Here is a 114,955-nt window from a genome sequence, read left to right on the forward strand (position 1 = left end):
CGTTGGGTCGGCGATCCTCGATGTAGCCCTTCTTGTCCTGGGCCACCTGCCAGGGGATACGGATCGACGCGCCACGGTCGGACACGCCATAGGAGAACTCCGTCCACATGGCGGTCTCGTGCATGCCGGTGAGGCGGTTCTCAATGCCGGCACCGTAGTTGCGGACATGCTCGTCCGCCTTGGCCCCAAGCGCCTCACACGCGGCGACGATCGGATCGTATCCCTCACGCATGGCCTTGGTGGAAAAGTTGGTGTGGCACCCGGCACCGTTCCAGTCGCCCTTCACCGGCTTGGGGTCGAGCGTCGCCGCGACGTCGTAGTTCTCCGCGATCCGGTACAACAGCCAGCGGGCCGTCCAGAGCTGGTCGGACACCGCCAGCGGAGAAAGCGGCCCGACCTGGAACTCCCACTGCCCTGGCATGACCTCCGCATTGATGCCGGAGATGAGTAGCCCGGCCTCGAGACACGCGTCGAGATGGGCTTCGACGATGTCGCGGCCGTGCACCTCGTCCGCTCCCACTCCGCAGTAGTAGAAGCCCTGCGGCGCGGGATAGCCTCCTGCGGGGAACCCGAGCGGGCGGCCGTCCTTGAAGAAGGTGTACTCCTGCTCCAGACCGAACAGCGGCTCCGCGGCCGCATACTTCCTGGCTACGTTCTCGAGGGCCGCGCGAGTGTTGGACGGGTGCGGGGTCAGGTCGATCCCAAGCACTTCGGCGAGAACGAGTACGTCGTTGCCGCCACGCACCGGGTCGGGGCACGAGAAGACTGGGCGGAGTACGCAGTCGGAGTTGTCGCCCGGTGCCTGGTTCGTACTCGACCCGTCGAAACCCCAGAGGGGTGGCTCCGCTCCGTCGGCGAGCACCTTCGTCTTCGACCGCAGCCGCGCGGTGGGTTGAGTCCCGTCGATCCAGATGTACTCAGCCTTGTAGGTCACGCTGCTCCCGCCTTGTCAGGTCAGTAAGGTCGATGGTGGATGGTCGACTGAGCGCCTGCGACAGGCGACGCCGCACAGTCACCTCAACCTAAGCCGGCGAGCGATACCCGGCGATTTCCGACGTGTGACAGCGTGGTTAACGCCGTGGGGTTGGCTCGTGCACTGCGGGATCATGGCCATCCGGTTCCGGGGCGGTGACGACGCCGGCCGAACCGAGGGATCTTCGGAATCGTCTTACTGGGCAGGGTTTTCGGGTCCGCGGTTGTCGGTGGTCACGTCAATGGTTGGATCATGGAAGCGGTCACCACCACCCGCGCCGACACCGGCACTGGCGCCCGCGCCGGTCTTGGCCTGTTGGCCGCGATCCGGAAGGTCGACCGGCGCGACCTGGGCAGAACCGCCGGCCCGACCAGCACGGGCACCTGGGTGTCCGGACTACTGAAGATCCGGCCCGCCCAGGCCAGCCGCCGAGTCAACCTCGCCAAGGATCTGGACAGCTCTCTGGTGTTGACCCAGACCCTGTTGAACGCCGGTGAGATCAACGTCGAGCAGGCCGACGTGATCGCCCAAACGGCGTCCTCCTCTGCAGATACCACCACCGACTCATCCACCAAGGCACCTGGCAGATCCGCCCCGCAGTCGACGGCCACCCCGAAGTCGTCCCACCCGACTGGATCGACCCCCACCGAAACCCCCAACGCAACAACAGACTCCGCATATAACGGCTGAGTGGATGGCGGCCCGAGGTGCGTGCGGGGGTTGGCCGCCTGGTTCGCCGTCGACAAGCCTCGTCAAGCCCGGGTGGAGTCCGACCGATGAGTTCGACCTCGTCGCGTGGTCAGTACGTACGTGTTCACACCTCGGGTCCTCCTCTGGGCCTGCGATCGGCTCTTGAAGGAGACACCTGATGTCCACGACCGGCGCGTCCCGCCCAGCCGTCCTGGCCAGGGCAATGCTCACCGTGCTTGCTGCCATGGCTGCCGTGCTCGGGCCGGCCGGAGCGACCGCGGCAACGGCGGCCGCAACCGCAACGACCGCGACGACTGCCGCAACCGCAACGACCGCGACGACCGCAGGCAGCACAGCGGACGGTGCGGCCGCCGCCTCGGCCACCACGACGGCGGGTCTGCGCTGGATCGCCGGCTGGGGGACGGCCGTCCAACATCCGATGCCGGGGAACGAGTGGTTCGGTCCGAACTGGTCGATGGACGGGTTCGCCGACCAGTCGCTCCGCCAGGTCGTGCGGGTGAGCAAGGGCGGGACGGCGCTCCGCGTCCGGTTGTCCAATCGCTACGGCAGCGCTCCGCTGCGACTCACCGGTGCGACGATCGCCAGGTCCGGCGACGGCGCCGCGGTCAGGCCAGGCACGGTGCGCGCGTTGACCTTCCGAGGTTCGTTCTCGCCGACCGTGCCCACCGGCGGTGAGCTGGCTTTCGACCCGACGCTCCTGCAGACGAGAGCACTGGAGAAGCTGACCGTCACGCTGTACTTCGCCACCCCCACCGGCCCTGCGACGTTCCACGAGGGCGGCCTGACCACCACCTACCGCGCCACCGGTGACCACCTTCGCGACCACGGCGGGCAGCCATACGCCGGCGAGACCAGCCACTCGTGGTACTACCTGTCCGGCGTGGACGTGGCCGGTGGACGCGACCGAGCCCACCAGTCCGGCGGGCACGGCGACTCGACCGGCACGGTCGTGGCGCTCGGCGACTCGATCACCGACGGTGCGATCTCCACACCGGGCGCGGACAACCGCTATCCGGACGAGCTGGCCGAGCGCCTGGCGGCAGCTGGCCGACCCGCGGGGGTCGTCAACGCCGGAATCAACGGCAACAAGCTGCGTACGGACTCGACGTGCCTCGGCGAGAGCGCGTTGAACCGGTTCGATCGCGACGTCCTCGGCCAGCCGAGGATCCGTACGGTGATCGTGCTGGAAGGGATCAACGACATCGGCTCCGCCGGACAGCCGGACTTCGGCTGCGGGGAGTCCCCGGCGGTCACGGCCGAGCAGCTCATCGACGCCCACCTCGAGCTGACCAGGGCCGCGCACGAGCATGGCGTACGCATCATCGGCGCCACGCTCACGCCCATCAAGGGCAACGAGTTCGGCTACGACACCCCGCACAACGAGGAGATCCGGGACACGGTCAACCACTGGATCAGGACCAGCGGTGCCTACGACGCGGTCGTCGACTTCGATCGCGCGCTCGCCGACCCGGCCGACCCGGACTCAATACTCCCGGCCTACGACGCCGGAGACCACCTGCACCCCAACGACGCCGGCACGAAGGCGATGGCCGAGGCCATCGACCTGGACACCCTCTGGTGATCTCCGGCGACCGGTTCTCCGGCGACCGGTCCTCCGGCGGTTGATGACGAGGCTGGCCCGGAGCTGCCTGGGTCAGCTTTCCGGAGCCGGGAGCGGCGCGGCGAGGAAACCCCCTGTCGCAAACGTCGAGGCTCCACGAGCACCTGTGCCTGCGCGACCGGTCCCGGTCAGGTCCTATGACCTGCCGGAACAGGTCATGGCGAAGGGCTGGCGGAGCCTTGACATCACCAGACGCAGGGAAGAGCATCAATGCACAATTTTGTGAATCGTTTCATGGGTGGACCTTTACCAGGTTCAACCTTGTCAGTGGCCCGACGGACCAGGAGGGCCTTCATGAGCGATATCTGAGTGTTCCCGCGGTGTTGTGACGTGTAGGGAGCCGGCAGGCACCTCCACCGAGACGCCACGCCTGGGGACATGCCTTTGACTTGCCCTGCTTTTGCCCCACGGGGACGGACGAGAGTGTCACTGCCAGGAGGGGTTATGGAGATGCGGGATCTTTCGCGCAGGAGGTTTCTCGGCGTCGTCGCGGCCGGCGTTGTAGTCGGGGGCTGCTCCGGGCAGGACGGCACGGGTTCGAACGCCGGCAGTGGTGCAGGAGGCACCCCCAAGCCGGGTCAGTACAAGGAGTCGCCTGTTCTGGCCGCTCGGGTGAAGTCCGGCGACCTGCCACCACTTGCGGAGCGGCTGCCGAAGGAGCCGTTTGTCATCCAGCCGGGCACGCTGGTGGACGAGAAGTTCGTCAAGCTGGCACAGGGCAAGTACGGCGGAACCCTGCAACTCCCTCAGGAGTTGCCGAACTTCGACCCGCACATCTTCCTCGGCAACATCGAGCCCATGCTCTGGGCACCCAACGGATTTGGCTATGCACAGGGCGAAACCATTGTGGGCAACGTCGTCGCCGGCTACGAGGCGAACAACGACAACACCGTGTTCACGTTCCACATGCGCGAAGGCTTGAAGTGGTCCGACGGCGAGCCGGTGACGACCGAGGACGTACGGTTCGCGTTCGACGATGTCCTTTACAACAAAGAGATCACGCCGATCTTTCCCGACTATCTGATGGCGGCTCGGCGCACCGACAACGCGCCGGCGAAGTTGGAGGTGATCGACGAGTTCACCTTCAGCCTGACCTTCGACGCGGCCTATGGCACGTTCCCGGCCCAGATCGCCATTGCCCAGTGGCGCAGTTACGGCGACATCATCAAGCCGAGGCACTACCTGGAGCAGTTCCACGAGAAGTACGCCGACAAGGCGAAGTTGCGGGAGATGCTCAAGGAGGAGTCGATTCCCGCCGACCAGTGGTTCAACCTGTTCACCGCCAAGCAGATGGGCGCCTGGCTCGACGTCTCGAACGAGCAGTACATGGGACATCCGACGCTGACCGCCTGGGTGATGTCGAAGGCCAGCGACGGGGTGTTCGGCTTCGAACGCAATCCGTACTACTTCAAGCTCGACTCGGCGGGGAGTCAGTTGCCGTACATCGACGAGCTTCGTTCGCAGCTGGTGCAGGACAAGGAGACGCTGACCTCGCGTGCACTGTTCGGTGAGTTCGACTACCTCGGCGAGCGGGCGTCGCTGCGGCAGATATCCCTGATCGCGGAGAAGGCGGACAAGGGCGAGGTCAACATGCACGTCGCCCAGATGCACCGCCTCCCGATCAGCTTCGCGCTGAACCTGACCCACACCGACAAGGTGTGGCGCAAGGTCGTGCGCGACGTCAACTTCCGCCGGGCGCTGGACCTCGCCATCAACCGTGAGGAGATCATCGAGAACTTCTACCTCGGTGAGTTCGCCAGCGTGCCGAAGGAGACCAGCAACGGAACCTACGACGTGGCAGAGGCGAACCGGCTGCTGGACGACATGGGCCTGTCTGAGAAGGACGGCGAGGGCTTCCGGCTGGGACCGGACGGCAAGCGGTTCCGGGTCCCGTTCGAGATCCAGGACCTGTCCGAGGACCACATCCCGATGGGTGAGCTGATCGCCGAGTTCTGGAAGAAGGTCGGCGTCTTCACCACCATCCGCAAGCTCGACGCGACGGTGGCCGGCGAGCGGCAGGAAGCCAACGAGCTCAAGGCCACGGCGATCTGGGCGCACCACAACCTATGGCCCAGCGCCGGGTGGGACGACTACCTTCCCGGGACCTACTGGGGTCCCCTCTGGACGCTGTGGAACAACACCAGGGGCGAGGATGGCGAGGAACCCATTCCCGAGGTCAAGGAACTCTTCGAGTTGCACGGTCAGTTCATGGCGGCCGGAGTCGGCTCACCGGACGGCAAGGCGGCCCTCGACGGGATCCTCAAGAGCTACCGCGACAACGTCTGGACGTTCAACCCGGTCGAGAACTCCTACTACCCGACGTTCTGGACCACGCGCGTGAAGAACGTGCCCGAAGGCGTCAAGGAGCAGGAGTTCGGAATCGTCGTCAACATCAGCATGGAGAGCTGGTTCATCGACGAATGACCGCGCGCTGCCGGGGCTGCCAGCTAGCTATCTGATCACGCGAAAGGTGTGTGAGTAGTGGCGGGATACATCGCGCGGAGGGTCCTGCTCCTGATTCCGGTACTCTTCGCCATCTCCCTGGTCAGTTTCGTGATCATCGAGCTCCCGCCGGGCGACTACGTCTCCACCCTGGTCGCGCAGATGAGGCAACGGGGCGTCGAGCTCACGCCATCGGAGCGGGACGCACTGATCCGGCAGTACGGGCTGGACCACAGCGTCGCCCACCGCTACGGAATCTGGCTGAAGGACATCGTCGTCGAAGGCGACTTCGGGCGTTCCTACCGCTGGAACAAGCCGGTGTCGGAGGTGCTGGCCGAACGAGTCCCGCTCACGGTCGCCATCTCGCTCTTCACGACGATCTTCGTCTTCGTGGTCGCGGTACCGATCGGCATCTATTCGGCCGTACGCAAGTATTCGGTCTTCGACTATCTCTTCACCTTCATCGGCTTCATCGGCCTCGCCACGCCCGGATTCCTGCTCGCGCTGGTAATGCTGTGGCTCTTCTACTCGTTGTTCGGCGCCAACATGAGCGGGCTGTTCTCACAGAACTTCGTGGACGCACCATGGAGCGTGGGCAAGATTCTCGACCTGCTCAGCCGGATCTGGTTCCCGATGATCATCATCGGCATGAGTGGTACGGCGGGGATCATCCGGGTGATGCGCGGCAACTTGCTCGATGAGCTGCAGAAGCAGTACGTCATCACCGCCCGGGCGAAGGGCCTCGGCGAACGCCCCATCCTGTTCCGCTACCCGGTGCGGATCGCGATCAACCCGATCGTCTCCACCATCGGCTGGTTGCTCCCGGCGATCGTCGGCGGCGAGGTGCTCGTGTCGATCGTGCTCAACCTCCAGACCACCGGGCCGGTGCTGCTGGAAGCGGTGACCGGGCAGGACCTCTATCTCGCGGCGAGCATCATCCTGATCCTTTCCACGCTCACAGTCATCGGGACGCTCATCGCCGACCTGTTACTGGCGTGGCTCGATCCGCGGATCCGATTCGAGAGGGCGGCGAGATGAGCGCTGGCACGGTCGAGGTCCCACCGGTCCCCGCGGGCGAAGAACGGCGGGATGAGGAGTATTACCAGGCGAGCCAGTGGCGCCTCGTGTGGTGGCGCTTCTCCAAACACAAGGTCGCCCGGTTTGCCCTTGGCGTGTTGGTGGCGATGTATGTCGTGGCCCTCTTCGCCGAGTTCTTCGCGCCGTACGGGCAGAGCGAGCGTTTCGAGGGCAACCAGGACGCCCCGCCGACGGACATCCACGTCGTGCACGAGGGGAGCTTCGTCGGGCCGTACGTCTATGGCCGCAAGCGTGAGCTGTCGATGAAGACGCTGCGCCACACCTACGTGGAGGACAAGTCGAAGGTCCATCCGATCAAGTTCTTCGCCAAGGGGTCGTCGTACAAGCTGTGGGGCCTCATCGAGACGGACCGGCACGTGTTCACGACCGGCCCCGGCGCACCACCGGCGATGCTGTTCGGTGCCGACCGGTTGGGCCGGGACATCCTGTCGCGGGTCGTCTACGGATCCCGGATATCGCTCACGATCGGCCTGGTGGGTGTGGCGATCGGATTCGTCCTCGGCGTGACGCTCGGCGCGGTCTCCGGCTACTTCGGCGGCCTGGTCGACACGGTGATCCAGCGAATGGTGGAGTTCATCCTCGCTCTGCCCACCATCCCGTTGTGGATGGCGTTGTCGGCGGCGTTACCGAGAGACTGGTCGGTCGTACGCACGTACTTCTTCATCGTGATCATCTTGTCGTTCGTCGGATGGTCAGGTCTCGCCCGCGAGGTCCGAGGGAAGCTCCTCGCCCTGCGGGAGGAGGACTTCGTGACGTCGGCCCGGATCGCGGGCGCGAGTCGCAGCCGGATCATGCTGGTGCACCTGATTCCCTCGTTCACCAGCCACCTGATCGTGGTGATCACTCTGTCGGTACCGGCGATGATCCTGGGCGAGACTGCCCTGAGCTTCCTCGGCCTCGGCATGCAACCACCCGCGGTCAGTTGGGGAACACTGCTGCAGGACGCTCAGAACGTCGTGTCCGTCGCCCAGCATCCGTGGCAGCTGATCCCCGCGGTTCCCGTCATCGTCGTGGTGTTGATGTTCAACTTCCTAGGAGATGGGCTGCGCGATGCTGCCGACCCGTACTCGACCTGACCAGGAGGACGGCCGCCGCCGGGACGAGGGCCCCTCGAACGGACGGCAGCCGATCCTGGAGATCAGGAACCTCAAGACGCACTTCGTCCTCGATGAAGGGGTCGTGCGCGCGGTCGACGACGTCAGCCTGACGCTGGAGAAGGGCGCCACGCTCGGTGTGGTGGGGGAGTCCGGGTGCGGCAAGAGCGTCACGGCCCGGTCGGTCCTGCAGATCGTGGGTGCCGGCGGAAAGATCGTCGACGGCGAGATCCTGCTCCACCGCGACGGAAGCGTCGTCGACCTGGCGACGTTCGAGCCCCGCGGGCGGGACATCCGGTCGGTGCGCGGGCGGGAGATCGCGATGATCTTCCAGGAGCCGATGGCGGCGTTCTCGCCGGTCTACACGATCGGCAAACAGATCATCGAGGCGATCCGCGTCCACACCGACGCGTCGAAGGTGACGGCGCGGGACAGGACCATGGATCTGCTGGCCCGCGTAGGGATTCCCCAACCGAAGCGCACCGTCGACCAGTTTCCGTTCGAGTTGTCCGGTGGCATGCTGCAGCGCGCGATGATCGCCATGGCGCTCTCGTGCGAACCGGACATCCTGATCGCCGACGAGCCGACGACCGCCCTCGACGTCACCATCCAGGGCCAGATCCTGGCGCTCCTGAAGAGCATTCAGGAGGAGACCGGGATGTCCATCATGCTGATCAGCCACAACATGGGGGTGATCGCCGAGATGGCGGACAGCGTGGCCGTGATGTATCTCGGTCGGGTGATCGAGGAGGCACCGGCATGGGACCTCTTCGACGAGCCACGACATCCGTACACGCAGGCCCTCCTCCAGTCGATCCCGATGGTCGAGGAGACGGTCCAGTCCAGGCTGCGGTCGATCAAGGGCTCCGTGCCCAATCCGTACGCGATGCCGAAGGCGTGCAGGTTCCATCCCCGGTGCGACGCGTTCATGTCCGGCACCTGTGACGTCCGGGAGCCCGCCCTCATGCCGGTCGGCCCGGAACATCGTGCGGCCTGCTTCCTGGTGGGAGATGTCGAGCATGAGTGAAGGCGGCGCCAACATGGCAGGCACCAACACGGCAGGCACCAACCCAGCGGGCACCAACACGGCAGGCACCAGCGTGGCAGGCGCCAACGTCCTGCTCGGCGTACGCGACCTGAAGAAGCATTTCCCTGTCAAGAAGGGCTTTCTGCGGCGCGTCGTCGGCCATGTCCGAGCGGTCGACGGGGTGAGTTTCGACCTGTACGAACAGGAGACCCTCGGCCTCGTCGGCGAGTCCGGGTGTGGCAAGACCACCGTCGCCAAGATGATCGTGCGCGCAATCGACCCGACGGACGGACAGATGCTCTTTTCCGGTGAGTCCGGGACCGTCGACGTCGCCGGTCTGCGCGGTGAGGAACTCCTGAAGGCCAGGCGCAGCATCCAGATGATCTTCCAGGATCCGTACGCCTCGCTCAATCCTCGGCACCGGATCCGCGACATCATCGGCGAGCCGCTCCTCGTCAACCGCATGGCCAGCGGGACTCAGCTGGAGGAGCGGGTCGCCGCTCTCATGGAGCAGGTCGGGCTACGTCCGGAGTACGCCATCCGTTACCCGCATGCCTTTTCCGGCGGTCAACGGCAACGCATCGGCATCGCCCGGGCCTTGTCTCTCAGTCCGCGGCTGATCGTCTGTGACGAGCCGGTCTCCGCGCTGGACATGTCCATCCAGGCCCAGATCCTCAACCTGCTCAAGGATCTCCAGGATGCGTACGGGCTCACCTACCTGGTGATCTCCCACGACCTCGGCGTCGTTCAGCACATCAGCGACCGAGTGGCGGTCATGTATCTCGGCAAACTCGTCGAGGTCGCACCCACCGAACAGCTCTTCAGCAGGCCACGGCACCCCTACACCGAGGCCCTTCTCTCGGCATCGCCGAGGCCGCACCCTCGCTACCGCGGCCAGATGAAGATCATCGCGGGAGAGGTCCCTGACGCGTCACAACAGATCGAGGGCTGTCCCTTCCGTACCCGCTGTCCGTACGCGCAGGCCATCTGTGCCGAGCAGGAACCGGAGCTTGCGCCGACGGGCAGCGAGCCCGACCAGTTGGCCGCGTGTCACTTCGCCTCCGAGCTGACCCTGACCGGCGCGGCGACGGCGGAGGAGCGGGCATGATCCTCACCAGCCTGGTGGTCTTCACCGTGTTGTTCGCCGCGATCGTGTTCGCGGCGGCGAAGATCTTCCAGGCGGCGGTGTCGAGGCTGGTGCTCGAGCGGCACCGCGACCTCGAAGAGATCATGGATACCGACGACGTACCCAGCGCCTGGCGCGAGCCGTATGAACGGCGGCTCGCCGCGATCGGGGACGATGCGGGCGGGCAGGAGGGGGCGACCGCTGCCCTGCGGGCGAAGGCCTCCCGCGGATATCTCACCAGACTGGCACGCCTGCGCCGCTATGTGGAGACGACGAGGCTCGTGGACGGCGACGAGACCCGACAGGTCCTGCTCGACCGGTTGACCGCTCTCCGGGATCGACTGCAGCAGTCCCCGCGGGTGTGACGCCGCGCCGGCTCGTGGCTGTGGCCGGGCGGCTGATGGCGTCAGGGCCGGTGTCCCTCACGGCCGCGACACGAACTGGTAGCGACCCGACCGGACGTGATAGACAGCGGATCGGTCAGCCATGCCACGAAAGTCGACGGCGCCGGACACGTCGGCCGTCGCCAGGGCGCCGTCGTCGAACGTACGCACCCGCACATGCGCCGGGGACGTGGCGGGCACATGCACCTTCGCGGTGGTGTTCGCGGGAACGGTGACGTCATACACGAGCCGCTCGTCGATGTGGCACCACCTGCTCACCGCTTCACCGTAAGGCGTTTCGAGCGAGGCCCCGGCGCTCTCCAACCGGTCGGTGAGACGGGGTGCGAAGACGAGCTCTCTGAAGCCGGCAGAGTCCTCGGCCTGGTCGATGCCGGCGACGTACCGGTACAACCACTGGTCGATGGAAGTGAACATGTGATGGTTACGCGATCCTGATCCGTCCCATCGTTCCCAGAGGGTACCCGGGCCGTGGTCGAGCATGTAGCCCCAGCTCGGGAAGTCACGCCTGCGAAGGACGTCGAGCACCACGTCCGCCCGGTCGGCGGCCGCGAGCGCGTCCGGAATGGAGGCGATTCCGGGAAGCCCGCCGGTGAAGTGACCGTCGTGCTCGGTCACCACGTCACGAACGAGGTGGTGCCGCACGGCCGGCACGTCGTCGGCGGGGACGATGCCGAGGACGAGCGGGAACGCCTGAGCGAACTGACTGTCGCCGTAGCTCGACGTCTCGGCGTCGAGGAATGTCGCGTTGAACGCCTCGCGGATCTCACCCGCGAATGCCGCATAGCTCGCGGCATCCTGGCCCCTGCCCAGTGTGGCGGCGATCTCGGACATCAGGCTCGTGGCCAGGAAGTAGTAACCCGTGCGGTACATCCGGCCCGGCGTCTCCTCGATCGCCACCCAGTCGTTTCCCCATGCCTGTGAAGGTGAGTCGACGATGAGACCGGTCGTCGTGGTGCGCATGTGTCGGAACCAGGCCGACATCGCGGCATAGTGCTCGTCGAGAATCCGGATGTCACCCTCGTGCCGGTAGACGTGATAGGGGACCAGGATGGTGGCGACGCCCCACGCCGGGTCCGAACGCCCTTGCCACACGGGCGTCGGCTCCACCGGCACGATGTCCGGGACGAGGCCGGAGTCCTGTTGGGCGTCGCGGATGTCGCGGACGAACTTCGTGTAGAAGGCGGCCGCGTCGAGGTTGGTCATCACCGCGGGCGCGGCGACATGGGCGTCGGCGAGCCAGCCACGCTTCTCGCGAGTGGGCGTGTCCTCGGGTATGCCGTGCATTCCGTTGCGTTGGGTCTGGACGCTCGCCGCGTGCAGCCGGTTCAGCATCGGGTCGGAGCTGACGAAGTGGCCCACCGGGCGGAGATCGTTGTGGACTTCACGCGCCTCGACCGTCGTCGTGTCCGGCGCCGCGGGCAGGCCGCTGACCTCCACGTAGCGGAAGCCGGCGTACACGAACCGCGGCTCCCACACACTCGGGCCATTGCCGGCGCTGATGTAGCGGTTGGTCTGCTGCGCGCCGATCCGCTTGTTGTCCAGGCGCTGTCCGTCCGCTTTGAGGGTGCCGTTGTCGATCCTGCCCTCGCTGTCGAGGACCTCGCCGTGTTTCAGGCCTATCTCGGTGCCGGCAGGAGCATCGACCCGCAACCGGGTCCATCCGGTGAGGTTCGTACCGAAGTCGAGCTGCCAGACGCCCTTGCCCACCTGGCGAATCTCCGCTGGGCGGTGAGTGGCGACGACCTGCATCGGCGGGAGCATCGCCGCGGAAAGTGTCCCGCGGGTGCCGTCGGCGAGACTGGCGGGCCGCCAGCCGCGGGCGTCGAATCCCGGCAGGTCCCAGCCAACTCGCTCGGTCCGGGCGTCGTAGGTCTCCCCGTGGTAGCGATGCGCGCGTTTCACCGGTGCGGGAGCACTCCGCCAGGTCGGTCCGGTACCCACTCTCACCGACGTCCCATCCGCGAGGTCGACATCGACCTGGACCAGGACGTCGGAGTCCTCGCCGATCATGACGCCGACCACGTTGCGGCCCTTGCGCACAAGCGATGTCACGTCCTCGGTGCGGTACAGCGCCCGCGCGCGGGTGTCGACCGGAGGCGGGTCGAGGACGGCGGTGCCGACCCGGTGACCGTTCGTCGTCACCTCGGCGATGCCGCGGGCCAGGCTGAAGGCCTGTTCGCAGCAGAAGCCCTGGTCGTCGGGCCCACGCTCGTAGCTGCCGCGTGCCGAGATGTACGCACGAGCCCGGACAGGTCGCGCCGGCAGCCAGAACTCCTCGCGCAGGTAGCTGCCGCCCGGGGCGTGGTCACCGGGAGAGATCCACCGAGCCGTCCACTCGTCGGTGTCCAGCAGGCCGGTCTCCCACCACGATCGCCCGCTCCACGGCGAACGAGCACCGTCCCCATCCCACACCCGGACGCGCCAGTGGTAACGGGTCGCGGATCGCAACGCCGGTCCGTCGTACTCGACATTGACTGAGCCGGACGAGGCGATCCTGCCGCTGTCCCACACGTCCGGAGCTCCCGTGTCAAGGGCGTCTTGCGAGGATGCGACCTGCACCTGGAAGGCCGTCTGGGCGAGTCCGTTGCGGGTGGACTCCAGCACCCAGCTCAGCCGGGGCCGGCGTACGTCGATGCCGAGTGGGTTGGTGAGATATTCGGTACGAAGGCGCGTGATCGTCACGTCGCCGGGAGCGTTCCGCACGCCAGGTGGCCCGCCGCACGCACGTGGTGACACGTCCAGCGAGCGCGGCGACCCCCACGAGGCAAGGATGATCGTCCCGGCGACCAGCGCCAGCACGATCGACCCGAGCGCCACGCGAGCTGAACGGGTACCGCGAATCTGGAAAGAGCCGATGCGGCACACGATAAGTTCCGCGCCCGCGGCGGCAATGGCCGTGCGGGTCCCGGTCCGCATGTGGTCAGGGCCTGGTTCGCGTGTACGAGGTGCCTCAGCGGGTGCCTCAGCCGCGTGGTGAGCTCAGCGGCATCCCACGGCTCTGGCCCGAGAGCGTGGGACGCGGCACCTGTGTCACGGGCGGCGCGGCGGCGGTTCGTCCGTGTCACCGCGCATCCCGGCACGGGGCGTCGTGCTCGCGGGCGGCGGGGACGTCCTTTCCCTCTCGCCTCGATCGCCTTCTGCGGTGGGGTGTTCTTCCGCCCGCTGCCGGCCGATCTTCGCGTCCGCCCTGTCCCGTTCCGTCCTTTCCTGGCTCTTTTGGTAGGCGTCCTCCAACATGCGCTGCGCAACCGGCCGACCACCCAGTCCGAATGCCAGGGCGAGGCCGAGGGCGAGTGCCCCCATGGTGGCGGCGAAGGCGATCTGGACGATCTGCTCCGCGATGCGCAGCTGCTGCAGGATCATGAACCCGGCGATGACCATGACCAACGCGGGGACGACTGTTGCCGCGACCCTGCCGGTCGGAGTGTCACCCATCAGCCTGCCGATGGCCGCGGCGGCCGTGCCGGCGACAATCGCCGCGACGGCGAAGATCAGGATGGCAGCGATGACGTTCGGCAGGTATGCCACGACCTGGTTCATGAAGGTGGTGAGGGTCGGGATCCTCAGCGCCCCGATGGCGGCGAAGAGGAAGAACGCGAAGATCACCCAGAAGACCACTCCGGCGACAACTCTTGCCGTGCTGGCACCTGCCAACACCGACTCCACGTACTTGCGCGAATGGGATTCGTGCACGCGCCGATCCAGGCCCGCCCGCTCGAGAACCTTGCGGACCAGGACTGCCACCAGCTTGGCAACGATGTAGCCGATGATGAGCAGGACCAGGAATCCGAGCAGTTGGGGGAGGAACCCGATGATACGGTCGAGAACGTTCTGGAAGCTTTCGACAATGTCCATGGGAACTCCTTCACTCCACTTGCGAGGCCGGAAGCCAGGTGGCTCGGCGTCATTGCCCATGCGACGATGCGGAGGCGTACGTCGGCGGCCTTTGCCTCCCACCGTTGCACCGACAGTTCCCAGCGCAATCGACAGACGTCCTGAGACGCGATGCCGAGAGTCACCGAATGTCGGCTTGCCTGGTCAGGGTCTCCGCGATGTATCGGGCGAGCGGCAGCAGCACTAATGTGTATGCCGAGGCCCGCGCTTGCGAACGAAGTCTCGGCTTTGTCCTAGGTCCGCGAAGTCTTTCCATAGAACGACAAGAGCGGCTTTTACCGGAATGCCTTCACACCAAACCAGTCACACAAACGGCCTGCTCGAACAGGAGCGCCGGTATCGTCACTGGTTCGAGAGCGCGCTCGAGATCACTCGGTTGCTGCGCCATGACATCGACCAACCGGCGGCGATGAGGCTCGTGGCCGAACGGGTTCGCGCGCTCTCTGGCGCCGCTTACACCGCAATCGAGGTGGTCGATCCGTCCGATCCGGCGAGCGTGGTGTGCGAGGCCGTCTCCGGCCTCGGTCTGGATCACTACTCCGGAGCGCGGCTGGCGCGCGAGGGGATCACGGCCGCGGTGCTCGATACGGGTGATCCGAGGTTTGTCGAGGCAGTCGCCCGCGACGACTGGCCGGTGTCGATCCCGGCCGACTGGAGTGCGGCGTTGTCGACCCTCGGGCGTGCCGTGTGCGTCCCGCTTCGGGGTCCTGACGAGGTTTACGGCACCCTGGTTGCCGGTTGGCAAGAGTCCTCGGCAGGGGCGGATCCCGGCGCCGGTGAGATCCCGCTCCTGCAGATGGTTGCCGACCAGGCGGCGCTGCTCCTCGGCAAGGCGCGAGCACAGAGCACACGTGTCCGCCATGAGCGGTGGATCGAGGGCACTTCGGAGATGGCCCGACTGTTGCTGAGCAAGGTGGACCGGGACGACGCCATGCGAGTGGTCGCCCAGCAGTTGCGAGGACTTTCGGGCGCGGACTTCGTAGGAATCACCCTGCTCGATCCCACCGACGCAGGCCAGGCGTTCGTGGTGGTCTTCGAGGGACTCGATGTCGCCACCTCTCCCGATCGACGAGTTCCTCGCGAAGATCTGGTAGGTAGGGTGGTCGAATCGAGACAACGCCTCGTCAGTACGGACTGGACCCATCAGACGGGTTATCAGCCACCCGCGGAATGGGCGGAGGCGCTCTCGACCATCGGGCTCGGCATGCTTGTGCCACTTGTCGTGGACGATGAGGTCTTCGGCGTCCTCTTCGCGGCCTGGAGGCGCGGTTCACCCCATGAACAAGCAGCCGCGAACGAAGCCGGCCAGGTGCAGACGTTCGCCGATCTGGCTGCCATCGCACTGCAGCGGGTCCGCGCGCAAGGCGACCGTGAGCATCTGATCCTGCTCAAGGAACGCAACCGCATCGCCCTCGAGCTCAACGACGCTGTGATCCAACGCCTTTTCGCAGCGGGTCTGTCGTTGGAGTCCGCCCGGGGACTCTGTGCGCAGGCCCAGGTCAGACAGAGGATCACGACGACCATCGCGGACTTGGACGAGACCAACCGGGAGATCCGGTCGGCCATCTTCCAGGTCCGGCCCGATGGTGCCGACGACTAGGTCGCGCCAGGTCAGCCGGCGGCGGCGCGGTCGCGGAGGGGACGTCGGCGTCGGGCGGTGTCGGTGAGCGCAGGAGGAGGGAATGCCGAGTTCGGGTCGTAGAGATTGGTTCCCGGTGGCACGATCTCGTCGATGCGGTCGAGCGTGGCGTCGTCGAGGGTGAGACCGGCGCCTTTCGTGATGCCCTCGAACTGTTGCATGGTTCGCGGTCCGATGATCGTGGAGGTGACGCCGGGGTGGGCGAGGGTGAAGGCGACGGCGAGTTCCGGCAGTGAGCAGCCGATGGCGTCCGCGAGATCGACGAGGGCTTCTACGGCATCGAGTTTGGTGACGTTCTCGGCGATGGCGGGGTCGAAGCGTTCTGGTCTGATCGTCGGCCTGCCGGTGGAAAGGTCGATGGGCTGGTTCCTGCGGTACTTGCCGGTGAGGAAGCCGAAGGCGAGTGGGCTCCAGGTAAGCACGCCCATCCGGTAGCGCTGGCAGACCGGAAGGATGGACGACTCGATCCCGCGGGCGAGGATGGAGTAGGGCGGTTGTTCGGTTCGGAACCTCATCAGACCACGGCGTTCGGCGACGTGATGCGCCTCGACGATCTCCTCGCCAGGAAAGGTCGAGCAACCGAAGGCACGGATCTTCCCCTGCTGGACCAGGTCGCTGAGCACCCAGAGGGTCTCTTCGATGTCGGTCGAAGCGTCGGGACGGTGGATCTGGTAAAGGTCGATCCAGTCGGTGTCGAGTCGTCGGAGGCTCTCTTCGACGGCGGTGAGAATCCAGCGCCGCGAGTTGCCGCTGCGGTTTGGTCCCTCGCCCATCGGGAAGTGGCCCTTGGTGGCGAGGACCACATGGTCACGGCGTCCTTTGAGTGCCTTGCCCACAATGTGTTCGGACTCGCCGGCGGAGTACATGTCGGCGGTGTCGACGAAGTTGATTCCCTGATCGAGACCGGCGTGGCTGATGCGGACGCAGTCGTCGTGGTCGGGGTTGCCGACGGCACCGAACATCATGGTGCCGAGACAGTGGGCGCTCACCTCGATGCCGGTGCCGCCGAGGACGCGGTAACGCATGGTCAATGCTCCCTAGGGCCGGGGTATGCGCCGCATCGTAGGATCTAGAGTCGACTCTAGATCAAGTCCGACAAACCCCATGGAGCCATGACCGAGGTCACCCCGAACCTCAGCATCGGGCAGGTCGCGGAACGCACCGGACTGAGCGTTCATGCGCTGCGGTTCTACGAACGCGAAGGCATCATGTTCAGTCCCGTTCGACGTGGACCGGGTGGGCGCCGGGTCTACAGCGAGGACGATGTGGAGTGGCTGACCCTCTGCATCATTCTCCGGGCGTCCGGAATGCCGCTGCCCGCGCTCCGCCAGTACACCGAGCTGGTCAGGCAGGGCGAAGGCAACGAAGACGAACGGCTCGAACTGCTGCGCCTGCACCAGACCAGGGTGACCGCCCAGCTCGCCGAGCTCGGCAGGTGCCTGGACCTGATCAACTTCAAGGTCGGGGTGTACGAAGACATCGTCGCCCACACCGCGGCTGACCCAGCCCGCTAGTGCAGCGGTTCGCGGCGACGGGCCCTCCTCCGACAGGGTACGCAGGACGTGCCGCCGACGTGCCCCGACATGACTGACACGACTGACACCGCTGACACCGCTGACACCGTGTATGCACACCATCGGGGTGGTGGTTCGCGAGGAACCACCACCCCACGCTGTTCGCGGCGGGACCCGGACTCACCCGTGTGCACGCCCTTCCCGATCGAGGCTCTTCGAGAGAACCCTGCCGGCGACCGCCAGACCGGCGGCTGCGAGCACGATGTCCTTGATGACGTACTGCGCCTCCAGGGTCGGGCCCTTCCCGAACAGTTCGCCCGCGAAGATCACCAGCGGCGACATGATCCCGACCAGTGCCCCTCCCAGGACCAGCAGTCCCGACCGAAGGAACCGCCCGGTCACCATGGTGAGACCGATGAAGGTCTCGGTGACTGCCGTGAGCATGAGCGCGGCCCCGCCGGACACGATGCCGAAGGTCAGCCGGTCGATCGTGGCGGTCGCGAGGTCCTCGGCGGGGCTCAGACCGGGTACGAACTTCAATGCGCCGAAGAGGCAGAAGACCAGCCCGAGACTGACCCGCAGGACGGTGATGCTGTGTGCGTTCAGCCAGTCGGCCACCCGTGATGCAGCAGCCTGGACCCCGGCGGGGATGCCCGGTCGCCCGGACCGCGAGGTGAGAGATAGCTGTGACATTCCCTTGCTCCGTTTCCTTTTCCTACGGCGAGTACGTCAAGCCTGGCGTGGATCAGGGGGGTGCCGAATCCTTCGCGTGACGGCATTGGCGCTAGGCCGGCAGGCGCATCCGGCGATCTCCGCAGCCGCGCCCGGGCGGAGTAGCGCCTACGCCAGGTGACGTATCCCGACGGGCATGAGCCGGTAGATCTGGCCGGGAAGATCCGGCCACCGTGGTTGACGAAACTTTCGCCGCTGTGGACAGAATCGTCGGAAGTCCGTACGCCCGAATCGCCTGAGACGGAAGGCACCACGTGAACGACGAGGACCGCTACCTGTTCGACCTGCAGGGCTACCTGACGATCCCCGACGCCATTCCCGCCGCGTTGCTCGCCCGCCTCAACGGGGCGATGGACGAGGCGATCGAGCAGGAGGCCGAGCCGGGGATGCGTACGCACCGGTTCGGGCGGCTCCTGGAGCGGGACGCGGCGTTTCGCGAACTGATCGACCTACCGTCCGTGACCGGGGTCCTTGCCGGAGTCCTCGGGCCCGACTTCCGGCTCGATCACACCTACGCCGACGTGATCCGCTCTGGAGACGGGCCGATCGGCACGGTGCTACATGGCGGCGCTGTGCCGTTCCGCGCGTCGGAGTACTACACGGTGACAGCGGGCGAGATCCGCAGCGGCCTGGTCGCGATCGGGTTCAACCTCAAGGACGTCGGGCCCGACGACGGCGGGTTCGCCTGCGTACCGGGGAGCCACAGGAGTTCCTTTCCGTTCCCGGCGGGGTGGAAGCAGCTGTCCGAGCCGCATCCGTGCGTACGCCGGATCACCGGTCCGGCCGGAACTGCGATCATCTTCACCGAGGCCCTCGTGCACGGCACGCTTCCGTGGCGCGGGGCCGACGAGCGGCGTACGGCGTTCTTCAAGTACAGCCCGGCGGCGGTGTCGTGGTCGGCCAGTTACTACGACGCCGACGACTATCCGGATCTCACCGAGCGGCAGCGGGCCATCCTGGAACCGCCGAACGCGCGCTACCGAGGACGGCTCGCCGCACGCCGATGACGGCGCCGTCAGGATGCCAGCAGGTCGGCGGAACGGTCGTCCTCGGGGAGCGGTGGCTCTCGGTGCTCCGCTGCCGTCCGGAGGGCGGCGATCGCGCCCACGCCCATGCCGACGAGGATGCCGGCCATGGTGAGGAGGGTGAGCCCGTCAGGATGCACGATCGACTGCCCGCGAAGTGCCTGCCAGGTGAGGAGGGCCAGTACGGCGGCGTAGCCGGCCACCGCCACGGCGACCAGTCGGACGGCGACTCGCCGACGGCGTAGTAACGGCCATGAGCGCGCGAGGAGTTCGAGGGCGATCGCCGCGAGGGGGATCAGTTGCAGGGCGTGCATCCCGACGAAGTGCGGGATCCGCAGGTCACCGCCGACTGTGCTCCACCCGAGGAGGGGCAGCCCGGGTCCACCGTCGGTGAGGCCGACCGTGTGCGCACCGGAGATGGTTTCGCCCTCCGCGATCTGATCGGAGGTGGGTATCACCATCAGGAAGCCGAGTGCCATGCCGACGACCGCGAGGATGGCGCCCGCGCGCACCGCGAGGTTCCGCGCCCTGTCCGGACCCGGGTTGAGGAAGAGAGTCACGCAGACGATCAGGGTGGCGACCCAGACCAACGCGATCGAGCCGCCCATGGCCCTCCAGAGCATGGTGTCGAACGTTGTGGCCTGGTTGAAGTGGCTGGTCGTTCCGCGTAGCACCTGGCCGACGATGATCAGCATCTCGACGCCGAGGAAGACCGCCGACACGGTGCCCATCCACCAGGCCGTACGACGGGCCCGGCTGAGCTGGGCGATGAGCCAAGCCCATGTCACGGAGTAGAGGAGAATCGACAGGGCGAACTTCGTCGGCTTGGCCCAGATGGGAAGGCCGGTGACGACACGGCCGTCGGCGACGATGCCGACGGCTCCGACGACGGCCAGGACGACCATGGCGGCGGCCACCGTCATCAACGGCTTGTGCCATCGAAACGCCTGCGCCAGGGAGTTGCCGGTTGTGGAACCTCCGTGCGCGGACGAGGTGACTGTCATGGTTCCCCCTCAGAGACGTCGACCGGATCAGTCGGACGATGGTGGAAACTGCTTGGCGGACATGTGTTCCTGCGCGAGTCGCCGGAGGGCGGCGATGAGGACGTCGCCGAGAACGGTGCCGACGAGTGCGGTCTCGGCGCGCGCGTCACGACCCTCGACGGCGGCGACCACGGCCAGGTCGGCTTCGGCGATCAGTTCGGCGGCCGCGGCGTAGGAGTCGAGGCCTCGGACGACCTCGTGTTGGCCCAGGCCCGCCAACCGGGCGAGGACCTCCGCCGCGACGGATCGGCTCGGACTTCTGAGGCTCAACTGCCAGCCGCGCCGTGCGATCAGCGCGTTGATCGCCGCTTCCGCCTGCGCGTGGTCCTCGCCCGAATCGTCGCCGGACCGCGCCGGGGTGAGGGCATACATCGTGGCGCCGAGGGCGTCGTGCATGGACGTGCCCGGAGCGTCGATCACGTTGAGCACGTTGCGGACGTCCGCGACGGACAGCCCGCCGACGTCGATCAGGGATCGGATCAGGGCGAGTCGGCGGACGTGCGTCTCGTCGTACTGCGCCTGGTTGGGCGGGGACAGCTCGCCCGCGGGCAGCAACCTCTCCCGGAGGTAGTACTTGATCGTCGGAACAGGTACGCCGGTCATCCGGCTCAGCTCAGCCATCCGCATATGGATAGTGTAGGTATCGGATAGCTTCACTGTCTACTAGACGTCAGGTCAGAGGAACTGCACGAGCGCCGAGCCCGCGACAAGGGTGGCGAGGCCCGTGAGGCGGGCGTGGGTGGACGGCCGGCGTGGCAGTCGGAACCATCCGTAGTGGTCTGCGAAGGCGGACGCCACCTGCTGGGCGGTGACCGTGAGGGCGACCGTGGTGGCGGCGCCGATGGTCGGGATCAGCAGGAACGTCGCGGTGACGTACGTCGCGGCCGCGGCGCCACCCAGCCATCCCCACCACGGCATGGTGACGAGCGGTCGGATCTGTGGGCGCGGCGTCCGACCGGTGGCCAGCAGGACGGCGAGGACGATCGCGATCGCCAGTGTGGCCACGAGGAAGCTCACGGTCCCGACGGCGAGCGGCTTGCGAAGGTCCGTACGGAGCAGGGCGTTGACGGCACCCTGCACGGGCAGGACGGCGCCCGCAACGAGGCCCAGGGCGGTCCACCCGGCACGGGAACCACGCTTCGGCAGTGCGGACGCGCCAGTGGCGATCGCCTGGCTGCGGATGACGACAGTGATTCCCGCCAGTACCGCCGCGGCACCCAGCAGGACTCCGGGGGACAACGGACTCCGGGGGACTCCGAGGAGGCCGCCGAGGTCAAGGGCGAGCGAGGCGAACACCTGCCCGGTGACGAAGAGGCCCACGGACGCGAGCGCACCAAGGCGGGGAAACAGCAGGATCGCACTCGTGATGTAGATCGGGCTCGCAATTCCGCCCAGCAACTTCCAGGGCGTCACTGTGGCGATGTGTGCAATCGCTCCCAGGTCGCCGACGACTGCCGTCACCACGGCCAACAGGGTCGCTGCGATGGCGAGTTGGAGCGTGGCGGCGCCGTAGGGAGTGCCGACCGCCTTGTTCAGTTGGAGATTGACCGACGCCTGCACGGCGAGGAGTCCGCCCACCACGAAGGCGGACGCGAGGAAGACAGCGTTCATCCCTCGAAGGATACGTGTAAGTGGACAGTCCGTCCACTTAGTGCTCGTTTCGGGTCTCGACATCGGCGACTCGCACGGGCGGTTACCGGAGACTTCAGACCGGCAGGATGGAAGCGACGTCCGCCACGACATCGCCTGGTCCCCTGCCCTCCGGTCGTAGGGCCGGTGCGTGTCGATACGCTCGATTCCGTGGTGGGGGCTCGAGTCAAACCGGACGCCGTTGTCGCGGTGTTGCGGCGAGAGGATCGCGTCCTCGTGATCCGACGTGGTCCGGAGGCGTCGATGCCCGGATACTGGGCGCTGCTCAGCGGTCGGATCGAACCCGGCGAGAGCCAGGAGGACGCACTCGTCCGTGAGGTGGACGAAGAGATCGGGCTACGAGTCGTCCCAGTCGCGAAGGTGTGGGAATGTGACACCGACGATGGACAGTACGTCCTGCACTGGTGGACCGCCGAGATCGCCTCGTCGGACGAGATGAGTCTGGATGCCGGCGAGGTCGGGGAAGCCCGCTGGGTCACCGCGAACGAGTACTTCCGGCTGGAACCGACGTTTGACGGTGACCACGCATTCTTCGCCCACGTCCTCCCGCGCCTCTGAGACCGAACCATCCCGGGCGTGGTGCTGGGGGGTGATCGCGTGGCATGAGAGTCCGTGTTGGAGGAGGGCGCCCCTCATGCGGAGCCCCGGTGGCGGAGGGCGCCCCTCACGCAGGATTGGCGTCGAGTTTGCCGCGGACGAAGCTGCACGTGCCGTAGGGAACCGAAGGCGTACGTAGATCTGCGTACGAACGGATCCGCGTCCGAACGGACGGCGAGCCCGGCTGCTCCGCGGACGATGGTCACATGGAACCAGACACCAGCGCCCGGGAAGGCCGACGCATTCGCCAAGCGACGGCGGCGACGACGGCGACGCCGACCGGCCACCGGGCGCGTCCACGCCGGCTGGGCGCACGTACGCGCAAGGCATTCCTGCTGATCCACATCGCCTCCGCCGGCGCGTGGATCGGCATCGACGTGGTGATGGCCGTGCTGGTGTTCACCGGGTTCCTGACCGACGACAGGGACACCGCGGCCATCGCGTTCCAGGCACTCGAACTGACCACCGTGTGGCCACTCCTGACCACGGGCCTGATCTGCCTGGTGAGCGGCGTCGTCCTCGGCCTCGGTACGAAGTACGGCCTCGTGACGTACTGGTGGGTGGCGATCAAGCTGGTGCTGAACATCGTCCTGACCGCACTGGTCCTGCTGTCGCTACGCGGCGGCGTCGCCGATGTGGCGGAGTACGGCCGGCAGCTCGCCGAGGGCAGCGGAGCCGGCAGTCCGGCAACGGACATGCTCTACCCGCCGATCGTGTCGCCGACCGCGTTGATGGTCGCCCTGCTGCTCGCTGTCTACAAGCCGTGGGGTCTGATCCGGAAACGTCGGGCGTGATCGGTGGGGTCCGAGCGCAGGGCACGCACGTCGCGCAAGGTCGACGCCGTGAGGAAGCTGCCGCGCACGGGGGCAGGGCACGCGCCGAAATACGAGCTCACCTGTCGGGCAGGTTGAGTCGCTTCAGGCGTTCGTACGCCCCGCTGATGTGCTTGTCGATGCCGTCCTGGGCAGCCTGCGGATCGCCCAGCGCGAGCGCGTCGCGCAGTTCCAGGTGCTCGATGTAACCGACCTCGTGGAAGTCCGGGAAGCTGGCGTTGCGGGCGCGGAGGAACACCGTGACCTGACCGCGGATGGAGGCCCAGACCCGCCGCACCCGGCTGTGGTCGCAGTAGGCGTAGATGATGTCGTGGAACTGCAGGTCGAGCAGGACCGCGTCCTCGGGATCGATCGTCGTGTCCACGCCCTTCATCTGCTCGAGGACGGCATCCATCTCCCCGAACCCCTTACCCTGCATCCGGGTGCATGCCCGGCTGGCGGCGAGCCGTTCGATGGCGCCGCGGAGGGTGTGAACCTCCTCGACGTCCGCCCTGGTCAGGGTGCTGACGAACGCTCCCCGGTGACGACGCAGCTCGACGTGCCCCTCTACTTCGAGGCGCGCGAGGGCCTGCCGGATCGGGCCGCGGCTCACCTTCAGTGCGTCGGCCAGCACGGACTCCTTGAGGTGCTGGCCGGGCTGGAACGTCCCCGCGGTGATCATCTCGCGGAGCACGTCGGTGGCGAGATCGCCAAGAGCGGGCTGCGACGGCAGTGGCGAGTCGATGCTCTCGGGGATCACAGGGGCCCCTCCTCGAGACACACGTTCCGACCTCCAACAGAACGACTCTAGTGGAGCCGTCTGAGTTGTACATTGTAAACGATTTTCGATTGACAGTTTCCAGGCTACCGCGAGACACTCATGGCCCAGCAGCGCCGTCGGGGGTCGACCGGGGTCATCTCCCCTCGTCTGCGGGAGGTTGTCGCCGCGACGAGGAAGTGCCTCCCTACAAGAAGCAGAGGCAGATCCAGAGCCATGAGCACTGATACGTCCGCCGTACACGTCAGCCGACGAAGGCTCGGGCCGTTCCCGCCCGCGGCTCCCAGCAATCCCGATGCGCCGCACGTGGCGCGGGCGAGCGTCGACGTGGATGCCGCCGCGGGGCTTGGACCTCTCACGCGGGTCTGGGAGAGCTTCGGCTACGACGAGATCAACTGGACCTACACCCCGACCGGCAAGCGCCTGCTCCAGAAGTTCGCCGACTTCTCCGGCGCCAGCTACCACGTCCGGCCGCACTACGTCTTCTGCTCCGGAAGCGGCTTCGGCATCCCGCACTGGGGCAACGGCAACGTCTACCACGAGGACGCCGACGGCAACCCGTACTACGACTTCACCATCGTCGACCAGGCCTACGACGCGATCGTCGGCGCCGGTCACCACGTGATCGTCGAGCTCGCCTTCACCCCGCGCGACCTGGTGCCGCCGGAGGCGGAGGAGCTGAAGGTCGTGCCCAGCCCGACCGTCTACACCTCCTACGAGGCCGGCACCTGGGGGTACCCGCCCAAGGACTACGACAAGTGGGGCGGCCTGATCGCGGCGCACGCGCAGCACTGCCTCGAGCGCTACGGCGAGGAAGAGGTCACCGCCTGGTTGTGGGAGCTGTGGAACGAGCCCGACATCAACTACTGGCGGGGCACCCTGGAACAGTTCAACGAGCTGTACACCGTCACCGCGCGGGCCGTTCGCAGCGTGATCCCGAACGCCAAGGTCGGCGGCCCGACGGTCACCAGCGGCGGCCTGGAGTTCCTCAAGGGATTCCTGGACTACACCTCGAGTCGGAACGAGCCCCTGGACTTCATCTCCTACCACACCAAGGGCTGCCACTTCCCGACCCGGGACTACCGCCCGGCAAGCAGCCCGCCCGCCGAGCAGCTGAGCCCTTCGTCGACGAAGATGCTGTACGACCTCCGGGAGTTCAACCGCGCGATCGCCGAGTACGAGCAGTATCGGGATCTCCCTGCGATCGTGGACGAGTTCGATGCCGCGGTGCCGGCCCACTTCGGTCGCTACGACAACCGCAACTACGAGTTCCAGAACACCGAGTACTACCCCGTGTTCCAGGTCAAGGTGATGAAGAAGATCCTCGACCTGAACGTGAACGAGATCGTCCAGGTCGAGCGGGCGACCTCATGGAGCTTCTACTTCGAAGGCGAGCGGTTCTTCGAGGGCACCCGGTCGTTCCAGACCGCGGGCGGGATCGAGAAGCCGCTGCTGAACGCGTACCGGATGCTGTCACTGCTGGGCGACGAGCGAATCCGCGCGACCTCCGACGTGGCCTGGAACATCGGTGAGCTGGAGAACACCGACGGCAGCAGCATGCCCGAAGAGGTCGACGTCCTGGCCTCCCGTGCCGACAACGGCGCACTGGCGGTCCTGGTGTGGCGACACACCGACGACCAGTACCAGACCAGCGAACAGGAAACGACGGCCAGTCTCACGGTACGCAACCTGCCGGGCCGGAGCTTCCGAGTGCTCCACTACCGGATCGACGCCGACCACAGCAATTCCCACACGGCGTGGAAGGCGGTTGGCTCGCCGCAGGATCCGACCGACGAGGAACTCGCCGGGATCAAGGCACGACAGGGGCTCGAGGAGTTCGAGCCCGCTCGCACGGTCGAGGCCGAATCCGGGAGCCTCTCGTTCGAGGTGTCCCTGCCACTCCCGGCCGCGTCGCTGCTGGTTTTGGAGCCCACCGACTGATCGCTCCGGCACCGACCAGTGAGCGCGGAGGAATCGAAGGAGCACGAGATGAGCCACGCCGCCGCCGTCGCGTTGAACAACGGCGTGCAGGTTCCCCAGATCGGCTTCGGGGTCTTCCAGGTCCCACCGGACGCGACCCAACGTGCGGTCGAACGCGCCCTGGAAGCTGGATACCGGCACATCGACACGGCGGCCGCGTACAACAACGAGGTCGGCGTCGGAGCCGCCGTCCGGGCGAGCGGCATTCCCAGGGAAGAACTCTTCCTCACCACGAAGCTGCGCAACGGTGAGCACGGCTACGAGTCGACCCTGAAGGCGTACGACGACAGCCTCGCCCGCCTCGACGTCAGCTGGGCCGATCTGTATCTCATCCACTGGCCCCACCCGACGGCAGACCAGTTCGTCGACAGTTGGCGCGCGCTGGAACGGATCTACCAGGAGGGCCGGGTCCGGGCCATCGGGGTGTCGAACTTCCTGCCCGAGCACCTGGAGCGGTTGCGGAACGAGACCGAGATCGTGCCGGCCGTCAACCAGATCGAACTGCACCCCACGTACCAGCAGAGCGAACTGACGCAACTGTGTCGTCAGCGGTCCATCGCGGTGGAGGCCTACTCTCCGTTGGGCCAGGGACATGACATCGGTGTGCCTGTCATCGCGACGATCGCGGATGAGCACGGCGTGACACCGGCCCAGATCGTGCTGCGTTGGCACCTCCAGCAGGGCCACATCGTGATTCCCAAGTCGGTAACGCCGGATCGGATCCGCTCCAACCTCGATGTCGCGGGGTTCAGTCTCACGCCTGAGGAGATGGCCTCGATCACGGCCTTGGAGTGCGGTCATCGGACGGGGAACGATCCGCGCACCTTCTCCCTCAGCCAGATCCGGTAGCGAACAGCGATGGGAGCCGGCGGGCCAATGACGACCAGATCTGCACAGCTCACCCGGCGCGAGTCGAGGAAGGCACGGCGCGCCTCGACGCTGGACGAGCGGATGGTGGCCCCCGACCGCACCTGGAAGCGGACGACCTGGATCTGGATCTTCCTGCTTCCCACTGTGGTGCTCTACGGCCTCTACACGATCTACCCGATCATCGCCAGCTACTGGTACTCGCTGGTGGAGTGGAACGGATTCGATGCGGACCAGCGGTTCGTCGGACTCCAGAACTACCGCGCGGTGTTCGACGATCCGTTCTTCTGGAACTCGTTCAAGATCACGCTGCTGTTCATGTTGTTGGTGGTCCCGGCCCGGGTGTTGCTCAGCCTGTTCCTGGCCATCGTGCTGAACTCGCCCAAGCTCCCGCTGGTCGGCCTGCTGCGTTCGGCGTTCTTCATTCCGGTGGTCACCACCACGGCGATCATCGGCGTGGTGATGCGCTTCGTCCTCGACCCCGCCAGTGGGCCGATCAACAGTGCCCTTCTCGCGCTCGGCGTGGAGGGAGTCGACTTCCTCGGCAACCAGAACATGGCGCTTCCGACCGCCGCCGCGCTCTATGTCTGGAAGTTCTTCGGCGTCACGATGATCTACTGGCTGGCGGCTCTGCAGACGATCCCCCAGGAGATCTACGAGGCAGCCAGGATCGACGGCGCTAATACGCGGCAACTCTTCTTCCATATCACGCTGCCGCTGCTGAAACCGTTCCTCATCATCATCACGGTGCTCACCGTCGAGGAGACCTTCCACAACTTCGACCTGATGTACACGCTGACCGCTGGCGGGCCCTACTTCCACACCGAGATCATCGAGATCTACATCTACCGTTGGGCCTTCGCCGCTTCCATCCCGCAGCTGGGACACGCATCGGCGGCAGCAGTGCTCTTCGGACTGCTCGTCGCCATCGTCGGAGCCATCCAGCTCTGGGGTGTCTTCGCCGCCCGCCGGATGAGGAGATCGAACCCATGACCACTCAACCGGCCACGGACCCCAGCGCGCGCACTCGGCGACGGCAGCGGATCCTGCGCCGCGTGCCCTGGTGGATCGGTGCGGTGTTCCTCGTGGGTACGGCGGCGCTGTGGGTGTTCCCGTTCGTCTGGATGGTGTCGGCGTCACTCAAGGACAACATGGAGATGTTCGCCGGAGGGCTCAACCTCTTTCCGAGCGACTTCGTCTGGAGCAACTACGTCCGCGCCTGGAACGACGCACACTTCGGCCGCTATCTGATCAACACGGTCATCGTCACCCTGGCCACCGTCGTGATCGTCACGGTCAGATGTGCGACCTGCGGATACGTACTGGCCCGTTATCGGTTCAGGGGTTCCAAGATCTTCCTGGGCGTCCTGATCGCGACCCTGTTCGTGCCCACCGGCTACACGATCATCCCGGTCGTCAAGATCTCCATGCAGCTGGGCCTGCTCGACTCGCTGACCGGGATGATCGTCGCCCTGAGCGGTGCGGCGTACGTGTCGGCGATCCTGCTCTACTGGGGATACTTCAGACGGATTCCACGAGAACTGGAAGAAGCTGCGGTCGTCGACGGCGCGGGGTTCGTACGGACGTTCTTCTCGGTCATGCTTCCGCTCGCCATGCCGGTCACCGCGACCGTCGCCGTGCTGACCTTCATCACGACCTGGAACTCGTTCTTCCTACCGCTGGTGTTCTCGTTCAGCCGGCCGAACATCCGGACCGTCAGCGTGGGCATGCAGGCATTCGTCGGGGAGACCGCAACGGACTGGACCGGGATGGCCGCGGCCGGCGTCATCTCGATCGTGCCCGTCGTCGCGGTCTTCATCTTCCTGCAGCGCTACTTCGTGGAGGGCATTTCGGGGGCGGTGAAGTCCTAACTCTCCCTACGCATACGGCTGTGCCCACACGTTTGGGTCAACACAAAGGAGTGGAGTCGATCATGACTGGACTGACACGCCGCGGCTTCCTGGGCGCGGCCTCGGCACTGGCCGCGAGTGGGATCGCGGCCGGATGCAACAATCCGGACAGCACGAGCGGCCCGGGCGGATCGTCGGGTGGCAAGAAGGAGTCCGGAGCCTTGGAGTGGTGGGACCACTTCAGCTCGTACCAGCAGCTGCACGACGACTGGGCGGCGAAGCAGTCGTCCGCTTTGGGCACGACCGTCACGCACACCTACTACGACGCGTCCAAGGCACAGCAGGCGTTCCAGCTGGCCCAACAGGCGAACAAGATGCCGGATGTCTATTCCAACATCATCGGTCTGCCGTTGGCCGCTCTCGTGAGCGGCAACTGGGTACACGAACTGAGCCTGTCCGAGGAAACGCTGGCGAAGATCCCGGACAACATCCTGACCGAGGGGATCACCACCCTCGAGGAGAAGCTGTACGGGTTCCCGCTGTTCAGCTTCCGGCAGAGTACGGCCTTGGTCTGGATGAACAAGGATCACATCACCAAGGCGGGACTCGACCCGGCCGCTCCTGCGACCGACTACGCGGGGTTCAAAGACGCCCTAGGCAAGCTGAAATCGGCCGGGATCAATCCGATGGCGTTGGCGATGGGAGACGACGGTGGACGCTTCCGGGACCAGGTCGACGACATGGCGCAGGTGGCCGGCTTCCCCGGCTATCAGGGGCTGAGGTTCGACACCGGTGAGTACGCCTACCACGATGACACCTATGTCACCGTGATCGAGTTCTTCAAGGAGCTCTACGACTCCAAGCTCATGTTGCCGGGAACCAACAACCTCGGCGTGGTCGACGCGCGGACACGGTTCGCGTCCGGAGCGGTCGGGATCTTCATCGACGGCATCTGGTGCGCCGGCGGATCCAAGGCGCTCGTCCCGGAGTTCGTGGACAAGATCGCGGCGGGTCAGATCCTCGCGCCCACGTCTGGAACCAACGTCTGGACGTACCGGGGCCGACCGGGCGCCACCTGGTTCGTCTCGGCAAAGAGCGGCGACCCGGAAGCAGCGTCCAAGTTCATCGAATCGTTCATGACAGAGGAGTATCAGCAGGGCATGATCGCGGCGATGGACCAGCCCCCGCTCAACCTGGACCTGGTCGCCAGCTCCGACGCGATCGACGCGTACAAGGAGAGGGTGGCGTTCTGCAAGGACAACGTCTTCCTGATGCCGCAGGCGATCGTGAAGAATCCCGAGATTGCCGCGGTCGACGCCGAACGCAAGCCGATCACCCCGCATCTGGGCGCCATCCTCCAGGGTTACCTCGGTGGATCGATCAAGGACCTGCGTAGTGAGCTGAAGAAGCTGAGCGACGCCTTCGAGGCCGACCGCGAACAGGCGATGGAGAAGGCCAAGGCGTCCGGTGCGAATGTGTCCGAGGACGACTACGTCTTCAGCGACTGGAAGCCCGGCGCCGACTACGAATCGACCGACGGCTGAGGCACCCGGATGGGCGAGCCGGCGACAACGATGATCGCACCATGATGACCGACGGAAAAGTGATCGACGGAAGGAGGCGTTGACGTGGCGGCCGAGCAGGTAGGGCGAAGCGTCGTCGTGACGGGTGCGGCCTCGCCGCGAGGAATCGGGCGAGCCACGGCAACCCTCCTGGCCCGCAGAGGTTGGGGCGTCGGGATCCTGGACATCGACGAGGCACGCGGGAGGGAACTGGCCGCCGAGCTGGCCGAGTCCTACCACGTGCCCAGCCGCAGTGTCACAGCCGACGTGTCGGACGAGGAGCAGGTGCGAGCGGCGATCGACGCCCTGGAGGCGAGCCTGCCACCGATCGGCGGGCTCGCCAACCTGGCCGGCGTCAGCTCTCCCGTGGGCTATCTGGAACTGACCTCGGCGGAGTGGCACCGGGTGATCAACATCAACCTCAACGGTGTGCACTACGTGACCCGCCGGGTGGCCGAGACCATGGCAAAGAACCGCTTCGGCAGAATCGTCAGCGTGTCATCGGTCTCCGCGCAGCGTGGTGGCGGAACCTACAGCAAGACGCCCTACACCGTTGCCAAGGCGGGCCTGATCGGCCTCACCCGCTCGTTGGCCCGCGAGCTCGGTTCGTACGGCATCACCGTCAACGCCGTGGCTCCCGGCCCGATCGACACCGACATCATGGGTGGCCCGCTCACGCCCGAGCGGAAGGCAGATCTGGCGAAGGACCTCGTCGTCAACCGCGTCGGCGTACCGCAGGACGTTGCCGCCGCGATCGCGTTCCTGCTCTCAGATGAGGCCGGATACATCTCCGGACAGACGCTGAACGTCGACGGCGGCCTCTACATGCACTGACTCCGACCGGCGAAGGGCTCGCGACTTGGCCGAGTCGACCCGGGTTGTCGGTACGAAGGACTAGGTTCGTCTCCATCATCGAGAGAACGGACGGGTCATGACCACCGAATCGACCAGCGTCACGGAGCCGGCGCTGAGCCAGGAGCGTTCCGACCTGCTGGCAAAGCTCGCCACCCACCGGCACTTCCTCCGCTACACCGTCCGCGACCTCACCGACGATCAGGCCAGGCTGCAACCGACGGCCAGCGAGCTCAGCCTCGGCGGCCTGATCAAACACGTCGCCGACACGGAGGAGAACTGGATGCGGTTCGCCGTCGGCGGCGCGGACGCGATGGAGGACGGCTCAGCGGACTGGGCAAACAGGTTCCGCATGGTCGAGGGAGAGACGCTGGCCGGCCTTCTGGACCGGTACGCCGAGGTCGCCCGCAGGACCGACGAACTCGTGGTGTCGCTACCCGACCTCGACCAGTCACACCCGCTGCCGGTGGCACCGTGGTTCGAACCGGGGGCCACGTGGTCGGTGCGGCTGGTGCTGATCCACATCATCGCCGAGACCGCGCAGCACGCCGGCCATGCCGACATCCTCCGCGAATCGATCGACGGCTCCAGGACCATGGGCTGAGCCGCCGCTGACCCTCCTGGGCCCGCGGAGGCCCAGGGGAGAGGCTCGCAGGGCGGAGTGGACGTACTCCGTCAGTCCACCGATCGGCGCAGGAAGCGGGGCGTGTCGCAGTCGATTCCCTTCGCCCGGGCGAGGGCGACGCCGTAGCGGTGGACCCGCACCAGCTCGGCCATCGGATCCCGTTCGGAGTCGACGATGTGGGCACCGGTGCGTTCGATGGAGGTACGCACCGGCGCGGCGAGCGGGCCGAGCGACCAGACCAGTGTGCCGGGGGACGCGACGCTGACCGGTCCGTGTTCGTACTCCGCGTCGAGATAGCTCTCGGTCATCGCGCACGTCATCTCGCGCAGCTTCAGTGCGGCCTCGGCGGCGAGCCACGATGCCCAGCCGCTGCCGAGGAAGACGAGATGGTCGTAGGCACCGACCTCGGGAAGCGGAGCCCGCAGGGCGTCCTCGGCCTCGGCGGCCAGCGTGCCGAGATCGGTGCCGAGAAACCCACGCAGCCACGCGAGCCCGGTCGTCGCGAAGCGGGTCTGGACGACGGACTTCTCGTCGGCGAACGACAGTCCGACCACCTCGTCGGCGGCCTCCGCGACCGGAGACGTGGGCGTGCCGGTGAGGGCGATCCGCCTGGTCCCGGGTGGGGTCGCCGTCATCGCCTCAACGAGGTCGCGGGTGGTGCCGGAGCGCGAGATCGCCAGCAGGACGTCGTACGTACGACCGGGTGGTACGCGCGAGGCGACGAAGGCGTCGGCCTCGCCGAGCCCCGCCCGCTCGCGCAACTCGGCGTACGCCCCACCCATGTAGTAGGACGTGCCGCACCCCACGACGGCGAGCCGACCCTGCGCCGCGGACACGGTTCCCGCGATCGTCGGGACCATAGCCGCGGCCGTCTTCCAGGCGGCGGGCTGGTCTTCCAGCTCGGCCTGCGTCAGTGTGCCGAGGCCATCGGTCGCAGCGCCATGGGTGGCAGGGCCATGGGTGGCAGGGCCATGGGTGGCAGGGCCGTGGCCAGCGGTGTCGGTCACAGGGCCACTTCTGTCGTCGGCCGGGCGAGCGCTTCGGCGAGCTCGCGTTCATCAGGTTGGGCGGCGGTGCCGCCGCTCGCGCGTGCCGACAGCGACCCGCACGCGGCGCCGGCTGCCAGGCACTCCGGCAGGGAGCGTCCGGACAACGCGCCGTGGATGAATCCGGCGTCGAACGAATCGCCGGCGCCCGTCGTGTCCACGACCCCGACTCCGAGGGCCGGGACCGACCAGGTGTCATCGGCCCGCCCCGCCCGGACGGTTAGAGCGCCCTGCGCGCCGCGTTTGACGACGACCGTGGAGTCCGGACGCATCTGCCGGCCGAGCGCGACGGCCGCATGCGCGGCGGCCAGGCCGCCGGTGAGTGCCGCGGCCTCCTGCTCGTTCACGAAGATGATGTCGGCGTGGGGGAGCAGTGGCAGCAGATCGCTCCAGCGACCCGTCGGATCCCAGTTGGGATCGAACGACGTCGACAGTCCTGCGGCGCGCGCGTCGTCGAAGAGCCGGGGCAGGCCGGGTCGGAGATCGCGCTGGAGGAAGACACTGCCGACATGCAGGTGCCGCGCGCCCCGGAGCAGCGCGTCGGGCACGTGGTCGCGGCGGGTCGCGCCGATGCTGCCCGGGAAGGTCAGCAGGGCACGATCATGGCCAGGGTTGAGGATCACGGTCACCCCGGTGGGAATCGACGGGTCGACGACGACCGCCGAGGTGTCAACCTGCCGTTGCCGGAGTGCGTCGCGGACCGCCGTACCGAAGAGGTCGTCGCCGACCACGCCGACCATCGCGGTGGTGTGCCCGAGCCGTCGCACGCCGCACGCGAAGATCGCCGACGACGAACCAAGGGTGACGCGGCAGTCGTCGACGAGCTGCTCGTGCTGGCCGAAGGTGGGGACCGCCCCGGCGCCGGAGACGACGATGTCGACGTTGAGTTCGCCGACGACGAGCACCTCCGCCTTGACCGTCCCAGCTGCGCCGGCCGCGGCTGAGCCCGTCGGGGTAGGCCCTGTTGCGGTAGGCCCTGTTGCGGCTGGGCCGGTCACAGGGACGTCCCGGCGGCGGGGGCGAGCAGTGTGGCGCGGAACCGGTACCGGTCGCCGCGGTAGATGATGCCGCCGAGCTCGATCACCCGGCCGTCGGCGGCGAAGGTCACCTGCCTGGTGGAGAGCAGTGGCTGGCCGGGTTCGAGGTCGAGGAGACGGGCCTGTTCGGCGTCGGCGGGCAGTGCCTCGACGCTGTAGTCGGCCCGCTGGGGAGCGATGCCCGCGTCGGTGAGCACGGCGTAGAGCGATCCGCGGGAGTAGTCGTGCGCGCCGAGGCCGGCGGCGATCGCCAGGGGCACCCGGCTGCGGTCGAGCGCGACGGGCAGGTCGTCGAGCATGCGCAGGCGGCGTAGGTCGAGGACGTCCGCCCCTGGCGCCACCCCCAACTGCTGGGCCTCGTCGAGGTCGGCGGGGCGCACTTCCTGGGACAGCACCTTGGACGACGGCGTCAACCGCTGCGCCCGCGCCATGGCGGAGAAGCTCATCAACACGTTGGCGGGTTCACCCACCGGCTCGACCGCGACGTACCAGCCGCGGCCGTGGGACGGCGCCAGCAGGCCGTCGTCGGCGAGTTGCACGAGCGCGCGGCGAAGCGTCACCCGGCTCACGTTGAGGCGCGTACACAGGTCGCGCTCGCTCGGCAGCCGGGTCCCGCGTGGATAGATGCCCGCCGCGACGTCGCCGGCAAGCTGTTGGCGCACACGTTCGTGCAACGGGACCAACGCCTCGACCATGACCGCACCCTACAGCACCACCGAATACCAGTAGCAGGCTGAAGAGTGGACCACTTCTACCGAGAGGTCTCTTGTGGTATTGTCCAGCCGCGCTGGACGGATCGACTGTCGCCTCTCCACCCGACGAGCGCAGCCGACAGGCGAAGGACCGAGGAGCCCCTCGAATGACCAAGGTCGACGTGGACAGGTACCTCCGAGACGGTTATCTCCTCAGCCGCTCGGTGCTGGACTCGGCACGGGTGGAGGTCCTGCGGGAGGAAGCCCACCGGCTCCTCGACCTCTGCACGCGAGAGTCGACGCAGTACGCCGCGCGGATCGAGTGGGAGGTCGACCACCTCGCCGAGACCGACCAGACCGGCATGCAGGGCGTGATCCGCAAGCTCGAGCCGGTGTCCGACCTCAGCCCGATGTTCGCCGACCTGGCCCGCGACCCGCGCATCACGACGTCGGCGGCGCGGATCTTCGGCGAGCCGGTCGAGCTGTTCGAGGACAAGCTCAACCTCAAGCTCCCGGGCGGTTCTCCCTATCCGTGGCACCAGGACTGGAGCTGCTGCTGGCGCGCGCACACCGACGAGCTCGTCACCTGCTTCGTCTATCTCGACGACGCGGACGAGACCAACGGGTGCCTGCAGGTGGTGCCCGGCAGCCATCGTGGAAAGCCGACGCATCCGTTCAAGGCCGGCGGGTCCTTCGAGGTCGATCCCGGTGTCGTCCCGCAGGACCAGATCCGGCCGGTGCCGCTCCGGGCCGGCGACATGATCGCGTTCGATCCCTATCTCCTGCATTACTCCGACCTCAACCGGAGCCGGGAGCCGAGGATGGCCATCATCTACACCTTCAACCCGGCCCGGCTCGACCAGATCAACGAGCAGCGGTTCCCACCGTTGCCATCCACCGGACGCAGGTGACGCCTCCGCACCACCGGTCCGCATCTTTGCCCACTGGTGCCGACTGGAGCACGCTCACCGGGATCAAGTGAGGGGTTGTTATGACACAGGTCAAGGTGGTGCTCATCGGGGCGGGCAGCACGATGTTCACCCCGGGGTTGCTGGCCGATCTGGCGGCGTCGCGGGTCTTCGACGGCGCGGCGGTGCATCTCGTCGACCTCAACGAGGACGCCGCCGTGACGATGGCACAGCTGGGTCGGCGGATCGCCCACGAACGCGGGTCCGGCATGACCGTCGAGGCTCATGTCGACCGCCGGGAAGCCCTTCCCGGCGCGACGCTGGTCGCGACGACGATCGCGGTGGGAGGCGCCGGCGGGTGGCGCGCCGATCTCGACGTACCCCTGAAACATGGCGTACGCCAGACCGTCGGTGACTCGGTCGGGCCGGGTGGTGTGCTGCGGGCGCTGCGGCAGGTTCCCGAACTGGTCGCGATCGGTCGGGACGTCGCCGAGCTCGCGCACGACGCGTGGCTCGTCAACTACGCCAACCCGTTGACCGCCAACGTCCGCGCCATCAGTGGCTGGGCGCACGAGCGGGTCATCGGTCTGTGTCACGGCACGATGCACACGCGGTCGATGCTCAGCTCGGTGCTGGGTGTGCCGAGAAAGGAGCTGACCACGGTGTTCGCGGGCGTCAATCACCTGTGCTGGTTGCTCCAGCTACGCCACCGCGGCGTCGACGTCTATCCGAAACTGCGTTCACTGGTAGCCGAGGCGACGGTACCGGGCAACCACTCGAACAGCCCGCTGAGCGAGCCGGTCTCCGCTGACCTGATGGACCTCTTCGGGCTCTATCCCGCACCCGGGGACCGGCATGTGGCGGAGTTCTTCGCGTGGTATCTCGGCGGTGCGCCGGACGGGGCGGATCTCCCGTGGGGACTGCAACCCGGCCTTGACGCGACCCACCACTACATCGACGCGAAGTCGGACCTGTGGGACAAGCTGCACGCGCAGGTCTCCGGCTCCGAATCGCTCGACGCCGCGCCGGAGGGCCAGGAGGCCGAACGTCTGGTGGCGATCGCCGAGGCCCTGCTCACCGGCACCGAGCTCGTCGAGCTCGCGGTCAACGTCCCCAACCGCGGCAAGGTCTCGAACCTCCCCGACGAGGCGGTCGTCGAGGTACCCGCCGTGATCGGCGGAGCGGGCGTCACCGGCCTCGCGGTGGGAGACCTTCCCCCCGCGCTCGCCGCCGTCCTGTCGGCCCGCGCCCTGCAGCAGGAGTTGACGGTGCAGGCGGCGATGAGCGGCTCACGCCACCTAGCCCTCCAGGCGCTGGCGACCGATCCGCTCGTCCCCAGCTCTCAGGTCGCGCGGTCGATCCTCGACGACGCCGTTGTCGCCCACGCGCCCCTGCTCGACGCGTACGGCCTGACTCGGACCGCCTGACTCGGACCGCCTGACTCGGACCGCCTGACTCGGACCGCCTGACTCGGACCGCCTGACTCGGACCGCCTGACTCGGACCGCCTGACTCGCACCGGGTTCCGGACCTTCGCCAAGATCCTGACCATCGAACCGTGTCGCTGGTCAGCAAAGCGGCCCATTCCCATGCGGGCGTTGCGTCCCCTACCTGCGAGGTTCCACTACCTGCGGGGCGTGCCGGTTCCGCGCTTCCACAGCGGAGCGATCTGCGCCTCGGTCGCGCTCTGCTGGGTGGCCGCGCTCAATGCCTCGATCGGCCCAGCCCAGTGCAGGCCGTACTGGTCGAAACGGTTGCGGTCCTTCTCGTACGCCGTCTCCGCCTGCCGGTCGAGGTAGTCCTGGTAGGGCCGGCCGCGTAGCTCGGCGTTGAGCTCGCCGAGGTTGCGGACGTACACGCCCTTGAACGTCGGTCCGTCGGCACCACAACCGTTCGCCTCGCACGGCTCGGTGAGAACTCCGGCGGGGTGGAGATAGTCGCTGTGGGTGGACGCGTCGGCGAGAGCCTTCGCCTGGGTGAGGTACGAACGGTCACCCGTCGCCCAGGACAGCTCTGTCAAGGCACCAAGGATGATGCCCTGGTTGTAGGTCCAGGTGACGTCACCGTTGTTCTGGCAGGTGGCGCCGTCGAGGCCGTCGTTGATGAGGTTCTCCTCGTTGATCATCCCGCTGGCCTCGAACCACTCCCAGTTCTCCAGCGCCTGACCGAGGTACTCCGTATCGCCGGGGATCCGGTTGTGCAGGCTGGCCGCGACCTTGATGAAGAGCTCGTTGGTGACCGCGTTCTTGTAACGCTGGTTGATGTTCCACACCACACCGCCGCCGCAGATCTCGTCCCGACTCGCCCACATGAAGTCGGCGTCGAACTTCGCCGTCTCGAGATAGCGCGGATCGCCGGTCAGGTCGTACGCACGAATCCACGCCAACGCCCACCATCCGGTGTCGTCGATGTAGTCGTTGGTGAAGTTGCCGCCCTGGGCGTCGATGTTCTTCTCGTAGGTGTTGGCGATGATCCAGTCGTAGCTCCGGTCGCCGGTGGCCAGTTGGTAGTCGAGCACGGCGGTGAGGGCGTTGGCGGAGTTCCACCAGCCGGTCGTCTTCCACAGGCCGGTGTCGGCGTTGTAGAGCTTGACGAGTGCGGCGATCGCGCGCTTGCTCGGAGTGCCCTTGGTGCTGGGCTTCTCGACGCCGATCCACGCCGTGCAGACGATGTCGTCCCGGTTGCCGGCCTTGCCGCACGCGCGCAGCACCCCCTTGGTGCCATCGGCGGCGTTGATGTCGTACGCCTCAGTGGACGTTCCGCGTGTCCCGTCAGGGATCGTGGTGTAGCCAAGCCGCTCGTCGGCGATCGTCTCGCCGCCGTCGTATGACCGGTCCAGCCACACCTCGTCGGTGGGATCGCCGTTGTTGATGGTGGCCCAGCCCAGCGCGTCCCGGTCGGAGATGTGCAGCTCGATCGAACGCCCGAAGATGGTGTTTCCGTCGGCCAGCCGGTCCTCGGTGGGTGCTGCGGCCGCGGCGCCCGCGGTCGATGTGCCGGCGGTCGATGTGCCGGCGGTCGATGTGCCGGCGGTCGATGTGCCGGCGGTCGATGTGCCGGCGGTCGATGTGCCGGTCATCATGCCCACCCCCAGGGCGAACGCGCCGGCCGCTGTCAGCAGCCGTACCCGGGAGCGGGTTCGCATCGTCGTTGTCATGGAGCCTCCACCTGCGTCGCGTCCGCCAACGGGACTGACTGCCGAACGTTTCGGGCGGAGACAGCCAACAAGATCGGCTTGATGCGTGGGAACGAATCCACCCAGGATGACCGTGGCCGGCCAGCGTCGGCCTACTGCTGCCACATCCACGTGTCGGCGGTGAACGCGGACTTTCTGTCCGTGTGGACAGTGCCGCCGAACGCGACGAGGCGGTCGCCCACCCATGCGGCGGCGGGATCCTCGGCAGCGCCCCGAACCGGCTGCGGTAGACGGATCCACCGGCCGTCCTTCCCGGCTCCTGGGTCGAGGACGAATCCACGCACGATCGCGAGTTCCGGCCCACCGGTCGCCGGACCCTGCCACAGATCGTCGGAGGGTTCCGCCGGCAGGGCGGGCAGCGGGCGCCACTGCCTCGCCCGCGGGTCGAAGATGCCACCCTCGGGGTAGACACGGCCGTAGTTACCGGTCTGTCCGCCGTCGGCGCCACCGATGGACGGGTCGACGAGCAACCCGTCGGTGTGTGACCAGTACCAGCCGCCGATGATCTCCGAGTCGGGCAGCCGCCGCCATGTCTGCTTCGCGAGGTCGTACTCGGCGGCTTGCACGATGCTGGGCTTGTCCGCCCCAGGGTTCGTCACCAGTTCGTGCGCGAAGAGGATGAGCCGCTCGTCGCCCACTGCCACCATCACCCGATCGAACGACGGCGCCAACGGATCGCGCGGCAGGTCGCGCCACGTGCCGCCGTCGAGGATCCGATCGGGAACGAGACCCTGCTCGTGGCTGGTCTCGTATGCAAGGAGCTTTGCGCCGGAGGATGTCAGCGCCGCACCGATGGAGTTCGCCGGGGCGGCGGCTTCTCGCCACTGGTCGGTCGCGACGTCATAGCTCAGCAACCGGGCGGGCTTGTCGTAGCCATCGGGGCCGTGATTCTGGGCCAGGACATGCACCACGCCGTCGATGACAACGGCCTGCTCGCCGAGTAGTGGGCGCGGCGCCGGTGCAATCGTCCGCCAGGTACGCGTCGTGAGGTCGAGGGCCGCGCCGTCGCGGGTGATCCGTCCGGGAGCGCAGTCGGCACCCGGCGGGCAGGGGGCCGTGTCCTGGCCGCCGATGACGAGCACCTCCGTGCCGCTCGACACCATCACCGACGACGCGCGCGGGCTCAACGGAGCGTCCGGGAGCCGCTGCCAATGCGCGCCGGACGTCGTGGTCGTACCTGACCCGGCCGCGATCTGCGTGGCTGGCTCGTCGCCGCAACCGGCAGTTCCCGCGAGTACGACGAACAGTCCGGCGCTGGCTGCAATCCGACAGGAACGGTTACCGACCATGCTGCCTCCCGTGTGAGTGGTCTGCGGCACATGACGCCACGGGATGCGCCGTTGGTTGTCCACCGCCGACCGTGGGTCAGTCGACGGAGAAGCGTTCCCAGGCCGACTGCCGGCTGACGCCGAGCGCCTTGCCGATCTCCTCCCAGGACGAGCCGTCCTTGCGGGCGAGGTGGACGGCCTCGCGGAGGGTGCCGTCGAGAGACTTGATGCCCTCGGTGATGCCGGAGATCACCTTCAGTGGTTGAGCTCTCCAGTCACCGGTGATGCCGAGGGTCACCTTGACGTTGAACTTGTCGGCGCCATCGCCGTCGATGCGTTCCGTGTGCTCGAACATGCCTGTCAGGATGCCCTGACGAGATCCCATGTGTCAAGAGATCCTGACGAGGGGCCGCTCCACCACGCCGGCGCAACACGCCGTACGGATGAAATCCCTTTGCCCCCGGTTGGGCACGATCCGTAGCGTCTGGACTCTGCCCATGACTCCCTCCACCACTGCCCGTCGTACCGTCCTGCGCTGCCTCTGGCCAGGACGGCGTCAGGCGTGCGCTCTGGGCGCGGCCATCGTCCTCGCGACCGTGTTGCCGCTCCTGGCGCCCCAACTCACCAAGCGCTTCGTCGACGACGCGATCGCGGGCCACCCCGCGACCCAGCTCACCCTCCTCGCGGTGGGCTACCTCTGCCTCGCGGTTTCGGGCCAGGTCGCGCGGATGCTGACCGCCTGGCTCGCCAGCCGACTCGCGTGGGACGGCACGAACCGGCTGCGGGAGACCCTCGCCGAACACGCGCTCGGCCTCGACATGGCCTACCACGGTCAGCGCACGCCCGGGGAGATGATCGAGCGGGTCGACGGTGACGTGGTCGCGGTCGCCGAGTTCGTTGTCGCGTTCCTGTTGGACATGGTGGCGAGTCTGCTGCTCCTCGTCGGGGTCATCATCATGGTGTTCGCGGTCGACCTGCGGATCGGCGCCGTCCTGCTGGCGTACTGCGCGCTCATGGGTTTTCTCATGATCCGCGCCCAGCGGTGGGCGATCCCGTCCGCGACCAGGGTGCGGGAGAGGTTCGCCGCGCTGTTCGGCAACCTCGAGGAGCGTCTCGCCGGCGCGGAGGACATCCGAGCCAACGGCGCGGGCGAGCACGTCGTCAACCGTTTCCACCAGGCGAGCGCCGATGTCTACCGCGCCGACCTGCGGGCCGAACGGATCGGTGGCGGTCTCTTCGCCGGCACGACCGTCGGGTTCGCCGCCGGCACGGCACTGGTGCTCGGCCTGGCCGCCTGGACGCAACGTTCGGGCGCGTTGAGCGTCGGCACGGTGGTGCTGCTGTTGCAGTACACGCAGATGGTGCGAGCGCCGTTCGAGCGCATCATCGACCAGCTCCAGCAGTACCAGAAGGCGCTCGCCGCGATTGCCCGGATCGGTGGCCTGCTCGCCGAACCCCGCACCCTGCCCGAGCCGCCCGACCCGCGTCCCCTGCCGGCGAGCGGTCCGTTGAGCGTCGATCTCGACCACGTGAGTTTCGCGTACGCCGATGATGACGAACAGGTGCTGGCCGACGTCAACCTGGCGTTGGCACCCGGCGAGACGCTGGGCCTGGTGGGTCGCACGGGGAGCGGTAAGACGACGATCGCGCGGATGGTGCTCCGGCTTTACGACCCGACCGAGGGTGTCGTCCGCCTGGGTGGCGTCGACCTGCGCGAGACCGACCTCGCGTCGGTGCACCGGCGGGTGTGTGTCGTGACGCAGGACGTACAGCTCTTCGCGGCGAGCGTTCGGGACAACCTCACGCTGTTCCGCGGCGGTCACTCCGACGACGAGCTGCAGGCCGTCCTCACCGACGTGGGCCTGGGCCGGTGGCTCGCGACGCTGCCGGACGGGCTCGACACGGTGCTCGCCTCGCAGGCGGGTGGGGTGTCGGCGGGGGAGGCGCAGCTACTGGCCTTCGCCCGGGCGTTCCTCACCGACCCGGGACTCGTCGTGCTCGACGAGGCGTCCAGCCGGCTTGACCCGGCTACCGAACTGCACATCGAGGCGGCCGTCGACCAGCTGTTGACCAACCGGACCGGCGTCCTCATCGCACACCGGCTGTCGTCACTGTCACGCGTCGACCAGATCGCGGTGGTCGACGACGGTCGGGTGGTGGAGTACGGCCGGCGCGAGGATCTGGCCGCCGATCCCGACAGCCGGTTCGCCCAGCTGCTCGAGGCGGCGGGTGTCCGTCGGGTGCCCGCCGACGTGGGCAGCGTCGGCTCGCCGACCGGTCGGGTGGTCGATCAGGTGGGTCCAGGCAGCGGAAGGGAGGTACGCCGATGACCGCGCGACGCGACCAGGACGCGCAGGCTGCCCAGTCCTGGTGGGCCTCGATGCGGCCGGCGTTCCTGGTGATCGGCCGGATGATCGCCGTGGACCGGCGACGCTACGGGCTCGGCGCCGTCTTCTGGGCCCTGTTCATCGTCGTACCGCTGCTCACCGGTCTGGTGCTGAAAGGGCTCTTCGACCAGCTCAGCGGCCACCAGCCCGCCTCGCTCAACGCGTCGCTGTGGCTGTGCGCCGCGTTCGTGGCCGTCGAGGCGAGCCGGGGAGCGATCTTCTGGGCCGCCCTGAACGTCTGGCCGTACTGGTGGAACGCCGCCGAGACCACCCTGCGTACGAATGCGCTGCGGTCGATCCTCACCGCCCGTGGTCCGGCCGCCAGTCGGTTGCCGCACTCGTCGGGGGAGGCCGTGTCGCGGTTCCGTGACGACGTGCACGACGTTGTCGGGGTCACCGACAACCTCGTCGACCTGCTGGGCGCCGTCCTCTTCGGCATCGGGGCATTGACGATCATGGCGTCGATCGACCCGGTGATCACACTCGTGCTGGTCGTTCCGTTGACCGTCGTGGTGTTCCTGACCCGGGCCCTCAGCACCGTGATCAGGCGGATCCACGCTCGGGCGCGTGAGCTCGGCGCGATCGTCACCGCGTACATCGGTGAGACGTTCGGCGGCGTCCTGGCGATCAAGACCGCCGGCGCCGAGAAGGCGGTGCTGGAGCGCCTGCGTGCACACAACCGGCGCCGCCGGCAGGCCGCCGTCAAGGACCGGTTGGCGATGGATATGCTCGACACGGCGACCGGCGCCACCGTCGAACTGAGCATCGGCCTGGTGCTCCTCCTCTCCGCTCCGGCCATGCGGCGGGGCGACTTCACCGTCGGCGACTTCGCGCTGTTCACCAGCTACGTCGGCTGGCTGACGTGGCTGCCCCGCGTCATCGGCCGGATGCTCTACAAGGTGCCACAGGCAGCGGTGGGGACCGAGCGGCTGAGTCGGCTGATGGCGACGCACGAGGATCACGACCACCTGTCGCGCCGCGGCCGCGTGTGGTTCGACGAGGATCCGCCGCCGGCGATGACCGCGCTGCCCGAGCGTGCCGACGCGGACCGTCTGGAGGTGCTCGAGGCCCACGGTCTGTCCGTACGTCACGACGCCAGCGGGCGCGGCGTCCACGCCGTCGACCTGCGGATCGAACAGGGCTCGTTCACGGTGGTCACCGGTGCCGTCGGTGCGGGCAAGACGACGCTGGTCCGCGCACTGCTCGGTCTGCTTCCGCTGGACGGCGGGACGGTCACGTGGAACGGGCGGCGCGTCGACGATCCGGGCACCTTCCTCGTGCCGGACCGCGCCGCCTACGCCGGGCAGGTGCCCCGGCTGTTCTCCGAGTCGCTGCGGGAGAACCTCCTCCTGGGCTGGCCCGTCGACGGGGACGTGCTCGACCGGTCGCTCGAGCTGGCGGCGTTCGAGCAGGACCTGGCCGACATGCCGTCCGGGCTGGACACCGTGGTGGGTCCGCGGGGTGTCCGCCTCTCCGGCGGGCAGGTGCAGCGGGCGACGGCGGCACGGGCACTGGTCCGGTCGCCGGACCTGATGGTGGTCGATGACCTGTCGTCGGCCTTGGACGTGGAGACCGAGCAGCTGTTGTGGGACCGCATCGCCGACGCGGCAAAGAACGGGCAGGGACCGTCCACGCTCCTGGTGGTGTCCCACCGGCGGGCGGCACTCGAGCGGGCCGACCAGGTGGTGGTGCTCGACCGCGGCGAGGTGGTCGGGTCGGGCGCGCTCGGCGAGTTGCTGCGTACGTGCCCGGAGATGCGCCGTCTCTGGAGCGAGGAACTCGTCGTCGAAGCCGAGGAACAGCCCTCAGCCAATAGGTCCGTGTGAGGGTGCGCCTCCACCAGGTGGGCGTTGCATGAGGGTGCCCCTCCGCCAATAGGTTCGTGTGAGGGTGCCCCTGCGCCAGGTGGGCGTTGGAGGAGGGGCATTCTCACACGGTCTCTCCGGCGCTCGATCTCGCGGCAGCCTTGATCAGGTCCGCGCAGCGTTCACCGATCATCATCGTCGTGATGTTCGGGTTCACCGTCGTGAGCTCCGGCATCACCGAGGCGTCGGCGACCCGCAGGCCCGCCACACCCTTCACCCGCAGCGACGGGTCGAGCGGTGACAGGTCGTCGTCGGCCGCTCCCATCCGGACCGTGCCCGCCGGGTGGTAGACGGTGTTGTGCGTACGCCTGAGGTAGTCGGCGATCCCGTCATCAGTCCGTACGCCCGGCCCCGGGTAGAGCTCTCGCCCGGCCCAGTCCGCCATGGCCGGCTGGCCGACGATCCGCCGGGCGAGCCGGATACCAGCGACCATCACCTTCATGTCGTACGGATCGGTGAAGTAGCGCGGGTCCACCCGCGGCTTGTCGCGGAAGTCGATGCTGCGCAGCCGGACGGTCCCGCGGGACCGGGCGTGGGTGACGTTCGGCGTGAGGCAGAACGCGTTGGCAGACGTCGGGTAGCCCTGCCGCACGGTGTGCATGTCGAACGGCACAGCGCCGTAGTGGAACATCAGGTCGGGGCGGTCGAGGCCGTCCTCCGTCGTGGTGAAGATGCCGATCTCCCACCACTGCGTGGACTCGGTCACCATCGGCTGCCGCGCCTCCCAGCCGATCACCCCTTCGGGATGGTCCTGAAGATGGGAGCCGACGCCGGGCGAGTCGACCACGACGTCGATTCCCACTTCCCGAAGATGTTCTGCGGGTCCGATGCCGGAGAGCATGAGCAGCTTCGGCGAGTCGATCGCTCCGGTCGAGACCACGACCTCGTGGCGGGCGTGGATCCGGCGAGTGTGGATGAGATCGGTGTCGAGCACATCGACGCCGACGCACCGACACTCGCCCGCGCTGCCGTCAAGGACGAGTTGCTTCGCCCGCAACCCGGTGTGCAGCGCGAAGTTCGGTCGTACGCCGATGATCGGGTGCAGGTACGACACCGACGACGACGCACGTACGCCGTCCTCACGGACGTTGATCTGGAAGAAGTTGGCGCCGTTGACGACGGTCTCGCCAGCATTGAAGCGCACCCGCGGGATCCCGGTCTGCTCGCACGCGTCGAGCAGCGCGACGCCACACGGATCCACGGCGGGGACGGTACGCAGCCGCACCGGCCCGCTCCTGCCGTGGTGGTCGCCGTCGTCGGCGTTGTTCTCCAGCCGCTGATAGAGCGGGTAGGTCTGTGCGGACTCCCAGCCGTCGGCGCCGAACTTCACCGCCCACTCGTCGAGGTCCTCGCGTGGCGCCCAGAACGCGATGCAGGAGTTGTGAGACGAACAGCCGCCGAGCACCCGTGCGCGGGCGTGCCGCATGAACGAGTTGCCGTGCTGCTGCGGCTCGACCTTGTAGTCCCAGTCGTACCCGGAGTCCAGGAGGGCCATCCACCGGTCGACCCGCAGGACCGCGTCGTCGCCTACGTCGCTGGGACCGGCCTCGATCAGCGCGACGGTGACGTCGGCGTCCTCGCTCAGGCGCGCGGCGACGGCGGCGCCCGCCGAACCACCGCCCACGACTATGTAGTCGTACTCCTCGCGTGCCGGGTTCATGATCCTTCGAACCAGCCGGTCACCTGCGGATCGATGTTGTGGTAGATGTGCTTGGCCTCCTGGTATTCGGCGAGCCCGGTCGGCCCCAGCTCGCGCCCGACACCGGACTGCCCGAACCCGCCCCACTCCGCCTGTGGCAGGTAGGGGTGGAAGTCGTTGATCCAGACCGTGCCGTGCCGCAACCGCCCGGCGACCCGTTGCGCCTTGCCGGCGTCCTGCGTCCACACGGCTGCGGCGAGGCCGTAGTGCGTGTCGTTGCCGATCCTGACTGCTTCGTCTTCCGTGGTGAACGTCTCGACGGTGACGACCGGGCCGAACCCCTCGTCGCGGACGACGGACATGCCCGACCGCACACCGTCGAGGACCGTGGGTGCGTAGAAGAATCCCTGAGCGAGCTCGCCCTCGCCCCACGTGCCGCCACAGCGGAGCACCGCGCCTTCGGCAAGGCCACGTTGCACGTACGCCGTTACCTTGTCGCGATGGGCCGCGGAGATGAGCGGGCCGATCTCGGCGGCCTCGTCGAATGGGCCGCCCATCCGGATCCGCTCCGCGCGGCGGACCAGCTCGTCGACGAAACGGCCGTGCAGCGACTCCTCCACGACGAGCCGCGCGCCGGCCGAACACACCTGCCCCGCATGGACGAACGCCGCGTTCAGCGCATTGTCGACCGCCGCGTCGAAGTCGGCGTCGGCGAAGACGACGTTGGGGTTCTTGCCGCCGAGTTCGAGCGCGACCTTCTTCACGGTGCCGGTGGCCGCGGCGGCGATCCGCCTACCCGTCTCCAGGCCACCGGTGAACGACACGAGGTCGACATCGGGATGCTCCGCGAGCGGTGCACCCGCGACCGCACCAGAACCGAGTACGAGGTTGGCGACACCGGCCGGCAACCCGACCTCGCCGAGCACGTCCATGAGCAGCATCGCCGTGTGCGGCGTCAGCTCGCTCGGCTTGAGCACGAACGTATTGCCCGCTGCCAGCGCCGGTGCGACCTTCCACGCGGCCTGGAGCAACGGATAGTTCCACGGAGTGATCAGGCCGCAGACGCCGACCGGTTCGTAACTGATCCGGCTCACGACCGTGGGGCTTCCGGCATCGACCAGCCGACCCGCCTCGACCCCGGCGAGCTTGCCGAAGTACCTGAGGCAGTTGGCGATGTCGTCCATGTCGATCCGGCTCTCGACCAGCCGCTTGCCGGTGTCGAGGGACTCGGCGCGGGCGAACTCCTCCTTGCGGTCGCGGATCCTCCCGGCGACGACGAGGAGCAGGTCGCCGCGGGTCCCGGCCGGAGTCCGTGGCCAGTCGCCACGGTCGAACGCATGGCGCGCGGCCGCGATCGCCCGCTCCGCATCGGCGACGCCGGCCTCGGCGACCGCTCCGACGAGAGACTGGTCCGCGGGGCACCGGATCTCCCTGGCCCCGCCTGCTGCCGCGGAAACCCACTCCCCGTTGACGAACAGGGTCGCGGGCGGGTCGATCACGTCGTTCATGTGGGATACCTGCCGACTCCTCGCCCGGGATCGCGGTGCTGCTGGCAGGTTACCTAAGCAGCTTCGCGTGACGGGTATCTTGCTGAGCGTACTTGCCGTACTCGCCCCGCATCAGGCCGTGCAGGATCTGGCGGACGGCGTCCCCGAACTCGTGGTTGCCGTGTTCATGCGTCCAGACGATATGCCACACGGTCGTGAGGGCGTACGAACCGAGCAGGAGAGCGAGATCGGCCTCGTCGGGCTGTCGGCCGTACCCGTCGAGAAAGGCCTCCCGCAGGTCGGGCCGGGTCCGCCACAGGCCGAAGAAGAGCCGGCCGAGGTCGTTGACCCACACCTCCGGTTGCGCCCACTCGAAGTCGATGAGATAGACGCGGCCCTCGTCGACGAGCCAGTTGCGTGGGCTGTAGTCGAAGTGACAGGACACCCGGGGCGGTGCCGGAATCCCTTCCAGGGAACGAAGTGTGGACCGCACGAAGTCCAGCTCGGGCCGGTCGAAGAGTCCGTTCGCGCGGGCGACCCAGGCGTCGACTTCGGCGAGCTTGTGTGCCACCAGATCGGTCCACGGCGGGAAGGTCTCGATCTCGTGGAAGCGCCGGAGCAGTCGGCCCGCCTGACCGTGGACCTCGACGTCGTCACCGGTGAACGCGACACCCGGGACGGCGGAGATCACCAGGGCCGGGAGATCGTCGGTCGCGGCCCGCAGCTTCGGTGCCCGGTCGCCCAGATGCGGGACCCAGCGTCGGTAGGCCGAGACCTCGCGGGCATGGACCTCGTGGTGCGGGTTCTGTTTGGCGTACCACGCGGTGCCCTCGCGGTCGCGCAGGCGCAGGACGAGAGCTCCGCCGTGGTCCCAACCGCAGTCCGCTTCGACCTTGCAGGGCCCGAGAACCTGTCGGGCAAAGCTTTCCAGACGCGCGCGCACAGGAGTGTCCTTTCGGGTGCCACAGGGAGTCGTCGCCCGAGCGGGCGGAAGGCGGCACTACTACGCGCATGGGGACAGGCAGGTTCAGGCACGTGCGTCCGGACAGGATCTGCGGAGAAGCACGGCGATCACGAACGTGAGCGCTGACGCGGATGTGCCGCCTCACCATGATGGCACAGCCCGCGCCACGCCCGAGCCTCGAGACATAGGCACGACTTCCCATGCCGGTAAGGCGTGCGGCGGGCGCGGCCGATTGCTGCCGGACTGGCGTACCGGACCCTGGTGTCAGATCCAGAGGTAGGCGACGGAGGCGACGAGGATGATGGCCAGAGTGATGCTGAGGAGGCGATGTGTCCGGTCGCTCGTGACGAACCGGTTGATGACCGTCCCACCCGCGGCCCACGCCGCCGCCGTCGGGACCACGACGATCATCATCGTGGCGACGACGAGCGCACTACCGAGCGCGACCGGGAGGTCGTCCGGCCGGAATGCGCTGACCGCTGCCAGGACGAAGATCCAGGCCTTGGGATTCGCCCCCTGCAACACCGCTGCCTGGGCGAAGCCGAGCGGCCGCGCGATCTCGGCACGTCGCATCGCGTTGCTCGCGGCGATCTGGTACGCGAGATACAGCAGGTAAAGAGAGCCACCGACCTTGAGGGCCACCTGGACCTCGGGCACGGTGGCGATGAAAGCGCCGACCCCCGCTGCCACCGCGATCGCCATGGCGCCGATGCCTGCCGACGTACCCACGATGTGGCGGAGTGTCGGGCGGAACCCGAACTGGATCCCGGACGCCCACAGGAGAACGTTGTTCGGGCCCGGGCTCCCCGAACTCACGGCAGAGAACACGATGAGCGGAACCAGGTCCCTCATCTGGCGCCGTCCCGCGGCGCCGGCCGTTTCACCCGTATGGAGTCCACTCGCATGGAAGCGAACGTACGACCGTCGGGCGGCGCGGGTCTTGTACGTTCTTTGCATGCGAGCGGGCCCTTTTCGGCGGGCTATCCTGGCCGAAGCAGCACCCGGTATCCCCGGTCCGTATTCCCGGTCGGATGAGCAGTATCGAGGGCATGATCGAAGGCGCCGAAGGTAGAAGCGCGGACGGGCCCGAGCAGGTCCGGGCCTGGAAGCCGACGGTGCCCGGGATCAGCGAGGTCTTCCACGCGCGTTTCACCCGTTATGCCTATCCGGCTCACGCCCACAGCACCTGGACCCTCTTCCTGGTCGACGACGGCGCGATCCGTTACGACCTTGACCGTCACCCGCACGGGTCGGACTCGTCGACGGTGGGCGTGCTGCCGCCGCACGTCGTGCACGACGGTCGACCAGCGACGAGCCGCGGATTCCGAAAGCGGGTGCTGTATCTGTCCGACCGGATGTTCGGCGAGACCTTCATCGGCCCGGCGGTCGACCGGCCGGCGATCGTGGATCCGTTGTTGCGTGGGCGGATCTCGACCGTGCATCAGGTTCTCGACTGCACCGACTCAGCGCTGGAAGCCGAGAGTCGGCTCGCGTTCATCGTCGAGCGGCTTCGCCACCATCTGCGACGTTCCGAGGACGGCCAGGATCGAAGCCACCGCACCGACACGCTGGCAGTAGGCCTACGCGCGCTGCTCGACGCGCACCTGCTGGAGCCCGTGACACTCGCCGCCGCGAGTGAGCGGCTCGGCGCCAGCCCGGCCCATCTTGTCCGTTCGTTCACGAAGACGTTCGGGGTGGCGCCGCATGCCTACCAGGTCGGCCGGCGGATCGAGGTCGCTCGCCAGTGGCTGCTCGAGGGCCGTCCGGTGAGCGACGTGGCCGTCTGCGTGGGGTTCCACGACCAGTCACACTTCACCCGGCACTTCAAGCGGCACGTGGGGACGACGCCTGGCCGGTACGCCGCCGATCCGAGGCTGACTGTTGGCGACGGTGGGCTACGTCGACGCTGATCTGGCAACGTCAGGTCAGCCGAGGGGGGCAGCGGGATTGGCGAGCAGCCACTCGCTGATCCGCAGAAACGCATAGCCGTCCCGGTCATCGCGGAGCTGCGCCACCGGGTCGGCGTGGAAACCGACGGTCGCCGCGTGATAGAGCGGAACGGCTGCGATATACGGCGTCAGTGCCTTCCGCTCCACAGGTGTGAGCACGGTGCCGGCGGCGTCTTCGTACTCCTCCACCAGGGCTGGCACCTTGTCCCAGCAGAAGGTGTCGGCGGTGCCGCTCCCATCGGGGCGGAGGATCATCCACGAGAGGGAGTACGCCAGTTCGTGGATCCGCGGCCGAACGGCGGCGAAGCCGAAGTCGAGGTAGAGGGTCTCGCCCTCCGGCGTCAGGCCGATGTTGCCCAGGCGTACGTCGCCGTGGATCAGGTGCCGGGGAAGGGCGGACGCCGGAACCCACCGGCGGCGCAGCACCGGCAACAGCCGCCGGACCAGGGCGGCCATGTCGGCGGCCACCGGGTCGTGCGCGACGGCGCGCTCGGCGGCAGGAAGCCAACGGCGCAGAGAGCCTGGTGGTGCGTACGTCGAGACCACCGGCCGTGGCAGCGCCACCTCGATCTGGGCGAGCTCCCGGTGCAGCCTGCCCATCCCACCGAACATCCACGCGTAGGACTCCCAGGTAGCTTCGGGTTTCGCGTGCGGCACGTAGGTCTCCAGCTCGACCAGGCAGCCCCGACAACGCAACAACGGACGACCCCGCCAGGTGCGTGGCATTCCGACGAGAAGGCCCCGGTGTGCGAGCTGGCGGCGGATGTCCTGCAGGGCAAGGACCCGCTGACGTGACACGAACCGCGGCTGCACCCGCAACACGAGTCCGGGCTGGTGCAACCGTACGTTGACGCAGAAGCACCCGCCGAGGTCGCTCGTCTCGGAGCCGGGGGCTACCCGCTCGAGCAGTCGCCGGAGGTCGGGATCGTCCGGTGAGGTGACCTCGGGAGTAGTCGGGTCACCCTGCCACCAGCGTCGCATGCGTGCGTTCATCAGACCTCAACCCTGCCTGCGTCCCGCTCCTGCGCACCACGGGTTTTCACTCCGGACGGAAAAGCCGCCAGGAGGTGTCGGAATTCGCTGTCACGCTCGCCATCACAAGATCAACCGAACGAACGACGAGGAGGGTCGCCATGCGTCTTGCTGGCAAGGTCGCGGTCGTGACGGGAGCGAGTCGTGGTGCCGGGCGAGGAATCGCGAAGGTGCTGGGGGAGGAGGGCGCGACGGTCTACGTCACCGGCCGCACCAGCCGTGAGTGTGGGAGCCCGACCGGGCGGCCGGAGACCATCGAACACACGGCCGAGATGGTGACCGCCCGAGGCGGCAGCGGTGTTGCCGTCCGCTGCGACCACACCGATGATCGGCAGGTGCGGGCGCTGTTCGGCCGGGTCGGGGAAGAGCACGGACGGCTCGACATCCTCGTCTCCAACGCCTGGGGTGGGTACGAACGCGACGTCGACGACGCACCGGTCTGGGAACTCGCCCCCGAGCATCTCGATCTGATGCTGGCGGCGGGCCTGCGGGCGCACATCCTCAGCGTGCAGTTCGCGGGGGACTGCTGCGCGCCACTCGGGGCGGTCTCGTCGTCCTCACCACCTGGAAGATCGACAAGCCGTACCACAAGCATCTCTACTACGACGTCATCAAGACGGCGATCAACCGGACGCCGGTCGGGTTGGCCGAGGAGTTCCGGCCCTACGACGTGACTGCGTTGGCCGTGTCACCCGGTGCGTTGCACGATCATGATGTCGACCAGACGTCGGAGTGGGCGAGGCGTACGGAGACGACGGAGTTCGTGGGGCGGGCCGTCGCCGCGCTCGCGTCGGACGCCGAGGTGGCCAGGCACTCCGGCTCGGTGCGTACCGTCGTCGAGTTGGCGGCGGAGTACGGCTTCACCGATCTCAACGGTCGGCCGACCAGCGAGTGGTGGGAGACCACCCTCGCTCGCAGGAATGAGCACGCAGGCACGCAGGACGCTCACTGATAGAGGGCGCTGAGCCGGTCGGCTGCGGTGGCGAGGCGGGCTCGCAGCGCCGGCGGGTCGAGCACCTCCGCCTCCGGCCCCAGCGCCACCAGTTGCCCGTAGGCGATGTCCAGTGACTCCACCGGCAGTATGACCGTCACCCAGCCGTCGCGATCGGGTAGCCCGGCGGACGCGATCGCCTGCTCGGCGGCCAAGCGTTCGACGGCCGACCAGAGCCGTCGCACGCCGGCGGGGCTCAGGCGTACCCGGGCGTGCGCGGTGAAGATGGAGCGCTCGAACTCGGCGGACCGCTCGCGCCAGAAGGCGGCCAGATTGAAGGTGCTGTCGCGGTGGAAGGCCTGGTCGAGGACGTCGATGCCGGTGAACCTGTCGATCCGGTAGACCCGGATGTCACCGCGTACGCAGCCGACGGCGTACCACCGGCCGGCCTTGAGGACGAGCCCGTACGGCTCCAGCAGGCGGACGAGGGTCCGCTCCCCGCGTTGGTACGTCGCGGACACCACCCGGTCGCTCCACGTCGCGGTCGCCAGCGCTGCCAGCACGGAAGGCGGCGGCGCGTCGCGGAACCAACGCGGTACGTCGAGGTGGAACCGCTGTGCCGCGACCATGCCGGAGTCGCGCAGCTCCCGCGGCAGCGCGGCGAGCACCTTGAGCTGGGCAGTGGCCGCCACGTCGGCCAACCCCATGTCCCGCAGCGGCCCGGAGACGCCGGAGAGGAAGAGCGCCTCCGCCTCGTCCCGGTTGAGCCCGGTGAGCTGGGTCCGATAGCCGCCGACCAACCGGTAACCGCCCGCCCGGCCGCGGTCGGCGTAGACCGGCACGCCCGCGAGTGTCAGCGCTTCGACGTCGCGGACCACCGTGCGTTCGGACACCTCGAGCGCTGCGGCGAGCTCGCGCCCGGTCATGGCGCCGCGGTTCTGGAGCAACAGCAGCATCGAGATCAGCCTGGACGCCCGCACAAATGCCTAGGGGGTGTCCCCTGGATCTTGGCCGGGCTCGCGACGTCCCGCATCCCGCCTGGCTGCGTTCTCGTCGTCGCCAAGAGGACACCGCTCTTGACTCCTCCTCGGCCTTGCCAGCCGGGCGCGGATACGCCGCTCGCTATCCGACCCTGATCCACGGGACACCCCCTAGTGTCGCCGCGACCACCGACAGCACAATGGGCCGATGGACGAGGTGAACCAGGACCTCTCGCCGGCGTCGATGATCCACGCGATCGAGGACAACGCCGCGGAGCTGTTGCTGGACATGGGCCGGATCGGTGGGGGAGAGCAACGCGTCGACGCGGCCCTGACGTGGACCATCGGTGGTTCGCCGATCGACTACCACAACTGCGTCGTCCGGGCCGATCTCGACCCGGCCGGCGCCGACACCGCGATCGCCGAGTCCGTGCGGGCCATGCGGGACCACGGCGTACCCGGGACCTGGCACGTCGGCCCGTCCATGCGCCCTTCCGACCTCGGCGACCGGCTGCTCGCGGCGGGCTTCGAGGCCGGAGCAGAGGCAGGCATGGCCGCCGATCTGCACGCCCTGGTGGAGGATCTGCCAACCCCGGACGGACTCGAGATCGCCCGGGTGACCGACCGCGCCACCCTCGCGAGGTGGAAGGACACCCTGGCACAGGGTTTCGGTGAAGGTGAGAGCGAGGCCGCCTGGGTGGCGCAGGTCTACGCACGTATCGGCTTCGGCGACGATGTGCCTTACCGGCACTACCTCGCCTACCTCGACGGCGAACCGGTCGGCACGTCCACGTTGTTCCTCGGCGCCGGAGTGGCGGGCATCTACTTCGTGATGGCCGTACCGGCTGCACGCAGACGGGGGATCGGCGCGGCCGTCACGCTCGCGGCCCTGCGCGATGCCCGCGCGCTCGGCTACCGGATCGGCGTCCTCGGCTCGTCGAAGGCGGGGCACTCGGTCTACGCCCGGCTGGGTTTCCAGGACTACTGCGAGATCCGCGTGTACGAATGGGCGCCACCGCAGGCCTGAGGCCGTGGGACGCGGAGCCATGGACGGTGCCGTGGGGATGGCCGCCTGACCTGCCCGACCTCACGCCGCCGGCTTGACCTCGACTTCGGTTGAGGTTGCAGGCTCGTCCTCGAACAGTCGACAGGCCCGGTCGCCAGCCGCCTGCGACGGACGGGATCGGAGAGGGTGCATGCGCGCGGTGTGGTTGCGGGAGTTCGGCGGTCCGGAGGTGCTGCGCGTGGAGGAGACGCCGGAACCGCCGGTGGGACCTGGCCAGGTCATGATCGACGTGACGTACACCAACACCACGTTCGTCGAGACCCAGGTCCGCGCCAACGCCGGACCGTTCGAGGTCGAGCTGCCGATGATCATGGGCAACGGTGTCGGCGGCGTCGTCACGACCGTCGGAGAAGGCGTCGACAAGGCCCTGACCGGTCGACAGGTCGTCAGCAGCACGGGTGGGTCCGGCGGCTACGCCGAACGGGTCGCCACCGACGCTGCCGGGCTGTTCGACGTGCCGCCCGGGCTGGACCTCGACGCCGCGGTGGCGCTGCTCGCCGACGGGCGTACCGCCGTGATGCTCGTCCGCACGGTCGGCATCGCCAAGGGCGACCGCGTCCTGGTCGAGGCGGCCGCGGGTGGCGTGGGCACGCTGCTGGTCCAGCTGGCGCGGTCGGCCGGGGCCACGGTCGTCGCGGCCGCGGGCGGTGACCGGAAGGTCGAGGTCGCCCGCGATCTGGGCGCCGAGCACGTCGTCGACTATCTCCGGCCGGACTGGACCGAGCAGGTACGCGAAGCCGTCGGCGGGGTCGACGTCGTCCTCGACGGGGTAGGTGGAACCGTCGCCCACGCGGCGTTCGACCTGCTCGACCGGGGCGGGCGGATGCTCAGCTACGGGCTCGCGAGCGGCGAGTGGGCCGGCATCTCCGCTGACGCCGCAGCGGAACGTGGCGTCGCCCTCGTGACGTCGACACCGACCCAGGAGGAGTTGCGTACGTTCACGATCGACGTCCTGGCCGAGGCGGCGGCCGGCCGGGTGCGTCCGCTGATCGGGCAGCGTTTCCCGCTGGAGCGCGCCGCCGACGCGCATGCCGCGATCCAGGGAAGGGCCACCGTCGGCAAGACCCTGCTCGAGGTGCGGTGAGCGGGATCGGGTGGTCGGCGAGGTTCAGGTCCACCGATGCGGCCGACTGACCTCGAACCCGGCGGCACGCGCTCCCACCTCTACCCTCGTGGGGGAAGGAGTGTGACCGTGAGAATCGTGCTCGCCGAGCCCCTGCTGTACGACTATCTCCCCCAGCTCGAACGCGCGACGAGGGACCGCCACGACTGGCACCTCGCCGAGAACCTCGACGCCAGCGTGATCGCCGACGCCGAGGTGCTGGTGGCGAGCGGCCTCTCCAGCGATCTCGCCGCGGCGGCCAAGCGGCTCCGCCTCGTCCACGCTCCCGGCGCGGGCTACGAGGCGATCGCCCTCGACGCGCTGCCTCGCGGAGTGCTCGTGGCCAACACGTTCCACCACGGCCGGTCGATCGCGGAACACGTCGTCATGGTGATGCTGGCGCTGACGCGGGACCTGCGCGGTACCGACACTGAACTTCGGGCGGACCGATGGCGGTCACCGCGGTACGTACGCGAGGCGGTCCGTCCTGCCACCCTCCGCGGCAAGACCCTGGGCGTCATCGGCCTCGGCGAGATCGGGTCGGAGACCGCCCGCATGGCATCTGCGTTCGGGATGCGTACGATCGCGGTCCGCCGCCACGCCGGCCGCACGCCTCCGGACGGCGTGGCTCTCGACTGGGCGGGCGGCATCGACGAGCTCCCTCGCCTGTGTGCGGAGGCCGACGTCGTGGTGGTGACCGTACCGCTGAGCGCGGAGACGACCGGGCTCATCGGCACGCCGGAGCTGGCGGCGATGGGGCCGGGGACTCTCCTCGTCAACGTCGCGCGCGGACCGGTCGTCGACGAGGACGCGCTCTACACCGCGCTCGTCGAACGCCGGATCGGCGGCGCGGCGCTCGACGTCTGGTGGCACTACCCGGACGAGGCCGGTCGCGGCAGGCCGGCGAGTCGGCCGTTCGGCGACCTGGACAACGTCCTGCTCACCCCCCACGTATCCGGTGTCACCACCGAGACGTTCACCCGGCGGGTGGCCGACATCGCGGGCAACATCGACCGGCTGGCCGCCGGGGAACCGCTCGTCAATGTCGTCCACGGCGGAGACGATGGCTGACCCGACGAACTTTCCGCCGGGTTTCCCGATCGGGGCGGACGTGACGGTCGCTCAGCTCGAGGGGACCGACGCGCACGCCGTGCTGGCCCGGCTGCGGGCGAGCGAACCCGTGTCGTGGGTGCCGGCGCTCGGTGGCTGGCTGGTGACCCGGCGCGATCTCGTACTGGCGGCGATGCGGGACCCGGTGTTGTTCACGGTGGACGACCCGCGCTTCTCGACCGCCCGCGTCGTCGGCCGGAGCATGCTGTCGACCGACGGCGCGGAGCACGAACGGCATCGACGGCCGTTCGACCCGCCGTTCGGGCTCGGTGAGGTTCGTACCCGGTTCACGGCCGCGGTCGAAGCGGAGACGCACCGGCTCATCACCGCGATGTACCACTCCGGCGCCGCCGAGTTGCGGCGCGGGTTCGCCGGACCGCTCGCGGTCGCGGTGGTCGCCGAGACGCTCGGGCTGGACGGGGTCTCCGCGCCGACCGTGCTGTCGTGGTACGACGCGATCGTGGCGGCGGTCTCGGGCGTAGCGGCCGGTCAGGAGGTGAGCGCGGCGGGCCGGGAGGCGTTCGACGCGCTCCGGACGAATGTCGAGGCGATGGCCGCGCGCGGACCGGGCGGCGGCGCCGGTGGGCCGTCACTTCTCGCTGCCGCCGGTGCTACCGGAGGTCTCCGTACCGACGAGGTGGTCTCCAACGCCGCCGTCCTCATGTTCGGCGGCATCGAGACCACTGAGGGCATGATCGCGAACGCGTTGTGGCATCTGCTCAGCCATCCGGACCAGCTTGCTCTGGTGCGCACGGATCCGGCGCTGCTTGGTCCGGCCATCGAGGAGTCGCTACGCCTGGAGCCCGCCGCCGCGGTGGTCGACCGCTACGCGACAGCCGACGTCGAACTCGGGCGAGCACCGATCCGGCGAGGCGACCTGATAGTCGTGTCCCTCGCCGGCGCGAACCGGGACCCCGCTGTCTTCGCCGACCCCGACCGGTACGACGTCCGGCGTGGCAACGCCCGCCAGCAGGTCGCCTTCGCCCACGGTCCGCACGTGTGCCTGGGCATGCACCTTGCCCGGCTGGAGGCAGTGACCGCGATCCGTCAGCTGCTGGGCCGGCTGCCGGGACTCCGGCTCGACCCCGCCCGCCCGAGTGCGCCGACCGGTCTGGTCTTCCGCAAACCCCCGACCCTCCATACCCTCTGGGGCTAACCAAACCCACCCCACCCCGTGATCATGATCGTGATCATGAAGGATTCGGGCGCCGCATGGGCGACTCTTCCTTCATGGTCATGGTGCGACGGACCCGGCTACCGCGCGGGAGGTCGCTCCGGCTACATCCCGGTGAAGCCGGTCGAGAGTCGGGCTAGCGGCTCGACCAGTTCGCGTTCCTCGTACGACAGGTGTGACAGCAACGCATCGGTGAGCACGTCAACCGCATGTTGCACCTCGCCGATCGCGCCGGGACGCTCGACCATGGCGACAAGTGCTGCGTCGACGTCGTTGAGGATGCGGGCGATGACCTCGTGTTCCTCGGCGAGCCGGTCGATGACGGGCGCCAGCCTGGTGTCGGCCTGCCGCAGGCCCGGGAACATCGCCTGATCCTCGAGGCTGTGATGGAGAGTGAGGATCCGGCAGTACGACTGGCAGTAGGCGCCGAGCGTCCAGTTGTTCTGACGCATGGTCATCGCGTTGATCAGGGAGCGGGCGGCGCGCGGGTCGGTCGTACCGTCGGCGACCTGCTCGACCACACCGCGCACCTGGTCCAGCTCGTGCCGGAGATGGTCGTGGATGTCGATCAGGTGCTGGCCCTGAGCGCGACCGGCCGGGGTGTAGCTGGTGTCGGCGTCCGCCCCGGGTCCGTGCGGACGGGTCGACTCGTCCCAGGGGCTGGTGCCCACCAGCCGCTGCGCGGGAGGCGGGGTGGGCACGACGCCCAGGCCGGTCTCGCCCGCGTATTCCGCCGAAGTACTCCCGGTCGGTCCGTTGTCGGCTGCCCCCACCTCGGTGGACTCGGTGCCGGTGGACTCCGGGCCGGTGGACTCCGGGCTGGTGGACTCCGGGCTGGTGGATTCCGGGCTGGTGGACTCGGTGCCGGTGGGTCGGGTGCTGGTAGGCGGTGTCCCAGCGGGCGGCGACCCAGCGCGTTCCCGGTCCACCAGGTCGCGGACGGCCGGCGCCACCTCGTGCGCGAACCGCTCGACGTCGGCGGATCCTCCCGGCTCTACCGCGAGGATGAAGCCGCTGATGCCGTCGGTCACGGCGAGTTCGGCGAGCTGCTCGACCCACACGCTCGGCGGTCCCTGCAGGAACTCGGCGCCCGTACCCGTAAAGCTGCCGGTGATGTTGTAGAGCCGACGTACGGCACCGGGCGAACGGCCAGCCGCCTCGGCAGCATCGTCGATGATGTCGTTCATCGCCGCGAGCGTGTCCGGCGCGGCGTACGGCTGGCTGGGCAACCAGCCGTCGGCCGCCCGGCCGGTGAGCCGGAGCATCCGCGGTTTGTACGCACCCAGCCAGATCTGCATCGGATGGACCGGGAACGGTCCCGGCTTGGCGCCGGCGAGGCGATAGTGGCTGCCCTCCAACCGGACCCCACGACCCGGAGTCCACAGGGCCCGGATCACGGCGATGGCCTCCGTCAGAGCCTCGACTGCCTCTCCGGGCTTGCGGCGCGGCCCGCCCATGGCCGCGATCGCGTCCCACATGGCGCCGGCGCCCAGGCCAAGCTCGACACGGCCGCCGCTGAGGATGTCCAGGCTGGCCGCGCTGCGGGCGAGGACGGCGGGGTCGCGGAGGGGGAGGTTGGCGACATTGGGGAAGACCGTGGCGCGGTTCGTCCGGGCGGCGATGGTCGACAGCAGGGTCCAGGCATCGAGAAACCCTGGATGGTACGGATGATCCTGGACACTGATCAGGTCCAGGCCTCGGCGGTCGGCTCCATCAGCCAGCGCGAGCAGCGCAGACACCTGGTCAGTGCTGGGCGACAGGAAGACGCCGAACCGCAGGTCGTGGCGGTAGTCGGGCATCGTCGATGGTCACTCACTCTCGGCTGGCCGGCGGCCGGGCGGCCGGTGGCCGGGTGGTCCGGTGGCCGCCCGCCGGGTGGTCTGATGGACGGCTGCCGGTGGCCGGTGTCTGGGTGGTGGGGTGTTCGGGTGGCCTGGGCGGAAGGTGGTCAGCCAACACGGTAGCCGCGGCTTGCACCAGCACGTCGGGCCGGGCGTCAGGCGCCCAGTGGGCCAATCGGAAGGTCCGTCGCCCACGACAAGCACTGACAGTCCTCGCCGAGCCGACCACCGGAAACCCCCATCCCTCGGCGAGTCCGACTCTGCACCCCACAGCCCCGACCGAGGACGTGCGAAGACAAGCGCCGCTGACAGGCCTTTCTTTGCAGCTTCGAAAAAACGAAAATCGCGGGAGCGGTATCCGGACGGCTACAGTGGTCGACGGAAACTGGCCCGACGTCGCAGACGCACGGGGGCCAAGGAAAACCAGTGCGCCAGGGGATCTCTGGCGCACTGGGAAACGTTCGGGGAAAAACGCTATCCGGGCCGAGTGGAACAGGAGCGCTGGTGAAGAGACCGCGATCTGACGCGCCTTTGGACGTATCGCTGCCGATACCGGAGATCGCACAGACGTTGCCGATTACCGGACCGGCGTTCAATCGTCCGGATCCGGACCTCATCCGCCGGATGAAGGTGGTCAGCAGCGCTACCGCGAGTGCCGTGATGCATCGGATGGGCGTACGCCAGACCTTTATCCAGGGCCCGCTTCCTCGGCAACCGGGTGCCAAGGTCGTCGGTCCGGTGGTGACCTTGCAGTTCATGCCGAAGCGCGAAGACATCGTGACCGGTGTCGGATCCGGTGCGGCCGAGGAGCACGTGGAAAAGCGGAGTGCTCTCTGGTCGGTGTTCGAGACCGTCCAGCCGGGCGACATCCTTGCTGTGCAGGCCTTTGGAGACCTCAATACCGGGTGTATGGGCGAAATGCTCGTCACCTACTTCAAGGGACGCGGTGGCGCGGGGATCGTTGTCGATGGTTGTGTCCGCGACTGGCCGCACATTCAACAGATCGGTACTCCGATCTGGACTCGTGGATTCACTCCCAATTACGCCTCGCAGGGCACGCTTTTTCCCTGGGCCATCAATGTGCCCATCGCCTGCAGTCGGGTCCTCGTCATGCCGGGCGACATCATGATCGCCGACGACGACGGCGCCGTTCTCGTTCCCGCCCAGATGGCCCCACTGGTCCTCCAGCACACCGTGGATCACGAGGAGTGGGAAGAGTTCAGCCGGCTCAAGCTCGCCGAGGGGGGCGCTCTGCGCACCTATTACCCGCTCAGCGACGAGGGGTGGGCCGAGTACGAAGTCTGGCGTGCGCAAAATCCGACCGGCAGCCAGTGACGCCCTCCTCCTCAGGCAGAGACCAAGACGCAGCTAGAGGGATGTGGATATGAAGATCACCGCTGTGAAGACTGCCGCGACGGTCGGACACGGTATGCACCTGTGGGTCAAGGTCGAAACAGATGAGGGCATCACCGGCATCGGCGAATGCGTGCACGGCGGTGTCCAGGCGATCGCGCTCATCCAGCAACTGCAGGCCAAGTTGGTGGGGCGTGATCCGTTCCAGATCGACGCGATCTTCGAACAACTGCGCCGGCAGAACGTCTTCAACGGCGGCTTCGCCGGTGCGCTGATCACCGCCCTCACCGGCATCGAACTCGCCCTCTGGGATGTCAAGGGCAAGGCCCTCGGTGTGCCGATCTACGAACTCATGGGCGGCAAGTTCCGCGACGAGATCAAGGTGTACGCCGACTGCCAGGTCGAGCCCGGCATGGACTTCGATGACATCAAGCGGGTACTCGACGACATGCTCGCCCGAGGGTTCACCGCATTCAAGATCGACCTCGACATCTTCGCCTACGGCCACTCCGGCAGCGAGGTGGAGGGATTCCGCAAGGACAGGTTCAACTACACCGCCGGGCCGTGGGAGCACGAGCGGATGGTGCGTCTCGCCGAGATGGCGAGAGAGCTTGCTGGCAAGGAGATCGACTTCGCTGCCGATGTCCACACTCGGCTCGACGTGCCGAGCGCCATCCGGCTGGCGAAGGATCTCGAGCCCTTCCACCTGATGTGGCTGGAGGAGCCGGTCCCGCCGGAGAACGTCGACGCGATGCGCGAGGTCAAGCAGTCGACCACCACGCCGATATGCGCTGGCGAGAACCTCTATCTGCGCCACGGTTTCCGAGACCTGATCGAGAGTCAGGCAGTCGACATCATCATGCCTGACATCCCGAAGTGTGGCGGGCTCTCGGAATGCCGGAAGATCGCGCACATGGCCGAGATCTACTACATGCCGTTCGCCCCGCACAATGTCTCGTCTCCGATCGGGACCATGGCGTCGGCGCACGTGTGCGCGACGGTGCCCAACTTCCTCGCGCTCGAGTTCCACTGGCTCGAACGTGACTACTGGTCGACGATCATCACCGACAAGGAAGACATCATCAAGAACGGCTTCATCAAGCTTCCGGACCGTCCCGGCCTCGGAATCGAGCTGGATGAAACGGTCGGCCGCGAGTATCAGTACCCCGGCACGACCTGGTTCGAATAGACCAGCCGCTGCCATGACGTGGGCAGTGTCCAGACGAACGCGGCGGCGTTTCGTTCTGGGCTGCCAAGGGCTCTGGCCGGGACGTCGGGCCACAGGGTTCGCCGGCACGCGTCGTGCCCTACGGCGGGCCGAGGTGGTGCAGGTCGATCCGCTGACCGTGGTGGCACGGAGCCATGATTTCGTTCTGCACAGTCGGGTGGTCGACTACCGTCCTGAGTACCTCGATGCGTTGCTGTACAGGAAACGGGAGTTCTTCGATTACGGCGGCTGTGTCTATATCCGCCCGATGGACGAGCTTCCGTACGTACGGCTGGCGATGGAGCAGGTGCGGTTCAGCGACCGGTGGCGATCCTACGAAGACGAGCACGCGGATCTGCTCTCCCGGGTTCGGGGTCATCTGCGCGATGACGGGCCGCTTGCGGCGCGGGACTTTCCGGGCGTGGGGAAGACCGGCTCCTTTCGTTCGACCAAGGACACGTCGGTCGCGTTGTACTACCTGTGGTTGACCGGTGAGGCCATGACCTACGGCCGGAGGAACTTCGAGCGGTTGTACGCACTGCGGCCCGCGGTCGCCCCTCCTGGCTACGACTATGTGGCCACGGACGCGGAAGCGGACGTCTTCTCGGCACACAAGGCTTCCCGATGGGCTGGCCTGTTCGATGCACCAACGTGGGCGGCACGATTTCACCGGCGGATCGGACGTCAGGAAAGGGCGAAAGCGCTCGCGGACCTGGTGGACTCAGGCTTTCTGACGCGCGTTTCGGTTTGGCCCGCTTCGTCGGCGCGCATTGCGTCGATGTCGACTCCGTCCAACCTGTACACATGCGTCAGAGGCTGAAGGACGTCGTCCGCAGGTGAGCCGTGTGCCGGGGGTTGTAATCCTGAACCCGGTTCTCCCTCACGCGAAGCCGTTTTGGCGGAGGGCGCCCCTCACGCAGAGTCAGCGTCGAGTTTGCCGGGGGAGTGCGCCGCTGCGGTTGGGTCGTCAGCGCTCAGGCGCTCGTTGTCCCAGGTGGAGCGCGCCGACGGAGAGGAACGCGCCAGCTCAGCGGGCATCAGCTGACCTTGACGCCGAGCTGCCGGAGATCCGTGGCGCACTGGTCGGGAGAGCGGAAGTGGATGCCGTGTATTCCGACCTGGCGCGCACCTTCCACATTCGGCAGACGGTCGTCAATGAAGACGCACGCGTCAGCCGACACACCCGATCGCCGCAGTGCCTCGGCGTAGATCCGCGGATGCGGCTTCATGACGCCCATTTCGTAGGAGAGGATGAGCTCGTCGAAGATGCCTACGACGTCCATCGTCTTCCTGACGAAGCCGAAGTGGATCTCGTTCGTATCCGACAACAGGTACAACGGATACCGGGTCGCCAGCTGGCGAAGCAGGGCAACCGTCCCGGGAATCTCGGTGAAGATGTCGCCGTACATCGGAACGAACTCGTCGTACGCCACGTGCCTGCCGGCCGCGTCGTTCCTGCCGGCACCGCTGCCCACGTCCGCCCCTCGAGCGCCGACCAGATCCATGACGCGGCGGTGGTATTCGGGACCGGTGAGCCGGCCGGACTCGAAGTCCGCCTGCAGCCCGCCCTCATGCACCGTGGCGTGGATCTCCTCGGTCGACCACCCGACTCGTTCGGCCAGCCGCGCGCAGAAGATGAGGTAGTCGAACCGGCAGATCACGTTGCCGAAGTCGAAGATGACGAGTCGGATGTCTGCGGGAGTATTGGTGGTGGGAGTGATGGTGCGGTCCTTTCAGCGGCCGCCGCCGACGTCGAGCAGGGCGCCGGTCACGTAGGAGGCCTCGTCCGAACACAGCCAGACGATGGCATCGGCGACCTCGCCGGCCAGTCCGCCTCGCTTCATGGGGATCCCCGGCGCGAGCCGGGCGACCCGGGCCGGTTCGCCGCCACTGGCGTGGATGTCGGTCTCGATGAGCCCGGGACGCACCGCGTTGACCCGGATGCCTTCGCCGCCGACCTCCCGCGCCAGGCCGACGGTCATCGTGTCGATGGCGCCCTTGCTCGCGGCGTAGTCGACGTACTCGCCCGCGCCACCGAGCGCCGCCGCCCGTGACGAGACGTTCACGATCACGCCGCCGGATCCGTCATGCAGGGTCGACATCCGGCGGACGGCCTCGCGGGCGCACAGGAACGCACCGGTGACGTTGACCGCGAGCATGCGTTCGATGCGTTCCGGGGTGATCTCGTCGACGCGGGTGTGTGCCTGGTAGACGATGCCGGCGTTGTTGACCAACGCCGTGACTTCGCCCAGTCGGTCGGCGGCGGCGAAGAGGGCGGCCACGCCCTCCCAGGCGCCGACGTCAGCCCTGACGGCGGCCGCCCGCGCGCCGCGGCTCTCGCATTCCCCGACCACGGCGTTGGCCGCGTCGATGGCGTTCTGATAACCGATGCAGACCGACCAGCCGCGTTCGGCGAGCAGCGGTGCGGTGGCGGCGCCGATCCCTCGACTTCCACCGGTGACGACGGCGACCCCACGTTCCTCTGGCACGCTTCCAGAGCCTACGGAGGGCGTCGCGGGCGTACGAATGGACCCGGCCGGATCCGGAAGGTGCCTTGCCTCGTTCCCACCACTCCCGTCTTAATAGGTCTGGAATTCCAGTCCACATCTCTACCAATCGGCGCCGTGGAGTAGGTGAGTCCGTGCTGCGGAGCGTGCGCAAGGGGAGCGACGGTCAGCCTCCGTCGCTGCAGGTGTATCGGATGATTGCGAGCGCGATCGCCCGGGGCACCTTCCGCCCCGGCACCCGCCTACCGCCTGAGCGGGACCTCAGTTCGTCCCTTGCGGTGAGCCGGGCGACACTCAGAGTCGCCCTCCGGGCACTCCACGACGACGGCCTGCTGGAACCGACGCACGGCAGTGGCTGGCACGTTGTCGCCCCGAGCGTGGTCGAGGAGGGGCAGGAGCCGCCGTTGAGCTTCACCGAGATGGCGGCACTGCGTGGACTGCGCGCGTCCGCCGAAGTTCTCCATCAGGGCACGCGGCCCGGCACGATCGACGAGGCCGACGATCTCGGCATCGCACCCGGGTCGGAGGTCTTCTGCCTCGACCGGCTGCGCAAGCTCGACGATGTGCCGGTGGCGCTGGCGAGCACCTGCATGCCGGCCGCGATGGTGGAGGCCGCGGTCTCCCAGGACTACTCGACCGGCTCCCTCTACGCCACGCTCCGCGAGCGCTGCGGGATCAACCCGGACCGGGCCGACTACGTACTTTCCGCACGTGGAGCCACCTCCGACGACGCCGAACAGCTCGGCATGCGGGAGGGGGAGGCCGTGCTCGTCGGCAAGTACACCTGCTTCGACGACCGCGACCGGCCGTTCGAGATCGGCCAGATCATCTATCGGGGGGATCGCTATCGCTTCAGGACGGTTCTCCGCAATCGGCGAGCCGCTCTGCCACCGCACCCGTAGGAGAAGGAATGGCCACCAGGACCAACGATCCCCGCCAACCCGGCCCCAGCGCGCCCATCCGCAGCGCACCCGGCCGGGCCGATCTGAGCCGGCGCAGCCTGCTCGGCATCGCCGGACTGGCCGGAGGCGCGCTCGCGTTGCCGGGATGCTTTTCCACCGGAGGGACGACCGCGAACCAGGGGAGTACGAAACCTGGAGGCAAGGTCGACTTGACATTCTGGCTGCCAGGCGGCGCGGACGGGTACCTGAAGGTGCACGAGGACGTCGCCAAGGAGTACGGAAAGCAGCACTCCAACGTCAACGTCGCGGTCACCCGGCTCACCGGTGAGCAGAACTTTCTCGAAGTGCTGCTCGCCCGGATCGCCGGCGGTAATCCACCGAGCGCCACGGTGTTGTGGGACACGCCGGTCGCCCTGGGCATTCGCGGTTCCCTGATGGAGCTCGACGCCTTCATGGAGAAGTCGGAGAACTCCCAGCTCGCCAACTGGCCCGAGGCCGTGCTCGCGAGCTGCCAGTTCGACGGAAAGACCTATGGACTGCCGTTCACGGCGGGTTCGTACGCCATGTACTACAACCAGGAGTGGTTCGAGGAGAAGGGAATCCCGGCCGAGCGCGAGAGCTTCCCGAAGACCTGGGACGACCTGCGCAGCCTGTCCAAGGAGTTCACCAGGTGGAAGGGCGACAAGATCGAGGCGGCCGGTTTCCTGCCGCCCTTCGACCAGTACACGTTGCCGGTCTGGTCGGCCCTGAACGGCGGGCAGATCTTCGACGCGTCGGCCGGCAAGTACACCATCGACTCCGAGCAGAACATCGAGATGATGGAGTACTTCGTCTCCTGGATGAACGAAGAGTACGAAGGCGATCTGCGCAAGGTCACCAGGTCCTTCGAGGCCCTGCTCGGCGAAGCGCCGCCCACCTTCCAGGAGAAGCGGCTCGCGATGCGCTTCGACGGCACCTGGCTGATGGGCGACTTCTACAGCGTCGAGGCGAAGTTCGAACGCTGGGAGGTCGCGAGCAATCCGGTTGGTCCGAGCGGCGGCAGCACGGTGTCGGGATACTGGCCGAACTGGATGGCCATCCCCACCGCCTCCAACAGCCCGGAGGAGGCCTTCAACTACCTCGACTACATCGCGGTCGAGGGAGCGCAGGCACAGTTCGCGGAGTTTCCCGACCTGCCGACCAATGCGAAGGTCCCCGACGACATCGTGCCCTCGAAACTCGTGGAGAGGCGCGGACAGGAGTATGCCGAGGACGCCACCGCATTCTTCCGTGAGCAGCTGGACATCGCCACACCGATGTGGGACTCACCGGTGCAGACGTTCGCGATCGACCAGCTCACGCGCGTGCTCGAGCAGATCTCGACCAAGGCGGCGAAGCCCAAGGACGCGTTGGCAGAGGCACAGAAGGCCTGCCAGGCCGAGTTGGACAAGGTGCTGTGAGGTCCAGCCCGATGCGCCGGCGGGAGGCACTCGCCGGGGTGGCGTTCACCCTCCCGTGGATCATCAGCCTCGTGGTCTTCACGGCCTATCCTGTGCTGGCGTCGGCCTTCTACTCGTTCACCGAGTACAGCATCGTGCAGCCACCGAAGTGGGTCGGCCTCGACAACTACGAGAAGATGCTCACGGCCGATCCGTCGTTCTGGATCGCGGTGCGCAACAGCGCCTACTTCGCGCTGGTCTCGGTCCCACTCGGTCTCGTCGCGTCACTGATCCTGGCCCTCATCCTCAACCTGAGTGCGAAGGGGATCGGCTTCTACCGCACGCTCTTCTACCTTCCGGTCCTCGCACCGCCGGTCGTGAGCACGATCATCTTCATGCTGATGTTCAGCCCGGAGAGCGGGCTCGTCAACACGGCCTTGCGCACGGTCGGCCTGCCGACACCTGGATGGCTCAGCGATCCGGCCTGGTCGAAACCCACGCTGGTCATCCTGAGCCTGTGGGCGCTCGGTGCCTCCACCCTCATCTTCCTTGCCGGGCTCAAGGAAATTCCCCAGTCGTTGTACGAGTCGGCGTCGATCGACGGCGCGGGCCCCTGGTCGCGACTGCGCCACATCACCGTCCCGCTGCTCAGTCCGGTGATTCTCTTCAACCTGGTCATGGGCGTGATCAGCTCGTTCCAGGTCTTCACCTCGGCCCTCATCGTCGGTGGAACGACCGGCGAGCCGCTCGAGTCGACGCTGATGTACGTCGTGCTCATCTATCGCAATGCCTTCAGGTACTTCGCGATGGGATATGCCTCGGCGCTCTCCGTCGTCCTCTTCCTGTCCATTCTCGCCGTGACGTTGCTGATCTTCGCGACCTCACGCAGGTGGGTCTTCTACGCGGGACGTGACCAATGACGCCGGTCGTACGCCGCCGACTCCTGGCGCTTGCCCGACACCTGTTGCTGATCGCCGTGTCGGTCCTCTTCATGATGCCGTTCTACTGGATGGTGAGTTCGGCACTGAAGGACGACAACCAGATCCTCAGCCTGCCGATCCGGTGGTGGCCCAGCCCGACCCGCTGGGAGAACATCCCCGCTCTGATGGACTATCCGGGGTTCCCGTTCTTCCAGATGTTGTGGAACAGCGTGTTCTATGCAGGATCGGTCACGGTCGGAACGGTGCTGTCCTCGGCGCTCGTGGCCTACGGCTTCGCCCGGCTGCGCTTTCCCGGCCGGAACGCGTTGTTCATGGTCACCGTGTCGACGCTGATGATCCCGCCGCTCATCATCTTCATCCCGACCTACGTCCTCTTCAAGGTGATGGGACTGATCGGTACGTACGCACCGCTGATCATTCCGCAGTTTCTGGGCAGTGCGTTCTTCATCTTCCTGCTGCGGCAGTTCTTCCTCACGATTCCGCGCGAGTTGGCCGACGCGGCCCGGGTGGACGGTGCGGGGGAGTTCCGGATCTTCGCGCAGATCATGCTGCCGTTGGTGCGGCCAGCGCTCGCGGTCGTGGCTGTCTTCACCTATCTCTACACCTGGCACGACTTCTTCGGCCCGCTGATCTACCTGTCGAATCCGGACACCTATCCGCTGAGCCTCGGGCTCTTCGCGTTCCACGCGCAACGGACGACCGAATGGGCGCTGCTCATGGGTGCATCGACGCTGGTGACGATCCCACTGATCATCCTGTTCGCATTCACGCAGCGCTACTTCCTCCGCGGCATCGCCCTGACCGGCATCAAGGGATGATCAGGGCTGTCTTTTCTTGGTGGCCCGGCGGTACTACACGGCCGACTCGATCGATGCCGGCCGGCAGTGCATCGGGCTTCTACTCGGCGAATGCGTACGACTCCGATGCGTACGGTGTGGGCTACGCGGTCTGCGACTCGCCGGTCGGGCCGTGCCGGAAGGCGGCGGAGAACCCGATCCTGTCCTCGCGGGGCAGCGCTGCTGGCCCGGGGCACATGTGCCTCGTCACCTGTCACGGACGTACCTGGATGCTCCACCACGCCTGGATCGCCGACGCGATCGGCTCGGTCGTACCCGGCCGGCCGATGTGGCTCGACGAGGTGGTCTGGACCGACGGTCGGCCGGAGGTCCACGGCCCGACGGTCACCATGAGTCCGTAGGCGGCCAGGATCCAGCCGCGGGCAAAGGGGCTGGTCCGACTCTGACGCCCCGGCTTGGCGGGTGCGGCCTCGGAGCCGGGCCGGCGGAAGTATGCTCGGGCCGAACCCGCCGTACTTGTGTCGCACCTGCCCGCGAGGCCGAGGAGCTTTGCCCGCGTGATCGACTCCAGCAGTCCCGCCGCCGTCATCGTCCTCGCCGCTGGCAAGAGCACCAGGATGAAGTCGCGGACACCCAAGTTCATGCACGAGATCGGCGGCGTCAGCCTGCTCGGCCTTGCGGTCGGGACGGCTCGCGCGCTCCAGCCGGATCATCTCGCCGTCGTCGTCGGGCACGGCCGGGAGCAGGTCGTCCCGCACCTCGCCGAGCTCGACCCCGACGCCCAGCCGGTGGTGCAGGAGGTGCAGGGGGGCACCGGCCACGCCGTCCGTACCGCACTGGAAGCACTGCCCCCGCTCCGCGGCACGATCGTGGTGACCTACGCCGACGCACCGCTGCTGTCCGCCGAGACGCTTCGCGAGCTCATCGCCGGCCGGGCCGCGGGCGACGCTGCCGCGACCGTGTTGAGTGCCGAGGTGAGCGACGCCACCGGCTACGGCCGGATCGTCCGCGACGAGCGGGGCGTGGTCACCGGCATCGTCGAGCACCGTGATGCCACACCCGAGCAGCGGGCGATCACCGAGATCAACTCGGGGATCTATGCGTTCGATGCGAGCCTGCTCGCCGACGCGCTCGCCCGGGTGAAGGCGGACAACAGTCAGGGTGAGGAGTACCTCACCGACGTGCTCGGAATCCTGCGCGAGGACGGTCACGAGGTGACCGCCGTAGTGGCCGAGGACTTCCGCGACATCCTCGGTGTGAACGACCAGATCCAGCTGGCCGAGCTCCGGCGCGTCCTCAACGACCGGATCCTCGCCGGGTGGATGCGCGCCGGCGTCGCCGTCATCGACCCGGCCACGACCTGGGTCGACGCCACCGTGACGCTGGAGCCCGACGTCACGTTGCACCCGAACACCCAGCTACGCGGCACCACCTCGGTCGCCGCCGGTGCCGAGGTCGGCCCCGACACCACCCTCACCGACACGCGGGTGGGCGCTGACGCGCAGGTCGTCCGTACGCACGGATCCGGCGCCGAGATCGGCCCTGAGGCAAATGTCGGCCCGTACGCCTATCTACGTCCGGGCACCAGGCTCGCCGCGAAGGGCAAGATCGGGACTTTCGTCGAGACGAAGAACGCCGAGATCGGCCCCGGCGCCAAGGTGCCCCACCTGACCTACGTCGGCGATGCCACGATCGGTGAGGGTGCCAACATCGGAGCCGGCACGATCTTCGCCAACTATGACGGCGTACACAAACACCACACCGACGTCGGGCGGCATGCGTTCGTCGGAAGCGACTCGGTGCTGGTCGCGCCGCGCCAGATCGCCGACGGGAGCTACGTGGCCGCCGGTTCGACCGTGGTCAAGGACGTCGCGCCGGGGGAGCTCGCGGTCGCCCGCGGACAGCAGCGCAACATCGCCGGCTGGGTCGCCCGCAAACGAGCTGGTACGAAGTCCGCCGCGGCCGCCGAGGAGGCGCAGCGCGGCGGGGGCGGCGACCCGACGTCTGACCAGCCGGTGAACCCGAGAGAGACTGACGATGTCGAGGACCACGGGAGGAGCGGTCAGTGAGCGGGCTCAAGCGCACCACCCACAAGAACCTCATGTTGTTCTCCGGGCGGGCGCATCCGGAGCTGGCTCAGGAGGTCGCCGAACTGCTGGGAGTCGATCTCGTCCCCACCACGGCGTACAACTTCGCCAACGGCGAGATCTATGTGCGCTTCGACGAGTCCGTCCGAGGGTGTGACGCCTTCGTGATCCAGAGCCACCCGGCGCCCATCAACGACTGGATCATGGAGCAGTTGATCATGGTCGACGCGCTGAAGCGGGCGTCGGCGAAGCGGATCACGGTGGTGACACCGTTCTACGGCTACGCACGACAGGACAAGAAGCACCGCGGCCGGGAGCCGATCTCCGCGCGACTGATGGCCGACCTGCTCACCACCGCCGGCGCCGACCGGCTGATGGCCGTCGACATCCACACCGCTCAGGTCCAGGGCTTCTTCGACGGTCCGGTCGACCACCTGCTCGCGCTGCCGGTGCTGGCGGAGCACATCGAGTCGCGAGTCGACACGTCGCAGGTCACCGTCGTGGCACCGGACTCGGGGAGGGTTCGCGTCGCGGAGCAGTGGGCCGAGCGGCTCGGCGGCTGTCCGCTGGCGTTCATCCACAAGACCCGTGATCCGAACGTCCCCAACCAGGCGGTCGCCAACCGGGTCGTCGGGGACGTCGAAGGGCGTACCTCCCTCATCGTCGACGACATGATCGACACCGGCGGCACTGTCGTGAAGGCCGCGGACGCGCTGATGGCCGCGGGGGCGCGCGACGTCATGGTGGCAGCCACCCACGGCGTACTCTCCGACGCCGCGGTCGACAAGCTCAAGAACGCCCCGATCCGCGAGGTCGTCGTCACCAACACGCTCCCGATTCCCGCCGAACGCAGGTTCGACAGCCTCACCGTCCTGTCCATCGCGCCACTCATCGCCCGGGCGATCCGCGAGGTATTCGAAGACGGCTCGGTCACCAGCCTCTTCGGCGGAGCCAACTGATCGGCCAGTAGGCGAGTGCAGGGGGCGTCCGCCGGCGCGGCGCTCCGCTCGTCGGGTGAGTCGTTTCGGCCCATAACGCGAGGGCCCGGGGCAAATGAGGCTCACCGTCCCGGCGGTAAATGACCACGCTGCCCATGCGTACGAAACCCGGGACAGGTGGCGGCGCCTCGTCGGCGACCGCTGGCATGGGTAGCGTGGTCATTTGCCGCCGGCGCGGCTACCGCTGGCATGGGTAGCGTGGTCATTCGCCGCCGGGACGGTGGACCTCAGGTGCCCTGGGTGGGTCGTGACGATCGTTGCCGGGTATTCTGTCCCGGTTGCCTCGGCGAGGGACGCCCGGTCTCCGGCTCCGTGATCGACGCGGTGCCGGCCAGGTGCGCCGCCGAGCAGCAAGCCGCCGCCCGCCGACACTGTCATCGACACCGTACGCAGACATCGTTCGAGGAGTAGCTTCCGTGCCCGAGGTCAAGATCAAGGCCGAATCCCGCAACGAGTTCGGCAAAGGTGCGGCCCGCCGCATCCGACGCGCGGGCCTGGTGCCCGCGGTGTTGTACGGCCACGGCAGCGCTCCGGTCCACATCACGCTGCCTGGTCATGAGCTGATGCTCGCGCTCAAGACCGCCAACGCTCTCTTCGACGTCGACCTGGGCGACCGCAGTGAGCTCGCGATCCCGAAGCAGGTCCAACGCGACCCGATCAAGGGGTTCCTCGAGCATGTCGACCTGCTGATCGTCCGGCGTGGCGAGAAGGTCGTCGTGTCCGTGCCGGTCGTCCTCGTCGGCGACGCCGCTCCTGGCGGACTGGTCTCCCTCGAACACACCGCACTGTCCGTCGAGGCGGAGGCCACCCACATTCCCGGGCAGATCGAGGTGTCGATCGCCGACGCCGAGATCGGTACGCAGGTCCACGCCAGCGACATCACGCTGCCCCGTGGCGTACTCCTCCAGGACGACCCGGAGGTACTCGTCGTCAACATCACGGCTCCTGCCGCCGCGGAAGCCGAAGAGGAAGCTGAGGTGGCCGAGGGCGAGGGTGTCCAGGCGGCCGAGGGTGAGGCCGGCGAGTCGGGCGAGGACACCGACTAGTCCTCCACGACCGGCAGCGCATCCTTCGTACGGAATGACACATGGCCGACGACGCCTGGTTGGTGGTGGGCCTCGGCAACCCCGGACCGACCTACGCCGCGCACCGGCACAACGTCGGACACCTGGTCCTCGACCTGCTCGCTGAACGCATGGGCGGGAAGTTCCGCCCGCACCCGCGCGGCAGGGCGGATGTTCTGGAGGGGCGGCTCGGAGATCTCCCGGGCCTGCGCGTGGTGCTGGCCAAGCCGCGGTCGTACATGAACGAGTCGGGTGGCCCGGTCGCGAGCCTCGGTGCTTTCTACAAGCTGGACCCCGCGCGGTTGGTCGTGGTGCACGACGAGTTGGACATTCCGTACTCCACGCTGCGGCTGAAGTTCGGCGGTGGTGACAACGGACACAACGGGCTCCGGTCGATCCGCCGCTCCATCGGCACGGGCGAGTTCTTCCGGGTGCGTTGTGGGATCGGACGGCCTCCGGGGCGGCAGGACGCGGCCTCTTTCGTCCTCTCTCCGTTTTCGAGTGTCGAACGCAAAGAGCTACCGCTTTTCGTCGAACGCGCCGGCGATGCGGTCGAGACGCTCACACTCGAAGGCCTCGAAAAGGCGCAGAACGCCTTCCACGGCGAGGGCATGCGTTAACGCCGGGGTTCGGTTGGGACGTGGGACGGGCACAGTCGTGACGTGTGAGTGATGCCATGTCGCCTTTAGATCGGCGACCTGGTGGGATTTCTTGAGTATGCGGGTGGACGGCGTGGTCACGGTTCGATCTCACGTGCAACCGATGGGGTGGCGGACAGGTCAAGTGCTTCGAAGGCGCTGGCTTCACACCCGGGGGGTGTGTGGAGCCGGCGCTTTCTCTCTTGTCCATCGCCACACCTGGCAGTTGTCGACACGGCGCCGCACGCGTCGATGGATCGGCGGAGGGGATGGGCGTCATGCGACGGAAGTTCACCAGTGCCGTCATCATCGTTGCCGCGCTTCTTCTGGTCGCGGCATGTCAACAGCCGATTGCCGGAACAGGTGAGGAAGCGCCGGGACCGCTTGTCAACAGTACCTGCGGTGTAGGGCCGAAACTGGTGCCGAACTGCGGTGCGTGGTGGGGAGTCGCCGCCAACCCCCTGGGAAGTGAAACCTGGGAGCAGGCCCTGGTGAATTTCGAAAGTCGAATCGGCAGGACCGTCAATGTTGCGCATTTCTACAAGCGTGCGGGACAGCTTTTCCCGACCAAGCAGGAAATTGCTCTCGCCAACCAACCTGGAAAAGAACGCATTCTGTTCTTCAACTACAAACCGGAGGCCGGGCACACCTGGCGTGAGGTGGGCCGAGGTGCCACCAACGCCGAGATCGACCGGCTGGCCGCCTATATCAAGGCGAACTTCACCAAGCCGTTCTTCTTCACGGTTCACCATGAGCCCGAGGACGAAGTACGGCAGGTGGCGGGATCGGGATACACCGCCCAGGACTACGTGTTGATGTACCGGCACGTGGTGATCCGACTGCATCAACGCGGGTTGCGCAACGTCGTGCGGGTCATGAACTACATGGGCCTTCCCAAGTGGGGCTCGCAGCCGTGGTTCAACGCGCTGTATCCCGGTGACGATGTCGTCGACTGGATCGCGTCCGATCCGTACATCTTCGGGTCGGGACAGTACTGGGGAGGCGTGTCCGACCTGATGAATCGGCGCTTCCCCGAGTATCCGAGCTGGCCGGGCTTCTATACGTGGGCGACGGTCAACCATGGCAGCAAGCCGCTCATGCTGGCCGAATGGGGAGTGGTCGAGAAAGTCGGCAGTCCCGGTGCGAAGGCGAACTTCTTCCGGATGCTGGGTGACCAGGTCCGGCAGTGGCCGCGGGTAAAGGCGTTGGTGTACTGGAACGCCGCATCCGACCGGACTGTCGGTGCCACCCGGGTGGACTCCAGCACACCGTCGCTGAACGAGTACGCGAGAATCGGCCGGCTGCCCTACTTCAACCGGTGAGACAAGCCGCCGGAGTCCCGCGCCGGAGTGCGATCAGCCGCGGGAGACGATCCGACGCTCACGGCGGGCGCGGATCGTGATGCCCGGCAGGGCCCCCTGGAAAGCCGCGAGTTCCAAGGTCGTGCGACCGCGCCAGAGCATCGCCGCATAGGCCACACACATGAGCGGCAACCAGCTGCCCACCACCGGGAGGGACATCGGAAGCACCAGGGCGATCAGCAAAGGGACACCACCGAAACACAGTCCCGCGCTGACCGCGACCCAGCCGACACCGGGCCCGAGCGAGGTGACGCCGAATGCCCGGCGTACCTGGATCATCGGCAGCACGTTGCGCACCAGGAGCGCGGCTGCCCAGGCCAGTGCGGCGCCGGTGATGCCGAACGGAGGTACGAGGAGCACGACGAGGATGACGTCGATGACGAGCGCCGAGGCGTTGTTGACCAGGCTCTGTCGGCTTCGGCCGGCCATGAGTAGGACGACATCGACCGACCCGGTGGCGGTCGTCGCCAGCATCGTGAGGGCCAGGATGACGACCGTCGCGAGGCCCGATTCGTACCCGCTGCCGAAGATCCTCAGCAGGAGGGGTGCCGCGATCGCGCTGGTGAGGTAGACCGGCCAGGTGATCGCCATCAACCATGCGGTCGACGTGGAGAAGACCTGTCGTACGCCGGGGAGGTCGCCGCGCGCGAAGAGCTTGGACAGTTGAGGAGCGAGCACCTGCTGGATCGCCTGCATGCCCATCTGGCCCACCACGAGGAACCGGGTCGCCGCGGTGTAGACGGCCGCGTGCCCGGGGGACAGTAGCGCCGCGACGAGCACGATGTCGGTGCGCTGCAGCGCGACCTGGCAGATCCGGCCGAGCGCGCGGGGTGCGGTGAACGCCCAGAAGTCCTTGGCGAGCTCCGCCCTGGTGGGTTCGGCGGCGAGCGCGTGAGCGCCCTCCGGTGGCGCTGACGCAGGTGAGGCTGTTGACGGCGAGGGCATTGACGGCGAGGGCGGCAGGAGAGCCGACGTCGGGGCAGTCGACGTCGAGGGTGTGGACGTCGGGGGTGTGGACGGGCTCATGGACATCCGGCTGCGGGCGATGCGGCGGCACCACCACGCGACCGCCACCAGGCCGAGAAGATAGGGCGCCGCCCAAGCGACGGCGAGCCCCGTCGGTCCGACGCCGAGAAGCAGAGCGACGAGCACACACAGGATCTGTCCAGGCATCCGCCCCAGCTTCTCGACCACGACGTTGGCCCGGGTCGTGCCGTAGGCCAGGGTCGCCGCCACCACCGTGTCGTACGCCGTCGCGATCGGAAGCGCCAGCGCCAGCACCCGGAGCATTCCGGTCATCGGGACCTGATCCGTGCCCCGGCTGATCACGGCGGAGAACCACGGAGCGGCGACCCAGACGACGACGGCGACCGCCACGCTGAGCGCGATGACGGCACGCAGGGCGATACGGACCGTCGCCAGGGCGCTCGCGGGGCTTCCGGCGACCAGGCGGCGCTGGATGGCGTGGGCGAGTCCCACGTCGGTGCCCAGGGCGGAGACCGCGGTGACGATGAGGAAGAACGACGTGGCCGCGAACAGCATCCCGGCAATGTCCTGGCGTACACCGTTGGTCACCAGGACGACGAGGGCAATGCCGGCGCCGCCGCCGATGACGGTTCCGGCGACGTTCAGGACGCCGCCTCGAGCCAGTTGCCGGATGGGAGCGGTGCTGGTCACCGATCGTCCGCCCGGAACGCGCGGACGTTCGCCGCATCGCGGTGTCCGCTCGCTGGCTCGGAGCGGTCAGGAGTCGGAGACGGTAACCCGTTGGCCGCCTCGCCGAGGCGTCCGTTGGTCGCGGCAGACCGTCCGTTGGCCTCGCTGGGGCGCCCGTTGGTCGCGGTGCCGGAATGCCCGTTCGCACCGCCCGGCCATCCGTTGGCGGTGCGACCAACCGAAGCGCTCCCGGACGCCGGGCCCGCCGGATGGCCAGTCGCCGGGTGCCCAGTCGCTGTCCCGCTACGCCGGCCGGTGCCAGCGACGCCGGAGTGCCCGCGGCTTGCGGCATCCCTCCCGGCCGGATCGCTCCCGGCGTTACGGCGTTCGTACGCAGGAGCGCCGTCGGTGGCCTCGGCCCTCCTGGGATCAGGCCGGTCGGCACGCGCGGAGGTGACATCCGGCCCGGGGACCGCGGGCCCGGCGTGGTGGACCTTGCCCGTGCGGCCGTCGATGACGATGACACCGACGGCGGCGGACTGCAGCCTCGCCAGGAGCGCGGCGGAGTTCTGCAGCTCCGTGCGCGTGGTCAGCCTGCGGGCCGCGACGAGGACCACCGCGTCGGTCAGCGCGGCGAGTGCCTGGCCGTCGGCGGTGGTGACCGGCTGTCCGGTGAGCAGGACGTAGTCGTACCACTCGCGCAGCTGACCGACGGTCGAACGCATCTGCGGCGACAGCAGCTGGTCCATGGTGGTGCGCTGCGGCCGCCCGAACGGCAGCAGCACGAGGTTGTCCTCCGGCTGGACGAGGAGATGCCGAAGGTCAATGGTCCCGGCCAGCAGGTCGGCCAGGCCAGGCAGGGACTGCGTTCCGGTGAGCAGCTCGCCGGCGGCGCCAGCGGTGTCGACGAGGACGACGCTGAAACCCGCGCGGGCGAGGCCGGTGGCGAGTCCGGCCGCCTCGGGTGCGGAGGAGACGTCGGGGGAGAGGCTGGCCACAGTCATGACGACAGGTGGCGTGTCGACCGAGCCGACGACGGCCGTACGCAGCTGGCGGTACGGCTCGGGCAGGCCCCGCCCGCGTCGGTCCGTACGCCCGGCGAAGCGATCGCGCTCTCCGATGACCCCGAGCAGTCGGATGTCGAGATGCTCGACCTCGCCAGGATCGAGCAGGCGGTCGTCGGCGCGGGTACGGAACAGCGCCAGCATGGCGCCGAGAGTGAGCCCTGCGATCGCGCCCGCCCCGCCGAAGAGCACGGCGTTGGTGCCGCCTGCCGTGAGAGGCATGGTGGCCGGGCTGATCACCTGGCCGGGCGCGAGGTCGGTCGCGGTGAGCGTGCTGACCTCGGTCTCGAGGCTGGCGATCTGGGAGGCGAGGGCGCTGACCCGCTCTTCCAGATAGGCGTGGCGGGCCGAGCCTTCGTCGGCCTTACCCAGCTCGTCGGTGGCGTCACCGAGTGCTGTCTGGATGTTGGTCTGCTGCTTGCGGATCCGGGCCAGCCGGGAGTTGGTGAGGGACTTGGCGCGGGTGCCGCGGTAGTCGAGGTAGGACTCGGCGAAGGCCTGTGCGCCGCGGATGGCGTCTGACGGGCTCTCGGCGGTGAACGAGATCCGCAGCACCTGGGTGTTGGTGGGGTTCTCGACCTTGACGAGCTCGTGCAGGTCGTCGGTGCTGAGGTCGGTCTTCAGGTCGCGCGAGACCAGTGCGGCGACGCCTTCGGTGCTGACCAGCTGGGCCTCGGTCTCGAGGTTGACGAGCTGCTCGCCGCGGCCGTCCGGCGCGAACGGGTTCCCTTCGAGCGGGTTGAGCAGGACCGAGGCGGTGGCGGTGTACTGGATCCCCTGACGCAGCGCACCCGCGACACCGGCGGTGGCGCCGAGGAGGGTCAGGACGAGGATCAGCAGCAGGTGTCGGCGGAGTGCGCTGGTCACGAACGCCACTGGCGAATACGCCTCGCGGACCTCACGCATAGCTGTCCCCCACCCCCTTCACCACTGCTCAAGAGACGGTAGACCAGACCCTGCCCAGACCGACGCGGTTTCGGTGGGTTGTAGTGAATCGGCCGGGAGTGTGCCAACAGTCTGGTCCGTACGGGTTCGACCCTGCAACAATTTGGCATATGTCCAGCAAGTCGGGCATGCGACCGGCTGGGCCGCACGCGGAGAATGACACTGAGTAGCCACACTGGGGGATGCGGATGAGGGAACATGGCGGATGTACGCCTGGCGCGGCAGGACGCCCGCAGCGCGTGCTGCTCGTCGGATCGAGCGGTGGGCACCTGGCCCAGCTGCTCGCCCTGAAGCCGTGGTGGGAGTCCCGCGACCGGACCTGGGTGACGTTCGCCACCGAGGACGCGAAGTCCAGGCTCCGCGACGAGCGGGTCGTGTGGGCGCACTTCCCGACGACCCGCAACCTCCCCAACCTGATCCGCAACTTCTTCCTCGCGATCAGTGTGCTCCGACGGCAGCGTCCGGACGCCGTGGTCTCGACCGGCGCCGGCGTCGCCGTACCGTTCTTCCTGCTGGCCCGCGTGCTCCGGATTCGTACCGTCTATCTCGAGGTCTACGACCGGCTCGACACGCGCACGCTCACCGGCAGGCTGTGCCGCCCGCTGTCGTCCCTCTTCTGCGTTCAGTGGGAGGAGCAGGCCCGGCTCTACAAGGGGTCCCACGTCGTCGGAACCCTCCTCTGAGCCGTCGACATCCGGCTATCGAGACCTGTGCTGCAGAGAGAAGTGAACGCATGCACCTGCTGGCCATGGTGGGGACCGACTACCACCCGTTCGATCGCCTAGTCCGCTGGGTCGACGCGTGGAGTGTCGGACACCCCGAGGTGGAGTGCCTCATCCAGTACGGCACCGCCCCGGCGCCGCGCCACGCGGCCGGGGTCGCCTATGCCGAACACGATGAGCTCGGCGAGTGGATGGACCGGGCGGGCATCGTCGTCTGCCACGCCGGGCCGTCGACGATTCTCGAGGTCCGTCATCGTGGCCTGCTGCCGATCGTCGTTCCGCGCTGTGGCCAGTCCGGTGAGCACGTCGACGACCACCAGGAACGCTTCGCCAGCCGGCTCGCCGGCACCGGCCTCGTCCTGACCGCCGGGTCGCAGCGGGAGCTCGGCGTCCTGCTGGACAAGGCCCTGGATGACCCGACTGTGGTACGGCTGTCCGAGGTGGCCCACGGCGCGGTGACAGATGCCGCCGTACGCCGGTTCGGCGAGCTCGTCGCTGGCCTGTTCAGCCCCGTCCGCACAGGGAAGCGTCGCTGACCCCGGCCTTGCCCTCCCCGTGATCATGATCACGGGAGACTGGCACACGGTGGAGCCGGGATCGGGCGCCTTGCGCCTGTCGGCCTCAGATGCCGCGGCCGAAGGAGTTGGCGGTGGCGAGTACCCGGTCGGCCGACAGGAGGCGGAGGGCGACGACGACCGTGACGTACGCCCGGGGCTCACGCCAGTTGAGCCGGAGCACCCGCCCCACCGCGCGAAGTGCCGCCCGCGGCTGCCCCAGCGCCGCGTAGGCGAAGGCCTTCTGCCCCTCCAACCGGGCGAGTCCGTGCGGATCCTCGCTCAACACCGGATGCTTCGCGAGGACGTAGTCGATGGCGTCGATGATGGTTTGCCAGCGCCGGTTGAAGAACGACGTACGCCCCCACAGAACGCGCACCAGCGGGCGTTCGACGACGGCGATCGGCCCGGCGTGGGCGGCGCGCAGAATCCAGTCGTAGTCCTCGCCGTAGCTGCCGGGGATGTCCTCGTCGACGACGCCGATCCGCATCCGGAGGGCGTCGGCCCGGACGACGACGGTCGACGGGTGCGCCTCCATCACGCGGCGGCGGGCGAGCGTAGCGACGCTGAGGTCGGCCGCGGTGGGTACCCGGTGGACGATCCGATCGCCGTACCGCACCTCGATGCCGGTCACCGCGACATCGCTGCCGGTCGCCTGCAGCCGCTCGACCTGCAGCGCCAGCTTGCCTGGCAGCCACTCGTCGTCGTCGTCGCAGAACGCGATGATCTCTCCGCTCGCGGCGTCGATCCCGGCGTTACGCGCGCCGGCCAGTCCGGGCGTACGTGAGTTGGCGATCGCGCCGACCCGGCGTCGTGGTCCGTACGTACGACCGGCGCACACGGACTCGTCGACGGGCGCCTGGTCGAAGACCACGACGCACTCGATGGCCCCCGGGTAGTCCTGGTTTATCACGGCGTCGATGGCCCGGCGCAGGAGTTCTGGCCGGCTCCTGGTGGCGATCACCACCGTCACCGACGGCGCTGCGTCGTCGGCCCTGTCTGCGGTCATCCGGGTGTGCCCTTCCTGGTGCGCCCGCACTATCCGGGTGGGGTGGCCGGGACCAGGGCGACGATCCCGGTGGCTGTCGTGGCCCCCGCGGAGCCCGGGCGGCCGTGGAGAGCGCGCACTGCCCGGGCGAGTGCACGCCGCGTGGTGGTGCCGAACTCGACGAGCACGAGCACGATGTCGGCGGTCTCGGGGTGCGTGTCGGCGGTACCCGAGCCGGCCCGGCTCGCCGCCACCACGACGTCGGGATCGTACGCCGGACCAAGGGTCGACGCGGTGAGGGCGCGCTGAAGCACGGCGACGAAGCCCGCCGTCAGCGAGTCGGCGCAGCATCCCAGGACGACGATCCGCCCGCTACCGCCGGCAAGGGCACGCTCCAGCCGTGTCGCCAGTCGTCGCATGTCGGTATCGACGGTCGCCCGGTCAACAGCTGCCTGGTCGACGCTCGTCCGGTCAGCGCCGCCTCCACCAGCGCCGGCCCAGTCGACGGTGTCCCTTCCGCGGAGTCCCGTGAGCAGAGTCGAGTCGACACTGGCGAGGATCGGCAACCCGGCGACGTCGCCGACGTCGAACGCGTCACCTACGTGGGTCTTCCGCCGGCGTCTCAGATAGCCGACGCCGAGGCCCGCCACGAGTCCGGACATCAGGCCCGAGAAAGGAGCGACCTCGGCGTTCGCCCGGGTCGAGTCGGTCGGGAGACGCGCGTGCTGAACGATCTCGGCGGCGTTGGCGGCCGTCGCCCCGGCGTCGGTCAACGCCTTGTCGATGGCGGCGATCTGGCTACGGATCTGTGCCCGCAAGGCGCGGTTGACAGGCAGCGCGGAGGGTCCGGAACGCTCCGGCACCCCGTCGGTCTCGGGCGGTGCGTCGGCGATGATCTCCTGCAGGGTGGTCCGCCGGTCCCGCAGCGCCGAGCCCACCCGGCGGGTCCGATCGGCGATCAGTGCCGACCGTTGGCGCACGTACTCCCGTGCCACGGTCTCGGCCCCCAGTCGTGCCTCGGCAGGCGTACGTCCGGTGAACGAGAGCGAGAACGTCCGGGCGCTGGTCGGCACGCTGATCTGGATCCGGTCGGAGAGGCTCGCGACCGTCCAGTCCGCGCCGAGGCGTTCGGCCACGTTCCCCAGCACGACGTCGGAGCGGATCAGTTCGGCTTCGGTGTCCTGCGTCCACTCCCGCGGCGGTGGCGTGCCCTCGATCGGGAACGGTTCGATGTCGAGCGCGAGATAGGTGGGTGTCGCCGGGGCGAACACGGTGGCGGTGGAGTGGTACTCCGGCGGACTTACCCAGCTGACCACGAGTCCGCTCGCCAGTCCGGCCAGGCCGAGCAGGACCGACGCCCGCCAGTGCGAACGTACGAACCGGCGGTAGCTGCCGAGCGCGACAGTCATCGGTGGACGTCCGTGGAGACGGGGTGCGGAACCAGGGTCATCGGCGGAGTACGAGGTCGTCGAGCAGGTCGAGCAGCCAGGTCGTCCTGGCGCGCAACGGTGCCCCTTCGGCGGGCTCGGACGCGAGGGTGTAGCGGCGCGCCAGCTCGACGAGGTAGGCGATCCACACCGCCTCCGGGTCGTTGCCGGAGAAGACGATGTCGTCGGTCGGCACCCGGTGGGCGGGATCCGTCGCGAACTGTCGGCGGACATACCGGCCGGCGCCTTCTTCGCCGGCGTCGCGCAGCGTGGCCTGCAGGCGGTAGTGGGTGAGGTCGTAGCCGAACGGGACTCCGGTGGCGAAGCGTTCGAAGTCCCACAGCAGGACGTGGTCGCCGCTCCACGCCATGTTCCACGGCGTCCAGTCACCGTGCCACGCGCCGAGCATGAGCTTGGTGTCGCCGTGGCGTGCCCCTGCCGCCGCGAGGATCCGGTCGAACCGGCGGGCGTGGTCGGCGTCACGCAGCGCGTCTGGTGTGTCTTGGGCGAGCCCCCAGACCGGGCTCCGCGCGAGCGTGGACTCCGTGGTGCCGAAGTGGCCCGCGAGCTCGCGCATCGCGGAGAGGGGGACGGTACGACGCCGCCAGCGACCCGACTCGGGGCGCAGCGGTGCGAGGACGAGTACCTCGAGGCCACGCCACCGCCCGTGATGCAGGACGCGCGGCACCCGCAGCGTCGTTGTCGGCCGGTCGGCCGACCAGAAGCTGCCCAGGGCGGCGGCCTCGTCACGGACCAGCACCTTCGTCGGTTCCTTCGTACCGACCTTCACGTAGGCGACGGTGTCGCCCTGAGGGGTGAGCGCGTGCAGGACGGGCTTGCGGTTGGCACGTGGTTGCCCGACCCCGATGGCGACCACCACCTCGCGCCCGAGGATCCCGGCGAGATGGTCTTCGAACGACTCGGCGCTGCGCCCCTGCGGAACACTCACCCGGATCCGGTGCGGAGCGACCCGCGCCAGTCCCGGATGGACACCTGGCAGCCGGACGAGACCGGACAGGGTCGTACGGACGGCGCGTTCGCCGAGGGAGAGGGCCTGACTGTGCTTGCGAAGCGCCTCGGCCGTCACCCGGGCGGTGCTCACCGGGAGGGCCACGCGGGGATGCCGCCGATCGGGGAGTACGAGGAACTCACGGACCACCCGGTGCCCCCCGGGGACGCCGGCGGCGGTGCGTACCGGCTCCCCCTCGCCGTGTCCCTGGTCGCCGTGTCCCTGGTCGTGCGGGTCGGGGGCGACGCCGATCGTTGCGGGCGTCGGCCAGAGCAGCCGCATCGTCTCGATCAGCGCGTCCCACGTCGACTGGTAGGTGGGCGGCTGGTGAACGGGTTCTGTCGTCACGGCGAACCTCCGGCCTGGTTCGGCTCCTGCGCGGCCGAAGGTACACCCCGAGCCAACAGACCCAGCGTGATCATCACGGTGACCATGGGGGCGTCGAAGGTGTCGTAGACGAACAGCTCGATCCCGAAGAACGCCAGGACGCAGCACCCGGCGATCGCCAGCGGTGTCCGTTTGCGCCAGTGCGCGAGGAACTGTCGGCAGAAGAACGCCAGGAACAACGCCAGCCCCACGATCCCCTGGGAGAAGACGACCAGCCACAGCTGTCCCTGCGTACCGAGTGGTGGCGGTTTGCACGCCGGACACTCCGGTGTCGCGCCGCCGGCGATGGAGAAGAAGCTGCCCTGGACTTCGCGGGTGGAGCCGAAACCCAGCAGCGGCGACCCTTCGACGACGGCGCGGACGCTTGCGATGGCGAGGTCCGCGCGCCGGTCGTTGGAGTGCGGCGCATCTATGCGCTGCTGCACCATCGTGCCCAGCGGACTCAACGCGAACGCCAGGCCGCCGATGACGACGACCGCCCCGATGAGGTTGAGCGCCCAGAACTTCCCCATGGCCGCGAGCCGGACCGCCAGGTAGCACCCGCCGACGCCGAGAGCGAGCCAGAGGCCGCGGTTGAGGGAGTAGACGGCAGGTACCAGCGCCGCCAGCAGGACGAACGGCGCGACCCACCGCCGCCACCCTGCGCCCCGACCCAGCCACGCCAGGACGAAGAAAGGCAGGTAGAGGGAGAAGTTCGCGCCCCAGGAGTTGGCGAACGAGAACGGCGCGATCGGCCGTGCTTCGTCGTAGCCCAGGATCGACTGCATGTCGGCCGCCGCCGGGTGGATCATCGACGTGACGAACTCGTTGGAGGCGATGCCCTCCGGCAGCACCAGCTCCATCGGCGAGCTGAAGGCGAACCCCGGCGCCACCACGCCGAGCAGCCCGCCGCAGGTGGTGACGACGAACATGAATCCGAGCAGCCGGACCACCCTGCGCGTCGGCAGGTCGCGCTCGGGCATGTTCAGGACGTAGAGCAGTGCGATCGTCGCGGAGAAGTACATCGCGGCCCGGTAGCCGAAGACGATGATCCGACCCGCGCCTCCACCGCCAGGCTCGGCGCCCGGCGCATCGACCCAGAGCATCGCCGCGCTCGCGAGGAGCCATCCGAGAAAGACGAGCCACATGCCGAATCCGCGCGGTGCCCGCAACCCGCGCCGGGTCAGCAACTCGATCGCCATCGGGACCGCGAAGAGGATGAACGCGAACGTCGCCAGTCCGAGCATCCACCACAGCGGAAAGCCGAGGAACAGAGCCGTGAGCGGCCATCCTGCGGGGAGCAGCCGCGGCGCCGCCGACGAGCGCGCGGCCTGCGAGCTCCACGCTCCGGTGGTGAGGCTCCCGACGCTGGACGCGCCCGTCACGTGTGTCCTCTCTGCGGGTTGCCGGGTCCCGTCGAGTGTGCGGTTTCTTGGGCTGCTCGGCGGGGAGGATGCGCACGAGAAGAGGGGGTCTCCGGCAGCCTGAGGATACGAGACGCCGGCACTCGTCGAGGATCCCTTGGAAGATCTGCCGGTCGATGTCGCCGTTCCACTTGCACGCGGTGGTCATCGGCCGGCAGGATGCTCTACGCATTTGGACAGGTTTACGCATTTTGGCACGTGTCGACAGTCTGCCGATCGCTCCCTCCCCGTCGTGTCGTCGGAGCGCGGCCCGCGCTTTCCGTTGGGGGAACGTTGTTACTGCGCCGCTTGGGCGTGGCGGCCACCGTCTTGTGTGTCGCCGTGCCCGTGACCGGAGTTCCGCACGCCGCCGAGGCGGTGCAGACCACCCAGCCGAAGGTTGTCAGCGCCAACCCGGCCAACTCCACGCCGCACGTCCTCGACGGTCATGTGAAGGCCATCGTCCAGGTCGGCGACACGGTGGTGCTCGGCGGTGCGTTCACCCAGGTCAGCTCGGCCGACGGCAAGACCGTCTACAGCCGCTCCAACCTGGTCGCGTTCAACGCCCAGACGGGTGCGGTCAGCACGAGCTTCGCCCCGAACGTCGACGACGAGGTAGCCACCCTCGCCGTCTCCAGTGACGGCAAGTCCGTCTACGCGGGTGGCTTCTTCGACGCGGTCAACGGCAAGGCGGTCAAGAGCCTGGCCCGGATCAACATCGCCGACGGGCAACTCACCTCCGGGTTCACCACCCCCGCCCTCAACGGCAGGGTCAAGGACCTGAAGCTGGTGAAGGGCCGGCTCTGGGTCGCCGGCACCTTCGGCTACGTGGCGGGCCAGAAGCAGGCGGCGCTCGCCACTCTCAACCCGGCAACCGGTGCTCTCGACCCCTTCCAGGGGGTGGTCTTCTCCGGCACCCGGACCGCAGGCGGCTTCCTGCAGATCCTCAAGATCGACATCACCCCGGACGGTTCGCGGCTGGTGGCGATCGGTGACTTCACGGCGGTCGACGGCCAGCCGCGCACCCAGATCGCGATGCTCGACCTCGCCGGGTCCGAGGCCGCGGTCGCCAACTGGCGGACCAACTTCTACGCCTCGGCGTGCAACGCGGCGTTCCCGACGTACATGCGTGACGTCGACATCTCCCCGGACGGGTCGTACTTCGTCGTCGTCACCACCGGCGGTTACCAGGGCGGACCGCCGGTGTCCTGCGACACGGCGGCGCGGTTCGAGACCGGGGCGACCGGGTCCGGGCTGACGCCGACGTGGGTCGACTACACCGGCGGGGACACCCACTTCGCGGTCGCCGTCACCGGCACGGCGGTCTATGTGGGCGGGCACTTCCGCTGGCAGAACAACCCGCACGGTCCAGCGGACCGCGCCGGCGCCGGCTCGATCAGCCGCGACGGCATCGCGGCCCTCGACCCCGCCAACGGCATGCCGTTGCGTTGGAACCCCGGCCGCACCCGCGGGGTCGGCGTCTTCGACATGGTGGCCACGTCCGCAGGACTCTGGGTCGGCAGCGACACCGACCGGATCGGCAACTGGGAGTACCACGGGCGGATCGCGTTCTTCCCACTCGCGGGGGGCACGGACGTACCGCGGCCGGCCGCCGGCGAGCTGCCGTCCGACATCTACTACGTACCGACCTCGAGCACCAACCTGAGCCCCCGCAAGCGGCACTACGACGGCACCACCGTCGGCGCCGCCGCCGCCGCTCCGACGGGTGGCCTCGCCTGGAGCAACATGCGGGCGGGGTTCATGCTCGGTGACACGCTCTATGCCGGCTGGTCCAACGGTGCCTTCGACCGGCGTACATTCGACGGGTCGACCTATGGCACGCCCACGACCATCAACCTCGCCGACCAGTTGGTCTCCGACTCCGCCTGGCACGCCGACGTCGCCGCCGCCACCGGAATGTTCGCCTCCGGCGGCAGGCTCTACTACACCCGCACCGGATCGAGTTCGCTCTACTACCGCTACTTCTCGGTGGAGAGCCAGGCGGTGGGGGCCGAGCGGTTCACCGCGAGTCCCAGTGTCACCGGCGTCGACTTCTCCAAGGTGACCGGCATGTTCCACGTTGGCGAGAGGCTCTACTTCGCCTCGACCATCGACGGCAACCTGCGCAGGGTCAACTTCAGCGCCGGAAAGCCGGTCGCGGGCACCGCGACGGTGGTCAGCGGCCCGGGCGTCGACGGCAACGACTGGCGTGCCCGGGCGATGTTCCTGTTCACCGACCCGAGCATGGCGGCCGAAGGAGCGCCGACCGCGGTGGCCTCCAGTACCTGCGAGGGCCTCACCTGCACCTTCAGCTCCGTGGGTTCGACCGACCCAGACGGCACGATCGAGTCCTACGCCTGGAAGTTCGGCGACGGGTCGACCGGCACCGGCGCGACGCCGCGGCACACCTACGCCGAGGGCGGCACCTACACCGTGACGCTCACCGTCACCGACGACTCCGGGGCGACCGACAGCGTGGAAAAGACGGTGACCGCCGCCGATCCCGACCAGCCGCTGGCGGCAAAGTTCTCGGTGTCGTGTGACGGGCTGGCCTGTGACGTCGACGGCGGCGACTCGACCGACCCCTCCGGTGCGGTGCAGTCGTACGCCTGGAACTTCGGTGACGGGACCACCGCCACCGGGGCGACCGCCTCGCACAGCTACCCGTCCACCGGGCGCTTCACCGTCCGGCTCACGGTGACGGGCAGCGACGGCAAGACCGCGCAGTCCGAACAAGTGGTCAGCGTCGCCACGCCGGTCAGCTCCGTACGGTTCGTCGGCCAGGCCGGCAGCAACGCCAACGTCAAGACCCACCAGGTGACCATCCCGGCGAGCGTCGCGGCGGGCGACCGGTTACTGCTCCTGTCGAGCCTCAACACCACCACGCCCACCGCCTCCACACCGAGCGGTGTGGACGGCTGGTCGAGCGTCGGTACGAAAACGGCCTCCACCATGGTGACCCGGGTCTGGCAGAAGGAAGCCTCGGCGACCGACGCGGGGTCGACAGTCCAGGTGGCGCTCTCCGACTACGCGAAGGGCGACCTGACGGTCGTGGCCTACCGCGGGCCCGACCCAGTGGTGCGAAGCTTCGCCAGCGCGGCCGAGACCACCTCGCGGACGACCCACACCACGCCGGGCGTTCAGGGTGTCGACGGTGCCTGGCTGGTGAGCTACTGGACCGACAAGACGTCGGCCACGACGCAGTGGACCGCGCCGGCGGGTCAGACGACGCGGCGCAGCTCCTACGGCACTGGCGGCGGAAGGATCTCCATGCTGCTCACCGACGGCGGTGCTCCGGCGGGCACCGGGGCCAAGGGTTCACTCGGCGCGACCGCCGACGCGGCGAGCGCCCAGGCCACGATGTGGTCGTTCCTGATCGGACCGGGCGGATGACGGCAAAGGATCGAATCGGCCGGGTCCGTGCAAGGGCGGCCCACCGTGTCTCCGTGTGCGCCATGGTGGCGGTCCTCAGCCTTGCCGGTAGCTCGTGTTCGCTCATCGGATTATGGGGCGACGGCGGAGCTGCCGGCGGGCCGGGACAGGCAGCTGGTACTGGCGGCGGAGAGGGCGTGCGTTCGGTGTCGACCGGGAACGATGGCGCGTTCGCCGAGTCGCCGGTCGGCAACAAGAGCGACGCGTCGGCCCGGCTCGTCGGCCTCGAGGCGGACACGGCCGAAGGCGTGGAGACGGTGACCTTCACCTTCGCCGATACCAAGGTCCTGCCGAAGTTCCGGGTGGGCTACATTGACGCTCTCCGGGCCCATCCCGAAGACGAGCCACTTCCGTTGTCTGGCAACGCCTTGCTCGAGGTGGAGTTCAGCCTGACCAACCCCAACACCAAGAACCGGTTGGCGGTGCGTCCCGACCTCACCCCCGAGCAGCCGCAGGTCAAGGAGGTCCTCCTGGCCCGCAACCTGGGCGGCAGCCTGACCTTCGGAGTGGGCCTCGACCGCAGGGCCCCGTTCCGCGCGAAGCAACTGTTCAACCCGACTCGACTGGTCGTGGAGGTGCGCACGAGGTGAGCGAGACGAGTCCGCGGGGTGCCGGGGGTTCGGATGGGGGTCTGCGGGCGGTGGCGCCGCCCTGGGTGAAGCGGTCCGGTCGGGCGGTGACCCGCACGTTCGGGCGTTACACGTCCGGCGGTCGGCTGGTTCCCAGCTTCTTGATCGTGGGAGGCCAGCGCTGCGGCACCACCTCGTTGCACCGGGCGCTCATCGCTCACCCCGTGGTCGCCGGACCTGTACTCCACAAGGGCGTCAACTACTTCGACCTCAACTACGACCGCGGCCCGGCGTGGTACCGCGCGCACTTCCCGCTGCTCTCCACCGCCAGGCGCCGGGCCGGCAACTGGTCGGTGGGATCGGGCGAGCCGCAGGCCATGGAGTCCTGCGGTTACTACCTCTACCACCCGTTGGCGCTGCCGCGGATCGCGCGCGACCTGCCCGGGGTACGGCTCATCGTCATGGTCCGTGACCCGATAGAGCGTGCCTGGTCGGCCTACAAGCATGGTCTCGCGCGCGGTTTCGAGACCGAGTCGTTCGAACGCGCCCTCGAACTCGAGCCGGAGCGACTGGCCGGGGAGGTCGAGCGCCTGGCGTCGGACCACGGCTACCAGAGCGATGCCCACCGCCATCATGCCTATGTCGCCCGCGGGCGTTACGTCGAGCACCTCCAGGCCGCGATCGACCTCTTCGGGCGCGAGTGCGTACACGTGATCGAGAGCGAGGAGTTCTTCGCCAACCCCGCGTCGACCTACGACGACGTGCTCGACTTCCTCGGCCTGCCGTCCTGGCTGCCGTCGGCGTTCGGTCACCACAACGCCCGGCCGAGCGAACCGATGCCGGAGCCGGTACGCAAGCAGCTCGCGGACTACTTCCTGCCCTACGACGAACAGCTCGCCAAGGTCCTGGGTCACACTCCCGCCTGGCGTCGCTGACCCGGCGCCGGCGCTCGCGGCGGGCCGGTCCTCGTCGTCGGCGGGGCATGGGGAAACTCGTTGGTGTCGCGTCGGCGTGCGGACAATGCTTGGCGGCATGGACGGATTCGATCCGGCGACGAGCTTCGGGCCCGACGTGGCCAGCAGGTACGACAACTCGCTCCGAGGAGACGAGCAGGCTGCCTGCCGGTTCCTCGCCGAGGTCGCCGGGGGTGGTCGCGTGTTGGAGTTCGCGATCGGCACCGGACGGATAGCGCTTCCGCTCGCCGAGCAGGGTGTCAGCGTGGCCGGCATCGAGCTGTCCCGCGCCATGGTGGACCAGCTGCGGTCGAAGCCTGGCGGCGACGCCCTGCACGTCACGGTCGGCGACATGTCCTTGGAGCGGGTCCCCGGCACGCACTCGTTGGTCTACCTCGTCTTCAACTCCCTCTTCAATCTGCTGACGCAGGACGACCAGGTCCGGTGTTTCGAGAACGCCGCCCGCCACCTTGCCGACGACGGGGCGTTCGTGGTGGAGGCGGCCGTCCCGAGCGCGTGGACCGCCCAGCACGAGTACGTCCGGCCGGAATGGGTCGGCACGGACAGCGTGGGGCTGGACGTCTGCCGCTATGACCCGGTGACCCAGCTGCTGGAGGAGAACCATGTCACGCTGTCCGAGAAGGGCATCCGGTTCGGGCCGATCGTGTGTCGGCTCATCTGGCCACCCGAGATGGACCTGATGGCGCGGATCGCGGGGCTCCGCCTCGCCGAGCGGTGGGGCGGGTGGGACAGGCAGCCGTTCACCGCCGACAGCAAGCTGCACGTCAGCGTCTACCGCCGCCGGTAGCTCAACCGGACCCCGGATCGTCGCTCGCGCGAAGCCGGGCGGCCTTGGCTTCGAGGTAACGCTGCTCCGGAAGGCTGATCGTGCCGCGCGCAGCCGCCTGGTAGCTCGACCGGGCGGCGGCTGGATCGCCGGCGAGTTCCAGCAGGTGCCCGCGTACGGCGTCGATGCGGTAGTGGCCGGCGACGCGCTTGTCGGCGTCGAGGGTGGCGAGCAGGTCGAGCCCCGCCTGCGGCCCTTCCACCATCGCCGTGGCCACGGCGCGGTTCAGCGTCGCCATGGGGTTGGGCGAGATGCGGTCCAGGATCTTGTAGAGGATGAGGATCTGGCGCCAGTCCGTCTCCTGCGTACTCCGCGCTTCGGCGTGGACCGCGGCGATGGCTGCCTGCAGCTGGTACGCACCGAGCGATGACCGGGCGAGGGTGGCGCTGATGAGGGCGACGCCCTCCTCGAGGAGTTTTCGGTCCCATCTGCCGCGGTCCTGTTCCGCGAGCGGCACCATCGCGCCGTCGGCGGTGGTCCGTGCCGTACGCCGGGCATCGGTGAGCAGCATCAGGGCGAGCAGTCCGGCGACCTCGCCGTCGTCGGGGAGCAGCCGGTGGACCTGCCTGGTCAGTCGAATCGCCTCGTCGGTCAGCCCACTGCGCGCCAGTTCGGGGCCGGAGGTGGCGGTGTAGCCCTCGTTGAAGATCAGGTACAGCACGTGGAGAACCACGCGGAGCCGATCGGACCGTTCGGGCTCGGGCGGCAGTCCGAAGCCGGCGCCGCTGGCCTTGATGCGCTGCTTGGCCCGGCTGATCCGCTGCGCCATGGTGGCCTCGGGAACGAGGAAGGCGTGGGCGATCTCGGCCGTACGCAGGCCACCGACCGCCCGCAGGGTGAGGGCGACCTGCGCCGGCTCGGACACGGCCGGATGGCAGCACAGGAACAGCAGGGTGAGCGTGTCGTCGTCCTGCGCCGCGCGCTCGTCGCCTGGGCCGGGGAGAACCATCTCGTGTGCCGGCACCTGGGCGGCCACTGCGTCCTCGCGCCGTCGGCGGGCGCTGTCGCTGCGCCACTGGTCGGTCAGCCGCCGACCGGCGACGGTGAGCAGCCAGGCGCGCGGATCGGAGGGTACGCCCTGCTCCGGCCACTGGACGGCAGCGGCGAGAAGAGCATCCTGCACGGCGTCCTCGCAGGCGTCGAACTGCCCGTGCCGCCGGATGAGCAGGCCGAGGACGTGCGGCGCGCACCGGCGCAGCAGGTCCTCGATCGACTCGTCCGTCCGCGTCCTCACGTCGCAGCCCGTGCTCACATGCCTGACTGTGCCCTTGATCCCGCTGGGGCGCACAATCCTGCGTGGGCTCACATGTCCGACCCGGCGGAGAACATCACGGGACGCACTTCCACGGCTAGCCCTTCGACCTTGGTGTCGGGGATCATGCCGGCGAGCTCGACCGCGCGTTCCTTGGTCTCGCAGTCGACGAGGTAGTAGCCGCCCATGTACTCCTTGGCCTCCAGGTAGGGGCCGTCGGTGACTGCTGGCACGCCGCCGCGCGTGCTCACCACCGAGGTGTTCGACGGATCGGCCAGCGCGTGGGTGCTGATCATTTCGCCGGACTCTTGGATGGTCTTCATGAACTCGCCGTGACCGTTCATGATCTCGTCGCGTTCCGCCTCGGTCAGGGCGTCGAAGATCTTGGGGTTGACATGCATGATCAGCAGGTACTTCATGGCGGCTCCTCACGGTTCGGCGCGGCCCGGGACGGGCGCGGCCTCACAGGGTGGTCGGAGCGGGCGACCCTCTCCACGACATTCCATCAGGCAAGTTGTCATGATCATGCATGGGTTGCCGGGCCCTTGTGGACGAGCTACCGCCCGGTTTGCCGCGCATGATCATGGTCCACCCTCGGCGGCGGGACCCTGGTCAGGTGAGGTCGAGGGCCCCGCGGCGGCGGGCGAGTCGTTCGACCTGCCTGAACGCAGTGACGCCGAGCAACGGCAGCACCACCGCGAAGCCGGCGAGCGGCACCAGCTCCCGCCACAGATCGGCGGCCGAGGCGCCCTTCGTCGTCGCGTCGACCAGTGCCTGGATGCCGTATCCGAACGGGAGGAAACGGGCGGGAATCCGCAGCCAGTCCGGCATCAGGGCGATCGGGTACATCGTGCCGCCCACCATCAGGATCGGGACGAAGAGCAGGTTGGACAGCTGGTTGGCGTTCCGGATGGCGACGCCGATCGCGCCGACCATCATGGAGACACCCCACATGCAGCAGATGAAGAACACGAGGGTCACCAGCAGGGTGAGCGGCGCGATGTCGACCGTGAGACCGAAGACGACCGCACCGGTCGTGAACGTCAGAGCCGCCGTCGCGAGCGACTCGAGGACGGCGAAGAGCTGGAAGCCGCCGAGCCAGGCGTAGCGGGAGCACGGTGCGAGGAAGAGGTTGCCGAGGGTGCCGCGCTGGCGTTCGTCGTCCAGGATCTCGCCGGCGCTGAAGAGCATGCCGAAGAGCAGGGCGAGGCAGGCACCGCCGACGATGGCGTAGTCCCGCAGCTCACGGTCGTGGCGGTAGATGAGGCCGACGATGAGCAGGGTGAAGACCGGCAGCGTCATCCAGACGAGGACGTACGGCACCGGCCCGGCGGTCTGGATCTTCGTCCGGCCGGCCGCGTACGCCGACGCCGCCACGATCCGGATCGGGGAGGGGAGGGCAGTCACGGGAGGCTCCTCACAGCAGGTCGAGGTTGCCGCGGCGGCGCATGGCGTGGTCCACCCGGCGCAGGGACCAGCCGCCGGCGAGGAGGAACACCGCGCTGGTGGCGGCCGCGGCCAGGAGCGCACCGCCGACCTCGGCGAGCGACCGGCCGGCCAGCGTGGTGGCGCGCAGGGCGTCGACGGCGTGCGCCAGCGGGATGGCGGCGGAGACGGGTTCGAGCCAGTCGGGCAACGCGGTCCGCGGTACGAAGAAACCGGCCAGCAGCCAGATCGGGGCCTGCAGGAAGTTCGACATCGCGTTCGCCTGTCTGGACAGGATGAACAGTCCGGCGAACCCGAGGCCGATGCACAGCGAACTCGCGTAGACAGCCACCAGGGACACCAGCGCGCCGATCGGGTCGGCCACCTCGAACCTTGCGCCGAGTAGCGCACCCGCGCCGATGCAGGAGGCAAATCCGGTGATGTCCCAGGTGATGTTGCCGATGCCGTAGCCGAGGACGACGGGCATTGTGCGGGTGGGCGCGGCGATCACCGAGGCGATGGTGCCGGCGTGGATCTCCCACTGGAGCGCGTGACCGCTTCCCCAGACCGTCGAGTTCCAGGCCAACGTGGCCAGTATGCCGACGACGAGGAAGCCCACGACGTCCTGGCGCTGCACGGCTTCCTGTCCCGAGACCTGGTAGGCGACCGTGAAGCTGACCAGCAGCAGGAGCGGCATCAGCGGTGCGCGGACCAGCATGATCGGGTTGGACGCCCACCGCAGCAGGAAGACCCGCACCGTGGCCCACAACAGTCGCCAGTCGGCGCGGAACCGCCCGACCGGTGTGTCCCCGTTCATGAGTTCTCCTCGAACTCTCGGCCGGTGGCGCAGAGGAAGGCGTCCTCGAGCGACGGTTCGCGGATGTCGATCGTGCGCACTTCGGCTCCGCCCTCGCGAAGGACGGCGAGTGCCTGGTCGAGGGCGGCGGTGGTGTCAATGCAGCGCAGCGTCAGGGTGGTGGCGGCGCCGGCGCCGGCGGCTCCAGGGTCGTGCTGGACCTGTGTCACCGGAGTGAGCTCCCGCAACCGGTCGATCACCTCGCCCGCCGCCCGGCGTCCCGACCGTTCGGTCAGCGTGACGACCACCCGGCGGTCGACCTTCGCCTGCGCCTTCAGGGCGGCCGGTGTCCCGCTGGCGACGATGATGCCGCGGTCGACGATGGCGAGCTCACGGCAGAGCAGGTCCGCTTCGTACATGTCGTGGGTGGTGAGCAGGATCGTGTGCTCGCCAGCGAGGTCGGCGATCAGCTGGCGTACGTCGATCGCCGCCGAAGGATCCAGCCCGATCGTCGGCTCGTCGAGGATCACCACCGCGGGCTCGTGGAGCAGGGTCTTCGCGATGTGCAGACGTTGCTTCATGCCCCGCGAGTAGCTCTCGACCCGCTCCGCGGCGCGGTCGGTGAGCCTGACCCGGGCGAGCAACTCCTCGGACCTGGCCGCGATCGCCCGGTCGTCCATGCCGTAGAGGCGGCCCGCGTAGCGCAGGTTCTCCCGCCCGGACAGCTGGTTGTAGAGCCCCTTGTCACCACCGAAGAGGACGCCGAGCTGGCGGCGTACGGCGGTCTCCTGGCGTACGACGTCCAACCCGCCGATGGTCGCCGATCCAGACGTGGGGATGAGCATCGTCGAGAGCATCTTGATCGTCGTGGTCTTGCCGGCACCATTGGGGCCGACCATGCCGAAGATCGTCCCGCGAGGTACGCCGAAACTGATGCCGCGCACGGCCTCGACGACCTCGCCGGAGCGGAACCAGCCCTTGCGTTTGCGGTACGTACGGCGCAGGTCGTGGGCGACGATGCTGAGGTCGTCGGCCGCGCTCGTTGCCATGTCCACGCCGGATCCGGCGGTGTGCAGGCGGGTGTCGCGGTCGGTGTCGCGGTCAGTGCAGCGACGGGTGTCGCGGTCGGTGTCGATGGCATCGGTCATGAGACGGTTCCCCCGAGGAGGCCCGCGAGAGCGGGCGGACGGTTCGCCTGGACGACAACACCGGCGACCTGGACGGCGAACGTCTGCCACCACGACGTCGGCAGCGCTCCCGGCGCGGTCGGCGGAGGCGTTGGGTCTGACGCCGGCGTGGACACATGCGTGGGTGGTGACGTGGACGTCGGGCCGTGGGCCGACGCTCCGTAGGGGTCGGCGAGGATGGCCTGCCGGATCTCCTCCAGCTCCGCGGGCCGCAGCCGGAGCGCGCTCGACCAGACAGCCAGCAGGTCGTCGAGTGGTGAAGCTTCGTTCATCGTCGTACCTCCTCAAGACTGAGGGTGTTGAGCCCGAGCGCCTTCGCGAGCGCCTGCCGGGCTCTGGCCAGCTTGTAGCGGATCGTCCCGGCGGGCTGGCCCAACGCCTCGCCGATCTGGGCGCTGGTCAGCTCGCCGACGGCGTGCATCGCGAGGATCACCCGGGCCTCTTCGGGCAGCGTCCGGACAGCTGTCATCACGTCGTTCATCAGCTCGTTCCTCTCCACGTGTGCGGCGGGTGGGTCGGCGGCGGCCGCGCCGGTCGTCGGCACCATGTGGTCGGCCAGCGTCCGGGCCGTCGCTTCCCGGGTGGCCCGCGCGCGGTAGGAGTCGGTCACCAGGTTGCGGGCCACCGTGAAGATCCACGCCTGCCGCCGCTGGGGTGGCAGTGCCCGCACCTCGTCGAACCGCCGCCACACCCGCAGGAACGTCTCCTGCAACAGGTCGCGGCCCAGCTCGCGGTCGCCAATCCGGCCGAGCAGGTAGGCGTGCACGCTCGCGTGGTACGCCTCGAAGATCTCGGTGAAGGACTCCTCGGCTTCAGTGCTCCGTGTCATCCCCGGCCACCGAGATGTCGCCGTACTTGGCGGTCGCCAGCAGCTGGACGACCGGGATCAGTTCTTTCGGCGCCGCGAGCGAGCCGACCAGGCTGATCGAGGTGACCTTGTCCCGGAGCAGGCCGGCGGGTACGTCGTCGTCGATCCGGAACGACCCGACCAGCAGGAGCCCGAGCGGCTCGTCGACGAGCTCGAAGAACCCTCGGCCGAACGTCTCGTCGCCGAGGAAGCACCGTGGCGACCCGTCGTACCACACCAGCTGGCCGGCTCCGGCGAGCAGTGGCGCCAGCACGGACTCGCTGTCGCGTGGGACGATCACCTCTCCGGTGTAGTAGATCTGCTGGAAGCCAACCGCGGTGACCTGCCCGGTGACGATCGTCTGTCCGGTGACGACGAGAACGTCATCGGGTGACCCGCCCTGGTTGGCGAGGGTGCTCCCGCTCAGGGTCTGCTGGCCGGTGAGCGGTCTGAGCTGCTGCCCCTCGGCGTACCGGTAGTAGTGGACCATCCCCGTCATCCGAGTCAGGCCGGCGCCGAGAACCGACTCGCTTCCCCGGGGCGCGAGGACCGTGCCGATGACGATGACCTCGCGGTAGCCGATCCGGGTGAGGGGACTGGTGATGAGCAGCCCGCCTATCACCACGAGGACCTCGTTGTCGCCGCCCGGGTCGGCGAGGGCGTCGCCGCCGAGCGTCATCGTGCCGGTGTGGACCCGCACGTGTGCGCCGGTGGGGACTGGTACGACCGCGCCGACGTTCTGCATCGAGATCCGGGCGAGTGCGTGGGCGAGGTTCTCCGGCACCACGACGGCGCCGACGTTCGCGATCCGGTCGATGCCGGCCAGGTCCTCTTCCCAGGTCGTGTGCGAGAGGTCGAGGACCGGGACGTTCTCCACCACTCCGGTCGCCTGCAGGTCTGTCATGGCCGTCTTCCCTTCACCGTCTGCTCCCCAGAGCGTCGTACGCAAGGAACGTGTCGTACGCAAGGAATTCGTCGTACGCAAGAGGAAGACGGACGGACCGCGCAGGTGTTGGGAAATCGCTGCCGATTTCTGCGATCGATCCGGCCGGGATCACCGTCCGCCGGACCTGTTATGACCGGTGAAGCCCATGATCATGAAGGAGAAGTCGGCCATAGACCGGCAAAGGTCCTCATGATCACGATCATGATCGCCGTCGTGATCACCGGGGAGGTGACGTTCGCGCGGGGGTTGTCGGACGGGCGCGTTAGTCTTGGTACTTCACCCCGGTCCGCACTGCGAATCGGGGCGTTCGTGTTGCCCCGTCGCCTTTGTCACTGTCCTCGACATGGCCGTCGCGGGCCACCACTTCTGTTCCTGGAAGGGATCCATGGGCCTCACCGGACTCATCGAACTCGTCGTCGCCGACCCCGCGATCGCGGCCGCGGTCGAAGCGGCACGGGCGAGTGCGGCGGCACCACTCGACCTCACCGCGCCCAAGGCGGTGCAGCCGTTCGCGGTGGCCGCCCTCGCCGCGCCGACCGACACCGGTGGCGCGGCCCGCCCCGTCCTCGCGGTCACCGCGACCGGACGCGAGGCCGAGGATCTCACCGCCACGTTGCAGAGTCTGCTCGGCGACGACAGCGCGGTGGCCTACTACCCGGCCTGGGAAACGCTTCCGCACGAGCGGCTCTCGCCGCGCTCGGACACGGTGGGCCGGCGGCTCGCGGTGCTGCGCCGGCTGGTCCACCCCGACGAGGAGAACCCACGACCCAAGGTCGTCGTCGCGCCGGTGCGCAGCGTGTTGCAGCCGCAGGTCAAGGGCCTGGCCGACCTCGAGCCGGTGTCGCTCCACGTGGGCGAGGAGCGTGACCTCGACGAGGTCGTACGCCGGTTGGCCGCGGCCGCCTACCACCGCGTCGACCTGGTGGAGAGGCGCGGCGAGTTCGCGGTGCGGGGCGGGATCGTCGACGTGTTCCCACCGACCGAGGAACATCCGTTGCGGGTGGAGTTCTTCGGCGACGAGATCGAGGAGATCCGGTCGTTCAAGGTGGCCGACCAGCGGTCGCTCGGCACCGCCGACCACGGGCTCTACGCACCCCCATGTCGCGAGCTGCTGCTCACCGCCGACGTCCGCGAGCGGGCGGCCAAGCTCGCCGTCGCGCATCCGGAGCTCGCGGAGCTGTTCGAGAAGCTCGCGCACGGGCACGCGGTCGAAGGGATGGAGTCGCTGGCCCCCGTCCTGGTCGACGAGATGGAACTGCTCCTCGACCTGATGCCCGCCGGCACGCACACGGTCGTGTGCGATCCCGAGCGGGTCCGCAGCCGGTCCCACGACCTGGTGGCGACGAGCCAGGAGTTCCTCGACGCCAGCTGGGCCGCCGCCGCCGGCGGGGGAGAGGCGCCGATCGACCTGGGCGCCGCCGCCTACCGCAGCCTCGCAGACGTACGCCGGCACGCTCTCGCCGCCGGGCTCGCCTGGTGGAGCCTGTCACCGTTCGCGGCCGAACCCGACAACGCGACGCCCGCCGCACCGCTGCGTACCGAAGCCGGCGAGTTGGTGCAGGTCGACGTCGACGTCGAGCTGGGAGCGGTCGAGTCGCGCACGGTCAGCGCGCAGGCGGCCGACGCCTACCACGGCAACACCGACGCGATGATCACCGACGTACGCCGGTGGATCGCCGACGGCTGGCGGGTCGTCTTCGTCACCGAGGGGCACGGTCCGGCGGAGCGCCTGGTGGAGGTCCTCCGTGGCCAGGACCTGCCCGCCCGGCTCGACGAGCACCTCGAGCAGCTTCCCGAGCCGTCGCTCGTGCACGTCACCCGCGGCCGGGTCGACCACGGTTTCGTCGCACCCGAGGCGCGGCTCGCCGTCCTGGCCGAGGCCGACCTGCTGGGTCGAGGGGGCGCGTCCACCAAGGACATGCGTCGCATGCCCACGCGCCGCCGCCGCACGATCGACCCCCTGGAACTGAGTCCCGGCGACTACGTCGTCCACGACCAGCACGGGGTCGGCCGGTACGTCGAGATGATGGAACGCACGGTCGGCACCGGCCAGCAGCGCACCACGCGCGAGTACCTCGTGATCGAGTACGCACCCTCCAAGCGCGGCCACCCCGGCGATCGGCTGTTCGTCCCCACCGACCAGCTCGACCTGGTGACCCGCTACGTCGGCGGCGAGCAACCGAGCCTGGACAAGATGGGCGGCTCGGACTGGGCCAAGCGCAAGGGTCGCGCACGCCGCGCCGTCAAGGAGATCGCCGCCGAGCTGATCAAGCTCTACGCCGCTCGGCAGGCGACGAAGGGTCACGCGTTCGGTCCCGACTCGCCCTGGCAGCGTGAGCTGGAGGACGCGTTCCCCTATGTCGAGACCCCCGACCAGCTCGGCACCATCGACGACGTGAAGCAGGACATGGAGAAGTCGATCCCGATGGACCGGTTGATCTGTGGCGACGTCGGCTACGGCAAGACCGAGATCGCCGTGCGCGCGGCGTTCAAGGCGGTGCAGGACGGCAAGCAGGTGGCGATCCTCGTGCCCACCACTCTGCTCGTCCAGCAGCACTACTCCACGTTCGCGGAGCGGTTCGCGCCGTTCCCGGTGACGGTGCGCGCGCTGTCGCGGTTCCAGACCGACCGCGAAGCGAAGGAGACCCTGACCGGTATCGCGACCGGCGCGATCGACGTCGTGATCGGTACGCACCGCCTGCTCGGCAACGAGGTGTCGTTCAAGGACGTCGGCCTGATCGTCGTCGACGAGGAACAGCGGTTCGGCGTCGAGCACAAGGAGAAGCTGAAGGCGTTGCGGGCGAGCGTCGACGTCCTCACGATGTCGGCGACCCCGATCCCGCGCACGCTCGAGATGGCGATCACCGGCATCCGCGAGATGTCGACCATCATGACGCCGCCGGAGGAACGCCACCCGGTGTTGACGTTCGTGGGTGGCTACGACGAACGCCAGGTGGTCGCGGCGATCCGGCGCGAGCTGCTCCGCGAGGGACAGGTGTTCTTCGTCCACAACCGGGTGAACACGATCGAGAAGGCGGCGGCCCGGATCCGTCAGCTGGTACCCGAGGCCCGCGTCGTCGTCGGGCATGGCCAGATGCGCGAGCACCAGCTCGAACAGGTGATGGTCGACTTCTGGGAGAAGCGCGCCGACGTGCTCGTCTGCACCACGATCGTCGAAGCGGGCCTCGACATCTCCAACGCCAACACCCTCATCATGGAGCGCTCGGATCTCTTCGGCCTCTCGCAGCTGCACCAGATGCGCGGCCGGGTGGGTCGCGGGCGGGAGCGGGCCTACGCGTACTTCCTCTATCCGCCGGAGAAGCCGCTGACCGAGACCGCGCATGAGCGGCTCGCCACGCTGGCACAGAACACCGAGCTCGGCGCTGGCATGGCCGTGGCGATGAAGGACCTCGAGATCCGCGGTGCGGGCAACCTGCTCGGCGGCGAGCAGTCCGGTCACATCGCCGACGTCGGTTTCGATCTCTACGTACGCCTGGTCGGCGAGGCGGTGGCCGACTTCCGCGGCGAAGGGGCCGTGGAGGACGCCGAGGTCAAGGTCGAGCTGCCGATCGACGCGCACCTGCCGCACGACTACGTCGACAGCCAGCGGCTGCGGCTGGAGATGTACCAACGGCTCGCGGCGGTCCGCAGCCTCGACGAAGTGGAGCAGGTGGCGGAGGAGCTCGTCGACCGCTACGGCGCGATCATGCCGAAGCCGGTGGAGAACCTTCTCGAGGTCGCGAGGTTCCGGCTGCTCGCCAGGGAGGCCGGCCTCACCGACATCACGTTGCAGGGCAACCAGATCCGGTTCGCGCCGGTGGAACTGCGGGAGAGCCAGGAGCTGCGGTTGAACCGGCTCTATCCCCGCACGGTGGTGAAACGGCAGGTCAGGACCATCCTTGTGCCGCGACCGGCGACGGCACCGATCGGCGGCCAGCCGCTGCGTGATCTCGAGCTGTTGCGCTGGGCCCGCGATCTCATCGAGGCCGTCGTGCTCGACTCCCGGGCACCGAGCACCTCGTCGTCGACACCCGCCTGACGGCCCCCGTACGCACCCTGCCGAGCAGAGATGCGTAAGGGCACGGGCGACCGCAAGGTTGGTGATCCCAGGGCTATTAATCACCGACTGTTATCAGATGGGCCACATGGGCGATCGGCTAGGGTAACGGCAGCTTTGGGCTGTGTGCGGGGAGACCCGTCGAATATCCGCTGACCACCGGGAGTGCCTATGCTGCCCGATTCGTCACCGACCAACGGTGGCTCGTCCCGCGACGACCTGGGGTCGTCACGGCCCGGCCGCCACCGCGGTTCCCGTCGCCAGCGGCGCCAGGTCAGCCAGCCGAGCCGATCCACAGCAGTCACGACGCACCGCCAGTCCGACCAGGGCGGGCAACCGCAGAGTCAACGCCGTGCACTCCCCGTGGCCGCCGCTGCGGTCGGAGTCCTGGGAATCGGTGCCGCGGCCGCCGGAGCCGGGTGGTTCCTCTTTCTTCCCCAAGGGCAGGCGCCCACCGCTGCCGGGTCGCTCGACGCCCCGGCGAGTTCCAGCCTGTCCCGGGGCGCCGGCGTACCCTCCGACACGAGTGACACGACCCGGTTGACCAGCAGCGAGCAGAACTGGCTTGGCGCGCCCGACTCGGCCACTCCGGGCAACCAGACGGCCACCGCCGATGCGACCTCGTCGCCGGCACCGCGACCGTCGCCGGCACGGACGTTGCCGGAGGCAGAGGAAGAGGCCGCGCGCCGGACGTTGCCGCGGTCGACACCGACGATCACGCCGACAAAGGAGCCGACGTCGGAGCCCACGTCGTCGCCGTCGCCCACGACGAACTCGCCCGACCCCACCACTCCGGCGCCCACGCCGAGTGAGACGTCTGAGCCAGACCCCACGACGCCGAGTCCGTCGCCGACATCTGGCCTGCCGTTGCCGTTGCCCGATCTTCCATTGCCCGACCTTCCGTTACCGATAGAACTGCCGCTGCCGTAGGACAGGGCCGCGGCCCGGCGCCAGAGATGCGCCCGGCCGCGGCTCTTTCCACGCGCGGCGGGTGGCGGGAAAGGGGAGTGTCCATGCCACCCGAGCATCCACGCGACAGCCACCAACCCGACGGCGATGGCCGGCGGACCTGGCCACCGCCGACCGGCCGGCCGTACGGGGGAGGACGCGGGAACGACCCGGAACCGCAGTGGCGTGCGGCCGGTGGCGCAGGATGGTCGCAGCCTCCGTCGCCCGTCGACCGGCCGGAGTGGTCACCACCGCGGCCGGAGGAACCACCCACGTGGCCGCCGCGACCCAGTAGCGGCCCCTCGTGGGACCAACCGCAGGCAGACAGCCGGCCCTCGTGGGACCAGCCGCGACCGGTGTGGGACGAGCCGCGACCGGCGTGGGATCGGGGACAGTCCGGTGAGCCCCGGTCCTGGGAAGAGCTGAGCAACCAGGCGGCTGCCGACGATCCTCGAAGCGGCCAGGGCGCCGATCGGGGCGGGTGGCCGCCCCGACGACTGGCCGGGTGGGGCGTCCCGGACGACCTGGATCCGGGCTGGAGCGCGCCGAGCGACCGGCAACCGTGGGAGTCACCGCACGACCCGCCTCGAGCAACGTGGCGTTCGTCGGACGAGGCCCCGGGGTGGGACGACGCCGAGCTGGACGACCGCACTCAGTGGCAGCTCCCAGCCCGATCCCCCGCGTGGCAGAACGACGAGCACCTGTGGGACGCACCAGACGACCGCGACCCCCCGCCCTACTGGGAGCCGGACGACGCCGACACCGACGCCGAGAACCGCGACGGTGCGAACCATCACCGTCATCGCCGCAAGAGGCCGCGGCGCGGGGCGTTGGTCGCCGCCGTGACGGTCGCTGTCGTCGGCATGGTCGGCGTGGTGTCGACGACGGGGTGGTACCTCGTCTCCCAGCAACGGCAGTCACGCACCGCTACCGAGAACCCGGACTCCGTGGGAGACCGCGGCCGTGCTCGAGAGGCCCGCGTACCGTCAAAGACTGCCTCGGCCACGCCGACGGCCACCGCGACCGCCACCCCCACACCGACCGCTACCCGGAAGCCCTCGAGGACGCCGACTCCCACGCCGCGACCGACCAGGACCGAGGCGCCGGAGCCGAAGCGCACCACAGCCCCGCCTGAGCGCAAGCCGTCGCCGAAACCGTCGCCCACGCAGACTGAGGCACCTGCCCCACCACCGTCGAAGCAGGCGACGTACGAGAACGAGGTCGTCCGCCTCACCAACGTCGAGCGGGCCGAGGAAGGGTGCGGGCCGCTACGCACGGACGACCGGCTGCGTACCGCTGCCCGGGGGCACTCGAAGGACATGGCCGAGCGTGGGTACTTCGACCACACGTCGCCCGAAGGCACCACGCCCTGGGACCGCATGCGGGCCGCGGGATACGACGCTCCGGGCGGTGAGAACATCGCGATGGGCTACCCCACGCCCGAGTCGGTCGTCGACGCCTGGATGGACAGTCGGGGTCACCGGGAGAACATCCTCAACTGCCGGTTCGAGGCCATCGGGGTCGGCGTCTACTTCGGGAACGAGCGCGGGCCCTGGGCGACGCAGAACTTCGGCTACCGCTGACTCAGCCGATCGGAGGGGTCGTCGCGGCGATCTGGGTTACTGGCGGCCGTGAGGACCTTCGCGAAGCAGCGACTCAGCGGTTCGTCGCGATGGAGTCCGAACGTGCCGATCGGCGCGTAGCCGCTCGACTCGTAGAGCCCGATCGCCTCCGGCTGGAGCGCGCCCGTCTCCAGGACGAGGCGTCTGACGCCGGCCGCGCGGGCGGTGCGTTCGATCCCGGCCAGCAGCGTGCGGGAGTGTCCACGACCACGCGCCGACGGTACGACGTACATCCTCTTGATCTCGGCGTCCCCGTCGCACAGGTCCGGATCTCGCGTATCCCGGATCCGCCACCCTCCGCACCCGGCGGGGCGACCGTCGAGGTAGCCCACGAGGAAGAGGCCGCTCGGCGGCTGGAACTCCGCCGGATCGACCGGGGTCTTGTCGGTGTCGCCGTACCACTCGACGTACCACCGCTGGAGCTCGTCGATCAGGGTCGTGGCATGGGGATGGTCATAGGCGAGCGTACGGACGTCCACGGCCGCCCAATCTAGCTCGGCGGACCGGCGGTCCACGGGAGCGGTGGGCGTTCAACGGCCCGTATGGTCTGATGTCTGCTTGCGACCAGCCCACCACCGGGCACCGTCTCTTCGTGGAGGTTCACTCGTCCATGTCCACCGTCCCCCGACTGACCCTGAACAACGGTGTGCAGATCCCGCAGCTCGGCTTCGGCGTCTGGCAGGTCCCGAACGTCGACGCCGTGGCCGCCGTGAAGACTGCCATCGAGGTGGGCTACCGCAGCATCGACACCGCCGCGATCTACGGCAACGAGGAGGGGACGGGGCAGGCGATCGCCGAGTGCGACGTTCCCCGTGAGGACCTGTTCGTCACCACGAAGCTGTGGAACGCCGAGCAGGGGTACGACTCGACGATGGTGGCGTTCGAGGAGAGCCTGCGCAAGCTGCGGCTGGGCTACGTCGACCTGTACCTGATCCACTGGCCGGCGGCGGGCCAGGACAAGTACGTCGACACCTGGCGGGCGTTCGAGAAGCTGTACGCCGACGGGAGGATCAAGGCCATCGGGGTGTCGAACTTCCAGGCGTCGCACCTGCAGCGGCTCTTCGACGAGACCGGCACGGTCCCGACCGTCAACCAGATCGAGCTGCATCCCTATCTCGTGCAGGCCGACATGCGGGAGTTCGACGCGAAGTACGACATCCGCACCGAGGCGTGGAGCCCGCTCGCGCAGGGCGGCACCGTCCTCGCCGACCCGGTGATCACCGGACTGGCGGAGCGCTACGGCAGGACGCCGGCGCAGGTGATCCTGCGGTGGCATCTACAGCTGGGGAACGTCGTCATCCCGAAGTCCGTCACCCCGTCGCGGATCGCGGAGAACTTCGCCGTGTTCGACTTCGAGCTCAGCTCAGACGACGTGGCCGCCATCACCGCCCTGGACAGGGGTGAGCGGACCGGACCCGACCCGGACGTGTTCGGGGCCTGAGCGTCTGAAGGGCGCCGGCGCGCGTGCAAGGCGTCCGCGCGATCCTTTCTACGCCGCCATTCCTACGACGCCACAGCTACATGGCCAATTCCAAGGGGAGTCGGCTGACTCCACGGGCGCCTCCTTGGAATTGGCCATCTAGGCCGCACTGATGAGCAGCCAGAGACCGCCCAGGGTGAACAGTGCCGCTGCGGAGTAGCGGATCACCCGCTCAGGCAGGCGTAAGGCGAGGTGGTGGCCGATCGCGATGGCGATCGCGTCGGCGATGACCATGCCGACGGTGGAGCCCACCCAGATCCCGAACCACTGGTGCTGGGTGGCGAGGGTGACCGTGGCGAGCATCGTCTTGTCGCCGAGTTCGGCGAGGAAGAAGGCTGTGGTCACGGCGATGACCGCGGACCGCCCGGTCCGGCGGGTGCGGGCCTGGTCGGACTCGTGCAGGACGTCGCCACGCAGTGTCCACGCCGCGAAGCCGAGGAACGCGAGGCCGGCGACCAGGGAGATCCAGGTCGCCGGCAGCGCGGCACCGAGTCCGTGTCCGACTCCGACGGAGACCGCGTGGACCGCCGTGGTGGCGATGCAGATGCCCGCGAGCACCGGTGCGGGGCGGTAGCGGGTCGCGAAGAGCATGGCCATCAGCTGGGACTTGTCGCCGAGCTCGGCGACGAAGATCACGGCGAAGCCGATGGCGAAACTGGTGACGAGAGCGTCCATGCCGGCGGTGCCACTCCTCGATGCTTCAGCGGTCTGGTCGTACCGCCGGATCGAGGGGTTGCGTGACCTCGACCCGGCGACATCGCCTTGGGTCGAAGGTCTCGCCCGCCTTGGTGGAAGGCCGCCGGGCCGGGCATCGCTCGCGGTGCGCGACGCCAGTGTGTCGACCACGGTGTTGAGGGCTACTCCCCTTCGCAGGCTCAAGGGTGCCCGGCCAGCCGCTGATTGTCAATCAGTTGCGCAAATGAGAGAACTACTTCGCGCCGTTCGAGGCGGCGTGATCGTTCCGGCCCGCGAACGGGGTCGTCCCGGCGTACGGAAGAATTCAGCGCACCATGACCACGCAGGTGGTGCGATGACTGATCAGGCGGGGCGTTCGACCGATCCGACCGGGCCTCAGCTCAGGGCCGCCGCGGACACGTTCGACCTGCTCTCGGCGCCGACCCGGCTGCACCTGGTCTGGCTGTTGGCCCGCCACGAGTACGACGTGGGAACCCTCGCCGAGCACACCGGTGCCACCGTGGCGGCCGTGAGCCAGCATCTGGCGAAACTCCGGCTGGCCGGTCTGGTCACCGCCCGCAAGGATGGCCGCCGACACATCTATGCCGTGGAAGACCCGCACGTGCTCACCCTCGTCGACCAGATCTTCTCCCACATCGCGCCAGACGGGTCTCTCGCGCCCGACCCGCCGACCCCGACCCACCCGAGTCGGCGCCCGGGGCGCTGATTCCGCCGGCTTCCGGTCAACCCCTCCGGGCGCTACGGACGCCGCCCTGCGTACGATCGGGTGCGGCGTCAGCCGACACGAAACGCACCGCCAGCGCCCGCCCGACCGGGGCGGAGCCAAGTCGGCGCCCGGCCGGGACGGCTGGGCAGGACGTGCTCCGCCGCGAAGACGTGCCCGCCAGAAATGAGGTCCCGTGCTCGCCCTGAGGCGTACTCCTCGACTCACCGTACTTGCCGCTGTCGTCGCCGCCGGACTCACGCTCACCGGCTGCGGATCGCTGTCCAACCCCAGCGCGGCGGCTCAGGTCGGCGGCGAAACCATCTCGGTGTCGTTCCTGCAGAAGCAGCTCGAGGAGATCCTCGACCACTCGGCACGCGCCAGCGATGTTCCGGGCGGGCAGGTCAACCCGAGCACGGCCGAGCTCGCCGAGAACCAGCGCGCCCTCCTCCAGCAGCTGATCAACGACAGCCTGATCACGGAGACCGCCGACCGGCTCGGTGTCACGGCCAGTCGGGCCGACATCGACAAGGTGGAGGACGAGATCCGGGCCCAGCAGGTGTTCATCCCCGGCGACATGCGCGAGGAGTTCGCCCGGTGGGTGGCGCTTCGCCGCGAGCTCAACGCCAACCTGCTCGGCAAGACGCCGGCGAGCCAGGCTGACCAGGCCAAGGCCGACCAGCTGCTCGGCGAGCAGATGCGCCGCACCTCGCGTGAGGTCGGTGTGACGGTCAATCCGAGATACGGCAGGTGGGACGGCGCGCAGCTGCTGCCGGGTGGCCAGCTGGTCGAACCCAGCGAGACGGAGCAGCCGCAGCTCCCGCCGGCCGGGCCCTGACCAGCGGATGACGAAACGGGCCCCGTGACTGTGACGCCCGTGACTGTGACGCCCGTGACTGTGACGCCCGTGACTGTGACGCCAGTGACTGCGACGCCCGTGACTGCGACGCCAGTGACTGCGACGCCTGCATCGGGACGGCTGCATCGTGACGGCTGAAGGTTCCGATCCGACACCGGCGGGACGTCTCACGCTGCTGCTGACCAGCCCGCGGGTGGCGCCGGGCCTGTTGTCCTGGCCGGCCTGGGAGCGGCTGCGCCGGGCCGACCGCGTACTCACCGACGATCCGGACCATCCGCAGGGCGCACCGCTGCTGGCCGCCGGGATCGCGGTGGAGCACGCATTCGTCCCTGCACATGGGGCCGGCGACCCGGTGCCCGCCGCGGCCGCGTCGGCCCCGGCGCTCGCCCGCTGGCTCCTCGACGAGGCCGCGTCCGGAGTCGAGCTGGTTTGGCTGGCGCCTGACGACGGTGCCGGCGAGCTCGGGCGCGCGCTCGCCCACCTGCTCGCCGAACGCGCCGACGCGGGCGCCTCGGTCGGGCCTGAGCTCGAGGTCGTTCCTGCGTCGTACGACCTGCCCGGTGCTCGGCTCCTCGACCTGGTCGCCGTCATGGACCAGCTGCGCGCCCACTGCCCGTGGGTGCGGGAACAGACCCACCGGTCGCTCGTCCGCTATCTCGTCGAGGAGTCGTACGAAACCGTCGAGGCGATCGAGACGGGTAACCGTACGCACCTGCGGGAGGAACTCGGCGACCTGCTGTTCCAGGTGGTGTTCCACGCCCGCCTAGCCGAGGAGGGCGCCGCGGGCGAGGACGGGGCCGACGACGGCGAGCGTGGGGAGACGTGGACGATCGACGACGTGGCCGGTGACCTGGTGGAGAAGCTGATCCGCCGGAACCCGCACGTGTTCGGCGAGGCGCGGCGAGAAACCGGCCCTGGCGATGTCGCCGAGATCGAGAACGTCTGGGACCAGCTCAAGGCCGAGGAGAAGCGGCGTACCTCCGCGGTGGAGGGCGTCCCCCTCGCCCTGCCGGCCCTGACGCTGGCCGACAAGCTCCTCGGACGTACGCAACGAACCGGGCTGGCCATTCAGGGCCCGCGCGTCACAGCAGCCGAGGCGACCGGGGAGCCGCTCACCGCCGAACGGCTGGGCGAGCTGCTGTTCGCACTTGTCGAGCAGGCACGGGTGGCCGGTGTCGATCCCGAGCAGGCGTTGCGGGACGCCTGCCGCCGGTTCGTCGCGGCCGTCGAAGTTGCTGAAACGCCGCCGGCAGCAGGGTCGGGCGAGGCTTCCGAAGGCGCTGGAGGCGGCGACGCCCCCGGGCCATAGCGGGCGGGTTGGCGCAACTGCCCGTGTGCGAGCCCGTGCGCGATGCGGCTTCGAAGCGGTGATGGTGCGGGTCGGTTCGTCCAGCCTCGAGGTGGCGCCGTTAGGCTCGAGCCCGTCAATCCAGTAGCGCAGCACCGGGGGCGCGAGCGCTCACATCCGTACCGCAATCAGGACGTACCTGGAGGAACCCACGTGGCCACGATCGATGCCGTGACCGCCCGCGAGATTCTGGACTCGCGTGGCAACCCCACCGTCGAGGTCGAGGTTGGTCTCGACGACGGCACCATCGCGCGGGCGGCGGTCCCGTCAGGCGCGTCGACCGGTGCGTTCGAGGCGGTCGAACTGCGCGACGGTGATGAGGCGCGTTACGCCGGCAAGGGCGTCGAGCGGGCCGTGACCGGCATCGTCGACGAGATCGCCCCGGAGCTGGTCGGCTACGAAGCGAGCGAGCAGCGGTTGGTCGACGCTCGGCTGCTCGACCTCGACGGCACCCCCAACAAGGCCCGGCTCGGCGCCAATGCGCTGCTCGGCGTCTCGCTCGCGGTCGCGCGCGCGGCGGCCGACTCGGCCGATCTGCCGCTCTTCCGCTACATCGGCGGCCCGAACGCCCACCTGCTGCCGGTGCCCATGCTCAACATCGTCAACGGCGGTGCGCACGCGGACAACGACGTCGACTTCCAGGAGTTCATGATCGCGCCGATCGGCGCGGCGACCTTCGCGGAGGCGCTGCGCTGGGGCGCCGAGACCTACCATGCGCTGAAGTCCGTGCTCAAGGGGCAGGGACTGTCGACCGGACTCGGCGACGAGGGCGGCTTCGCGCCCAACCTGCCGTCGAACCGCGCAGCGCTCGACCTGATCGGTCAGGCGGTCGAGAAGGCGGGTTTCTCCTTCGGCTCCGACATCGCGGTGGCGATCGACGCGGCGGCGACGGAGTTCTACGACGCGGAGAAGGCGAAGTACGTCTTCGAGGGCGGGGAGAGGTCGGCCGCGGAGATGGCGGCGTACTACTCCGAGCTGCTCGCTGCGTACCCCCTCGTCTCCCTCGAGGACCCGCTGGCCGAGGACGACTGGGCAGGGTGGGGCGAACTCACCCGGGCGGTGGGCGCCAAGGTGCAGCTCGTCGGCGACGACCTCTTCGTCACCAACCCGGAACGGATCGCCCGAGGGATCGTGGAGAGCTCCGCCAACTCCGTCCTCATCAAGGTCAACCAGATCGGCACGCTGACCGAGACGCTCGACGCGGTGGAAATGGCGCACCGGTCCGGGTTCACGACGATGATCAGTCACCGGTCCGGCGAGACCGAGGACATCACGATCGCCGACCTGGTAGTCGCGACGAACTCCGGCCAGATCAAGACCGGCGCGCCGGCGCGGAGCGAGCGGGTGGCGAAGTACAACCAGCTGCTGCGGATCGAGGAGGAGCTGGACGACGCCGCGCGGTACGCCGGGCGGCTGGCCTTCCCGAGGTTCGCGGGGGCAGAGGACAGCTGACCTCGCTCTGCTGCCGGGTCTCGCAGCTCGTGGCGACGGGCCAGCGTTGACGGGTCAGCGTTGACGGGTCAGGCACGGGCGGTACGCACTGACAGAAGGGGCGGAGGTCTCGTGGGCGAGGGGCGCAGGGACCGTGGTCCCCGACCGGGTGGCGGTGGGCCGCGCCGCGGTCGTCGCACCCCTGCCTCGCCGGGACGCGGCGCGCGGGGCGGCACCGGTCCGGCTCGCGCACCGCGGCGGGCGAGCGCCCCGGGCAGTCCAGGTCGTGCTGAGGCCGGCGCTGATCGGGCCGGTCGCGGACCCGCCCGGCCGACCGGCGGGCGACCGGCGGCGGGTCGTGGTGGCGACCGGCAGCAGCGGAAGGACGCGGAAGCCGCCGACACACCGTCGAGACGGACAGGACTCACCGGCCGCGCCGCGATCCTGGTCCTGGTGCTGGCCGCGTTGATCGTGTCGTACGCCTCCAGCCTGCGGGCCTGGTCCGAGCAACAGTCCAGGCTGACCGAGCTACGCGCCGAAGCCGCCGAACGCAGGGAACGCGTGGCCGAACTCGAAGGCGAACTCGAACGCTGGCGCGACCCTGCCTATGTCGAGGCGCAGGCCCGGGAACGGTTCGGTTGGGTGATGCCGGGCGAGATCGGATATGTCGTGGTGGGGCCGGACGAGCGGGGTCCGGCAAACCAGTCGGGGACGAAGCCGTCGGGAGACGACGAGCGTCCTGCGTGGTGGAGCGCCCTGTGGGGCAGCGTCGAACGGGCCGGGAACCCACCGCGGCCGAGCTCGACCGCCACCCGTCCCGAACCCGCCGCCACCATCGAACCGGGCCCGGCCGAACCGCCCTCCGACCGATGAGGTGGGACGGCGGCGAGGAAGGCCCCACCTGATCCCATGAGCACCGAGCAGCACGGCCAGCGGGAGCGACCCGACGAGGCCGACGTGGCCGCGGTCAGCCGGCAGCTGGGGCGGCCCGCGCGTGGGGTCCGCGGCGTCGCCCACCGCTGTCGCTGCGGTCTTCCGGATGTCGTGGAGACCGAGCCGCGCCTGCCGGACGGCACCCCGTTCCCGACGACGTTCTACCTCACCTGCCCGCGGTTGGCGTCCGCGATCGGGCGGCTCGAGGCGAGCGGACTGATGCGCGAGTGGACGCAGCGCCTGCGCACCGATCCGGAGCTGGCGGCAGCCTACGCCCGCGCACACCAGCGTTACGTCGACCACCGGACGGCGATCGACGACGTACCCGAGATCGCCGGCGTCTCGGCCGGTGGCATGCCCGACCGGGTGAAGTGCCTGCACGCCCTCGTGGCGCACGCGCTGGCCCTTGGACCGGGGGTCAACCCCCTCGGCGACGAGGCGCTCGCGCTGTTGCCGGACTGGGCGGCCGACGGCCCCTGCGTGGACGTCGGCCGGACCCCGGACTGACCTCAGGGGTACGCGTACCTGCAGGACACCGAGGTGTCCGCGGGGTTGCGGCCGGGGTCTGACGTGGCGACGCAGCCTGGTGCAGGGCCGGGGCCTGGTGCCGAGGACATGGCCGAAGCCTAGATACTGAGCTGTGCAGGCCGCTTGCGGGAAAAGTGAAGATTCCGTGCACCTGATCCATCCGGCGGAAACGTCCCGGTGCGCCTCACCAGCTGATCCCATCACCCAGACCGGAAGGCGAGTGTCCAGGTGCGAGTTGCGGCCATCGACTGCGGGACGAACTCCATCCGGTTGCTGATCGCGGATGTCGACGCCGGGCCGGCCGAATCCGGCTCCGGGCGGCTCGTCGACGTCGAACGCCGGCTGGAGATCGTCCGGCTGGGCCAGGGTGTCGACCGGACCGGGCGCTTCGCGGCGGAGGCATTGGCGCGCACGTTCGACGCCTGCCGGCGCTACGCCACGCTCATCGACTCCTCGGGCGCCGAACAGGTCCGGTTCGTCGCCACCTCGGCCACCCGGGACGCCGCGAACCGGGAGGAGTTCATGACGGGTGTGCGGGACCTGCTCGGCGTCGAACCCGAGGTCATCTCGGGCGAGGAGGAGGCGCGGCTGTCCTTCGCCGGTGCCACGAGGGAGCTCGCCGGCCGGGGATTCCCCACGCCGTACCTCGTGGTCGACATCGGCGGTGGCTCGACCGAGTTCGTCCTCGGCGGTACTGGCGACCTGCCGACCGTGGCCGGACCGCAGGCCGCCATCTCGGTCGATCTGGGATGCGTACGCCTGACCGAGCGGTGCCTTCCGAGCGACCCACCGGCGGACGCGGAGATCGCGGCAGCGCGCGCGGAGGTCGACCGGCAGCTCGACAAGGCGGGGTTGACAGTGCCGTTCGAGGAGGCCCGCACGCTGGTCGGCCTCGCCGGCACGGTGACCACGGTCGCCGCGATGGCCCTCGATCTGTCGTCGTACGACCCTGACCGCCTCCACCACGCGCGGATCCCGGCGACGGCCGTGCACGCGGCGTGCGCGCGGCTGCTCGCCATGGACCACGATGAGCGGCGGCGTCTGCCGTACATGCATCCCGGCCGGGTGGACGTGATCGGCGGTGGCTCGCTGATCCTCGACGGCATCGCCGCCCGGGTCGCGCCCTTCCTCGACCACGCCGAGGTCGTCGTCAGCGAACACGACATCCTGGACGGCATCGCCTGGTCCTGCGTCGAGGCCTCGAGGAGCTGATCCCGTGCGCGTTCTGATCTCGGTGGACATGGAGGGCACCGCCGGTGTGGTCGACGGCGCGGACGTGCGGCCGGGGGAGTGGGAGTACGAACGCAACCGGCACCTCATGACGGAGGAGGCCAACGCGGCGATCCGTGGGGTTCTGTCCCATGCCCCAGAGGCGGAGATTCTTGTCAGCGACGCGCACGCGCAGTTTCGCAACCTGCTGCCCGAAGTTCTCGACCGGCGCGCCCGGTTGCTGCGCGGCAAGCCGAAGCCCGGCGGCATGATGGCGGGAATCGAGTCCGGTGTCGACGTGTGCCTGTTCGTGGGTTACCACGGCCGGGCGGGCACGCCGGTGTCGGTGCTCGCCCACACGGTGAGCAGCGCGGTGATCGCCGAGGTCCGCGTCGACGGTGCGACCCTCGGCGAGATCGGCCTGAACGCCTCCCTCGCGGCCCACCATGACGCTGTTCCCGTGCTCGTGACCGGCGACGACACGGTGGCCGCTGAGGCGGCGGCGGTGGTCCCCGGCATCCACACGGTCGAGGTCAAGCGCGCGCTCGGCGCACACGCGGCTGACTCCCGGCATCCGGAGGAGGCGTGCGCGCGCATCGAAGCGGCGGTTCCAGGCGCGATCGAGGCCCGGGAGTCGGTGACGCCGCCGCGTTACGACCGTGCCGTGTCGCTCGAGGTCGATGTCCTCACGCCGGCGATGGCGGAGCTCGTGTTGCTGGTGCCCGGCATGGAACGCCTGACCGGGACGACCGTGCGCTACGGTGCGCCGGACTTTCCCACGGCACACCGGCTCGTCTCGCTGATCGCCGTCCTGGGGCGTGCCGCATGACCGGTCGGTACGCCGCGAGGGGACCTACGGCGTGACGGAGGAGCGGCCGCATCCGGTGACTGAGGCGGCCTACGCCAGTCCGGTGCCGCCGGGAACCGGTTGGCCGGACGATCCGGCCGCATCGGACACGCCGGTCGCGCAGCGTGCCGCCGACGTGGTGCGCCTTGCGCGGTCGGCCACCGACCTGCACGAACTCACCGCCCGGCAGTCGGTGTGCCGTGCGTGCCCGCGACTTGTCGCGTGGCGTGAGCAGGTGGCGCGCGAGCGCCGCCGGGCCTACGCAGGCGAGCCGTACTGGGGCCGTCCCGTGCCCGGCTGGGGCGATGACGCGCCGCGGATTCTCATCGTCGGTCTCGCGCCGGCGGCGCACGGCGGCAACCGGACCGGGCGGATCTTCACCGGCGACCGTTCGGGGGACTGGCTCTTCGCGTCGCTGCACCGGGTCGGCCTGGCGGCGTCGCCGACGAGCACGTCGGCCGGCGACGATCAGCGGCTGCTCGGCGTCCGCGTCGTCGCGGCGGTTCGGTGCGCGCCGCCTGCCAACAAGCCCTTGCCGGTCGAGCGGGACGCCTGCTTTCCCTGGCTGGCCCGAGAGGTGGAGTTGGGCGCGCCGACGGTCAGTGCCGTGGTGGTGTTGGGGTCCTACGCCTGGGATTCCGCGCTACGGGCGCACGCGGCCGTGGGATACGTCGTACCGAGACCGAAGCCGAAGTTCGGCCACGGCGCCGAGGTCGAGCTGCCGCGGGGTGTCGAGGGGGAGCGGTCGCGCGGCGCCGGGACGGTTCTCCTGATCGGCTCCTACCATCCGAGCCAGCAGAACACCTTCACCGGGAAACTCACCGAGACGATGCTCGATGGCGTTTTCACGCGTGCCAAGGCGTACGCCGGGTTGTAGGGACGAGAAGGGCGTACCGCTTGGATACAGCGCAACGCGATGATGTGCGCAGGAAGAAGGCGATGATCTTGCACAGTGAGGTGGCGACATGGTGACGTTCGACGATGTGGCGAGGTTGGTCGCGGAGTTGCCCGAGACGGCGGAATATGAACGTCACGGCAACCGAA

The 114,955-nt window shown here is 68.6% G+C and carries 104 protein-coding genes (2 of these 104 only partly in view); 63 read left to right on the forward strand and 41 right to left on the reverse strand.

What is annotated here, in order from left to right:
* A protein-coding gene (glnII, locus tag ABN034_RS04425; RefSeq protein ID WP_349689686.1) for a glutamine synthetase crosses the window boundary here: on the reverse strand, positions 1–934 show its 5' portion. It extends 65 nt beyond the left edge of the window; 934 of the gene's 999 nt are visible here — the first part of the coding sequence; the start codon lies at positions 932–934; its stop codon lies beyond the left edge, outside the window.
* A 291-nt stretch (positions 935–1,225) separates the two neighbouring features.
* On the opposite strand from glnII, the gene ABN034_RS04430 reads away from it, so the two are divergent.
* From ABN034_RS04430 to ABN034_RS04465, 8 genes are all read left to right on the forward strand, one after another.
* Positions 1,226–1,663, forward strand: a complete 438-nt coding sequence (locus ABN034_RS04430) for a DUF222 domain-containing protein (RefSeq protein WP_349689687.1) — start codon at positions 1,226–1,228, stop codon at positions 1,661–1,663.
* A gap of 178 nt (positions 1,664–1,841) precedes the next feature.
* On the forward strand, positions 1,842–3,266 hold the full coding sequence (locus ABN034_RS04435; protein WP_349689688.1) for an SGNH/GDSL hydrolase family protein: 1,425 nt from the start codon (positions 1,842–1,844) through the stop codon (positions 3,264–3,266).
* A gap of 489 nt (positions 3,267–3,755) precedes the next feature.
* Positions 3,756–5,729, forward strand: coding sequence for an ABC transporter substrate-binding protein (locus tag ABN034_RS04440; protein WP_349689689.1), 1,974 nt, complete (start codon positions 3,756–3,758; stop codon positions 5,727–5,729).
* 57 nt (positions 5,730–5,786) lie between these two features.
* Positions 5,787–6,785: an ABC transporter permease gene (locus ABN034_RS04445; protein WP_349689690.1), complete on the forward strand. Its 999-nt coding sequence runs from the start codon at positions 5,787–5,789 to the stop codon at positions 6,783–6,785.
* Entirely contained in the window at positions 6,782–7,921 is a 1,140-nt protein-coding gene (locus tag ABN034_RS04450; protein WP_349325537.1) for an ABC transporter permease, read from the forward strand. Before ABN034_RS04445 ends, ABN034_RS04450 begins: the two co-directional genes overlap by 4 nt.
* A complete protein-coding gene (locus ABN034_RS04455; protein ID WP_349689691.1) occupies positions 7,896–8,966 on the forward strand; it encodes an ABC transporter ATP-binding protein in 1,071 nt (356 codons plus the stop codon). The genes ABN034_RS04450 and ABN034_RS04455 overlap by 26 nt, the downstream gene beginning before the upstream one ends.
* Positions 8,959–10,074, forward strand: a complete 1,116-nt coding sequence (locus tag ABN034_RS04460) for an ABC transporter ATP-binding protein (RefSeq protein WP_349689692.1) — start codon at positions 8,959–8,961, stop codon at positions 10,072–10,074. Before ABN034_RS04455 ends, ABN034_RS04460 begins: the two co-directional genes overlap by 8 nt.
* On the forward strand, positions 10,071–10,457 hold the full coding sequence (locus ABN034_RS04465) for a hypothetical protein (protein ID WP_349689693.1): 387 nt from the start codon (positions 10,071–10,073) through the stop codon (positions 10,455–10,457). The genes ABN034_RS04460 and ABN034_RS04465 overlap by 4 nt, the downstream gene beginning before the upstream one ends.
* A gap of 57 nt (positions 10,458–10,514) precedes the next feature.
* Here ABN034_RS04465 and ABN034_RS04470 read toward each other — a convergent pair whose 3' ends face one another.
* Together ABN034_RS04470 and ABN034_RS04475 are read right to left on the reverse strand one after the other, a co-directional pair.
* Complete coding sequence (locus ABN034_RS04470; RefSeq protein WP_349689694.1) at positions 10,515–13,178, reverse strand: family 78 glycoside hydrolase catalytic domain; 2,664 nt, start codon at positions 13,176–13,178, stop codon at positions 10,515–10,517.
* A 348-nt stretch (positions 13,179–13,526) separates the two neighbouring features.
* Positions 13,527–14,351, reverse strand: a complete 825-nt coding sequence (locus tag ABN034_RS04475; RefSeq protein WP_349325532.1) for a mechanosensitive ion channel family protein — start codon at positions 14,349–14,351, stop codon at positions 13,527–13,529.
* A gap of 448 nt (positions 14,352–14,799) precedes the next feature.
* On the opposite strand from ABN034_RS04475, the gene ABN034_RS04480 reads away from it, so the two are divergent.
* On the forward strand, positions 14,800–15,990 hold the full coding sequence (locus tag ABN034_RS04480) for a GAF domain-containing protein (protein ID WP_349690050.1): 1,191 nt from the start codon (positions 14,800–14,802) through the stop codon (positions 15,988–15,990).
* 11 nt (positions 15,991–16,001) lie between these two features.
* On the opposite strand, the gene ABN034_RS04485 is transcribed toward ABN034_RS04480, so the two are convergent.
* Positions 16,002–17,054 (reverse strand): aldo/keto reductase, encoded by a 1,053-nt coding sequence (locus ABN034_RS04485; RefSeq protein WP_349689695.1) that lies wholly within the window; start codon positions 17,052–17,054, stop codon positions 16,002–16,004.
* An 87-nt stretch (positions 17,055–17,141) separates the two neighbouring features.
* Here ABN034_RS04485 and ABN034_RS04490 point away from each other — a divergent pair, with 87 nt between their 5' ends.
* The gene (locus ABN034_RS04490) at positions 17,142–17,543 is read left to right on the forward strand and encodes a MerR family transcriptional regulator (RefSeq protein WP_349689696.1); all 402 of its coding nucleotides are present in this window, start codon (positions 17,142–17,144) and stop codon (positions 17,541–17,543) included.
* Between the two features lie 180 nt (positions 17,544–17,723).
* On the opposite strand, the gene ABN034_RS04495 is transcribed toward ABN034_RS04490, so the two are convergent.
* Positions 17,724–18,236, reverse strand: a complete 513-nt coding sequence (locus tag ABN034_RS04495) for a DoxX family protein (RefSeq protein WP_349689697.1) — start codon at positions 18,234–18,236, stop codon at positions 17,724–17,726.
* A gap of 293 nt (positions 18,237–18,529) precedes the next feature.
* On the opposite strand from ABN034_RS04495, the gene ABN034_RS04500 reads away from it, so the two are divergent.
* A complete protein-coding gene (locus tag ABN034_RS04500; RefSeq protein WP_349689698.1) occupies positions 18,530–19,282 on the forward strand; it encodes a phytanoyl-CoA dioxygenase family protein in 753 nt (250 codons plus the stop codon).
* A gap of 8 nt (positions 19,283–19,290) precedes the next feature.
* Here ABN034_RS04500 and ABN034_RS04505 read toward each other — a convergent pair whose 3' ends face one another.
* The 3 genes from ABN034_RS04505 to ABN034_RS04515 are packed head-to-tail and all read right to left on the reverse strand — an operon-like array spanning position 19,291 to position 21,954.
* On the reverse strand, positions 19,291–20,304 hold the full coding sequence (locus tag ABN034_RS04505; RefSeq protein WP_349689699.1) for a hypothetical protein: 1,014 nt from the start codon (positions 20,302–20,304) through the stop codon (positions 19,291–19,293).
* 27 nt (positions 20,305–20,331) lie between these two features.
* The gene (locus ABN034_RS04510) at positions 20,332–20,970 is read right to left on the reverse strand and encodes a MerR family transcriptional regulator (RefSeq protein ID WP_349689700.1); all 639 of its coding nucleotides are present in this window, start codon (positions 20,968–20,970) and stop codon (positions 20,332–20,334) included.
* 48 nt (positions 20,971–21,018) lie between these two features.
* On the reverse strand, positions 21,019–21,954 hold the full coding sequence (locus tag ABN034_RS04515; RefSeq protein ID WP_349689701.1) for a DMT family transporter: 936 nt from the start codon (positions 21,952–21,954) through the stop codon (positions 21,019–21,021).
* Between the two features lie 189 nt (positions 21,955–22,143).
* Here ABN034_RS04515 and ABN034_RS04520 point away from each other — a divergent pair, with 189 nt between their 5' ends.
* Together ABN034_RS04520 and ABN034_RS04525 are read left to right on the forward strand one after the other, a co-directional pair.
* Positions 22,144–22,551: an NUDIX domain-containing protein gene (locus tag ABN034_RS04520; RefSeq protein WP_349689702.1), complete on the forward strand. Its 408-nt coding sequence runs from the start codon at positions 22,144–22,146 to the stop codon at positions 22,549–22,551.
* Positions 22,552–22,796: 245 nt separating this feature from the next.
* Positions 22,797–23,384: a hypothetical protein gene (locus ABN034_RS04525; protein ID WP_349689703.1), complete on the forward strand. Its 588-nt coding sequence runs from the start codon at positions 22,797–22,799 to the stop codon at positions 23,382–23,384.
* 97 nt (positions 23,385–23,481) lie between these two features.
* On the opposite strand, the gene ABN034_RS04530 is transcribed toward ABN034_RS04525, so the two are convergent.
* Complete coding sequence (locus ABN034_RS04530; RefSeq protein ID WP_349689704.1) at positions 23,482–24,162, reverse strand: GntR family transcriptional regulator; 681 nt, start codon at positions 24,160–24,162, stop codon at positions 23,482–23,484.
* A 234-nt stretch (positions 24,163–24,396) separates the two neighbouring features.
* On the opposite strand from ABN034_RS04530, the gene ABN034_RS04535 reads away from it, so the two are divergent.
* From ABN034_RS04535 to ABN034_RS04565, 7 genes are all read left to right on the forward strand, one after another.
* On the forward strand, positions 24,397–26,121 hold the full coding sequence (locus tag ABN034_RS04535) for a GH39 family glycosyl hydrolase (RefSeq protein ID WP_349689705.1): 1,725 nt from the start codon (positions 24,397–24,399) through the stop codon (positions 26,119–26,121).
* Positions 26,122–26,169: 48 nt separating this feature from the next.
* Positions 26,170–27,009: an aldo/keto reductase gene (locus tag ABN034_RS04540; RefSeq protein ID WP_349689706.1), complete on the forward strand. Its 840-nt coding sequence runs from the start codon at positions 26,170–26,172 to the stop codon at positions 27,007–27,009.
* Positions 27,010–27,036: 27 nt separating this feature from the next.
* Positions 27,037–28,020, forward strand: a complete 984-nt coding sequence (locus ABN034_RS04545) for a carbohydrate ABC transporter permease (RefSeq protein ID WP_349689707.1) — start codon at positions 27,037–27,039, stop codon at positions 28,018–28,020.
* Positions 28,017–28,898, forward strand: a complete 882-nt coding sequence (locus tag ABN034_RS04550) for a carbohydrate ABC transporter permease (RefSeq protein ID WP_349689708.1) — start codon at positions 28,017–28,019, stop codon at positions 28,896–28,898. The genes ABN034_RS04545 and ABN034_RS04550 overlap by 4 nt, the downstream gene beginning before the upstream one ends.
* A gap of 62 nt (positions 28,899–28,960) precedes the next feature.
* Entirely contained in the window at positions 28,961–30,421 is a 1,461-nt protein-coding gene (locus ABN034_RS04555) for an ABC transporter substrate-binding protein (RefSeq protein ID WP_349689709.1), read from the forward strand.
* Between the two features lie 84 nt (positions 30,422–30,505).
* Positions 30,506–31,273 carry an SDR family NAD(P)-dependent oxidoreductase gene (locus ABN034_RS04560; RefSeq protein ID WP_349689710.1) on the forward strand — a complete coding sequence of 256 codons (768 nt, stop codon included), beginning with the start codon at positions 30,506–30,508 and terminating at the stop codon, positions 31,271–31,273.
* A gap of 97 nt (positions 31,274–31,370) precedes the next feature.
* Positions 31,371–31,895 carry a DinB family protein gene (locus tag ABN034_RS04565; protein WP_349689711.1) on the forward strand — a complete coding sequence of 175 codons (525 nt, stop codon included), beginning with the start codon at positions 31,371–31,373 and terminating at the stop codon, positions 31,893–31,895.
* 71 nt (positions 31,896–31,966) lie between these two features.
* Here the strand turns inward: ABN034_RS04565 and ABN034_RS04570 are convergent, their stop codons facing one another.
* The 3 genes from ABN034_RS04570 to ABN034_RS04580 form a co-directional block, all read right to left on the reverse strand.
* Positions 31,967–32,923: an SIS domain-containing protein gene (locus ABN034_RS04570; protein ID WP_349689712.1), complete on the reverse strand. Its 957-nt coding sequence runs from the start codon at positions 32,921–32,923 to the stop codon at positions 31,967–31,969.
* Positions 32,920–33,867, reverse strand: coding sequence for a carbohydrate kinase family protein (locus ABN034_RS04575; protein WP_349689713.1), 948 nt, complete (start codon positions 33,865–33,867; stop codon positions 32,920–32,922). The genes ABN034_RS04570 and ABN034_RS04575 overlap by 4 nt, the downstream gene beginning before the upstream one ends.
* A gap of 89 nt (positions 33,868–33,956) precedes the next feature.
* On the reverse strand, positions 33,957–34,694 hold the full coding sequence (locus ABN034_RS04580) for a GntR family transcriptional regulator (protein WP_349689714.1): 738 nt from the start codon (positions 34,692–34,694) through the stop codon (positions 33,957–33,959).
* Between the two features lie 164 nt (positions 34,695–34,858).
* On the opposite strand from ABN034_RS04580, the gene ABN034_RS04585 reads away from it, so the two are divergent.
* Complete coding sequence (locus tag ABN034_RS04585; protein ID WP_349689715.1) at positions 34,859–35,602, forward strand: phytanoyl-CoA dioxygenase family protein; 744 nt, start codon at positions 34,859–34,861, stop codon at positions 35,600–35,602.
* Between the two features lie 80 nt (positions 35,603–35,682).
* Entirely contained in the window at positions 35,683–37,026 is a 1,344-nt protein-coding gene (locus ABN034_RS04590) for a family 4 glycosyl hydrolase (RefSeq protein ID WP_349689716.1), read from the forward strand.
* A 196-nt stretch (positions 37,027–37,222) separates the two neighbouring features.
* Here the strand turns inward: ABN034_RS04590 and ABN034_RS04595 are convergent, their stop codons facing one another.
* From ABN034_RS04595 to ABN034_RS04605, 3 genes are all read right to left on the reverse strand, one after another.
* Positions 37,223–38,755 carry a glycoside hydrolase family 76 protein gene (locus tag ABN034_RS04595; RefSeq protein WP_349689717.1) on the reverse strand — a complete coding sequence of 511 codons (1,533 nt, stop codon included), beginning with the start codon at positions 38,753–38,755 and terminating at the stop codon, positions 37,223–37,225.
* A gap of 131 nt (positions 38,756–38,886) precedes the next feature.
* Positions 38,887–40,083: a Kelch repeat-containing protein gene (locus tag ABN034_RS04600; protein ID WP_349689718.1), complete on the reverse strand. Its 1,197-nt coding sequence runs from the start codon at positions 40,081–40,083 to the stop codon at positions 38,887–38,889.
* A 76-nt stretch (positions 40,084–40,159) separates the two neighbouring features.
* Positions 40,160–40,417 carry an RNA polymerase sigma factor sigma-70 region 4 domain-containing protein gene (locus tag ABN034_RS04605; RefSeq protein WP_349689719.1) on the reverse strand — a complete coding sequence of 86 codons (258 nt, stop codon included), beginning with the start codon at positions 40,415–40,417 and terminating at the stop codon, positions 40,160–40,162.
* Between the two features lie 142 nt (positions 40,418–40,559).
* On the opposite strand from ABN034_RS04605, the gene ABN034_RS04610 reads away from it, so the two are divergent.
* Positions 40,560–42,392, forward strand: a complete 1,833-nt coding sequence (locus ABN034_RS04610) for an ABC transporter ATP-binding protein (RefSeq protein WP_349689720.1) — start codon at positions 40,560–40,562, stop codon at positions 42,390–42,392.
* The gene (locus ABN034_RS04615) at positions 42,389–44,275 is read left to right on the forward strand and encodes an ABC transporter transmembrane domain-containing protein (RefSeq protein WP_349689721.1); all 1,887 of its coding nucleotides are present in this window, start codon (positions 42,389–42,391) and stop codon (positions 44,273–44,275) included. The genes ABN034_RS04610 and ABN034_RS04615 overlap by 4 nt, the downstream gene beginning before the upstream one ends.
* A gap of 103 nt (positions 44,276–44,378) precedes the next feature.
* Here the strand turns inward: ABN034_RS04615 and ABN034_RS04620 are convergent, their stop codons facing one another.
* The 4 genes from ABN034_RS04620 to ABN034_RS04635 all read right to left on the reverse strand — a co-directional run bounded on the left by ABN034_RS04620 (position 44,379) and on the right by ABN034_RS04635 (position 49,256).
* Positions 44,379–45,974: a GMC family oxidoreductase gene (locus ABN034_RS04620; protein ID WP_349689722.1), complete on the reverse strand. Its 1,596-nt coding sequence runs from the start codon at positions 45,972–45,974 to the stop codon at positions 44,379–44,381.
* Complete coding sequence (locus tag ABN034_RS04625; RefSeq protein ID WP_349689723.1) at positions 45,971–47,461, reverse strand: aldehyde dehydrogenase family protein; 1,491 nt, start codon at positions 47,459–47,461, stop codon at positions 45,971–45,973. Before ABN034_RS04625 ends, ABN034_RS04620 begins: the two co-directional genes overlap by 4 nt.
* Before the next feature lie 49 nt (positions 47,462–47,510).
* Positions 47,511–48,383 carry a phosphotransferase enzyme family protein gene (locus tag ABN034_RS04630; RefSeq protein WP_349689724.1) on the reverse strand — a complete coding sequence of 291 codons (873 nt, stop codon included), beginning with the start codon at positions 48,381–48,383 and terminating at the stop codon, positions 47,511–47,513.
* Positions 48,384–48,668: 285 nt separating this feature from the next.
* Positions 48,669–49,256: a LysE family translocator gene (locus ABN034_RS04635; protein ID WP_349689725.1), complete on the reverse strand. Its 588-nt coding sequence runs from the start codon at positions 49,254–49,256 to the stop codon at positions 48,669–48,671.
* Between the two features lie 179 nt (positions 49,257–49,435).
* Between ABN034_RS04635 and ABN034_RS04640 the strand changes: the two genes are divergently transcribed.
* Positions 49,436–50,314: a helix-turn-helix transcriptional regulator gene (locus ABN034_RS04640; protein WP_349689726.1), complete on the forward strand. Its 879-nt coding sequence runs from the start codon at positions 49,436–49,438 to the stop codon at positions 50,312–50,314.
* Positions 50,315–50,329: 15 nt separating this feature from the next.
* Here ABN034_RS04640 and ABN034_RS04645 read toward each other — a convergent pair whose 3' ends face one another.
* Positions 50,330–51,346: a phosphotransferase enzyme family protein gene (locus ABN034_RS04645; RefSeq protein WP_349689727.1), complete on the reverse strand. Its 1,017-nt coding sequence runs from the start codon at positions 51,344–51,346 to the stop codon at positions 50,330–50,332.
* A gap of 140 nt (positions 51,347–51,486) precedes the next feature.
* On the opposite strand from ABN034_RS04645, the gene ABN034_RS04650 reads away from it, so the two are divergent.
* Both ABN034_RS04650 and ABN034_RS04655 read left to right on the forward strand, forming a co-directional pair.
* Positions 51,487–52,059 carry an SDR family NAD(P)-dependent oxidoreductase gene (locus tag ABN034_RS04650; RefSeq protein WP_349689728.1) on the forward strand — a complete coding sequence of 191 codons (573 nt, stop codon included), beginning with the start codon at positions 51,487–51,489 and terminating at the stop codon, positions 52,057–52,059.
* Positions 52,029–52,337, forward strand: a complete 309-nt coding sequence (locus tag ABN034_RS04655; RefSeq protein ID WP_349689729.1) for a Rossmann-fold NAD(P)-binding domain-containing protein — start codon at positions 52,029–52,031, stop codon at positions 52,335–52,337. Before ABN034_RS04650 ends, ABN034_RS04655 begins: the two co-directional genes overlap by 31 nt.
* Here ABN034_RS04655 and ABN034_RS04660 read toward each other — a convergent pair.
* Entirely contained in the window at positions 52,331–53,272 is a 942-nt protein-coding gene (locus tag ABN034_RS04660; protein ID WP_349689730.1) for a helix-turn-helix transcriptional regulator, read from the reverse strand. The genes ABN034_RS04655 and ABN034_RS04660 overlap by 7 nt on opposite strands.
* Positions 53,273–53,504: 232 nt before the next feature.
* On the opposite strand from ABN034_RS04660, the gene ABN034_RS04665 reads away from it, so the two are divergent.
* The 4 genes from ABN034_RS04665 (at position 53,505) to ABN034_RS04680 (ending at position 57,730) form a co-directional block, all read left to right on the forward strand.
* On the forward strand, positions 53,505–54,323 hold the full coding sequence (locus ABN034_RS04665) for a GNAT family N-acetyltransferase (protein WP_349689731.1): 819 nt from the start codon (positions 53,505–53,507) through the stop codon (positions 54,321–54,323).
* Between the two features lie 169 nt (positions 54,324–54,492).
* A complete protein-coding gene (locus ABN034_RS04670; RefSeq protein ID WP_349689732.1) occupies positions 54,493–55,446 on the forward strand; it encodes a zinc-binding dehydrogenase in 954 nt (317 codons plus the stop codon).
* 108 nt (positions 55,447–55,554) lie between these two features.
* The gene (locus ABN034_RS04675) at positions 55,555–56,535 is read left to right on the forward strand and encodes a 2-hydroxyacid dehydrogenase (protein WP_349689733.1); all 981 of its coding nucleotides are present in this window, start codon (positions 55,555–55,557) and stop codon (positions 56,533–56,535) included.
* Positions 56,528–57,730, forward strand: a complete 1,203-nt coding sequence (locus ABN034_RS04680) for a cytochrome P450 (protein WP_349689734.1) — start codon at positions 56,528–56,530, stop codon at positions 57,728–57,730. Before ABN034_RS04675 ends, ABN034_RS04680 begins: the two co-directional genes overlap by 8 nt.
* Positions 57,731–57,852: 122 nt before the next feature.
* On the opposite strand, the gene ABN034_RS04685 is transcribed toward ABN034_RS04680, so the two are convergent.
* The gene (locus ABN034_RS04685; RefSeq protein ID WP_349689735.1) at positions 57,853–59,547 is read right to left on the reverse strand and encodes an LLM class flavin-dependent oxidoreductase; all 1,695 of its coding nucleotides are present in this window, start codon (positions 59,545–59,547) and stop codon (positions 57,853–57,855) included.
* A 468-nt stretch (positions 59,548–60,015) separates the two neighbouring features.
* Between ABN034_RS04685 and ABN034_RS04690 the strand changes: the two genes are divergently transcribed.
* Genes ABN034_RS04690 through ABN034_RS04700 form a run of 3 tightly spaced genes read left to right on the forward strand, consistent with a single transcriptional unit; the run spans position 60,016 to position 62,969 of the window.
* Positions 60,016–60,924: a ribonuclease activity regulator RraA gene (locus ABN034_RS04690; protein ID WP_349689736.1), complete on the forward strand. Its 909-nt coding sequence runs from the start codon at positions 60,016–60,018 to the stop codon at positions 60,922–60,924.
* A gap of 49 nt (positions 60,925–60,973) precedes the next feature.
* On the forward strand, positions 60,974–62,131 hold the full coding sequence (locus ABN034_RS04695; protein ID WP_349689737.1) for a mandelate racemase/muconate lactonizing enzyme family protein: 1,158 nt from the start codon (positions 60,974–60,976) through the stop codon (positions 62,129–62,131).
* A 25-nt stretch (positions 62,132–62,156) separates the two neighbouring features.
* On the forward strand, positions 62,157–62,969 hold the full coding sequence (locus tag ABN034_RS04700; protein ID WP_349689738.1) for a DNA glycosylase AlkZ-like family protein: 813 nt from the start codon (positions 62,157–62,159) through the stop codon (positions 62,967–62,969).
* 217 nt (positions 62,970–63,186) lie between these two features.
* Here the strand turns inward: ABN034_RS04700 and ABN034_RS04705 are convergent, their stop codons facing one another.
* Positions 63,187–63,870 (reverse strand): HAD family hydrolase, encoded by a 684-nt coding sequence (locus ABN034_RS04705; protein WP_349690051.1) that lies wholly within the window; start codon positions 63,868–63,870, stop codon positions 63,187–63,189.
* A 12-nt stretch (positions 63,871–63,882) separates the two neighbouring features.
* Positions 63,883–64,638 carry an SDR family oxidoreductase gene (locus tag ABN034_RS04710; protein ID WP_349689739.1) on the reverse strand — a complete coding sequence of 252 codons (756 nt, stop codon included), beginning with the start codon at positions 64,636–64,638 and terminating at the stop codon, positions 63,883–63,885.
* A 203-nt stretch (positions 64,639–64,841) separates the two neighbouring features.
* Between ABN034_RS04710 and ABN034_RS04715 the strand changes: the two genes are divergently transcribed.
* The 10 genes from ABN034_RS04715 (at position 64,842) to ABN034_RS04760 (ending at position 74,823) form a co-directional block, all read left to right on the forward strand.
* A complete protein-coding gene (locus ABN034_RS04715; RefSeq protein WP_349690052.1) occupies positions 64,842–65,558 on the forward strand; it encodes a GntR family transcriptional regulator in 717 nt (238 codons plus the stop codon).
* Between the two features lie 8 nt (positions 65,559–65,566).
* Positions 65,567–66,997, forward strand: a complete 1,431-nt coding sequence (locus ABN034_RS04720) for an ABC transporter substrate-binding protein (protein WP_349689740.1) — start codon at positions 65,567–65,569, stop codon at positions 66,995–66,997.
* Positions 66,994–67,896 (forward strand): carbohydrate ABC transporter permease, encoded by a 903-nt coding sequence (locus ABN034_RS04725; RefSeq protein WP_349689741.1) that lies wholly within the window; start codon positions 66,994–66,996, stop codon positions 67,894–67,896. Before ABN034_RS04720 ends, ABN034_RS04725 begins: the two co-directional genes overlap by 4 nt.
* A complete protein-coding gene (locus ABN034_RS04730) occupies positions 67,893–68,735 on the forward strand; it encodes a carbohydrate ABC transporter permease (RefSeq protein WP_349689742.1) in 843 nt (280 codons plus the stop codon). The genes ABN034_RS04725 and ABN034_RS04730 overlap by 4 nt, the downstream gene beginning before the upstream one ends.
* A 53-nt stretch (positions 68,736–68,788) precedes the next feature.
* Positions 68,789–69,115, forward strand: a complete 327-nt coding sequence (locus tag ABN034_RS04735) for a family 43 glycosylhydrolase (RefSeq protein ID WP_349689743.1) — start codon at positions 68,789–68,791, stop codon at positions 69,113–69,115.
* A gap of 159 nt (positions 69,116–69,274) precedes the next feature.
* Positions 69,275–70,783 carry a bifunctional UDP-N-acetylglucosamine diphosphorylase/glucosamine-1-phosphate N-acetyltransferase GlmU gene (gene glmU / locus ABN034_RS04740; protein WP_502878975.1) on the forward strand — a complete coding sequence of 503 codons (1,509 nt, stop codon included), beginning with the start codon at positions 69,275–69,277 and terminating at the stop codon, positions 70,781–70,783.
* On the forward strand, positions 70,780–71,760 hold the full coding sequence (locus tag ABN034_RS04745) for a ribose-phosphate diphosphokinase (protein ID WP_349325481.1): 981 nt from the start codon (positions 70,780–70,782) through the stop codon (positions 71,758–71,760). Before glmU ends, ABN034_RS04745 begins: the two co-directional genes overlap by 4 nt.
* Positions 71,761–72,215: 455 nt before the next feature.
* On the forward strand, positions 72,216–72,845 hold the full coding sequence (locus tag ABN034_RS04750; protein WP_349689745.1) for a 50S ribosomal protein L25/general stress protein Ctc: 630 nt from the start codon (positions 72,216–72,218) through the stop codon (positions 72,843–72,845).
* Positions 72,846–72,886: 41 nt separating this feature from the next.
* Positions 72,887–73,483: an aminoacyl-tRNA hydrolase gene (pth, locus tag ABN034_RS04755; RefSeq protein WP_349689746.1), complete on the forward strand. Its 597-nt coding sequence runs from the start codon at positions 72,887–72,889 to the stop codon at positions 73,481–73,483.
* 296 nt (positions 73,484–73,779) lie between these two features.
* The gene (locus ABN034_RS04760) at positions 73,780–74,823 is read left to right on the forward strand and encodes a glycoside hydrolase family 26 protein (RefSeq protein ID WP_349689747.1); all 1,044 of its coding nucleotides are present in this window, start codon (positions 73,780–73,782) and stop codon (positions 74,821–74,823) included.
* Positions 74,824–74,856: 33 nt separating this feature from the next.
* Here ABN034_RS04760 and ABN034_RS04765 read toward each other — a convergent pair whose 3' ends face one another.
* Both ABN034_RS04765 and ABN034_RS04770 read right to left on the reverse strand, forming a co-directional pair.
* Positions 74,857–76,539 (reverse strand): oligosaccharide flippase family protein, encoded by a 1,683-nt coding sequence (locus ABN034_RS04765; RefSeq protein WP_349689748.1) that lies wholly within the window; start codon positions 76,537–76,539, stop codon positions 74,857–74,859.
* On the reverse strand, positions 76,536–78,488 hold the full coding sequence (locus tag ABN034_RS04770) for a hypothetical protein (RefSeq protein ID WP_349689749.1): 1,953 nt from the start codon (positions 78,486–78,488) through the stop codon (positions 76,536–76,538). Before ABN034_RS04770 ends, ABN034_RS04765 begins: the two co-directional genes overlap by 4 nt.
* A gap of 227 nt (positions 78,489–78,715) precedes the next feature.
* On the opposite strand from ABN034_RS04770, the gene pssD reads away from it, so the two are divergent.
* Together pssD and ABN034_RS04780 are read left to right on the forward strand one after the other, a co-directional pair.
* The gene (gene pssD, locus ABN034_RS04775) at positions 78,716–79,210 is read left to right on the forward strand and encodes a PssD/Cps14F family polysaccharide biosynthesis glycosyltransferase (RefSeq protein ID WP_349689750.1); all 495 of its coding nucleotides are present in this window, start codon (positions 78,716–78,718) and stop codon (positions 79,208–79,210) included.
* Positions 79,211–79,260: 50 nt separating this feature from the next.
* Positions 79,261–79,785, forward strand: coding sequence for a glycosyltransferase (locus tag ABN034_RS04780; protein WP_349689751.1), 525 nt, complete (start codon positions 79,261–79,263; stop codon positions 79,783–79,785).
* An 85-nt stretch (positions 79,786–79,870) separates the two neighbouring features.
* Here ABN034_RS04780 and ABN034_RS04785 read toward each other — a convergent pair whose 3' ends face one another.
* Genes ABN034_RS04785 through ABN034_RS04800 form a run of 4 tightly spaced genes read right to left on the reverse strand, consistent with a single transcriptional unit; the run spans position 79,871 to position 84,978 of the window.
* Positions 79,871–80,812, reverse strand: a complete 942-nt coding sequence (locus ABN034_RS04785) for a glycosyltransferase family 2 protein (protein WP_349689752.1) — start codon at positions 80,810–80,812, stop codon at positions 79,871–79,873.
* Between the two features lie 29 nt (positions 80,813–80,841).
* Positions 80,842–82,200 (reverse strand): hypothetical protein, encoded by a 1,359-nt coding sequence (locus tag ABN034_RS04790; protein ID WP_349689753.1) that lies wholly within the window; start codon positions 82,198–82,200, stop codon positions 80,842–80,844.
* A 37-nt stretch (positions 82,201–82,237) separates the two neighbouring features.
* Positions 82,238–83,575, reverse strand: a complete 1,338-nt coding sequence (locus ABN034_RS04795) for a hypothetical protein (RefSeq protein WP_349689754.1) — start codon at positions 83,573–83,575, stop codon at positions 82,238–82,240.
* Positions 83,572–84,978: an O-antigen ligase family protein gene (locus ABN034_RS04800; RefSeq protein WP_349689755.1), complete on the reverse strand. Its 1,407-nt coding sequence runs from the start codon at positions 84,976–84,978 to the stop codon at positions 83,572–83,574. The genes ABN034_RS04795 and ABN034_RS04800 overlap by 4 nt, the downstream gene beginning before the upstream one ends.
* A 360-nt stretch (positions 84,979–85,338) precedes the next feature.
* On the opposite strand from ABN034_RS04800, the gene ABN034_RS04805 reads away from it, so the two are divergent.
* The 4 genes from ABN034_RS04805 (at position 85,339) to ABN034_RS04820 (ending at position 90,758) form a co-directional block, all read left to right on the forward strand.
* Positions 85,339–88,389 carry a PKD domain-containing protein gene (locus tag ABN034_RS04805; RefSeq protein WP_349689756.1) on the forward strand — a complete coding sequence of 1,017 codons (3,051 nt, stop codon included), beginning with the start codon at positions 85,339–85,341 and terminating at the stop codon, positions 88,387–88,389.
* A 176-nt stretch (positions 88,390–88,565) separates the two neighbouring features.
* Positions 88,566–89,018: an AMIN-like domain-containing (lipo)protein gene (locus tag ABN034_RS04810; RefSeq protein ID WP_349689757.1), complete on the forward strand. Its 453-nt coding sequence runs from the start codon at positions 88,566–88,568 to the stop codon at positions 89,016–89,018.
* Positions 89,015–89,932: a sulfotransferase family protein gene (locus ABN034_RS04815; protein WP_349689758.1), complete on the forward strand. Its 918-nt coding sequence runs from the start codon at positions 89,015–89,017 to the stop codon at positions 89,930–89,932. The genes ABN034_RS04810 and ABN034_RS04815 overlap by 4 nt, the downstream gene beginning before the upstream one ends.
* Before the next feature lie 97 nt (positions 89,933–90,029).
* Positions 90,030–90,758 carry a class I SAM-dependent DNA methyltransferase gene (locus ABN034_RS04820; protein ID WP_349689759.1) on the forward strand — a complete coding sequence of 243 codons (729 nt, stop codon included), beginning with the start codon at positions 90,030–90,032 and terminating at the stop codon, positions 90,756–90,758.
* 1 nt (position 90,759) lies between these two features.
* Here ABN034_RS04820 and ABN034_RS04825 read toward each other — a convergent pair whose 3' ends face one another.
* The 8 genes from ABN034_RS04825 to ABN034_RS04860 all read right to left on the reverse strand — a co-directional run bounded on the left by ABN034_RS04825 (position 90,760) and on the right by ABN034_RS04860 (position 97,208).
* Positions 90,760–92,031: an RNA polymerase sigma factor gene (locus ABN034_RS04825; protein WP_349689760.1), complete on the reverse strand. Its 1,272-nt coding sequence runs from the start codon at positions 92,029–92,031 to the stop codon at positions 90,760–90,762.
* Positions 92,032–92,099: 68 nt separating this feature from the next.
* Positions 92,100–92,468: a YciI family protein gene (locus ABN034_RS04830; protein ID WP_349689761.1), complete on the reverse strand. Its 369-nt coding sequence runs from the start codon at positions 92,466–92,468 to the stop codon at positions 92,100–92,102.
* A gap of 193 nt (positions 92,469–92,661) precedes the next feature.
* Positions 92,662–93,456, reverse strand: a complete 795-nt coding sequence (locus ABN034_RS04835) for an ABC transporter permease (protein ID WP_349689762.1) — start codon at positions 93,454–93,456, stop codon at positions 92,662–92,664.
* A 10-nt stretch (positions 93,457–93,466) separates the two neighbouring features.
* A complete protein-coding gene (locus tag ABN034_RS04840) occupies positions 93,467–94,291 on the reverse strand; it encodes an ABC transporter permease (RefSeq protein ID WP_349689763.1) in 825 nt (274 codons plus the stop codon).
* The gene (locus tag ABN034_RS04845; protein ID WP_349689764.1) at positions 94,288–95,418 is read right to left on the reverse strand and encodes an ABC transporter ATP-binding protein; all 1,131 of its coding nucleotides are present in this window, start codon (positions 95,416–95,418) and stop codon (positions 94,288–94,290) included. The genes ABN034_RS04840 and ABN034_RS04845 overlap by 4 nt, the downstream gene beginning before the upstream one ends.
* Entirely contained in the window at positions 95,415–95,729 is a 315-nt protein-coding gene (locus ABN034_RS04850; protein ID WP_349689765.1) for a hypothetical protein, read from the reverse strand. The genes ABN034_RS04845 and ABN034_RS04850 overlap by 4 nt, the downstream gene beginning before the upstream one ends.
* The gene (locus ABN034_RS04855; RefSeq protein ID WP_349325459.1) at positions 95,726–96,286 is read right to left on the reverse strand and encodes an RNA polymerase sigma factor; all 561 of its coding nucleotides are present in this window, start codon (positions 96,284–96,286) and stop codon (positions 95,726–95,728) included. Before ABN034_RS04855 ends, ABN034_RS04850 begins: the two co-directional genes overlap by 4 nt.
* The gene (locus ABN034_RS04860) at positions 96,270–97,208 is read right to left on the reverse strand and encodes a hypothetical protein (protein WP_349689766.1); all 939 of its coding nucleotides are present in this window, start codon (positions 97,206–97,208) and stop codon (positions 96,270–96,272) included. The genes ABN034_RS04855 and ABN034_RS04860 overlap by 17 nt, the downstream gene beginning before the upstream one ends.
* 427 nt (positions 97,209–97,635) lie before the next feature.
* Here ABN034_RS04860 and mfd point away from each other — a divergent pair, with 427 nt between their 5' ends.
* Positions 97,636–101,289 (forward strand): transcription-repair coupling factor, encoded by a 3,654-nt coding sequence (gene mfd, locus ABN034_RS04865; protein ID WP_349690053.1) that lies wholly within the window; start codon positions 97,636–97,638, stop codon positions 101,287–101,289.
* 362 nt (positions 101,290–101,651) lie between these two features.
* Here mfd and ABN034_RS04870 read toward each other — a convergent pair whose 3' ends face one another.
* A complete protein-coding gene (locus ABN034_RS04870) occupies positions 101,652–102,140 on the reverse strand; it encodes a hypothetical protein (protein WP_349689767.1) in 489 nt (162 codons plus the stop codon).
* Between the two features lie 471 nt (positions 102,141–102,611).
* Between ABN034_RS04870 and ABN034_RS04875 the strand changes: the two genes are divergently transcribed.
* Entirely contained in the window at positions 102,612–103,838 is a 1,227-nt protein-coding gene (locus ABN034_RS04875) for a CAP domain-containing protein (protein WP_349689768.1), read from the forward strand.
* On the opposite strand, the gene ABN034_RS04880 is transcribed toward ABN034_RS04875, so the two are convergent.
* Positions 103,829–104,356, reverse strand: coding sequence for a GNAT family N-acetyltransferase (locus ABN034_RS04880; RefSeq protein ID WP_349689769.1), 528 nt, complete (start codon positions 104,354–104,356; stop codon positions 103,829–103,831). The genes ABN034_RS04875 and ABN034_RS04880 overlap by 10 nt on opposite strands.
* Positions 104,357–104,487: 131 nt before the next feature.
* Here ABN034_RS04880 and ABN034_RS04885 point away from each other — a divergent pair, with 131 nt between their 5' ends.
* Entirely contained in the window at positions 104,488–105,318 is an 831-nt protein-coding gene (locus tag ABN034_RS04885; protein ID WP_349689770.1) for an aldo/keto reductase, read from the forward strand.
* Between the two features lie 138 nt (positions 105,319–105,456).
* Here ABN034_RS04885 and ABN034_RS04890 read toward each other — a convergent pair whose 3' ends face one another.
* Positions 105,457–106,032 carry a TMEM165/GDT1 family protein gene (locus ABN034_RS04890; RefSeq protein ID WP_349689771.1) on the reverse strand — a complete coding sequence of 192 codons (576 nt, stop codon included), beginning with the start codon at positions 106,030–106,032 and terminating at the stop codon, positions 105,457–105,459.
* A 355-nt stretch (positions 106,033–106,387) separates the two neighbouring features.
* On the opposite strand from ABN034_RS04890, the gene ABN034_RS04895 reads away from it, so the two are divergent.
* The 10 genes from ABN034_RS04895 to ABN034_RS04940 form a co-directional block, all read left to right on the forward strand.
* Positions 106,388–106,759, forward strand: a complete 372-nt coding sequence (locus ABN034_RS04895; RefSeq protein WP_349689772.1) for an ArsR/SmtB family transcription factor — start codon at positions 106,388–106,390, stop codon at positions 106,757–106,759.
* A gap of 193 nt (positions 106,760–106,952) precedes the next feature.
* The gene (locus ABN034_RS04900; protein WP_349689773.1) at positions 106,953–107,594 is read left to right on the forward strand and encodes a SurA N-terminal domain-containing protein; all 642 of its coding nucleotides are present in this window, start codon (positions 106,953–106,955) and stop codon (positions 107,592–107,594) included.
* Positions 107,595–107,742: 148 nt separating this feature from the next.
* A complete protein-coding gene (locus ABN034_RS04905; protein ID WP_349689774.1) occupies positions 107,743–108,924 on the forward strand; it encodes a nucleoside triphosphate pyrophosphohydrolase in 1,182 nt (393 codons plus the stop codon).
* A gap of 192 nt (positions 108,925–109,116) precedes the next feature.
* Positions 109,117–110,415, forward strand: a complete 1,299-nt coding sequence (gene eno, locus ABN034_RS04910; protein WP_349689775.1) for a phosphopyruvate hydratase — start codon at positions 109,117–109,119, stop codon at positions 110,413–110,415.
* A gap of 432 nt (positions 110,416–110,847) precedes the next feature.
* On the forward strand, positions 110,848–111,267 hold the full coding sequence (locus ABN034_RS04915) for an FtsB family cell division protein (RefSeq protein ID WP_349689776.1): 420 nt from the start codon (positions 110,848–110,850) through the stop codon (positions 111,265–111,267).
* Positions 111,268–111,303: 36 nt separating this feature from the next.
* On the forward strand, positions 111,304–111,834 hold the full coding sequence (locus ABN034_RS04920; protein WP_349689777.1) for a DUF501 domain-containing protein: 531 nt from the start codon (positions 111,304–111,306) through the stop codon (positions 111,832–111,834).
* A gap of 249 nt (positions 111,835–112,083) precedes the next feature.
* Positions 112,084–113,067 carry a Ppx/GppA phosphatase family protein gene (locus tag ABN034_RS04925; protein WP_349689778.1) on the forward strand — a complete coding sequence of 328 codons (984 nt, stop codon included), beginning with the start codon at positions 112,084–112,086 and terminating at the stop codon, positions 113,065–113,067.
* A 4-nt stretch (positions 113,068–113,071) separates the two neighbouring features.
* A complete protein-coding gene (locus ABN034_RS04930; RefSeq protein ID WP_349689779.1) occupies positions 113,072–113,893 on the forward strand; it encodes a M55 family metallopeptidase in 822 nt (273 codons plus the stop codon).
* Positions 113,883–114,788: a uracil-DNA glycosylase gene (locus tag ABN034_RS04935; RefSeq protein WP_349689780.1), complete on the forward strand. Its 906-nt coding sequence runs from the start codon at positions 113,883–113,885 to the stop codon at positions 114,786–114,788. Before ABN034_RS04930 ends, ABN034_RS04935 begins: the two co-directional genes overlap by 11 nt.
* Positions 114,789–114,876: 88 nt before the next feature.
* Positions 114,877–114,955: the 5' end (the start) of an MmcQ/YjbR family DNA-binding protein gene (locus ABN034_RS04940; protein ID WP_349689781.1), read on the forward strand. It continues 317 nt past the right edge of the window; the window shows 79 of its 396 coding nt (coding positions 1–79); it begins with the start codon at positions 114,877–114,879; the stop codon falls past the right edge of the window.

It is taken from the genome of Actinopolymorpha sp. B11F2 (genome assembly GCF_040195635.1).
Taxonomy (GTDB): domain Bacteria; phylum Actinomycetota; class Actinomycetes; order Propionibacteriales; family Actinopolymorphaceae; genus Thermasporomyces.

What these genes read in the sequence shown, in the direction of transcription:
- ABN034_RS04430 (WP_349689687.1), top strand. Translation starts at nt 1,226, where the DNA reads ATGGAAGCGGTCACCACCACCCGCGCCGACACCGGCACTGGCGCCCGC.
- ABN034_RS04435 (WP_349689688.1), top strand. Translation starts at nt 1,842, where the DNA reads ATGTCCACGACCGGCGCGTCCCGCCCAGCCGTCCTGGCCAGGGCAATG.
- ABN034_RS04440 (WP_349689689.1), top strand. Translation starts at nt 3,756, where the DNA reads ATGCGGGATCTTTCGCGCAGGAGGTTTCTCGGCGTCGTCGCGGCCGGC.
- ABN034_RS04450 (WP_349325537.1), top strand. Translation starts at nt 6,782, where the DNA reads ATGAGCGCTGGCACGGTCGAGGTCCCACCGGTCCCCGCGGGCGAAGAA.
- ABN034_RS04455 (WP_349689691.1), top strand. Translation starts at nt 7,896, where the DNA reads ATGCTGCCGACCCGTACTCGACCTGACCAGGAGGACGGCCGCCGCCGG.
- ABN034_RS04460 (WP_349689692.1), top strand. Translation starts at nt 8,959, where the DNA reads ATGAGTGAAGGCGGCGCCAACATGGCAGGCACCAACACGGCAGGCACC.
- ABN034_RS04465 (WP_349689693.1), top strand. Translation starts at nt 10,071, where the DNA reads ATGATCCTCACCAGCCTGGTGGTCTTCACCGTGTTGTTCGCCGCGATC.
- ABN034_RS04475 (WP_349325532.1), bottom strand. Translation starts at nt 14,351, where the DNA reads ATGGACATTGTCGAAAGCTTCCAGAACGTTCTCGACCGTATCATCGGG.
- ABN034_RS04480 (WP_349690050.1), top strand. Translation starts at nt 14,800, where the DNA reads ATGAGGCTCGTGGCCGAACGGGTTCGCGCGCTCTCTGGCGCCGCTTAC.
- ABN034_RS04485 (WP_349689695.1), bottom strand. Translation starts at nt 17,054, where the DNA reads ATGCGTTACCGCGTCCTCGGCGGCACCGGCATCGAGGTGAGCGCCCAC.
- ABN034_RS04490 (WP_349689696.1), top strand. Translation starts at nt 17,142, where the DNA reads ATGACCGAGGTCACCCCGAACCTCAGCATCGGGCAGGTCGCGGAACGC.
- ABN034_RS04495 (WP_349689697.1), bottom strand. Translation starts at nt 18,236, where the DNA reads ATGTCACAGCTATCTCTCACCTCGCGGTCCGGGCGACCGGGCATCCCC.
- ABN034_RS04505 (WP_349689699.1), bottom strand. Translation starts at nt 20,304, where the DNA reads ATGACAGTCACCTCGTCCGCGCACGGAGGTTCCACAACCGGCAACTCC.
- ABN034_RS04510 (WP_349689700.1), bottom strand. Translation starts at nt 20,970, where the DNA reads ATGCGGATGGCTGAGCTGAGCCGGATGACCGGCGTACCTGTTCCGACG.
- ABN034_RS04515 (WP_349689701.1), bottom strand. Translation starts at nt 21,954, where the DNA reads ATGAACGCTGTCTTCCTCGCGTCCGCCTTCGTGGTGGGCGGACTCCTC.
- ABN034_RS04525 (WP_349689703.1), top strand. Translation starts at nt 22,797, where the DNA reads ATGGAACCAGACACCAGCGCCCGGGAAGGCCGACGCATTCGCCAAGCG.
- ABN034_RS04535 (WP_349689705.1), top strand. Translation starts at nt 24,397, where the DNA reads ATGAGCACTGATACGTCCGCCGTACACGTCAGCCGACGAAGGCTCGGG.
- ABN034_RS04540 (WP_349689706.1), top strand. Translation starts at nt 26,170, where the DNA reads ATGAGCCACGCCGCCGCCGTCGCGTTGAACAACGGCGTGCAGGTTCCC.
- ABN034_RS04545 (WP_349689707.1), top strand. Translation starts at nt 27,037, where the DNA reads ATGACGACCAGATCTGCACAGCTCACCCGGCGCGAGTCGAGGAAGGCA.
- ABN034_RS04550 (WP_349689708.1), top strand. Translation starts at nt 28,017, where the DNA reads ATGACCACTCAACCGGCCACGGACCCCAGCGCGCGCACTCGGCGACGG.
- ABN034_RS04555 (WP_349689709.1), top strand. Translation starts at nt 28,961, where the DNA reads ATGACTGGACTGACACGCCGCGGCTTCCTGGGCGCGGCCTCGGCACTG.
- ABN034_RS04565 (WP_349689711.1), top strand. Translation starts at nt 31,371, where the DNA reads ATGACCACCGAATCGACCAGCGTCACGGAGCCGGCGCTGAGCCAGGAG.
- ABN034_RS04580 (WP_349689714.1), bottom strand. Translation starts at nt 34,694, where the DNA reads ATGGTCGAGGCGTTGGTCCCGTTGCACGAACGTGTGCGCCAACAGCTT.
- ABN034_RS04585 (WP_349689715.1), top strand. Translation starts at nt 34,859, where the DNA reads ATGACCAAGGTCGACGTGGACAGGTACCTCCGAGACGGTTATCTCCTC.
- ABN034_RS04590 (WP_349689716.1), top strand. Translation starts at nt 35,683, where the DNA reads ATGACACAGGTCAAGGTGGTGCTCATCGGGGCGGGCAGCACGATGTTC.
- ABN034_RS04595 (WP_349689717.1), bottom strand. Translation starts at nt 38,755, where the DNA reads ATGACAACGACGATGCGAACCCGCTCCCGGGTACGGCTGCTGACAGCG.
- ABN034_RS04600 (WP_349689718.1), bottom strand. Translation starts at nt 40,083, where the DNA reads ATGGTCGGTAACCGTTCCTGTCGGATTGCAGCCAGCGCCGGACTGTTC.
- ABN034_RS04605 (WP_349689719.1), bottom strand. Translation starts at nt 40,417, where the DNA reads ATGTTCGAGCACACGGAACGCATCGACGGCGATGGCGCCGACAAGTTC.
- ABN034_RS04610 (WP_349689720.1), top strand. Translation starts at nt 40,560, where the DNA reads ATGACTCCCTCCACCACTGCCCGTCGTACCGTCCTGCGCTGCCTCTGG.
- ABN034_RS04615 (WP_349689721.1), top strand. Translation starts at nt 42,389, where the DNA reads ATGACCGCGCGACGCGACCAGGACGCGCAGGCTGCCCAGTCCTGGTGG.
- ABN034_RS04620 (WP_349689722.1), bottom strand. Translation starts at nt 45,974, where the DNA reads ATGAACCCGGCACGCGAGGAGTACGACTACATAGTCGTGGGCGGTGGT.
- ABN034_RS04625 (WP_349689723.1), bottom strand. Translation starts at nt 47,461, where the DNA reads ATGAACGACGTGATCGACCCGCCCGCGACCCTGTTCGTCAACGGGGAG.
- ABN034_RS04635 (WP_349689725.1), bottom strand. Translation starts at nt 49,256, where the DNA reads ATGAGGGACCTGGTTCCGCTCATCGTGTTCTCTGCCGTGAGTTCGGGG.
- ABN034_RS04640 (WP_349689726.1), top strand. Translation starts at nt 49,436, where the DNA reads ATGAGCAGTATCGAGGGCATGATCGAAGGCGCCGAAGGTAGAAGCGCG.
- ABN034_RS04645 (WP_349689727.1), bottom strand. Translation starts at nt 51,346, where the DNA reads ATGAACGCACGCATGCGACGCTGGTGGCAGGGTGACCCGACTACTCCC.
- ABN034_RS04650 (WP_349689728.1), top strand. Translation starts at nt 51,487, where the DNA reads ATGCGTCTTGCTGGCAAGGTCGCGGTCGTGACGGGAGCGAGTCGTGGT.
- ABN034_RS04660 (WP_349689730.1), bottom strand. Translation starts at nt 53,272, where the DNA reads ATGCTGCTGTTGCTCCAGAACCGCGGCGCCATGACCGGGCGCGAGCTC.
- ABN034_RS04665 (WP_349689731.1), top strand. Translation starts at nt 53,505, where the DNA reads ATGGACGAGGTGAACCAGGACCTCTCGCCGGCGTCGATGATCCACGCG.
- ABN034_RS04670 (WP_349689732.1), top strand. Translation starts at nt 54,493, where the DNA reads ATGCGCGCGGTGTGGTTGCGGGAGTTCGGCGGTCCGGAGGTGCTGCGC.
- ABN034_RS04680 (WP_349689734.1), top strand. Translation starts at nt 56,528, where the DNA reads ATGGCTGACCCGACGAACTTTCCGCCGGGTTTCCCGATCGGGGCGGAC.
- ABN034_RS04685 (WP_349689735.1), bottom strand. Translation starts at nt 59,547, where the DNA reads ATGCCCGACTACCGCCACGACCTGCGGTTCGGCGTCTTCCTGTCGCCC.
- ABN034_RS04695 (WP_349689737.1), top strand. Translation starts at nt 60,974, where the DNA reads ATGAAGATCACCGCTGTGAAGACTGCCGCGACGGTCGGACACGGTATG.
- ABN034_RS04720 (WP_349689740.1), top strand. Translation starts at nt 65,567, where the DNA reads ATGGCCACCAGGACCAACGATCCCCGCCAACCCGGCCCCAGCGCGCCC.
- ABN034_RS04730 (WP_349689742.1), top strand. Translation starts at nt 67,893, where the DNA reads ATGACGCCGGTCGTACGCCGCCGACTCCTGGCGCTTGCCCGACACCTG.
- ABN034_RS04735 (WP_349689743.1), top strand. Translation starts at nt 68,789, where the DNA reads ATGCCGGCCGGCAGTGCATCGGGCTTCTACTCGGCGAATGCGTACGAC.
- pth (WP_349689746.1), top strand. Translation starts at nt 72,887, where the DNA reads ATGGCCGACGACGCCTGGTTGGTGGTGGGCCTCGGCAACCCCGGACCG.
- ABN034_RS04760 (WP_349689747.1), top strand. Translation starts at nt 73,780, where the DNA reads ATGCGACGGAAGTTCACCAGTGCCGTCATCATCGTTGCCGCGCTTCTT.
- ABN034_RS04770 (WP_349689749.1), bottom strand. Translation starts at nt 78,488, where the DNA reads ATGCGTGAGGTCCGCGAGGCGTATTCGCCAGTGGCGTTCGTGACCAGC.
- pssD (WP_349689750.1), top strand. Translation starts at nt 78,716, where the DNA reads ATGAGGGAACATGGCGGATGTACGCCTGGCGCGGCAGGACGCCCGCAG.
- ABN034_RS04780 (WP_349689751.1), top strand. Translation starts at nt 79,261, where the DNA reads ATGCACCTGCTGGCCATGGTGGGGACCGACTACCACCCGTTCGATCGC.
- ABN034_RS04785 (WP_349689752.1), bottom strand. Translation starts at nt 80,812, where the DNA reads ATGACCGCAGACAGGGCCGACGACGCAGCGCCGTCGGTGACGGTGGTG.
- ABN034_RS04790 (WP_349689753.1), bottom strand. Translation starts at nt 82,200, where the DNA reads ATGACTGTCGCGCTCGGCAGCTACCGCCGGTTCGTACGTTCGCACTGG.
- ABN034_RS04820 (WP_349689759.1), top strand. Translation starts at nt 90,030, where the DNA reads ATGGACGGATTCGATCCGGCGACGAGCTTCGGGCCCGACGTGGCCAGC.
- ABN034_RS04830 (WP_349689761.1), bottom strand. Translation starts at nt 92,468, where the DNA reads ATGAAGTACCTGCTGATCATGCATGTCAACCCCAAGATCTTCGACGCC.
- ABN034_RS04840 (WP_349689763.1), bottom strand. Translation starts at nt 94,291, where the DNA reads ATGAACGGGGACACACCGGTCGGGCGGTTCCGCGCCGACTGGCGACTG.
- ABN034_RS04845 (WP_349689764.1), bottom strand. Translation starts at nt 95,418, where the DNA reads ATGACCGATGCCATCGACACCGACCGCGACACCCGTCGCTGCACTGAC.
- ABN034_RS04850 (WP_349689765.1), bottom strand. Translation starts at nt 95,729, where the DNA reads ATGAACGAAGCTTCACCACTCGACGACCTGCTGGCTGTCTGGTCGAGC.
- ABN034_RS04855 (WP_349325459.1), bottom strand. Translation starts at nt 96,286, where the DNA reads ATGACACGGAGCACTGAAGCCGAGGAGTCCTTCACCGAGATCTTCGAG.
- ABN034_RS04860 (WP_349689766.1), bottom strand. Translation starts at nt 97,208, where the DNA reads ATGACAGACCTGCAGGCGACCGGAGTGGTGGAGAACGTCCCGGTCCTC.
- mfd (WP_349690053.1), top strand. Translation starts at nt 97,636, where the DNA reads ATGGGCCTCACCGGACTCATCGAACTCGTCGTCGCCGACCCCGCGATC.
- ABN034_RS04885 (WP_349689770.1), top strand. Translation starts at nt 104,488, where the DNA reads ATGTCCACCGTCCCCCGACTGACCCTGAACAACGGTGTGCAGATCCCG.
- ABN034_RS04890 (WP_349689771.1), bottom strand. Translation starts at nt 106,032, where the DNA reads ATGGACGCTCTCGTCACCAGTTTCGCCATCGGCTTCGCCGTGATCTTC.
- ABN034_RS04895 (WP_349689772.1), top strand. Translation starts at nt 106,388, where the DNA reads ATGACTGATCAGGCGGGGCGTTCGACCGATCCGACCGGGCCTCAGCTC.
- ABN034_RS04920 (WP_349689777.1), top strand. Translation starts at nt 111,304, where the DNA reads ATGAGCACCGAGCAGCACGGCCAGCGGGAGCGACCCGACGAGGCCGAC.